Genomic DNA, 114,248 nt, shown 5'->3' with positions numbered 1-114,248 from the left:
GAACGCTGACCGATGTCCAGAAACCGTCACGCGTGCTGTGTCTGATCCAGTCGAAGTACCACGGCGCCACCGCGGGGTTCTGCGGTTGCAGCGGCGGAAGATCTTTGAACGGGCGGAAATTCAGCCACCGGGTCGGCTCGCCGGCCGCCGCCTCCAGACGGGCCAGCGCGGACAGATCGTTGCGGTTGCGTGCGGCAGTCGTCGCGATCGAGTCGATGGCCCAGGGCTGCACGAACGCCAGCCGGAACTCACCACCCTCATAGGTCCAGCCGTCGTAGTAGTCCGATGCGGTGTTGGCCGGAACGATGGTCACCAGATGGGGCGGTGCCGTCACCGCGGCGAGCCACTGGGTGGCGCCCACGTAGGACGACCCGTACATACCGACCTTGCCGTTCGATCCGGGCAGCGCCGCGGCCCACTCCACCGAGTCGTAGCCGTCAGCCATGTCATGGGTGAACTCGCTGAACGTCCCGCCGGACGCGCCCTGACCTCGAACATCTTGCACCACAACGAGATAGCAATGGGAGGCGAACCAGTCCGGCGGCTGGAACCGCGCCGGCGCGACCTGGGCGCCGGACTTCCCGTACTGCGTGCGCATCAGGATCACCGGCACGGGGTCCGCGCTCCTGGGCCGGTAGACATCGGCGCGCAGCACGGTGCCGTCGCGCATGGTCGCGGGCACATCGTGCTCGGTGTCCACGGCGCAGGGTCCCCGGCCGGCCGCGGCCGGGAAGGGCGACAAAATGCCGCCCCTGGTCGGGCCGCAGCCGCTTGCCAGGAGCATCACCGTCATAAGGAGGGCGGCGGCTCGCACATTCGGCAGCCTAGCCCTGTGTCAGTACGTCCCGCAGTTGGGCGCGGTCGGCACTCCGTTGAACCGGTCGGCGATCCACTGCATCGCCGGTTCCCCGTCGACCAGCATGGGTAGCGCGTGGTTGATGATTGCCTTGTTCAGAAACGGCGGCTGCTCATTGGTACGGAACTCCACATCGGCACCCTTCTCACACCAGTCCCTGGCCATCTGATTGGCCGCCGTCCACGGCACCAGGGGGTCAAACCTGTTGCTGTTGACCAAGACCGGCGCATTGGGCCGCAGCGTGCCAATGCGCTGCAGGTCGAACAGCCCCTTGAAGGCCGGTTCGGCCATCAGTTCTTCGATGGGCTCGTTGAAATAGGGCTGCAGGTGCCGGAACATGAACTTCATCAGCGTCTCGGCGATGCACTGGTCTTTGACCTTGGCCAGCAGATCCTCGCCACGCGGGGTCAGCTTGGACCTGATCAGGGGCTCTGCCTCCGGGTACGACTGCATGATGCCGTTGAGCGCGTATCCGACCACCCCGACCAGGGCACTCCCGTCGGCGAAGGGCATCAACTCGGCGAGATCCGCCGGCGGCGCACCCGCGTACGATCCGACGATGTTGAGGTCGGGGGCATAGCTGGCGGCCAATTCGGCGGCCGAGGCCGCCGCCCCGCCACCCTGGGAATAGCCCCAGAAGGCCGTCGGCCCACCGGGACTCAGCGAGGTGCCGGGCAGTAGCCGCGCCGCGCGGGCGGCATCCAGCATGGCGTGCCCCTCGGAGAGCCGGTTGACGTAGGTGTGCGTGACACCGATGGTGCCCAGTCCCTCGTAGTCGGTCATCAGGATGGCGAACCCGCGCGCGACCATGGTGGCCACGAACAGCTCTTCGTAGTTGAATCCGAAGTCCAGATACGGCGACCAATGGATGCCCTGGTTGAACTGTCGCGATGGTGCGCACTGGTCGCCTTGGCCCTGGGTGCCGGGACCGTAGACGATGAGTGGCCGCGGCCCCTGGCCCGGCCAGGCGTTATAGGGCTCGAAGTAGGTCCCGGTGACCACATCTGGGTTGCCGCGGGCATCGGTCGACAGGTACATCACCCGGGTCCCGGTAGCCATGATGGCCCCGAGTTGGCCCGACGGTTCCAGCACCAACCGCGACGGTTCGGCGCGCACCAGGTCGCCCGGCTTACCGGCGGGCAACGGATTCGGTGGCGTGTAGAAGTCGGTGTATTCGTCCTCGTTGTAGTACGGATACCAGTCGTCGGCCGCCGCCCGCGGGACGAAACCCGTTGCCAGACAACCGGAAAATCCGGCCAAGAACACGACTAGTAGACCAACCCCGACCCGAATCACTACCGGACAGTAACAGTCCGGTCACCGAATGGACACGGATTCCGTACGTGTCGGTCTACATCGAAAATGTAAAGGTGGGCCGCAGCTACACCAGGCTGGTCGCCTGCAGCACCAAGGTGGCGTGCTGACGGTCCAGGAACGCATACGCACTGGTCGCCGCAGAAGAGAACCCGTCATCCAGACGCTCCCCCGTCAGAAACGGCCCCTGCGGCACGTCAGCCGACAGTTCTTCCTGCACTTGGGGTTTGCGGCCGGTATCGGTGGGCTCGAACTGGCCGGCCATGGCGTCGGCCACGGCGGGCGCCAAATGCACGACGGCATCGGTCCACTGTGCGGTGGTGTCGCCGCCGGCCGAACCCGACCATTGCACCCAGGCAACCGATTCCGGGACGCCGATTGCCGGGAACACGGCGGTGAGACCGGCAACGTCGTGCCGGACCTCCAGAGGCGGGGCCGCCGGTGCGGGCTGCTCCTGCCCCTTCGAACAGCCGATCGCCGCGACGGCACAGAGGGCCGTCGCGGCGATCGCGCGTGTGATTCTGACGAGCACAGACGTCAGTAGCGGTAGTGCTCCGGCTTGTACGGGCCGTCGACGTCGACGCCGATGTACTCGGCCTGCTCCTTGGTGAGCTTGGTCAGCGTGCCACCGAGGGCCTCGACGTGGATCTTGGCGACCTTCTCATCGAGGTGCTTGGCCAGCCGGTAGACCTCGTTGTCGTACTCGTCGTTCTTGGTCCACAGTTCGATCTGCGCGATCACCTGGTTGGAGAAGCTGTTGCTCATCACGAACGACGGGTGACCGGTCGCGTTGCCGAGGTTGAGCAGACGCCCCTCGGACAGCACGATGATCGAGTGGCCGTCGGGGAAGACGAATTCGTCCACCTGCGGCTTGATGTTGATCCGGCGGATGTCCGGGTCACGCTCCAGGCGCGCCATCTCGATCTCGTCGTCGAAGTGGCCGATATTGCCCAGGATCGCCTGGTGCTTCATCGAGCGCATGTGCTCCAGGGTGATGATGCCCTGGTTACCGGTGGCGGTGATGACGATGTCGGCCCAGCCGATGGCCTCTTCGACGCTCTTGACCTCGAAACCGTCCATCAGTGCCTGCAGCGCGTTGATCGGGTCGATCTCGGTGACCGCCACGCGGGCACCCTGGGCCTTGAGCGCCTCGGCGCAGCCCTTGCCGACGTCGCCGTAACCGCAGACCAGCGCGGCCTTGCCGCCGATCAGCACATCGGTGCCACGGTTGATGCCGTCGATCAGCGAGTGCCGGGTGCCGTACTTGTTGTCGAACTTGCTCTTGGTCACCGAATCATTGACGTTGATGGCCGGGAAGGCCAGCTCGCCGGCGGCGGCGAACTGATAGAGCCGCAGCACACCGGTGGTGGTCTCCTCGGTGACGCCCTTGACCGACTCGGCGATCTTGGTCCACTTGTCCTTCTCGGACTCGTAGCGCTTGCGCACCAACCCCAGGAAGACCTTCCACTCATCGGAGTCGTCGTCCTCGGTGGGCGGCACGACGCCCGCCTTCTCGTACTGCGCACCGCGCAGCACCAGCATGGTGGCGTCGCCGCCGTCATCGAGAATCATGTTGGCGGGCTCGCCCGGCCAGGTGAGCATCTGCTCGGCGGCCCACCAGTACTCCTCCAGGGTCTCGCCCTTCCAGGCGAACACCGGGGTGCCCTTGGGCTCCTCGGGGGTGCCGTGCGGGCCGACGACGACCGCGGCAGCGGCGTGATCCTGGGTGGAGAAGATGTTGCAGGACGCCCAGCGCACCTCGGCACCCAGCGCCACCAGCGTCTCGATGAGCACGGCGGTCTGGATCGTCATGTGCAGCGATCCCGAGATGCGCGCGCCCTTGAGCGGCAGCACATCGGCGTACTCGCGGCGTAGCGCCATCAGGCCCGGCATCTCGTGCTCAGCCAGGCGGATTTCCTTGCGGCCGAATTCGGCCAGCGACAGATCGGCGACCTTGTAGTCGATGCCGTTGCGGACATCGACCTTCAGCTCGGTCATGTAAGAGCCCCTTTTTTCGTTCGTCATTGCTGTGAGTGCATGGACGCGTGCGGCGGCGGACCGCGTGCACACTCCTGCCGACAACCCAAAGCCTGCGGGCTCGCGGGACAGGCGCTGCGGCAATGTTGAACGGCGGCGGCGCTCTGACAGCTAAGGGGTGCCTATAACACCGTATCGTTCGGCGAACGGTGACATGAGGCGGGCCAGGTCACGGGCCACATCATGGTCGGCTTCCGGCGGCATGGACACGTAACTCATGGCCAGCCGGACGATGGCACGCGCCAGCACCCCGGCGTCCTCGTCGCTGGAGCGGATCCAGCTGCTCTGGAAGGTCTCCTGCAGCCGCGTCGAGCAGCGGCTGATGATCGGGCCGCTGCCGATGGTGATGATCTGCAGCAGGTCGGGTTTGGCCGCACCGGTGAGCAGGGAGATGACCAGGGGGTCGGATGCCGACTCGGCGAAGAAGGCCCGGAAGCCCTCCAGGAACGCGTCGTAGACCTGGCCGACGTTGCGGTTGATGGCATGGGCGACGGCGTCGACCAGGCGGTCGGCCAGTCGCAGCGCATAGCCTTCGGCCAGACCCTGGCGCGATCCGAACTCGTTGTAGATGGTCTGCCTGCTGATGCCGGCGGCTCGCGCCACATCGGTGAGCGTGATCGAGGACCAGTCCCGCACCAGCAGTTGTTCGCGCATGCCATCCAGGATCGAGTCCCGCAGCAGCACACGCGACGCCTCGGCATAGGGCACGCGCTGTGCCGTACGCCGAGGCACCGGGGTGTTCATATGCGCGAGGTTATCGCGACTTGCCGCCCATACGGCGGTCACGACATTCTCTCCCGTCGCTTCGCTCGCACGAGATCACCCTCCCCGTCGCTTCGCTCGCCCCCGTTAACGGGCGACCTCCACCATGTCGAAGTCGGACTTCGCCGCGCCGCAGTCCGGGCAGCTCCAGTCTTCGGGGATGTCGTCCCACCGGGTACCCGGGGCGATACCGTCCTCCGGCCAGCCCTTCGCCTCGTCGTACTCGAATCCGCACTGGATGCAGACGTACAACTTGTAGGCCTCACTCATCGCGAACTCCTCACGTCACTTCTTCGAAATCGGGCTTCTCACGTACGGCGCAATCCGGGCAGGTCCAGTCGTCGGGCACCTGCGCCCACATTGTTCCCGCCGGAAAACCCTCGCGCGGGGCGCCTTTGGCTTCGTCGTACACGTATCCGCAGCCGGGGCATCGGAACACGCCCACGTTCAGGCCTTCTGCTCGTCGCGCGAGCGCTCGTCACCGGCCCCGTATTTGGCGAGCACCTTGTCCCGCATCCGCGGATGGATGTTGGCGCGGGTGATATCGCCCTCGTAGTGCGCCAACACCCGGTGGTCCATGACCTTGCGCCACAGCGGCGGGAAGTAGGTCAGTCCGATCATCGAGGCGTAGCCGCTGGGCAGGTTCGGCGCGCCGTCCATGCTGCGCAGAATCTGGTAACGCCGGGTCGGGTTGGCATGGTGATCGCTGTGCCGCTGCAGGTGGTACAGGAACAGGTTGGTCACGATGTGATCGGAGTTCCAGCTGTGCACCGGCGCGCAGCGCTCGTACCGCCCGTTGTCCAGCTTCTGCCGCAGCAGACCGTAGTGCTCGAGGTAGTTCACCGTCTCCAGCAGGGCGAAGCCGTACACCGCCGAGATCAGGATGTACGGGATCAGCGCCAGCCCGAAGATCGCGATCAGAGCGCCGTAGAACACCACCGACATCGCCCAGGCATTGAGCACGTCATTGGAGGGGTGCCACTTGCTCTTACCGGCACGCTCCAGCCGTTTGGCCTCCAGCTCCCAGGACGACTTCAGACTGCCCCAGACGCTGCGCGGCAGGAACTCCCAGAACGTCTCACCGAATCGGGCCGACGCCGGATCCTCCGGGGTCGCGACACGCACGTGGTGACCGCGGTTGTGCTCGATGTAGAAGTGGCCGTAGCAGGTCTGGGCCAGCGTGATCTTGGACAGCCAGCGTTCCAGCGCGTCCTTCTTGTGCCCCATCTCGTGCGCGGTGTTGATCCCGACCCCGCCGAGCACACCCACTGACAGCGCCAATCCGATCTTGGCCGGCCAACCCAACCCACCGTCGAAGCCCAGCCAGCCCAGGTCGGAGGCGGTGAACAGATACGCGCCGAAGATGACGCTGGCGTACTGGAACGGGATGTAGAGGTAGGTGCAATAGCGGTAGTACTTGTCGTTCTCCAGCCGCTCCATCACCTCATCCGGCGGGTTCTGCCCGTCCGGGCCGAAGAACCGATCCAGCACCGGCAGCAGCACGTAGACCAGGATCGGGCCGACCCAGAACGGGATCTGCGCCGCGGCGTGCCAGCCGGCGTGATTGAACGCCCACACCACCGGCAGCATCACGAACAGCGCGGTCGGGGCGATCAGGCCCAACAACCAGAGATACCGCTTGCGGTCCCGCCAGTCGGCGGCCTGCACCGGCTGAGGGCTGGCATCTATCTGCGACGTCATCGTCAACTCCTCCTGTGAGTGCCATCACTATGGGAGTTGACTATAGGCCGCATTTTGTCCTACGTCTAGACAAACCACCACGGTTTGTAAAATCCGCGCTTGTTCAGACCCCCAGCGCCCGCGCGAACCCATCCGGAATGACCAGGTCGGAGGGTTGTAGTTCCTGTACCGAGGACAGGCCCAGCCCCAGCAAGGCGGAGTCGATACCGCCGCGGATGACGTCGAGCACGTTCTCCACTCCGGCCTGCCCGCCGGCGGCCAGGCCCCACAGGTACGCGCGGCCGAGCATCACGGCGCGGGCGCCCAGCGCGAGTGCCTTCACCACATCGCTGCCCCGACGGACACCGCCGTCCAGCACGATCTCGACTTCGGCACCGACGGCCTCGGCGATCGCCGGCAGGGCGCGGATCGATGCAGGGGTGCCGTCCAGGTTGTTCCCGCCGTGGTTGGAGACCGAGATCGCGGTGACGCCGACATCGACGGCCCGGCGGGCGTCGTCCACCCGCATGACGCCCTTGAGCATGAACGGCCCACCCCAGCGCTCACGCAGCCACGCGATGTCCGCCCAGGTGGGCAACGGGGTCTGCATCCATTCGCCGTACGCGCCGAAGAACGTCGGTGCCGCGGCTCCGGGCTCGGCCAGGTTGGGCGCGGTCAGGTCCGGCACCCGGCCGGTGCGGGCGAAGTCGAGCAGCCAGCGCGGCCGCAGCAGACCTTCCGGCGCGAACCGGGCCATGGCCCGCAGATCCATCTTCTCCGGGATCTTGGGGCTGCCCCAGTCCCGGCCGTGCGAGAACGACCAGTCGGTGGTCATGATCAGCCCGACGGCACCCGCCGCGCGGGCCCGCTCCATCCGAGCTTCGAGCTGATCGCGGGTACCGGTCCAGTACATCTGGAAGAAGGTCTGCGGGTTGGCCGCGGTCACCTGCTCTATCGCCTTGCTCGCGAAGGACGACAGGCTCATCGCCGTGCCGCGGGCCGCGGCGGCACGGGCCACCGCCACCTCCCCGTCGGGGTGCACGGCCTGCACACCGGTCGGCGAGATGAACACCGGCAGTGAAATCGCCTGTCCCATCACCGTGGTCGCGAGGTCACGCTTGCTGGACAACCCCGCCACATGGGGCGCGAATCCGAGCTCGCCGAACGCGGCGGTGTTGTCGGACACCGTGGTGCCCTTCTCGGAGCCGGCCAGCAGCGCGCTGTACACACTCTTGGGCAGTCGTTTGGCGGCCCGGCGCTGCGCCTCGGCCACCGTTTCGAACCATGCCATCGTTACCTCCTTAGAGCAGTTCACTGACGGGGTTGACGTCACACACCCGCTTGGGCTTCTTGAGCACCGTCAACGGCAGGGACCGGGAGTGGTCGACGGCCGGGCGGGGTATGGCCCGGTCGGCACTGAGCGCCGATTCCCCATACCCCTGAACACATTCGGGGTCCGGGCCGTCCATCGGCAGTCCGGTGAAGAACTTGGCCGCCATGCAGCCGCCGCGGCAGCTGTCGAAGTGCGCACAGGACGCGCAGGCACCGCCGGTGGTGGGACTGCGCAGTTCGGCGAAGAGTTCGGAATGCTTCCAGACGGTGTCGAAACCGCCGTCCCGGACCACGTTTCCGGCCAGGAACTTGTCGTGGATGGCGAACGGGCAGGCGTACACGTCCCCGACGGGATCGATCAGGCACACCACCCGGCCCGCACCGCACAGGTTCAGTCCGGGTAGCTCACCGCCGAAGGCCGACAGATGGAAAAACGAATCCCCGGTAAGAACACCGTCACCGCGGGCGACCAGCCAATCGTAGAGTTGGCGTTGCTGGGCGGCCGTGGGGTGCAGTTCGTCCCACACGTCTGCGCCGCGGCCGGAGGGCCGTAGCCGGGTGATGCGCAGCGTGGCTCCGAAACGATCCGCCAGCGCCTTGAATTCATCGAGCTGCTCCACATTGTGCCGGGTGACGACGACCGAGATCTTGGCGTCCCGGAAACCCGCGTCCTTGAGGTTCTGTAACGCACGCACCGCCATATCGAAGGATCCGCGCCCGCGGACCGCGTCGTTGACCTCCGCGGTCGCGCCGTCCAGCGAGATCTGGACGTCGACATAGTCGCTCGCGGCCAGCCGGGCCGCGACGGCCGGAGTGATCCGCACGCCGTTGGTCGAGAACTTCACCCCGACGTGATGGGCGGTGGCATAGTCGACCAGCTCCCAGAAGTCCGCCCGGACCGTCGGTTCGCCGCCGCCGATGTTCACATAGAACACCTGCATACGTTCCAACTCGTCGATGATGTCCTTGCACTGCTGGGTGCTCAGCTCACGCGGGTCCCGCTTGCCCGACGAGGACAGGCAGTGCACGCACGCCAGGTTGCAGGCGTAGGTCAGCTCCCAGGTCAGGCAGATGGGGGCGTCCAAGCCGAGTTCGAACTGGTCACTCAACGTGACAGCATGCACGGTCATGGCCGCACCAGCATCTGCGACCGGGCCAGCGCGGCAAGCGCTTTGGTGTAGGGACCGGCCTCCTCCACGCCGGCGGCGCGCAGCGCAGCCGTTGCGCTCGGATACTGCGGCAGGGCCTGGACCACCTCGACCACCGTTCGGTTCTTCAGGAACGACAGCTTGCGGGTGCCGAAGTGGTACAGCAGCGCGCCGAACGGCTCGGGGCGGACGGCCACCTGCGGGTGGAGCCGCCACGGGCTGTCCGGATCGAAGTCCATGTTCAGTACACTCCGCACATACCGTCGATGAAGACCTCTTCCACAAGGGTCTCCTCGACGAGTGCGGTTGCCGTCGCGCTGTTTTCAGTGGCGTCATGGGTGGGCATCGGAACCTCCAGGGCTGTGATGGACACCACTCACGCTAGGTGACGAGGACGCCGCGCAACACTGGCCGGACGGGCAGTTGAGCACCCATCCGGTCAGACCACGATTGCGGCCGGTTGGCGCGGGTGCGCACATGACGGTCACGAATAACGTTGTCCACCATGACAGTTGCAGTACTGGAACCGGCTCTGGTCGATCCGCTGGCGCAGACCTCGGGCGGCACCTGGCATGGCGACGGGGTTCTGGTCCGCCGCCGCACCGGCCGGCACCATCCGCATGACGCCGTGTGCACGCCGCGGTTCTGTCTGTACCGCCGCGAGGGTGTGCTGGCGGTGGAGCACGATCTCACCCCCGACGAACTGTCCGACGAACTCGCGGTGCTGCTGACCGAGGAGCTCGGCGCCTGGTTGCGCGGCCGGCCGGAGTTCGAACAGGTCTTCACCGGGGTGGTGCGCTCCACCGTCGAGGGCGGTATGGCGGCGTGGCTACAGTTCTACCGCAATTCGATCGGCGCGCTCGAGCACGACCGGACGGCATTCGCACCCATCCACGCCCGGGCCGCCGGACTGGCCGTCGGAGAGCGGTTGATCGATCTCGGATCCTGTTTCGGGTTCTTCCCACTGCGTATGCAGCGCTTGGGTTTCGACGTCCTGGCGACAGACCTGAGTGTCCCGACCATGGATCTGCTGCGCCGGGTGAGCCGGCCCCTGCACCGCACAGTGCGCACCCTGGCCTGCGACGCCGCGCATGTCCCCTTGCCCGACGGCGCGGCCGACACCGTCACCGCGTTGCATCTGCTGGAGCACCTGGACCGGGTGACCGGCGAACAGGTACTGGCCGAAGCTCTGCGCCTGGCCCGCCGTCGTGTCGTGGTGGCGGTGCCGTTCGAGGACGAACCACAGGCCTGCTACGGGCATATCCGCCGATTCGACACCGCGGAGCTGGCTCGGCTCGGGGCGCAATTCCCCGGGGTGCGTGCCACCGTTACGGAGTTCCATGGTGGCTGGCTGGTACTCGACCGGTCTAACACACCGGAATCGTGAAGGTGAACGTGCTGCCGCGGCCGAGTCCCGCGCTGGCAGCGGTGAGGTGGCCGCCCTGCGCCTCGACGAATGCCTTGGCGATGGCCAAGCCGATCCCCGCTCCCCCGTGCTCACGATCGCGCGCCGCGTCGACGCGGTGGAACCGCTCGAAGATCCGATCCAGGTGTTCGGCGGGGATCCCGTCGCCGGTATCCGACACCGACACCCGCACGGTTTCGCCGTGCCGCTGCGCCACGATCCGCACCTGATCGCCACTGTGATTGTGACGCAACGCATTATCGAGAAGATTCGTCAGGACTTGTCCGATGCGTTCGGGATCGCCGCTGGCCTCGGGCAGGTCGGCGGCGACCTCCGACGAGAGGTCGACGCCTTTCCCGCGGTATTGAGGTTCGAACGACACCACCGCGTTGGCGATCAACTCCCCGACCTGAACCGGGCGCACCACAATGGCGTTCGGGCTCTGCTCCGCGTTGAACAACGCACCGACGTCGGCGCTGAAGCGGGTGAGCCGGCGGGTCTGATCGCGCAGCACGCCCATGGTGTCGGCATCGAGGGGTTGCACACCGTCTTCGAGCGCTTCGAAGTAGGCCTCCAGCACCGCGACCGGAGTCCGGATCTCATGAGCCAGGTCGGCCAGCATCTGGCGCCGGGTGCGGTCGACGTCGCCGAGACGTTGGGCCATGGTCGTGAAGGCTGCCGCGATCTCGTCGAATTCCTTTCCCAGACCGGCCGGCGACACCCGGACCTCATAGTGACCGTCGGCGATCGCCGTGGCCGCGTGGGCCAGTTCGGCGGCCGACCGGTACACGCGCCGACTGAGATACCAGCTCAGGCTCAGTGCCGCCACCGCCGATACCGCGAGTGCGGTGCCCACCGACATCGTCGTCGCGCGCGCGAACGCGCGCTGGTACGGATGATCGGTGGCATTGCCGGGTTGGACGGCCCTGTCCATCAGCCGCTGGAACATCGGCGGGCCGACGAGCATCGCCACCACGATGGTGGTCGCGATACTGGCCACGACCACAACGGAATTGGCTGCCAGCAGCCGGGTACGGATACCGAATCGGGCGCCTTGCCCGGCAGCTGCCATCAGCCCTTCCCCATCCGGTAACCAACACCGCGCACCGTGCTGACGAACCGCGGCTGCGCTGGATCGTCACCCAACTTGCGACGTAGATGGCCCACGTGGACGTCGACGATGTTGTCGTTGCCGACCCAGTTGCCACCCCACACCGCCTCGATGAGCTGCCGGCGTCCCATCACCAGCCCGGGCCGGGCGGACAGTGCGGCCAGAATATCGAATTCCGTTCGTGTCAAGAGAATCTCGGATCCATCGACATGCACCTCCCGGCTGGCCGGATCGACGCGCAGTGCACCGATCTCGCGCGGTGGGTGTTCCGAGCTGAGGCCCCTTCCCCGGTTGTCTCGGCGCGGCCGGCGCAGCATCGCCTGAACGCGGGCCACCAACTCGCGTGGGCTGAACGGCTTGGTCACGTAATCGTCGGCACCGACCGACAGACCCACCACCGTGTCGACCTCGGTGTCCCGCGCCGTCAACATGACGACGTAGGCATCCGAAAAGGTCCGCAATTGACGGCAGACCTCGAAACCGTCCATCCCCGGCAGACCGACATCGAGCACGACCACGTCGGGGTCGACGTGGCGAGCCTGTGACAACCCCGCCGGACCGTCATGCGCCGTGTGCACCTCGAAACCGTTCTTGACCAGGTAGCTCCCCACCACCGTGGTCAACGGCACCTCATCGTCGACGATCAACGCGCGCAGCGTCTCGGTGCCGGCAGTATCTGACATTTCTCCATGATGCCCCGCCTGTCCGCGCAGGTAGGCCGATAACCCCGGCCCCCGGACGACCTACATCAAATCTTCAGAAAGCGATTAGTGAACCGTCGTGAAGTCCCGGCACGTTGAGAGTCACCGGGAACGCGAAGTGCGGGCCCCCAAGCGATTAGGAATCCCTCATGACGCACAACACCCTTGCTCGCCGCTTCGGCTGGCTGCTCCTCGGCGCCGCAGGTGTCGCCATCGCGCTGGCACCGATCGCCGGCGCCGACACCAACCCACTGGTCCCCTACGGCACGAACCCGCAGGTGCCCTATCTGGTCGGGCTGCACTCGTCCAATCACGACGAGCTCGACACCACGCAGGGTCGACTCGATCTGCCGTTCTGAGTGCCTTCCGCTGACGCCACCGCCACGAAAGGGCAGTCTTAAACACATGACGCAGGAGAACGAGCCAGGTTTACGCCTCAATCGTCGCGACGCGCTCCTCGGCCTGGCCGCTGTCACAGGAGTGGCAGCGGCCGGCGTCGGCGGCGTGGCTGTCGCCTCGGACTGGCTGGGACCGCCGCGACTCACGGCGTCCCATTTCGCCGACCGGTTCGAACAGCTCTACGGCCGGCACGACGGCTTCCGCCGCAACCACGCCAAGGGCGTTGCTGCCGCCGGCACCTTCGCCAGCTCCGGAGCCGGCAGTGAGGTGTCCAAAGCATCGGTCTTCGCCAGCGGAACCTCACCGGTGATCGCCCGATTCTCGCTGTCGGGCAGCCTGCCCGACGTTGCGGACGATCCGGCGACCGTGCGCGGGCTGGGCGTGCTGTTCCAGCTGCGCGGCGGCCAGCAGTGGCGCACCGCCATGGTCAACATCCCCGTCTTCCCGGTCAGCACGCCAGAGGCGTTCTTCGAGCAACTGCTCGCCGCCAAACCGGACCCCGCCACCAAGAAGCCCAACCCGGCCGCCATGTCGGCGTTCCTGGCTGCACACCCCGAGTCGGCCGCGGCGATGAAGATCATCAAGGCCGCACCGCCGACCGCGGGTTTCGCCGACAGCACGTTCCGCAGCCTCAACGCGTTCCTGGCCACCGACAGCAACGGACGAACCACCCCGATCCGGTGGTCGCTGGTGCCCGGTCAGCCCGCCGATCCACCCGACCCGGGCGGCAACGCCCACGACAAGCTGTTCGACGCCCTCGTCGAGCAGGCCGGCCGCGGACCGCTGTCCTGGCGGCTGGTGCTGACGGTGGGCGCACCCGGCGACCCGACACACGACGCGACTCTGCCCTGGCCGGCCGACCGGCGCACCATCGAAGCGGGCGTGCTCACGATCGATCACCTGCTCACCGAGGCACCCGGAAATGCCCGGGACATCAACTTCGATCCGACGGTGCTGCCCGACGGCCTGGCCCTCAGCGACGACCCGCTGCCGCGCGCCCGGTCCGCGGTGTACGCACAGTCGTTCAACCGCCGCGCCCGAGAACCCAAGTCGCCCAGCGAGATCAACGTCGAACAGGTGATCCACGATGAGCACTGACGCCCCGGCCAAGTTCACCCTGCTATCCCGGCTGCTGCACTGGGCCATGGCGGCGATGGTGATCGTGCAGTTCTTTGTCGGCATCACCATGGTCGCCGCACTCACCTACTACCCGCTGCTGCTCGCCATCCACCGGCCGCTGGGCATCGCGATCCTCGTCTTCGCCGTCGTCCGGTTGATCAACCGGCTCACCCACCGACCGCCACCCTTCCTGAAAACGATGGGCCGAGCCGAGCGCAAGGTCGCGACGTATTCGGAGTATCTGCTCTACGCCTTGCTGCTGGCGCAACCTCTGGTCGGCTGGGCCATGTTGTCCGCCGCCGATTCGCCGATCACGATCCTCGGGCCGCTGCACCTGCCCGGTATCGCACCACACGGCATCGCGCTGTATGCCTTCCTGCGCACCACCCACACCGTGCTGGCTTATCTGCTGTTCGCCGCGTTCACGGCCCACATCTGCGCCGTCACATTCCACACCGTCGGGCTGCGGGACGGACTGCTGAGCCGAATGACGCTCTGGCCCAGCCGGACCAGGCGCGAGACGGAACTCCCATGAGCTCGTTCGAGGTGCTGCTCGAACCGGAGCGCTCCCAGCTCGAGGCGTTCATCGAGGACTACCGGTCAGCCATCGAGCGCACCCTCGACGGCCTCACCGAGGAACAGGCCCGACGGCGGCTCGTCACCTCGGCAACGACGCTGCTCGGCCTGCTCAAACACGTCACCTGGATGCAGCGGGTGTGGTTCGAACAGTGTGTCGGCGGTACGTCGCGACGCGAACTCGGCCTGGTGGCGAGTGTGGACGAGTCCTTCCTGCTCGCCGACGACGACACCGTCGCCGCCGTCACGGCAGCCCACCGGCAGGCCTGCAAAACCGCCCGCGCGATGGTCGCAGGCATGTCCCTGGACACCGTGGTGACCGGCCATGACGCCGGACCGCGCACACTGCGCTGGGTGTTCCTGCAGGTCCTGCGGGAACTGGCGCACCACTGCGGGCACGCCGACATCCTGCGCGAGCAGGTGCTCGCGGACTGAACTCGAGCGGCAAGATCCCTAGATCAGCCCGCGCTTGCTGGCCGCGTACACCGCCTCGGCCCGGCGGCTGACCTGCAGCTTGCGCATGATGTTGCTGACGTGGAACTTGGCGGTGGTTGCCGAGATGAACAACTTCTCACCGATCTTGTTGTTGGACAACCCCGTTGCCAGCAGCCGCAACACCTCCAGCTCCCGGTCGGTGAGCTGCTCACGTGCTTCGGCGCGACCGTTCAGCGAACGCACCACCGCTGCGGCACTGCGCGAGTCGAATGCACTCTCCCCCGCCGAAATCGCGCGGATGGCACGCACCAACTCCGTGGTGTCGACGTCCTTGACGACATAACCGCGCGCCCCGGCATGCACCGCACGCACCACCAGGTCCTCATCGAGGAACGTGGTGAGAACCAGCAGGCCGATCTGCGGGTGGGCGGCGGACAGCTTGGCGCACAACGACAGTCCCTCGAAATCCGAGCCCGCCGACAGTTTCAGGTCCAGCAGCACCACGTCCGGTCGCGCCGCCGCCACCATGGCCTCGGCCTCGTGTTCACTGGAGGCCTCACCGACCACCACGAGATCGTCCTCGCGTTCCAGCACCGATCGCAGTCCCTGCCGCAGAATCGGGTGGTCATCGACCAGCGCCAGCCGGATGGCCTGGGTTCTGGTCTGCGTGTTCACCGTCATCGCGGTACTCCTTCGGTTCGGGCCCTGGGTATGGTCGCGACGACGCGCACCCCGCCGATACGGGATCGCTGGACCACGAACGTGCCGCCGTGCTCACGGCAGCGGGCGAGCATGTTGGCCAAGCCGCGGTGATGGCCGTCGACGTCGGTGGCGCCGGCCATCCGCAGCATGAGGCGCATCTTGTCCGGGTCACCGGTACCGTCGTCGGAGACCGAAAGGGACACGGCCGTCGGCCGGTACCGCAGCCGCACGATCGCCCGGGTCGCGCGTCCGTGCATAGCCGTGTTGAACAGGGCCTCGCCCGCCACGCGCAGCAGGGCGTGTTCGATCTCGCCTGGCAATTCGGCCACTGCCCCTTCGACTTTCAAGGTCACGTGCAGGTCTTCGGGCATGTGCACGGTGGCCAGTTGCTCCATCAGATCGGGCAGGGTGGACCGGCCCGCATCACCCGGCTGGTTGAGCGTGTAGATCGCCGACCGCAGCTGCTCGGTGGCCGAGCGGGTCAGCGTCTTGGCCGTGTGCAGTCGCTCGATGAGTTCGGGCGATCCGTCGCAGGCCTGGATCTCGCTGCGGCACACCTCGATCTGCATACCGGCCGACAGCACCGTTTGGGCCACGCTGTCGTGCAGCTCGCGGGCTATCCGATGGCGCTCCGAGTCGAGCACCTGATGTTGTTGGGCCGCACCGAGTTCACGCTGTGTGGCCAGCAACTCGGCGTTGCGCGCCTCGGACTCCGCGAGCAGCGTCTGCGAGCGCTGGAACAGCTCGCAGTTGTGCAGCGCCACGGCCGTCTGGCTCGACAGGATGCGCATCACGGTCTCATCCGTGCCGTCCAGTGTCCGATCGGTCGGCGTCCAGGCGGCGAACGCACCGATCACGCCGCCGTCCAGTTCGATCGGCACATGCGCGTGGTGCGGTTCGATGACCGGTAACCGGAACTGCGCCAACTGTCCGCGCAGGATGTCGTTGAGCCGGTTGAGCACCGCGTCGGGTAGGTGCGGCACCGGATTCTTTGCCCCGGAGAGCCCTTCGAAGGAGTAGGCCTCACCGTCGGCGTCCAGGATGAGATGCCGCGGGCGGGCCTCCGGCAGGGCGCCGTCGGCGAGCGCGATGAGCACCCACTGCGCCCCGAGATGGCTGCGTGCCGCTTCGGCCACCGCACGGACCAGATTCTCCGGGCCGTTGACGGTCTGCACGAGTGCGCGCGAGATCGCGTCGAGAGCGGCGATGACACGTTCGGTGCGCAGGGCCGCGACCCGGAACTCGGGGTAGAACGTGCCCTTGCCGGACCGTACCCCCGTGAGCCGCTCCAGATCCGGCGCCGGCCGCCGCAGCGGCCCGTGATGCGAGGTGGCGGTCACTGTGCTGATCTCACAAGGCCATCCTCATAGCGCGGCCCGGAACAGGGCCCGCAACTGGGCCTCATCGGCGGCTCTCGGGTTGGTGGTCAGGCAGGCGTCGGCCATCGCGTTGCGGGCCAGGACCGGCACATCATCCTCACGCACGCCCAGTTCGGCCAGCCCGCGCGGGACGCCCACCTGCCGGGCCAGGTCCTGCAGTCGATCGGCCAGGGCCAGCGCGGATTCCAGATCGGGGGCACGTTTGTCGGCGATCCCCAGGCAGGCGGCGATGGTGGCGAACGGCGCGGGATCCGCCTCGGCGTTGAAGCGCACCACATGCGGCAGCAACACCCCGTTGATCACCCCGTGCGGCAGGTCGAGCAGGCCGCCCACTTGATGGCTCATCGCGTGCGCGGCGCCCAGGATGGCATTGGTGAACGCCAGCCCGGCCTCCAACGCGGCCTGCGCCATCAACACCCGGGCCGGCATGTCCTGCGGCCGTTCGATGGTGGTCACCAGATTCTCGGTCACCATGACCACCGAGCGCAGCGCATGGTGGTCGGTGAGCTGGTTGTGACCGAGTGAGACGAACGCCTCGATTCCGTGGGTGAGGGCATCCAATCCCGTTGCCGCGTTGAGCCATTCGGGCATCGTGGTCAGCAGTCTCGGGTCGATGACGGTGATATCGGGCACCAGCGCCCGGCCCAGGATGGTGATCTTGGTGTTGCGCGTGGTGTCGGTGACGATGCAGAACTGGGAGACATCGGCGCCCGTGCCCGAGGTCGACGGGAGCACCACCAGCGGTGGGATGGGCATGGTCGCCTTGTCCACACCGGCGTAGTCCAGGATGTCTCCGCCATTGGCGGCCAGGATGGCGATGCCCTTCGCCGCGTCGATCACCGACCCGCCACCCAGGGCGATCAGCACATCGCAGCCGCGTGAGCGGTAGAACTCGTGGCCCGCGGTGATCTCGTGGTCCTTGGGGTTGGGCGTCAGCGCACTCCATACCTGGGCCTGCACACCTTGGCCCCGGAGATGGACGACGAGTTCGTCGACCCAGCCGGCTTCGATGAGTCCGGGATCGGTGACCAGCAGTGGCCGCAGTCCGCCGAGGCGCAACGCGGCGTGCGCCGCTTCGGCCATCGAGTCGAGGCCGAACACGATCTCCGGGGCGTGGAATTTCAGCAGCCGGCTGGGCAGCCCGTCACCCCGGGTGGTCGGCACCGACAGCGATACTCCCGACGCGCCCGTCGCTTCGGGCTGTGCGAACTGCGCTATCACCTCGCGCGCTCCCTGCTGTGTGATCCACGTAACACCTCCTACCCTACGTCGGCATACGGGTGGAACCAATGTGCAGGTGGGTAGGCGCCGACCTACCCGATCGGGCAGGTCGAGCCGGGTCAGGACAGGGCGTTCGCCAGTTCGGCCGCGCGTGCGGCGAGACCTTCGGCGTCACTGGCGACGACGACTCTGTCGCATATCTGCGCGTAGTCCGGCATGGCGCAGGTGGCCTGCGCCCAATACCGCTGCGGCTCCGGGGTCACCCAGGCCAGCCGGTGCACGCGCCGGCGCAGCGCCCGGAGCCGGTCGACGCCGGGCGGCAACCCGCCGCTGCGGCCGTCGCCGACGATCAGCACCGCGGTGCGCGAGTCCAAGGCATCGGCCTGACCACCCAGCATCTCGCCGAACACCCGTCCGTAGTCGCTGCTGGCCTGCAGATCCAGCTGGGCCTCGGCCAACACGGCGGCCAGCGCGTCGTCACCTCCGGCGCGCAGCAGGATCTCGGTGACATCGACGGGACGGTCCACGAAGGCCATCACCCGGCAGCGGTGCGCACGCCGGTGCATGGCCTGGGCCAGCCGCAGGGTGAAGGCGGTGACCGGCCGCACCGACAGCGAGACGTCGGCGATCACCAGCAGCCGAATCCGGTCCGGCAACGGCGTACGCCTCACCAGGTGGAACGGGACACCGTCGGTGCGCAGGGCGGTGCGGCTGGTGCGACGCATATCCAGCCGACCCCGGCCGTGCTCCCGGGGCCGGGGCCGGCGCGCCCCGCGCATCCGGCGCAGCACCTCATGGCAGGCCAGATCGATGTCGGCGGCCAGACCGGTATCCGTCGGTGCACCCGAACCGTCGGGCTCGGCGCTGAGCCCGGCGCGTTCAGCCAGCGCCGCGACGAACCCCTCGACCGCCTGCGTCAGCTGGTGCAATTGTTCGGCCGTCAGGGGGTCTCCGGCGTCCCCGCCATAGGTTCGGCCGGGGTCGTAGGTGTCCAGCCAGGCCAGGATGGAGTCGGGATCATCGAAGCTCAACGAACCGGCCACCACCGGTCCCACGGAATCGGCGAGATCACCGGCCGCGCACGACGCGGCCCGGTCCACCTCCACCGTGTAGCGGACGCCGCGACGACCCTCATCGGCCTCGGCGGACACCGTCAACTCATTGTCGGCGCCCGTCACGCTGTAGTCGTCATCGTCTTTGTGCGGGTTGAAACCCTTGTCGGCCTCCGGGGTGTCGAAGTGATCGCCCACCTCCGCGGCACGCTCGTTGTACTCGGCGTACCGGCCCACCTCCACGTCGTCGTCGATCTCGAGTTGGTCGGGCAGGCCCGAGCCGGTGTGAGCACGGCTCGGGCCCGCCTCGTGCTGCGGGTGTGCCGGCACCGAGGCACCGAACATCGCGTCGAAGGCACGATCGAAACCTCGTTGTTCACGACCGTATTTCGCGCAGGTGGCCCGCAGCGCGGCCCGCAGCACCGCGCGGTCGGAGGCGCCAAGCAGGCCGAGCACCCGGCGCACCTCGATCACCTCGGCCGGGGAGGTGGCCACCCCGGATCTGCGCAGCAGCTGCCCGAACGCCGCTGCGACAGCGTCGAGCAGCTGCGCCGGTGTCATCGCTTGCCGCTCTGACCAGCCCGGCTGTTCGCGCCACCCCGGCTGTGCCCGCTCCCGCCACCCCGCCCGCGGAACGTCGCGGTCGTGGTGTTGGCGGGCCGCGATGCCACCGTGACCCGCTCCGGCGTGCCGGTGTCAGTCGACACCTCGGGTGCGGAGGCCAAGTGCCGCAAGGCGATATCGCGATCACTGGTGAACTTCACCAGCGCCGACAACAGGAGCGCATCGTCGTGGGTACCGAGGATCGCGGCCGCCCGGGCTGCGTCGATCACCTCGGAGATGGACGGACTCTTGCGCAGCGGAAGCTCACGCAGGGTCCGGGCCAGCTCCACGACTCCGGCGACGACCGCCGGTTCCACCTGCGGAGCGCGCACCCCGACGATCGCCCGTTCTCGTTGCGGGGTGGGGAAATCGAGGTGGTAGTGCAGGCAGCGACGCTTCAGCGCGGCGGACAACTCCCTGGTGTCATTGGACGTCAGCACCACCCACGGCACCGAACGCGCGACGAACGTGCCGATCTCGGGGATGGTCACCTGCCGCTCGGCAAGCACCTCCAGCAGTAACGCCTCCATGGCTTCCTCGGTGCGGTCGACCTCATCGACCAGCAGCACCACCGGTTGCTCGGAGAGCACCGACTCCAGCAGTGGCCGCACCGACAGGAACGCCTCCGAGTACAGTCCGAAATCACGCTCGGACAGATACCGGGAGGCCTCCTCGACATCGCCGATGTCCTTGGTGGAGGCGGTGATCCGGTCGCGCAGCATCTGCACGTGCAGCAGTTGCTTGGCATAGTCCCACTCATAGAGCACCCGGTTGTCGTCGAGACCCTCGTAGCACTGCAGTCGGATCAGCCGGCGGCCGCTCGCGGCGGCGAGCGCCTTGGCCAGTTCGGTCTTGCCGACACCGGCCGGTCCCTCCAACAGCAGCGGGCGATCCAGCGCGGTCGCCAAATGCACCACGGTGGCCAGATCGTCATCGGCGATGTAGTCCTGCTCGCGCAACGCCGCCGCCAGATCGCTTGCACTGGAATAGGTGACGAGCTCATCAAGGTTGTGGACCGGCACAGCGGTCATCTCAATCTCCTGGTCTGGCGATTTGTGCACGTTCAGCGGCGGGTGGCGCCGCTGAACGTGCACAAATCGCTGCCTAATAGGACTCGTTGATCGCGTGCCCGACGACCGGGACCATCGATTCCACCGTGACCTCGCGTGGGTTGCCGGGTGTGCACCAGTCGCCCTGGATGTGCTCGGAGATGGCCAGCACGGTCTTGTCGTCGCCCAAGATGCGCTCACCCTTGCCGGCGTACTTGCCCGTGTTCATCCGGTTCTTCGCGTAGGAGTCCGTGCGCACCTGGGAGAAGTTGTCCGGGATGCCGACATCCTGGGACAGCCGGATGGCCGCCTCGACCGCCGCGTCGGCCGCCTGCACGGTGGTCATGTTGCGGGTGTCCACGCCCATGGCGGTGGCCAGCTGCGCGTAGCGCTCGTAACGCGAGGGCAGGTTGTACTCCCACACCCGCGGCAGCGCGATGGCGTTGTTGAGCCCGTGATGGCTGTCGAAGAACGCCGAGACCGCGTGGCTGATCGAGTGTACGATGCCCAGACCGCCGGAGTTGAACGCCTGCCCGGCGATGTACTGCGCGTTCATCATGCCTTCGCGGGCCTTCAGGTTGCGCGGTTCGAACACCGCCTCACGCAGGTGCTTGGCCACGAGTTCCACTGAGTACAGGGCATTTCCGAGCGACGGCGCGAAATCCAGCCGCGACACGTACGGCTCGCTGCCGTGCGCCAGCACGTCGAAGCCGCAGTAGGCGGTGAAGTGCTGGGGGCAGGTGTAGTACAGCAGCGGATCGTCGATGGCCAGGGTCACGATGGTGGCCTCGTCGAAGCCGACCCACTTGTGCGGGTGCTCCATATCGGAGGTGTCGGTGATGACGTAGGCCCACGAGGTCTCCGAACCGGTCCCGGCCGTCGTGGATACCGCGATATGCGGCGGATTCTGCTTGTTGGTGGACTTGGCGAAGCCCTCGAACTCGTTGATGTTGCGGCCGTCGTGGGCGATCACCACGCGGGCACCCTTGGCGGCGTCGTGGCTGGAGCCGCCGCCGATGGAGATGATGCTGTCGCACTTTTCCTGCTGGTAGAGCGCGGCCGCCTCCATGACGTTGTAGTCCTTGGGGTTGGACTCCACCTTGTCGTAGAGCACGACCTCGACGCCCTGGTACTCGATCTTGCCGGTGAGTTCCTCGATGATGCCCGAACCACGCAGGCCGGTGGTCATCAGCAGAGTGCGCTTGAAGCCGAGGTTGCGGGCCTCCACCCCGATGATGTCGTGGGCGCCGACGCCGAGCAGCGCGCGCGGGAACGGATGGAATTCCTTGATGGGGAAATCCCAAATCTGGTTCAGCTCAATGGCCATTGGATTCAACTCCTCGCGGTTGGCGACGGACTTTCGCGTCCGTGCACCTACCGTGGACCCGCGTGGCCCGCGTCACAATGGGTTACGAGCAGTACCCGCCGACCGGACCCGAGGAACTACCCGATCAGGCAGGCGTCGAGACACGCCGACACGTCAGGCCCCGGGGTCGCCGACGGCACCCATGGGCCTGGGTGGCCGGGTGGGAAGAGGTCGTCGCTACTCGGCGGCGGCGTCGGTCGTCTTGACCGTCTGGCCGATGATCTTGGCGGGCACCCCGCCGACGATGACCCCCGGCGGAATGTCACGGGTGACGACCGCATTTGCGCCGATGACCACGTTGTCACCGATGGTCACACCCATCAGGATGGTGGCCTTGGCGCCCACCCAGACGTTCTCACCGACGATGATCGGTGCCGCGTCGCGCGGGCGGAAGTGGAACGGGACATCGTTGTCGGCACCCACGTGGGTGTTGTCGTGGACGGACACGCATTCGGCGAACTGTGAATTCGCACCGATGACGATCTTGTCGTGCACCGACAGTGTGACCTTGGGGGCGAACCGGACATTGTCACCGACGATGAGTTCGCCTTCGATACGCCAGTCGTTGTGACGATCGATGAACAGTGATTTACAACCCCGGATCTTGGCGCCCGGCTGGACATGCAGGTGAAACCCGCGCCCGATCCAGAACGGCGGGGCCTGCATATCCTTGACGCGCAACCGCAGGTTGATCCACCGCAGCAACGCCGTGAATTTCGTGGGGGTGAAACGCCTCAGCTGTCGCGCCAGTCCGCCGCTCGCGGGCTCCGTCGGAATCACAGCGGGGATTCTACCGGGCGTACCGCCGCGGCGGTCAATGCCGTTGTGGACGCCGTTGTGGACGCCATTGTGGACGCCATTGTCGTCGCGATTGTCGTCCTCACCGGGGGATTCCCACCGTCGAACGGAACAGTGCCGTGGGCACCTCGGCCACCACGCGGAACGGACCGTCGTCGGCCGAAACCCACGCAGCACTGCCCTGTTCGAGTTTCACCGAATCCGATCCGGTGCTCACCACGGCGGCACCTCGCGAACACAACAGGATCTGCGGCCCGTCATGGTGGCATGTCACCTCGATCTCCCGACTGAGGTCCTCGCCATCGAACGACAGCACCGACACCGCGAACTCCTCGGCGGGGGTGACGTAATCACGTGCGAACCCGTCCTGCTGGACGGGCGGCAACAGACGCTCCTCGGTCACCGGCTCGAAGTCCAACACCCGCAACAGCTCCGGCACGTCGACGTGCTTGGGCGTGAGGCCACCACGTAACACGTTGTCGGAGTTGGCCATCACCTCCACACCCACCCCGCGCAGGTAGGCGTGCAGATTGCCGGCCGAGAGGTAGATCGCCTGGCCCGGCTCCAGGTGCACCCGGTTGAGCAGCATCGAGGCCAGCACCCCGGCGTCACCGGGATACCGCTCGCCGAGTTCGAGCAGGGTCTTGGCCACCGGCGCGAATTCCGTTGCACCAGAACGTACATAATTGATGGCACCGTCGATGACGGCGGGAACCAGGACATCGAGGTCAGGTTGCGGCGCGGTGATCCACGTGGTGAACAGCGCCCTCAGCCCGTCGGCGTCCGACTGGTCCTTCAGCAGCTCGATATACGGTTCGAGGTCAGGGACCGCCAGTGCCCGCATGAGTTCCACGGTGCGGGCGACCGGACGGAATCCGGCCAAGGCCTCGAACGGTTCGAGCGCGACGATCAATTCCGGCTTGTGGCTGCGATCCCGATAATTGCGTGTCGCCGACGACAGCGGGACCCCCTGCCGGTCCTCACGTTCGAAACCCTCGATCGCCTGCTTCGTGCTCGGATGGGCCTGAAGTGACAACGGCTCGTCGGCCGCGAGCACTTTGACCAGGAAGGGCAGGGTATCTCCGAACCGGGCGCGCACCACCGAGCCGAGCTGCCCCTCGGGGTCGGCGGCGATCACCTCCACCAGAGATCGTCGCCCCTCGGGATATTCCGCCCACGCCGGATCGGCCGGGTGCGCGCCGAGCCACAACTCTGCCTCTGGATGCGCGGTAGGCGCCGGACGACCCGTGAACTCGGCGATCGCCGTCCGCGACCCCCACGCGTAGGTCCGTATCGCTCCGCGTAACAACTGCACTTGGTCCTCGGCCCTTCCGTATTCGTACCTGCGGCCTTCTCAGCCCCGTGTGAGTCGAAGATAAACAGCAGCCATCTCCAGTCGCACCGCCAATGTCGCCAACTGCTGCTCGGGCCGGCCGGGGTCCACGGGCGCCGCGAAAGCATCGGGTACGTCCTGCACACCCACCATGGCGAGGTCGGGGTGGTGGCCGCCGACGCGGGCCGTCACCGCGGCCCGTTCGGCGGCCAGCGTCAACACCAGTACCCGCCAGCGGTCTGGCAGCGGTCCGTCCAGTTCCTCATCGTGGAAGAGTGCCGCCATGTCGTCGGGGGCGGTGGCGACGCCGGCACCCGAATGCAGTGCGGCCAGGGCGTCGGACAGCCCGGCGGCGGCGACCACCCGGTGCCCCACCCGCAGCAGGACGGCACTGGCATGGCGCGCCAGCACCAGCGTGGCGGGATTGTCACCCGTGAGCACCGTGTTGCGGTCGGCCAAGCGGTCGGCCAGCGATTTGGCGGCATTGGTGAAGACCTCGCGGCCGGCGCTGTTGCGCAACGCCTCGGCGTCGAGCTCGTCGGCCAGCGCCGTGAGGTCGATCTGCACGGCGGGGTCGATGTGGTGCAGTGTCGCCAGGCCCACGGCCAGATAGCGGCACAGGCCGAACTCCGGGGGCACCCGCAACCGCGGCTCGAGCACGGCTGCCCGACCGCCGGCCGCCTCGCCGAGTGGCCCTTCGTACGGTGCGGCCAGCACCACGCGCGCACCCCGGCGGACACCGGTCGACACCGCCGCGGCCAGCACCGGGTCACCCGGATCATCACCCGCGACGACGAGGACGTCCAGCGGTCCGATCCAGGGCGGCACCGCGGGAGCGATCACGATCGGCTCGGCGGCCGTCCCGGCCGAGAGGGCCGCCAGCAGGGCGCCCGCCGGCTCCGCGGCGCCGCGGCCGGCAACCCAGATCAGTGAGCGTGGACGCTCGGTGCCCAACCCGTCGAGCGCACCCTCGTCGACGGCCGATGCCGTCGCACGCACCTGCGCTCCCGCCATCGATGCCGCACGCAACAGACCCTCGCGGTCGGCACCGATCAATCCCTCGGTGTCGTCGAGATCTATCGTGGCGGCCCGCGAGGTCACGGCACCGACTCGCTTTCCGGTGGCGCGCCGCCACCGTGCACCGCAGCGGCTATCAACGCGGCCACTTCCTCGACGATCTCGTCGACTTCCTCGGCCGTGCGAGCCTCGACGTTGAGCCGCAGCAACGGCTCGGTGTTGGAGGTGCGCAGGTTGAACCAACGACCCTCACCGATGTCGACGGTGACCCCGTCGAGATGGTCGATCGAATTGATGCGGCTACCGAAGGCGGTGAGCACCGACTCGACGACGGCGGGGGCATCGCTGACGGTGAAGTTGAGCTCCCCGGACGCCTCGTAGCGCTGGTAGTCGGCCATCAGCTCCGACAACGGGCGCTGCTGCTCCCCCAGCGCGGCGAGCACATGCAGGGCCGCGAGCATCCCGGAGTCGGCACCCCAGAAGTCCCGGAAGTAATAGTGCGCCGAGTGCTCGCCGCCGAAAATGGCGCCGGTGTCGGCCATCAGCGCCTTGATGTAGGAGTGCCCGACCCGGGACCGCACCGCGGTGCCGCCACGTTCGACGATCAGCTCGGGGACCGCGCGCGAGGTGATGAGGTTGTAGATGACCGTCGCGCCGATCTCACGGCCGAGCTCGCGACCGGCGACCAGCGCGGTCACCGCCGACGGCGACACGGCGGCGCCGCGTTCGTCGACCACGAAGCACCGGTCCGCGTCACCGTCGAAAGCCAATCCGATATCGGCCCCGGTGGCGAGGACATGTGCCTGCAGATCGACCAGGTTGGCCGGATCCAGCGGGTTGGCCTCATGGTTCGGGAAGGTGCCGTCGAGTTCGAAGAACAGCGGCAGCACCGTCACGCCGGGGATCGCGCCGAGAACGGCCGGTGTGGTGTGGCCACCCATGCCGTTACCCGCGTCGACCGCGACACGCAGCGGGCGAAGTTCGGAGAGGTCGACCAACGAGCGCAGGAACGCGCCGTAATCGGCGAGGACGTCGCGGTCGGTCACCGTGCCCGGCTGCCCGTCGTATCCGGGCACGCCGTCGATGACCTCGGCGCTGATGGTGGCCAGCCCGGTGTCCTTCCCGACCGGCTTGGCGCCGGCCCGGCACAGCTTGATGCCGTTGTAGGCAGCGGGGTTGTGACTGGCGGTGAACATGGCGCCAGGGCAGTCCAGCAGCCCGGACGCGAAGTACAGCTGATCGGTCGAGGCCAGCCCGATCCGGACCACGTCCAAACCCTGCGCCGTGACACCTTCGGCGAACGCATCGGCCAGCGACGGTGAGCTGCTGCGCATATCGTGGCCGATCACCACCTGGGTGACGGGTCGCTTCAGCCCACCGGATCCGGCCTCGTCGCGCACCAGCCTGGCGAAGGCTCCCCCGACATCGCGGACGAATGCCTCGTCGATCTGCTCACCGACCAGCCCGCGAACGTCATAGGCCTTGATCACAGCGTTGACTGCGGCGGCGGGCCGAGGCATGGCTGTCCTCGCTCTCTGGATCGACCGGACGTGGGAAAAGATGACTCGGCAGCCAGCCTAGTGGCTCACGAATTCCGCCGCCGGAGGTCCCGCCACCCAGCTGAATGTTCTATTCCGTACCGGTGTCGGGCGGGTCGGGTAACACCCGCAAATGCCCGCGCCGGCGGCCGTTGGATTCCGGTCGGCGCACCGGCGGCGCGATCAGCGCACCCCCCGGAAGTCCCGTCGACGGGTCCGAGAAACCGGCGGTCACACCGTTCACCAACGAGGGCAGACCGTCGTTGCGTTCACGCACCGCGTCGGCCAGCGCCACCAGATCGTCCTCGTCGGGATGCGAGGGCAACGGTCCGGCGTGCCGGACCAGTTCCCAGCCGCGCGGCGCGGTGATACGTCCGGCGTGCACGACGCACAGATCCCACGAGTGCGGCTCCGACACGGTCGCCAGGGGTCCGACGACAGCTGTCGAGTCCGAATAGACGAAGGTCAGCGTCGCCACGGCGTAGTGCGGGCACCCGGGCCTGCAGCAGCGACGGGGAACATTCACGATGCGAAGATTATCGTGCGGAAACGTCGCGGGCATACGGACACGCGCAGTGCGACGAGGGCCGATCTCCAACCGTTACCATCTGTCACGTGGCTCAGCGCAACCCTCGCGGATCACGCCGCGGCCGCGAAATGCGCGGGCCGTTGCTCCCGCCTACCGTGCCGGGCTGGCGCAGTCGCGCGGAGCGATTCGACATGGCCGTGCTGGAAGCCTACGAACCGATCGAGCGCCGCTGGCATGACCGGGTGGCCACCCTCGACGTGGCGGTCGACGAGATTCCCCGCATCGCACCGAAGGATCCCGAGAGTGTGCAGTGGCCCCCGGAGGTGGTCGCCGACGGTCCCATCGCCCTGGCGCGCCTGATCCCCGCCGGCGTGGATGTGCGCGGCAACTCCACCCGCGCGCGAATTGTGTTGTTCCGCAAGCCGATAGAACGCCGCGCCAAGGACAGGGACGAACTGTCGGATCTTCTTCACGAAGTACTAGTGGCCCAGGTGGCCACCTATCTGGGTGTCGAGCCGTCGGTCATCGATCCCTCGATCGACGACGACTAGTCCGAAACGCAGAACGGCTCAGCCGTGAGGCCGAGCCGTTCTGATCCCCGGGTCGCTACGCTCGCGCCCGCCGGTCCTGTCAGATGATGCCGCGCTTGAGGCGGCGCCGTTCTCGTTCTGACAAGCCACCCCAGATACCGAACCGCTCATCGTTGGCCAGTGCGTACTCCAGGCAACGGTCGCGCACCTCACAGCCCAAGCAGATGCGCTTGGCCTCCCGAGTGGAGCCGCCCTTCTCCGGGAAGAAGGCCTCAGGGTCGGTTTGCGCGCACAAGGCACGCTCCTGCCACTGATCGTCTTCCTCGTCGGTCGCGGCCGCATCGAAATCCATCCGTTCCGGCACCAAGCTCAACTGCGGGCGCCCGGGCACCTCGAATGGCACCGGGTCGGTAGTGGTGTGCGGTTCGTTGTCCACTGAACCGAGCAGCCGGTTGTCGAACCGGAGCACGCGGTCGAAATCGACCTGCTCAAAAGACATGTTCCGCCTCCTCACCTGTTTAATAGTCCCCATATTGGAGCTCTACGGAGCTCCTGTCCCGCCAACACTATTGTGGTGTAAGGCCATCCCAGATACGCTCACTCTCGAACACATTCGAACAAGTGATCGAATCTTGGTCTGCGACACCGGAACCGGGGTGCAACCGCGAAATGACACTGATGTGATTAGACACTTGTTAGCTGCCAGGGTCAAGCGGTAGGGCCTGTTTTCATACCATCTCGTGACATAGATCCGGCGTGTCACTGCACCGGCGTGTTCGCCACACCCCGGCGCGATGTCCGCCACACAAGCCCGCTGGCCTAGGGTCTGAAGGCGTGAAGGTCACCGTTTTGGTCGGCGGCGTGGGTGGCGCCCGGTTCCTGCTCGGAGTGCAGCACCTGCTGGGGCTGGGCCAGTTTGCCAACCAAACGAGCCAGGATCCCCCGTCAACCGAGGGCCCCGCCGATCACGAGCTGACGGCCGTCGTCAACGTGGGCGATGACGCCTGGATGTTCGGCGTGCGCATCTGTCCGGACCTCGATACCTGCATGTACACCCTCGGCGGCGGCATCGACCCAGAGCGCGGCTGGGGCCATCGCAACGAAACCTGGCACGCCAAGGAGGAACTCGCCGCCTACGGGGTACAGCCCGACTGGTTCGGCCTCGGCGACCGGGATCTGGCCACCCATCTGGTGCGCAGCCAGATGCTGCGTGCCGGGTATCCGCTGTCCCAGGTGACCGAGGCACTGTGCGATCGGTGGTCGCCCGGCGCCCGACTGCTACCCGTCAGCGATGACCGCAGCGAGACGCATGTGGTGGTCACCGATCCCGAGGGCGAACGTCGTGCCATCCACTTCCAGGAATGGTGGGTGCGCTATCGGGCCCAGATACCCACGCACAGCTTCGCGTTCGTCGGCTCCGACAAGGCAACGGCCGCACCCGGAGTGCTCGACGCCATCGCCGGTGCCGATATCGTGCTGCTCGCCCCGTCCAATCCGGTAGTGAGCATCGGGACCATCCTCGCCGTTCCCGGCATCCGCGGGGCGCTGCGCTCCACCGCCGCACCGGTGATCGGCTACTCCCCCATCATCGCCGGAAAGCCGTTGCGCGGCATGGCCGACGAATGTCTGCGCGTGATCGGTGTCGAATCCACTTCTCAAGCAGTCGGAAATCACTTCGGCGCCCGCAGTGGGACCGGCATCCTGGACGGCTGGCTGATCGATGAGGGCGACACCGCGTCGATCGACGGTGTGAAGGTGCGCCAAGCTCCGCTGTTGATGACCGATCCGGCCGCCACCGCCGAGATGGTGCGCGCGGGAATCCGGTTGGCGGGCCTGAGCCTGTGAGTGACGTGACGAGCACCGACCACGGCACCTCGAAAGCCATCGAGATCATCCCGGTCCTCGGCCTCGGCGAGTTCCGGCCGGGTGATGACGTGTCCGCGGCCATCGCCGCGGCCGCCGACTGGTTGCGCGATGACGACGTCGTCGTCGTCACCAGCAAGGTGCTGTCCAAGGCCGAAGGCCGCATCGTCGCCGCACCCACCGATCCCGAGCAACGGGACGCCTTGCGGCGCAAGCTCATCGACGACGAGGCCGTCCGCGTGCTGGCCCGCAAAGGCCGAACCCTGATCACCGAGAACGCCTTCGGGCTCATCCAGGCCGCCGCCGGGGTGGACGGTTCCAATGTCGACGGCGCCGAACTCGCGCTCCTGCCGGTGGATCCGGACCGCAGCGCGACCGCCGTACGCGACGGACTGGCGCAGCGCCTCGGGGTCCGGGTCGGCGTGGTGGTCACCGACACCATGGGCCGGGCCTGGCGCAACGGTCAGACCGATGTGGCGATCGGTGCCGCCGGACTGACCGTGCTGCACGGCTACGGCGGCTCACACGACAGCTTCGGCAATGAACTGATCGTCACCGAGATCGCGGTCGCCGACGAACTCGCCGCGGCCGCGGACCTGGTCAAGGGCAAGCTCACCGGGATACCCGTCGCCGTGGTCCGCGGACTGACACTGCACGACAACGGCACCGGGGGCCGCACCCTGGTCCGCAACGGCGAGGACGACCTGTTCTGGCTCGGCACCGCCGAGGCGATCGAGCTGGGCCGCACCCAGGCGCAGCTGTTGCGCCGATCCGTCCGCGAATTCCGACCCGACCCGGTCGATCCGGCGCTCATCGAAGCCGCGGTCGCCGAGGCGCTGACCGCCCCAGCCCCGCACCACACCCGCCCCGTTCGGTTCGTCTGGTTGCGCGACCCCGCCACGCGTGCCGCACTGCTGGACGCGATGAAGCGCCGGTGGGAAGCCGACCTGAGCGGCGACGGCCGCACCGCCGAGGAGGTGGCCCGTCGCGTGAACCGTGGCCGGATCCTCTACGACGCCCCCGAGATCGTCATCCCGTTCATGGTTCCCGACGGGGCGCACCACTATCCGGACCCGGCGCGCACGGCTGCCGAACACACCATGTTCACCGTCGCCGCCGGCGCGGCGGTGCAGGGCCTGCTGGTGGCCCTGGCCGCCCGGGCGGTCGGCAGCTGCTGGATCGGGTCGACCATCTTCGCCGCCGATACCGTGCGCCGCCAGCTGGACCTAACCGACGACTGGGAACCGTTGGGCGCCATCGCAATCGGATTCCCGCCCGCACCGCTGACACCGCGCGAGCCGGCCAGCACCGATGGCCTGCTGGTACGTCGATGACCTTGCATTCCTCGGTCCTGGCGGCGCTGACGCGCTGGGCGGCACCGAATCCCGAGCAGGACGCGCTGCGGCATGCGGTGCTGGCCTTCGTGCTGGCCCGGCCCGATGCCTGCCGCCGCGCCTGCGAACCCGGCCACATCACCGCATCGGCGTTGGTCCTCGACCACACCGGCACGCAGGCCCTGCTGACCCTGCACCCGCGGATCGGACGCTGGCTGCAACTCGGCGGCCACTGCGAGGACGAGGACTCCGACATCACCGCCGCGGCACTTCGCGAAGCCACCGAGGAGTCCGGTATCACCGGCCTGCGGCTGGATCCGGAACCGGCCGCGATCCACGTCCACCCGTTGACCTGCTCGCTCGGTGTGCCGACCCGCCACCTCGATCTGCAATTCGTGGCGCACGCCCCGGCCGGCGCCGAAATAGCGTGCAGCGACGAGTCACTCGATCTGCGGTGGTGGCCGCTGGCCGCGCTGCCCGAGGGCGACCCGGCACTGCACGCACTCGGGGCTGCGGCGGCCCGTCGATCGGCCTGAGGACTCAGACGTCCGAGGAATACCGGATGCCGCCATCCGGAATGGTCACACCCGGCCACACCCGCGCGCCGCGCAGCAGTTCGCACCGCGCACCGATATCGGCGCCGTCGCCGATCACCCCGTCACGGATGAGCGCACGCGGCCCGATCCTGGCGCCGAAACCGATGATGGAGCGTTCGATCACCGCGCCGGCGTCCACCCGGACGCCGTCGAAGATCACCGCGCCGTCCAACCGCGCACCCGCACCGATCTCGGCACCCCGGCCCACCACGGTGCCGCCGATCAGCACGGCACCCGGGGATACCGAGGCGCCGTCGTGCACCAGCGACTCACCGCGGACATGCGTCAGCGCCGGTGACGGGGCGATACCGCGGACCAGGTCGGACGAGCCACGCACGAAATCGTCGGGCGTACCCATATCGCGCCAGTACGAGTTGTCGACATAGCCGCACACCTTGCGGCCGTCGGCCAGCAGCCCCGGAAAGACCTCGCGTTCCACCGAGACCGGGCGGCCCTTCGGCAGCGCGTCGACGATCTCGCGCCGGAAGACATAGCAGCCCGCGTTGATCTGGTCCGTCGGCGGATCCTCGGTCTTCTCCAGGAACGCGGTCACCCTGCCCACGGTGTCGGTAGGGACGCAGCCGAACGCGCGCGGGTCACCGACCCGGACCAGGTGCAGGGTGACATCGGCCTGATTCTCTTCGTGCGAGGCCAACAGCGCGCCCAGATCGGCGCCGGAGAGGACGTCGCCGTTGAACACGAGCACGGTGTCATGACGCAGCTTGGAGGCGACGTTGGCGATACCGCCGCCGGTCCCGAGCGCCTCGGTCTCGACCACGTACTCGATCTGCAGACCCAGTTTGGAACCGTCACCGAACTCGGCCTCGAACACCTCGGCCTTGTACGAGGTCCCCAGGACGACATGTTCGATCCCGGCCGCCGCGATACGCGAGAGCAGGTGGGTGAGGAACGGCAGGCCGGCGGTGGGCAGCATCGGTTTGGGCGCGGACAGCGTCAGCGGGCGCAGCCGGGTGCCCTGGCCGCCGACCAGCACGACGGCGTCCACCTTCTTGGGATCCACAGGAGCATTCACCGTCAGCGTGGTCCTTTCGCCTGCCTGCGCCGTGAGCGACGCACCACCGCGCCGGACCGGGCGGTCAGCGCGGCCTTAATCGTCCAACGTAGCGGGGCCTGCCACCAATCGGGGTAGCGATCGGCGAGAAAGGTATAGGTACTCCGGTGGTGCGCGGCCAGGTTACGCGCGGGGTCGCGCCCCGTGGAATGACCCTTGTCGTGCAGCACCTCGGCGGCCGGCACGTAGACGTTGTCCCAACCGGCCTTGGCAAGACGATTCCCCAGGTCCACGTCTTCCATGTACATGAAGTAGCGCTCGTCGAACCCGGCGATGGCGTCGAACGCGGATCGTTTGAGCAGCAGGCAGGAACCGGACAGCCAGCCGACCACCCGCTCGCTGGGCGCCAGGTTCTCCTGGCGGTAGGCCGCGCTCCAGGGATTGGATTTCCACACCGAACCCACCACGGCATGCATGCCACCCCGGATCAGGCTCGGCTGCAGCCGAGCCGAGGGGTACACCGTGCCGTCCGGGTCACGGATCAGCGGCCCGAGCGCACCGGCGCCGGGCCGGCGCCCGGCCGCCTCGATCAGCGCGTCGATGCTGCCCGGGCCCCACTGCACATCCGGATTGGCCACCACGAAGTACTCCGCGTCGTCGTCGGCCAGGTAGCGCTGCACCGCCATGTTGACCGCGCTGCCGTAGCCGAGATTCGCGCCGGTCCGCAGCAGGTGCACCTCGGGATGGCTCGCCACCGCGGCCTCCGGTGCGCCGTCGGTCGAACCGTTGTCCGCCATCACCACGGTGACCGGCAATTCGGTCGCGTGCGGGAGTGTCGCCAGGAAGCGCTCCAGGTGCGCTCCGGGCGAGTACGTCACCGTCACGACGGTCAGTCGGCCGATCCGTGGGGTACCCGGCTCGGGGTCCGACCGATCGTCTGTCACGGCGTCGAGGGTATCGACGTGCCGGCGCCCAGAAGCCCCCGGGGCCGCCCCCGGCCGCGCGATCCGCACTCGGTCCCGACTAGCGGGCGAGGACGCTGGCGGTGAACTTCGGCTGCCAGTCCGTCGTCAGCAGTGCACCGAAATTCGCTTCGCGGTCACCGCGATTGGAGCTGTCGTTGTCGCGGATGCTGTAGATGAACGCAGGCCCGACGTAACCCAGACCGGCCGCGGCGGCCAACACATCGGTGATCTGCTTGGCCTGCTCCTGCTGACTCACGCCCTCGGCGGTGTCACTGGTCGGCGCGCCGAGTTCGGTGAACCAGATCTTCTTGCCGCCGTCACCGGCACCGGTCATCACATCGTGCATCAAGCCGACCTCGGACCACCCGCCCTCGGGGTCGGCCGCGATCCCGCCCGGCGTCACATAGGGGTGCGCCGCGGCGGCATCGAACGATCCCTGGACACCCGCGGCGTACAGCTGCTTGAGGAAGTTCGACGGAGACTCCGGTCCGGGCTGGCGACTGAGACCGGACATCACCACCGTGGCGCCGGGGTTGGCGGCCTTGATGGCCGGGTACGCGGCCTTGAGCATCCCGGCATAGACAGCAGCCCGGTTCTGGGTGAAGCCCATGAACAGCGGCAGGTTCGGCTCGTTCCAGACCTGCCAGGCCTGGATCCGGCCGGCATAGCGTTGCACCGCCTTGCCGGCGAAGTCCGCGAACTGGGAGGCGTCGGCCGGCGGCACCGACGGGAGCAGCGAGTTGAGTGCCTGCGGGCGGGCCCACGGCGGGGTGTAGAGCAGGACGCCCAGCACCCGCAGACCCTTGGCCGCGGCGGTGTTCACCGCGTTGTCCAGGTAGGCCCAGTTGTACTGGCCCTTGGTCTTCTCGATCGTGCTCCAGTCGACGGCGACGCGGTACCAGGAGGCACCCGTACGCGCGACGGCATCGAGCTCGCGATTGGTGTCCTCGAACGGCTCGTACGTCGGCGCTGCGCCCTGCCCGAACCCGTAACCGTCGGCCGGTGCGACGACTCCGGCATGCGACACCCCCGGCCCGACGGACACGAATGACGCGACCAGCGCTGCGATCAAAACAGCACGTCGCGCAGTACGTCCCAGGGTTTTCAGCATGAACGGCATGTTATCGCACCCTCATCTCGGTGAAATTGACACGCAGTCGACAGGTGGTCGACAGGGTATTGCCAGCTTCAGCCGATTATCGGCGCCGGGAGCCCCGGTGTTACCCGCCCCCTGGGAGATCGGCAAAGTACTGCCACGCCGATCGGGCTAACGGGTACCGACGCCCGATCCCAGTAGCCTGTCGGGGTGCCCCGCCGAATGCTCCAGATCGCTGCTGCCGTGGTCGCCTCGACCGTCGTCGCAGGCACCGGCTTCGCGTGGACCACCATCCGCTCGTTCGAAGACGGCATCAACCACGTGAACTCGGCGGCCCTCGGTGGTGGCGGCGACGACGGCGCGATCGACATCCTGCTCGTCGGACTCGACAGCCGCACCGATGCACACGGGAACCCCCTGTCCCCCGAGGAACTGGCCACCCTGCGCGCCGGTGACGACGTGTCGACCAACACCGACACCATCATCCTGGTCCGCATCCCCAACAACGGGAAGTCGGCGACCGCCATCTCGATTCCCCGCGACTCCTACGTCGATGCGCCCGGCCTGGGCAAGATGAAGATCAACGGTGTGTACGGCTCGGTGCACCTGGAGAAGATGAAGGAACTCGTCGAGCAGCAGGGCGAGGACCCCGCCACCGCAGAGCCCAAGGCCACCGAGGCGGGCCGCGAGGAACTCATCAAGACCGTCGCCAAGCTCACCGGCGTCACCGTCGACCACTACGCCGAGATCGGTCTGCTCGGCTTCGCGCTCATCACCGATGCCCTCGGCGGCGTCAACGTGTGCCTCAAAGACGCCGTGTACGAGCCGCTTTCCGGTGCGGACTTCCCCGCCGGCTGGCAGAAACTCAACGGTCCGCAGGCCTTGAGCTTCGTCCGGCAGCGCCATGACCTGCCGCGCGGCGACCTGGACCGGGTGACCCGCCAACAGTCGGTGATGGCGTCGCTGGCCCACGAGGTGATCTCCAGCAAGACGCTGTCGAGCCCGTCCACGCTGAACCGGCTGCAGGACGCCGTACAGCGCTCGGTGGTGCTGTCCGACGGCTGGGACATCATGGATTTCGTCCAACAGCTGCAGAAGCTGGCGGCCGGCTCCGTCGCTTTCGCGACCATCCCGATCCTGCAGGAGGACGGTTGGAGCGATGACGGCACCCAGAGCGTGGTCCGGGTCGACCCGACTCAGGTCCGCGACTGGGTGGAAGGGCTGCTCAACGACCAGGCCCAGGGCAAGACCGAGGAGCTGAGCTACTCGCGGGAGAAGACGACCGCCGATGTCGTCAACGACACCGACATCAACGGGCTGGCCTCATCCGTGTCCGAGGTGCTCACCGGCAAGGGCTTCACCGCCGGCGCGGTCGGCAACAACGAGGGTGCGCACGTCACCAACAGCCAGATTCAGGTCGCCAAGGTCGATGATCTTGGGGCGCAGGCGATTTCGAAGGAGCTGGGCAACCTGCCGGTTGTCGAGGACGCCTCGCTGGCGCCCGGTACGGTGCGCGTCGTGCTGTCCTCGGACTACACCGGACCGGGTTCGGGTCTGCAGGGGCCCACCGGCCTGTCCGGAGACTCCGCCGTCGTATCGCAAAGCTCGGGCGACGTGTCGGATTCCGCCGACCCGCCCCCGCCGCCGTCGCCGATCATCACCGCGGGTTCCAACGACCCGGCCTGTGTCAACTGACATGACGACAGTCAGTGCGGCACTGCTCGATCCGCTGATGCAACGCGATCCGGTCGGGCCCCGGATCACCTTCTACGACGATGCCACCGGCGAACGCATCGAACTGTCGACGGTGACGCTGGCCAACTGGGCCGCCAAGACCGCGAACCTGTTGCGCGACGAACTCGGCGCCGGGCCGGGCAGCCGGGTAGCGGTCCTGCTGCCGGCGCACTGGCAGAGCGCGGCCGTGTACTTCGGCATCTGGTGGGTCGGCGCGGAGGTCGCACTCGAGCGCACCGGTGACGCCGAGATCGCCCTGTGCACCGCCGATCGCCTCGACGAGGCCGACGCGGCCGCACCGATGGGCGAGATCGCCGTGCTGTCGCTGGACCCGTTCGGCAAGCCGGTACCGGATCTGGCGATCGGCCTGACCGACTACGCCACCGCGGTGCGGGTGCACGGCGATCAGATCGTGCCGGAACGCCACCCGGGGCCGGCACTGGACGGTCGCAGCGTCGCCGAGGTCCTCGCCGACGCATCGGAGCGCGCCCGGGCGCAGGGCCTCACCCCGCAGGACCGGGTGATGTCCAGCCGGCCGTGGTCCACCGCCACCGAACTGACCGACAACCTGCTGGCGGTCTTCGCCGCGGGGGCGTCGCTGGTACAGGTCGCCAACCCGGATCCGGCCGCACTGGACCGGCGCCGGCAGACCGAGAAGGTCACCCGGGGCTGATCGCCCCGTCGGCGGGTCAGCGCAGCAGCTGCCGCGACATCACCACACGCTGGATCTGGTTGGTGCCCTCGTAGATCTGGGTGATCTTGGCATCGCGCATGAACCGCTCCACCGGGAAGTCCACGGTATAGCCGTACCCACCGAACAGCTGGACCGCGTTGGTGGTGACCTCCATGGCCACATCGGAGGCGAAACACTTTGACGCCGACGCCAGGAACTGCAGGTTGGACTCGCCGCGCTCACCGCGCGCCGCGGCCGTGTACACCATCAACCGGGCGGCCTCGATCTTCATCGCCATGTCGGCGAGCATGAACTGGCTGTTCTGGAAATCGGCGATCGACTTGCCGAACTGCTTGCGCTCCTTGGTGTACGCGATCGACGCGTCCAGTGCGCCCTGGGCGATACCCACGGCTTGGGCACCGATCGTCGGGCGAGTGTGATCCAGGGTGGCCAGCGCGGTCTTGAAGCCGGTACCGGGCTCACCGATGATCCGGTCACCCGGAATACGGCAGTTCTCGAAGTACAGCTCGGTGGTGGGCGATCCCTTGATGCCCATCTTGTGTTCCTTGTGCCCGGCCGAAAAACCTTCGTCGTCCTTGTGCACGATGAACGCCGAAATCCCGTTGGCGCCCTTGTCCGGATCGGTCACCGCCATGACGGTGTACCAGGTGGACTTGCCACCGTTGGAGATCCAGCATTTGGTGCCGTTGAGGATCCAGTCGTCACCGTCGGCCACCGCGCGGGTGCGCATCGCACCGGCATCGCTGCCGGCCTCCCGCTCGGACAACGCGTAGGAGGCGGTGGCCTCCCCCGCGGCGATCGAGGGCAGCACCTTCTGCTTGAGCTCCTCGGAGCCGCGCATCAGCAGACCGGTGGTGCCCAGCTTGTTGCAGATCGGGATCAGCGAGGACGACGCGCACACCCGCGCGACCTCTTCGATGACGATGCACGCGGCGACCGCGTCGGCACCCTGACCGCCGTACTCCTCGGGAATGAACACGGCCGAGAAACCCGATCCGTCCAGCGCGGCCAGAGCCTCGTCGGTGTAGCGCGCCTGAGCATCCACCTCTGCGGCGTACGGCGCGATCTCCTTCTCGCACAGCGCGCGCAGCACGGTGCGCAGCTCATTGTGCTCGTCGGACAGCTGGAACAGATCGAACGACGGGTTGTCCATCACAGACTCCTTGCTACTCGTGGGTAACTTTAGGTGCTACGACCGCGCTATTCCAAGCCGCCCAGCAATCGGTCGCGCAGGGCCGCATCCTTGGCCAGCACCGTCGCCTCCAGGTCGGCCTGGAACCGCTCGATCCGGGCGCGCAGCGCGGCATCGCCGGCACCCAGGATGCGCACGGCGAGCAGGCCGGCATTGCGCGCGCCGCCGATGGACACCGTCGCCACCGGCACCCCGGCCGGCATCTGCACGATCGACAGCAGCGAGTCCAGGCCGTCCAGCCGCGCCAGCGGCACCGGCACGCCGATCACCGGCAGCGGTGTCGCCGAGGCCACCATGCCGGGCAGATGCGCGGCACCCCCGGCGCCCGCGATGATGACCTCGATGCCCCGGCCCGCCGCGGTCTGTGCGTAGTCCAGCATCCGGCCCGGCGTGCGGTGCGCCGAGACCACGCCGACCTCGAACGGGATGTCGAACTCGGCCAGCGCCTCGACGGCCGCCTCCATCACCGACCAGTCGCTGTCGCTGCCCATGATGACCCCGACCCGCGGACCCGCCTTGGCCCTGCCTTCAGTCATGTGAATGCCCATCCCATCCGTCCGTCCACTGTGCGTGCGACAACCAGTGCGCCGCCCGCTGAGCTCGTTCCCTCAGTCCCGCAACGTATTCCGCATTGTCGGGAGACGCCGGGCCCGCCCCTGCCCCATTCGGCCCGCCGACGATGTTCACGTGCCCGATCTTGCGGCCCGGCCGCTCCCCCTTGCCGTACATGTGCACCTTGGCGTCGGGCATCCGGCCGAACAGGTGGTGCACCCGCTCGTCCATCGACATCTGCGGGGTCTGTGCGGCACCCAGGACATTGCCCATCACGGTGACCGGGGCCAGCGCACCGGTATCGCCGAGCGGATAGTCCAGCACGGCACGCAGGTGCTGTTCGAACTGGCTGGTGCGCGCGCCGTCCATGGTCCAATGCCCGGAGTTGTGCGGTCGCATGGCCAACTCGTTGACCAGGATCGCGCCGTCGGTGGTCTCGAACAGTTCGACGGCCAGCACGCCGACCACCCCGAGCTCATCGGCCAGCCGCAAGCCCAGCGCCTCGGCGGCCGCGGCGGTGTCCCCGCTCAGTCCCGGCGCCGGCGCGATGACCTCGACGCAGATGCCGTCGCGCTGCACGGTCTGCACCACCGGCCACGCCGCACCCTGCCCGAACGGCGACCGGGCGACCAGCGCGGAGAGCTCCCGGCGCATGGCCACGCGCTCCTCCAGCAGCACCTCGACGCCGTCGGCCAGGTATCCCTGCACCACCTCCCTGGCCTGGGCCAGGTCACGGGCCAGCACCACACCGCGGCCGTCGTATCCGCCGCGGACCGTCTTGATCACCACCGGTCCGCCGATCCGGGCGGCGAACGTGTCCACGTCGTCGACGTCCGTCACCGCCGTGTACCGCGGGATCGGGGCACCGAGCGCCTCCAGCTTGCGCCGCATCACCAGCTTGTCCTGCGCGTGGATCAGCGCCTGCGGTGGCGGTGCCACCGTGACGCCTTCGGCGACCAACTGGTCCAGCAGCGCCGTCGGGACGTGCTCGTGGTCGAAGGTCAGCGCGTCGGCACCGGCGGCCACCTGTCGCAGCGCGTCCAGGTCCGTGTGAGCGCCGAGCACCACATCCGGGCTGACCTGTGCCGCGGGCTCATCGGGCCCGGCCGAGAGCACCCGCAGGGTCTGGCCGAGCGCGATCGCCGCCTGGTGCGTCATCCGGGCCAGCTGCCCACCGCCGACCATGGCGACGACGGGTACCGAGGAGCTATCGCGAGTTCGGGGCACGGGACCTATGTTGGCATGTCCAGATGGCGGCTCTGCACCCACCGCGACCTGCGCAGGTTCACGTTGGCAACCGAGTTTCCGTAGACTCGACCCTCGTGTCCTTTGCAGATGCCACGATCGCGCGGCTTCCCAGCCCGATCCGGCCGTTCGCCGAGCGGCACCACGAGCTGATCAAATTCGCCCTGGTCGGTGCGACGACGTTCGTCATCGACTCGGCGATCTTCTACACGCTGAAGCTGACGGTGCTCGAACCCAAGCCGGTGACCGCCAAGATCATCGCGGGCATCGTCGCCGTCATCGCCTCCTACATCCTGAACCGGGAGTGGAGCTTCAAGGACCGCGGCGGCCGGGAGCGGCACCACGAGGCCCTGCTGTTCTTCGCGGTCAGTGGCGTCGGCGTGCTGCTGAGCATGGCACCGCTGTGGGTGTCGAGCTACATGCTCCAGTTGCGCGTGCCCGAGGTGTCGCTGACCGTCGAGAACATCGCCGACTTCGTCTCGGCCTACGTCATCGGCAACCTGCTGCAGATGGCGTTCCGGTTCTGGGCGTTCCGGCGGTGGGTCTTCCCCGACGAGAACGCCCGCAACCCGGAGAAGACGCTGGAATCCACGCTGACCGCGGGCGGTATCGCCGAGGCGTTCGAGGACCAGCACGAGCACGGACAGCTCGGCGACAGTGCGCAGAAGTCCGGCCCGACCGGCACGGTCACGCCGCTGCGGCGGGCGCACCACTCGGCTCAGCTGGGCGATTCCTCGGACCCCAGGGTGTCGAAGACTTCGTGATACAGCAGCGAGTGGACCTGCTCCACCCGCGGAATGTCGTGGAACTCCAGCGGATCCTGTGACGCCGACTCGATGATCAGCGTGCCGGTGCGCAACATCCGGTCCAGCAGCCCGTGCCGGAACTCCACACTGTTGATCCGCGCCAGCGGAATATCGATCCCCGACCGGGTCAGCAGCCCGTGCCGGAACATCACCCGCCGGTCGGTGATCACGAAATGCGTCGTCCACCAGTTGAGGAACGGCCAGACCGTGAGCCACCCGACGATGATCAACCACAGCGCGGCCAGCACCAGCAGCACGACCCGTTTGACGGTGCCGTCCCAGTCGGAGTTCTGCACGACGGCCGCACCGAACGAGGCCAGCGCGGTGACGATCAACAACACCAGGGCCGGTCCGATCAACCGCTTCCAGTGCGGGTGCCGGTGCAGCACCACCCGCTCGTCACCGGCGAGCACATTGTCCGGATAACCCACGCAGACGACCTTACTGCTCGGCTGCTCCCGGAGCGGGCCGTAAATGCACAATGTCACCGGCGGCGACCGTCACCGTTCCGTCCGCCGACTCGATACACAACTGGCCGCGGTCGTCGACTCCGGTGGCGGTGCCCACGATCTCACGGTCCCCCGGCAGCAGCGCCCGGACCCGCGCGCCGATCGTGCTGCTGCGCCGCCGGTAATCGCTCAGCACACTGCCGTCCCCGCCGCGCCATTCCTCGATCCGGGTACCCAGGTGCCGAAGTACGTTGAGCACCAACCGATCACGGTCGACGGTGCCACCGGCGGCGAGCACCGAGGTTGCGCCCGGCTGATCGATCTCGTCCGCGCCGACGGTCACGTTCAGGCCGATCCCGACGACGACCGCCCGTTGCGGCGAGGCGACCTCGGCGAGGATGCCGGCGATCTTGGCCCCGTCCACGAGTACGTCGTTGGGCCACTTGAGTGAGCCGGCCACCCCGACCTCAGCGAGCGCCTCGACCACGGCAACCCCGGTCAGCAGTGGCAGCAGGGCCCAGTTCCGCTCGTCGACCCCCGCGGTCGACACACCGACCGACATCGCGATCGAACCCCTCGGAACACCCGACCACACCCGGCCGCCGCGGCCTCGTCCGGCCGTCTGATGCTCGGCCAGCAGGACGGCCCCACCGATATCCTCACCGGCGGCCGCACGGGCGACCAGGTCGGCGTTCGTGGAGCCGGTCGTCTCGATGACGTCGAGACGCCGCCACCCGGACGCGGCCGCGGTGATCGTCGTACGCAGTGCCGTGGCATCCAGAGGAGCCCGGTGAGTGTCAGCAGTCATCGACAGTCATTGTGCACGGGTCGACCGGCGAAACGGTCGAGCAGCCACTGCAATTGCGTCGCCAGGTCGACATCTGAGTGTCCTTTGCCCGGTTGGAACTCGATGGTCACCGTGCCACCCATGGCGCAGGCTCGCGCGATCGCGGCACGCGTCCACTCCGCATCGATGTAGGCGTCCGCCCCGCCGTACCACACCGACATCGGGGCAGACAGGGCACGTTGCGGAAGTGCCCACTGCTGCAAGAACTTTCGCAACATCGCGGCAGCTTCCGGGGTGCGTGGCGCGAACTCCGATCCGGTCAGCTTGTCCGCGACCGCAGATCTCTGCATCAGCTCCGAACCCTGACACGCGGTCAGCACCGCCCAGTCCTGCGCGGACACGCCGCTGCGGAAATCGTCCCGGTCAAGATCGGGATGGCGCCGCGCCAGCGACTCGACGATCAACGGCATGCTCAGACGCTGTTCCCGGCTGAGCGTGCCGGCCGACGCCAAGTCGACGAATTTCGTGACGTCAGCGGCGGGCGCGGCCGCGACCGCACCGATGAGCTGCAGTTCGGGTGCATACGCGCCGGCCTGTTCATCGGCCGCCCACGCGGCGGCGCCGCCCTGCGAATGACCGAACGCGGCCCACGTGGTCGACGTCTGCCCGGGGAACGCGTGCCGCAGCGCCCGCACGGAGTCGATCATGTTCAGTCCCGCCGTCCGGGCGTCCAGGTAGGGGTGCACCCCCTTGACGCCCAGGCCCTCGTAATCGGCCACCGACACGGCGTAGCCCCGCTCGACCAGCGGCGCCACGAAGCTCAGTGCGCCCTCCAGCCACGGCGACAGGGATGGCCCGCAGGGCCCGTCGATACCGACCGTGCCGTGGCCCACCGCCACCACCGGCCACCCGCCGGCGGGCGGTTCACCCAACGGTGTGAACACCGAACCGGAGACCACGGTGGGTGCACCGGTATCCCCCGACGTGGACCGGTAGAGGACGCGCACCGCCCGCAGGTTCCGTCCCGCCAGGGTCTGCGTCACCGACGGCATCGTGGTGGCCGTGACCAACGAACCCGGACCCGAGCCGGAGAAGTCCGCCGTCGCGACCGGTACCGGCGGACCCTGCAGCGGTGAGAAGGCGTTATAGGAGGCGTTGACGAGCCAGGTTGCCGCGGGCACCGCGAGCGGCAGCAGCTGCACACCGCCGATGACGAATACCACCACGGTGACGAGAGCGAGGATGGCCTTGGCCCAACCCGCCGGGCCATTCACCGACGGGCGCCACATTCCAGCCACATTACCGGAGCCGCACAGGACGGCTCTCGCGCGATTTCAGCCGGACGATGCGTCCGATCAGTAGGCGCCGGCCCCACCCAGGACCGTGCGGACCGTCTTGAACGCGATGAGCACATCGCTGCTGATCGACCAGTTCTCGACGTAGGAGAGGTCCAGCCGGACCGAGTCGTCCCAGGACAGATCCGCGCGGCCGCTGACCTGCCACAGTCCGGTGATCCCGGGCAGCACGAGCAGACGGCGACGCACCTGCTCGGTGTAGGCGTCGACCTCGCAACGCAGGGGCGGCCGCGGACCGACGACACTCATGTCCTTGGTGAGGACGTTGAAGAACTGCGGCAACTCGTCGATGCTGTAGCGCCGCAGAATGCGGCCCACCGGTGTCACCCGCGGATCCTCGCGGATCTTGAAGAGCACGCCACCGGAGAAGTCGTTGAGTGCACTCAGCCGGCCGACCTGCTTGTCGGCATCGACCACCATCGTGCGGAACTTGATCATCTTGAACGGGGTGCCGTCGATGCCGATACGTTCCGAGCAGTAGAAGATCGGGCCACGGCTGGTGAGCTTGATGGCGATCGCGCTCAGGATCATCAACGGCGCGGCGCACATCAGCACGCCGAGGGACACCACCACGTCGAAGACGCGCTTCTGCAGCTTCTTGGTTCCGCTGTACTGCGGCCGCTCCATGTGGATCAGGGGCAAGCCGGCCACCGGCCGCATGGTCAGGCGCGGACCTGCCACGTCGACCATGCCCGGGGAGACCACCAGGTCCACGCCGAGGCGGTCCAGGTCCCATGACAGTTCCCGCACGCCGGCCGGGCCGAGGTGATCTGTGGTGGTCAGCGCGACGGTGTCGGCGCCGCTCGCCGCCAGCGCCGTCTCGACGCTGTGCTCATTGCCCAGGACCGGCAGCGACCCGACTCCCGGGATGTCAATGGTGCCGCCGGCGGGATGGCCGGTAAGGCACACCCCGACCACCGAATAGCCGTAGTCACGCGCGCGGCCCAAAGACTGCACGAGGCTCTGCACGGCCGCGGGACTGCCGACCGCCAACACCGAGTTCACACAGCGGCCGCCCTTGCGGTACCAGCTCAGCACCCGGCGAGCCAAACTGCGGCTGATCATCAACAGCACCAGGCCGAGCGGGAACGCCACCGCCAGGTAACCGCGGGCGTATTCCGGCCGGAAGATCATCACGGTGACGGCGACGACGCCGATGGTCGACATGGTGGCCGACAGCACCCGCCGGTACTCCTCGGTCCCGGCGCCGACGATCCGCGGCGAGCGGGTTCCGTAAGCGGCCAGCATGCCCAGCCACATCAGGCCGAAGATCACCGACAACAAGCCGAAGTAGATGGTCAGCGGGTCGAACTGGGTAACCGGACGCCCCAATCGGACCATCTGCGCACACGCCATCGCGGCACCCACGACGACCACATCGGAGACCGTCAGGGCAATGACGTAGCGACGTTGCCATGCCAGTCCTTGCGAACGGTCGGCAACCGCCACCAGCGGCGATTTCACCGCGGTCGCGTCCCGGGGTTCAGCAAACTGTCCGAGAGCAGTTGTATCACTAGAAACCAGTGCCACCGCTAATTCCCTCTCATCGTGGCGAGATTCTTCATATTACACACGTTTCAGGCCGACGGAGCATCTTTGCAGAGGTTTGCTAGCCACTAGTACGGCGGTGCAACATTGCAAGTCCGTCCGCAATCGTGCCGACGGGGAGCTACCAGGAACAGCTGGACTGAGGCTTATCTCACCACAGACAAAAAGTTCTGCAACCGCAACGGGAATGCTAGTTGCCAGAAACCCGCCGTCAAAGCAATTCGCCGCATAAACGGCGGACGTATCGAGAATCACTCGAGAACGATTCAGCCGGGCCAGTGCCGGCGGTCCACTTTTTGGCAAACGTCGGGCCCGAAAAAGCACTCCACAGCCAGGCATTTCCGGCAGCGGTGGAGCACTGCGGGGAAATCCAGGATCAGGGCTTCGCGACGCACCCGTCGGTGACCGGGGCGCCGGCGAACCGCTCCCCCAGCCAGTCGACCTGGGACGCGAAGTCGAGATCGCCGTGCCCTTTGTCGGCCTGGAAGTCCGATGTCACCACGCCTCCGAGGTCACACGCCCGCCGCATCGCGTCCTCGGTCCAGGCCGGGGCGATGTACTCGTCCTTGCCTCCGTAGACCACCGACATCGGCGCCGACAGCCGCCGTTGCGGCAGCGCCCATGCGTTGAGGTAGCCGCGCAACCGGTCGGCCGCCTCCGGTGAATGCGGTGCGATGTCCTCCGGCTGCAGGCGATTGATCACCGCTTCCCGTTCGTGGACCTTGTCGCCACTGCAGGCGACCAGCACATCCCACTTCTCGGCGGCGATCCCGCGGCGATAGTCGTCTCGATTGATATCGGGATGCAGCCGCGCCAGCGATTCCACGATCACCGCCAGCGTCGGCATCTGTTCGCGGGTCAGCTTCTGCTGAACCGCCAGATCGACCAGGCCCGCGACGTCGGCCGCCGGCGCCAGCGCCACCACCCCGACGGGCAGCATCTCCGGCGCATAGGTACCCGCCTGCTCCCCCGCGGCCCAGACCGCCCCGCCGCCCTGCGAGCCGCCCAGCGCGGCCCAGCGCTCCGAGACACCGTCGAAGGTGCGTCTCAGCGCCCGCACCGAGTCGATGACATTCAGCCCGGCGGTGCGCGCATCGAGATAGGGATGCACGCCGGGGTTACCCAGACCCTGGTAGTCGGCCACCGCGACCGCGTAGCCGGCGGCCACCAGATTGGTCACCCAGTCGACGGCGCCCAACAAGGTGGGTGACAGCGACGGCCCGCACGGCTCGTCGATGCCCAAGGTGCCGTGCCCGTAGGCGATCACGGGCCAGCCACCGGGCGGTGGGGGGCCGCTGGGCGTGAACACCGAACCGGACACCACCGTGGGGGCGCCGGTGTCACCTTCGGTGGAGCGGTAGACCACCCGGGCCGCGCGAATCGGCGCGCCGGTGAGGCGGCGGTTGAACGCGGGCATGGTGACGGCGCTGACGAGCGTCCCGGGCCCCGTACCACTGAGGTCGGCGGTCGCGATCGGCTGCGAATCCTGCGGGTCGGATTGCATTCCGACGAACTGCCGTACCGACGGGGACACCGCCAACAGCAATCCCGCGGTCAGCACGACGACAACGGCGATCACCGCTGCCCACAACAGCTTTCGGCGTTTCACCGTTTCCGGAATCGTTTCGCCAGATCCAGCCCGGGCTTCTCGACGAAGTAGTAGGTGACGGTTGCGACCGCCAGCGTGACGACGGTGACCACGGCCATGTTGCGCAACATGCCGCCCCAGGTGTCACCGGCCACCAGGTTCAACCGGCCCAGCAGCAACAGCAGCGGGTAGTGCCACAGGTACACCGACATGGAGATCAGCCCGACGAAATAGAACGGCCGGGCATCGATCCACCGCGCCAATCTGGATGGGGCGCCCCAGGCCAGCGGCAGGATCACCATCACGATGAACAGCGCGGAGACAATGCCGAGAACGCCGTAGCCGAACGGGCTCAGGTCCTTGACCAGTTTGAGCGTCAGCACGCCGAACACCGGAATGCCCAAGATCGCGGCCCGGTGAATCCACTTGGCCGCCCGTTCCCCGATGACCGCCTGCTCGATCGCCACGAACAGGATCGCCGCGAGCATGCCGTAGGCGAAGAGGTCGGCATTGGTCAGGATGCTGCGGCTGAACACCGCGGCCAGGTTCGGGCCCCAGTTCTGCAGCCAGATGTCGGGCATGTACGTCCCGCCGTCCGGGGTGAAGTTGTGCACGTTGACGTGCTCGTACACCCACGGGGTCAGGGCCCGGCCGATATAGGCCACCACCAGCAGGATGGCCGGGGCCACCAACGCCAGTTTCAGCGGTGCGACGTTCAACCGCCGGCGCAACGCGAACATCAGCAGGCCCAGCAGCGGCAGCGACAGGTAGAACGCGATCTCCAGGGTCAGCGACCAGGACGGGTTGATGCCCGTCTGGACGTAGTCCGGGATATAGGTCTGCACCAGGGTCAGGTTGGCCAGCAGCTTGCCGGGATCGGTGATCATGCCGGTGCCGTGCTGGGTGCCCGGCAGCTGGGTCGTCGGATTCTCGACGTACACCGCACGAAGCACGAAGTTGCAGATCAGGAAGATGACCACGTACCCGGGGAAGACCCGGAACACCCGGTGCAGAAAGTAGGTGCGGGTATCGGGCATGTCCGCACCCGGCTTGGTCAGCCTGCGCACGTACGGCAGGAACAGCAGGAAGCCACTGAGCACGAAGAACAGGATCAACGCCAGCCCCAGGACATCCAGCAGCGCCTTGTGATGCGTGACCGGGGTGTAGAACTCGCCGACATGGCCGACGACGACCGCCAGACAGCCCAGTCCACGGATCCCGTCCAGCCCGACGACCCGTCGGTGGGTCGGCGAACTCGCGATCACCTGGGATTCGATGGGCAGCTCAGCGGGCAGCTCAGCCTCGGCTCTCTCACTCATCATTCAGGCTCATCATTCGGGCAACGTCAGCTGAGGAACCTTGCGGATGGACGGGCCGCCCTCGATCGTGCAGGTGCTGACCGGCGGATCGCCCCTGAACCGCTGTTGGATCCAGTCCAGCGCCTCGGTCGGATCGAAGTCCCCGTGGCCACGGCCGACCGCCACGAACGACGCGATGACACTGCCCATATCGCAGGCTCGCTGCACCGCGGCGTCGGTCCAGGCCACCGGGATCAACTGATCTTGGTCGCCCTGCAGCACCAAGGACGGCACGCCGGCCTGTGACCGGGGCAGCCCGCTCATCTGGATCAGGTACGTGCGCAGCTGGTCGGTGGCCGCCTCACTGGCCGGACGCAAGTCATCGGGCGACAGCGAGCTGGCGACATCGAGTCGTTTCTCGGTCGAGTCGGCCGAACACCCGGCGAGCAGAGTCCAGTTCGCCTGCGCACCGCCGCGACGGTAATCGTCCAGGTTGAACTCGGGATGTTCGGTCTTGAGCGTCGTGAGGATCAGCACCATCGCGATCGACTGCTGAGGCGTCAGCGCCCCGGCCATCGCGAGGTCGGCCAGCCCGGAGAAATCGGCCGCCGGTGACACACTGACCGAACCGACCAGGTTGAGGTCCGGGCTGGAGTACGCGGCGTTCAGTTCGTTGGCGGCCCAGGACGCCTGACCGCCCTGCGACACCCCGAAAGCCACCCACTTGTCCGAGGCGGCGGGCAGGAGTTTCCGGGCGGCCCGGGCGGCGTCGATCATGTTGTAGCCCTCGGTGGTGGCATCGAGGTACGGGTGGTAACCGGTAGTGGAGCCCAGTCCCTGATAGTCGGGCACCACCAGCACATAACCGAGCAACAACAAGGCCCGGATCGCATCGGCCGCACCGGACAACGACGGCGACAACGACGGCGCACAGTCGGAGTGGATCCCGACGGTGCCGTGACCGAAGACGATGACCTGCCAGCCGCCCTCGGGCGGGCTGCCGAGCGGCTCGAACACGCTGCCGGTGACGGTCTGAAGGCTGCCGTCGATGCCGGAGGTGGAGACGTAACTGATCCTGGCCGCGACCTCGGAGGCCCGGATGATCCGGCGGTCGACGGTGGGCAGCGTGATCGCACTGCGCAGCGTTCCCGGACCCTCACCGGAATAATCCCCCGGCAGGTGGAGTTCGTGATCGCCGCCGGACGACTGCGGCGCCGGCTCACCGGTCTTGGCGGCGCTGCAGCCGGTCAACACCACCATCGCGGCCAGCGCACTCGCCGTCAACGCACGCGCAGCGGTCCTCGCAGATTTCACAAAGCTCCTACGTCTTCCGGTGCGTCGCAAGTTTGACAATGTAATTTAGCTGCCCGCGCGTGCCCACGGTGCCACGGGCGATCTCGACCGCCAGCATGATCAGCGCGCTGACCGCCAGGCCGACCCCGGCGCCGATCGACATCGGCCCCAGGATCGGGGTCGGCACCAATTGTGCCGTCTTCGCCACGCCGACCGGCAACAATTCCGCAAGCGGGCCCTTGTACTGAATATCGTCGTTGAACTTGGACTCGAACCATTCGAGTTCTTTCGACAACGTCACCAGGTTGCTCCCGATGGCGTTGGCCTCCTTGACCGCGGTCTCCGGGTTCGAGTTGGTGACGGTGACACGCATGAACACCGAATTCGCCCGGCCTCGCGCGTCCGCCCCACCGGGCACCCATTCCGCCGACACCCGCGCGGCGAGATCCTCCGGCCGGGTCGTCGACTGCAATTCCTGGACGGCACGCTGGGCGACCAATCTGGACTTCGCCAACTCCACGTAGCTCGGTATGCGCAGTTTCGCGCCCATACCGCCGTAGTACAGCGCGAACGTGCTCGGGTCGCCCGCGACGGTGGCGAACACTTCGACGGAGGCCGTGTAGCTGGCCGGTCGCGCTTTGACCGCGGCGACCGCCGCACCGGCAGACAGCACGGTGGCCACCAGGACGATCAGCCACACCCGCGCCAGCATCGAGGCGTAGTCGCGCAGCCGCGGTACCTCGACCGGGGCCCTCACTTGGGAAGTTCCGACTTCTGCCAGTCCGCGCAGTTGCTCGGCGGAGCCGGGACCCCCGACAGCCGATCGTTGAGCCAGCCCATCACGAAGGCCTGGTCGAGGTCGGCGTGCCCCTTGCCCGGGTCCTTCTTGATCTCCAGGTTGCTGCCCGCCGCACAGGCCCGGCTGATGGCCGTCTCGAACCAGGCCTGGTTGACCAGGCCGTCCTGCGTGCCGTAGGCGACCACCAACGGGGTGTCGATGCGCTGGCTGCTCGGCACCGCGCGGGCCGCGAGCTGCTCACGCAGCCACACCACGTCCTCATAGGTCTTGGGCTTCAGATCGGCGTTGGTCATCGTCTCCCAGACCCGGCCCACCTGGTCGAAGTCCGTCGGGATGCAGTTGAGGATCAGATCCCAGTTCGCCGCCGTGACACCCGAGCGGAAGTCGTCCAGGTTCATCTCCGGGTGGAACCATTTGATCGACTGCAGGGCGTAGACCATGGTCACCCGCTGCTCATTGGTCAGGGTGCCGTTCCAGGCCGCATCGGCCAGACCGGACATATCCGCCGCCGGCGCCATCGCGATGGTGCCCAGCAGATCCAGGCCCTTCCCGTACTCCTGCGCTTCCTCCGCTGCGGCCCACACGGCCAGGCCGCCGGCCGAGTGTCCGTAGGTCATCCACTTGTCGCTGATCTCGGCGCCGACCCGACGCGCCGCGCGCACCGAATCGATGATGTTGTAGCCGTAGGTCTTTGCGTCCAGGAACGGATGGGCGTACCCCTTCACCCCGGAACCCTGGAAGTCGCTGGCGGTGACGGCGTAGCCGGCCTTGATGAACTGGTCCATGGACCAGGCCTGTTTCGGCAGGTTCGGGAACAAGCTGGATGCGCACTTGTAGAGCACACCCTTGGTGCCCTGCCCGAATCCGATGACGGGCCAGCCACCCTTGGGCGGAACGCCCGCCGGGATGGCGATCGCGGCAGACACCTCCGTCGGTGACCCGTCGATCCCCGAGGTGGACCGGTACACCACGCGCATGTACGTGGCGCCGTCCTCATCTAGCAGTTCAGCCCCGCCCTTGATCGGCTCGACAGAGACCAACGATCCCGGTCCGTCGTCGGTCATGTCCGGCGGGGCAAGCTGCGGCTTGCCCTCGTATTGCGGGGCGAAGGTCTTGATTGCGGGAGCGTCCTGCCGCTCGGCCTGGCGGGGCGCCTCGGTCGAACAGGCGCTGACCGAGGAGGCCACCACGAGCACGGTGAGAGAACCGGCCAGCAGCGCGGTCAGCCGCCCCAGGCGCAGCGACGGCATGGATTACTCCGGTTGTCCCAGTTGAGCCCGATGGCGTGGCTGACCCGATTCCTGGTCCGCCGCGACAACCGGCAACTGCCCGATCACCTCGGTGGGCTGTCCGCTGTCGGCTGCCGGCGCCTCGGCCTTGCGCTCGGCACGATCCTTGCGATTCGCGGGCTCACCGGTGGCCACGACGCCGATGAGCTCGGCATGAGCGGTCGCCAGGACGGTCAACGCCTTGCGTAAGGCGGCCGCCTTAGTGTGACCGATCCGCGCAAGCAGCAGGGCACCATCGCCCAGCGCCGCGGGCACGGCGCCGTCGGAGTACTTGATCAACGGCGGCGTGTCGATGAGCACGTAGTCGAAGTGCACGCGCAGCTCTTCGATCACCTGGGCGGCTGCGTCATCGCCCCACAACTGGCGACGCGCGGCGGGCAGCGGACCGGCCGGCAGCAACCGGAAATCGCCGACCCGGATGGTCGACTCAGCCAGAGTGGACTGCCTGTCGAGCAGGGTGGTGAGCCCCTTCTCGACCGCCTGAGCGTGCTCGGCCTCGGTCAAACCCAGCAGCTGCGGCAGCGACGGATCGACCAGGTCGCCGTCGACCAGCAGCACCGAGTGACCCGATTCCGCGAGTACCGCGGCCAGGTCGGCGGCGGTGGTCGAACGGCCGTCCCCGGCCGACGGGCTGGTGATGGCGATGACGTGCGGGTGTTTACCGTCCCCGGTGCGCGCGAACTGGATGTTGGTGCGCAGTTCGCGCAGCCGCTCCACGGCCACACCCCCCGCAGCGAGGTCGATGACGCCCGGGCCACCGTTGTTCTCCACCAGGGTGCCGATCAGCGCGCTGTCGGTGACGTCTTCGATGCGCTCCCGGCGGCGCACCCGGGTGTCCGCGACGCCGATGATCGCGGCCAGGACGATCCCGATGGCCAATCCGGCGAGGGCACCCAGCAGGATGCGGGTGACCAGACCGGTGGACTTGACCGGGCTACCGTAACTCGCGTCATCCACCACAATGGCGCCGGCGGCGGGCTCGCCGCCGCGGCGCGATGTCTCCAATTCACTGGTGACTTTGACGAGTTGATCGGCAATGGCATTGGCATAAAGCTGTGCAGTGGCTGGATCCGGGTCTGTTGCCGTGATATCGAGCAACACCGTTTGTGGCAGCGGAACCGCGGTGATCTTCGCCCGCAATTCTTCGACGGTGATAGGCGCTTTCACCTGGTCGATTGCCCGCGCCGCAACCTGTTCGCTGGTGGCGAGCCCCGCATAAGAAAACACCCGTTCCTGTGAGAACAAGTTGTTCTGATAAGCGTCGCCGACCCCGGTACCACTCTGCGTACTGACGAAAAGCCTTGCTGTGGAGGTGTACTCCTGTTTGGAGAACTGGTGCGACACAGCGCCGACACCGGCACCGATCACCGCCGCAAGCAGGACAACCCACCAGAGCCGGCGAAATATCCGCACATAATCACCGACAGCCAACTGGGCACTCCGTTCGCTCTTTGGTCACCATGACGCCCTCACGATAGCGCCCTCGCCTAGCAAAACACACCGGAGACACCTCCCAGGCACACGGTCCCTGTGGCGAATCCAGCGAAGACAATGCGAGGATAGTTCGATGCGAGGGGGACCGCAGATCTGGCAGGAGATGAATCGACATTGAAGCTGCCCGCATATTCACGAACTGAGATTGGTGCGGGGGTTGCCGCCTGTGTGCTGGGACCGCTGGCCGCGATTGCCGTCGCATTGGGCGGCAAACCTGCGGTCATCGCGATCGCCGGCCTGTTGGCCCTGATCGTGGCGGTCTACATCGGGATGCGTCATCCGCTGTGGCTGTACTACGGCACGGTGATCTTCGTCACCGCGTTTCCCTTCGGGTACTTCCCCGGCGTGCACCTGCCGATCTACCTGGTGCTCGGATGCGGGTCCGTGCTGGCCTTCCTGCTGTATCCGCGGGCAGTGCGGCGGCGATCGCCGCTGATGACGGCCGTTCTGGTGTTGATCCTGATGTCCGGACTGTCGATGATCGTGACGTTCTCCGCGCCCGTGAACATCATGGACTTCGCCAAATGGGGCATCGCCACGGGCTTCATGTTCGTCCTGCTGGCACTCCCGAACGACCAGCTGAGAGGGATCGGCAAGGCCGTCGTCTACTCCTGCACGTTCAGCGGCGTGATGGGCGCCATCGCCGTGGCGCAGGGCACGACGAAATGGGTCTACGCGCCGTTCTCGATCATCGGTTACTACGCCGCCGACCGGTTCTACATCACCGGCGGTACCCACACGCTGCCCAAGAGCGGCCGGTTCGACGTCGGCCAGGGTAGCGAGACCTTCCAACGCCTGGGTGGAATGTGGGCGGACCCCAACGCCGCCGGCATCGGCCTGGTGATCGGTATCGCGCTCGCCGCCATCTTGTTCACCGGATGGCAACGGGTGACGCTGATGAGCCTGCTGTCGGTGTGCATCGTGCTGACGCTGAGCCGCGCGGCGCTCTCCAGCGTCCTGGTCGGAGTCGCTCTGGTCTTCATCTTCCACAAGATGCGGTCCCGCGACCGGCAGGTGATCGTCGCCACCCTGTTCATCGCGGCCGCGGCCGCGATGTCGATCCCGGCGGTCCGAAAACGGTTGACGGGCTCACTGGGCGAGAACGACGCCGGTGCATCGGACCGCATCGCCGCGATCCGCGAATTCCCCATGCGCCTGGGTGACCACTGGATCTTCGGGCGCGGTTGGTCACTGCGTGAGTTCAAAGACGGACCGTACGCATTCACCGAGAACTTCGTGTCCAACGCACCGCTGATCGCGGTACACCGCGGCGGACTCGTCGCCGGTCTGTCCTTCGTGGCGGTCATCATCATCGGGTGCGTCGTGGCCGCCAAACTGATCCGAAGCGACTCGCTGCCGTACGCGTTCTTCGGCGGTGTGTTCATGGCGTTCTCGATCATCGCCCTGAACCTGGACCACCCGGTCGTGGTGATCGCACAGATGGCCTTCATGTACACGTTCTTCTTGACATTCCTGCAATACGCCGACGAGCAACGTAAAGCGGGTGCACTCGACTCACCCAAGGCAGCCGCGCCGCTGTCGAAACCTGTTGCGGCACAACAGCCGAAACTACCCGCTACGACCGCCCAATAGCTCGGCGACCGCCCGGTGCGGCCGGTGGTCGGTCCAGTATCGCTGGTTGAGTCGGTACAGCCGGTCACCTGCCTCGGCAGCTCCGGCGTTGTCCAGCAAGTACTTTCGGCACTGCTCGATGAAGGCCGCGTCCCCGTCGAACACACCCAGCCCCAACAGCTCCCCCAGGGAGCCGACGGCTGCGGTGGTCCCCACCACGGGTAGCCCCATGCGCGCCGCATCCAGGATCTTCACCCGCACTCCCCCGCCGGTGCGGATCGGCGCGATCATCGCCCGGCAGGTCCCGAGGAAGCCGGCAAGGTCGTCGACGAAGCCCAGATCCCGTACCCCGGGCGGATATTGGGGCTCGGGGGCGTTGGCCGCCTTGGCGCCGATCACGCACAACTCGGCGCCGTCGATCCCTTCGGCGATCCGCGGCCACAGCCGCAGTGCCTCTTCGAAGGCCTCCTGGTTGGGCGGCCAGTCCCGGGTGCCCATCAACACCAGCCGACGCGGTGTCGAGGCGACGGCGACCTGCATGGCCGGCGGCAGTGTGATGTCCATCCAGCGCGCATCCCGCACCCCGTGGGAGCGATAGAACTGCGCTTCCTCGGCGTCGAAGGTACCCACCGCATCGGCGGCCCGCGCCACCCTCAGTTCGTCGTGGAGCAACCTCCCGACCTGCAGCCGGCCGAGCGCCCCCCGGGTCGCCCGCCACACCAGTGATTCACTCACGTGGGTGTTGACCACGAACCGCGACTTTCCCACCCGCGAGCTGCGCAAGAAGGATTCAGCCATATAGCTGTGCTCGGCAACGTAGATGTCCGCACCGGCGGCGTCTATCGCCGCGACCAGGTCGTCATTGTCGAACCGGGCGTGCACCAGACTCCGCCGGGTCCGCACGACATCGAGGAGCAGGCGCAGGGGCTGCACACCCGATTTGGCCACCCGCACCAGCGGCACCCCCTCGAAGGCCAGCGTCCCCGCCGGTTCGTGGGACAGGCAGATCGCCGACACCTCGAAGGTCTGGGCGGCCAGTTCCATGACCAGACGGGACAATTCGACGTCGCCGCCGTGGTCGGCCACCGGGTCCTTGGACAGCAGGAAACAGGCGGTCGCTCTGTCGGGGTTCGTCTTATCTGGGATCATGCCACCGGTTTCCGGTACAGCACGCGAACATAGATGGCCAACAGCAGGGCGTCGGTGACGACGGCGGCGATGGCCGCGCCGACCGCTCCGGCCCCCACCAGCAGGGCGACCAAGCCCAGCCTGATCGGGACAATACTGAAATTGGCGATCAGCCGGATGCCGTCCCGATGCTGGTTGTAGAGCACCGCCTGGAACACCGTGCTGATCGTGCGCATCGCGCAGAACAGGGACATGATGGTCATCGCGACCGCCAGCTCCTCCGGCACCGCGGGGACCACCATCATGACCAGACCGGTGAGCAGCACCAGCAGTCCGGCCGCCACCCCGAGCAGCACCGTGGCCTTCAATGGCGGGCCGGCCGACACGTGACCGTCGCCGTCGCGCAGCGCCTGGTTGTAGGACATGCCGAAGGTCTGCCCGACCGCGACGATCGCGAGGGTGACCGTGGTGCAGATGCCGTAATAGCCGGCGGTGGTGCTGTTGGTGAGCCACCCGAGCAGCAGCAGATCACCCTGCACGCCGGCCATGATCGCGAACGTCTCGCCGACCAGGATGGCGATCAGCCGCGGTGAGCCCGGGATTCCCGGGCGATGCCGCAATGCGATGGGTCCCACCCACAGGGCGGTCAGCACGTACGGCGCGACCAGGATGGACGTCGCGATCTGCAAGGTGGGGTGCGGTACCGCGAACAGGTAGATGCAGGCCGGTACCACGCTCGCGAACTGCCGCCCGGTATCGATCTGCGCCGCCTTGTGCGGGTGACCGTCGCGCAGCGTGCGACTCTCCCAGGCTTTCAAGGTCAACTCTCCGCCGGAGACGAACAGACCGAACGCGGCGACGTAGTTCACCTCGAGCAGCGCCAGACCGACCGCCATGAAGCCGACGCCGAGCAGATATCGGGTGGCGCGGTCGGACAGGAAATGCTCCTCCGACTCCCGTACCGACCGGACCACGAACAGGTTGTCGATCGGCGACCCGATCAGTGAGTACACCGCGTAGGCCATGGCGTACTTGCCGTAGTCCGCGATACCCAGCTGACCGACCAGCGCCAGCGTCCACACCATCCCGCCGGCGCGGCCGCCGTACATCCAGAACGCCGCCCACAAGGCGTGGGTCAGATGCTGCGTGCCCGGCTTGTGGACGACGGGTTCGCCCGTCTCAGACACCGGCCGACCTGCCGTCGAGGAGTTGTTGCCAGACCGCCACGAACGCCTCTGCGGTGCGCGCTGGCGAACGCTCCTGCCGGGTCCGGTCGGCGTTGACACCCAACTCGGTGAGCCGGGCTTCGTCGTTCAGGAGCGTGCCGACCTCGGTCGCCAACCGGCCGGGATCGGCTCCCGGCGGAACGACCACCACGCCGTGTTCGGGGTCCAGTTCGGCCAGCGACCCGTAACCGGTGCAGACGACCGGCGTGCGGTAGGCCATCGCGTGCGCCACCACCCCGGAGGCGGGATAGGTCTCGGCGTAGAAATGGCGTTTGCCGTACGGCAGTGCGATGGCGCGGACCGAGGCGAAGAAGGCGTCCTCGGCGGCACCGTCGACCCCGCCGAGAATCTCGATACCGTCGGCTCGGGGCAGGTCCTCGGTCCCGCGGCCGGCAACCCGGATCAGGATATCGTCGGGCAGTTGGGCCCGGATCTCGGCGATCTGCTCGAAACCCTTACCGCGATAGACGAATCCGAAGAATCCGACTGCCTTCGGACGCTCCTGGGCGGGCGCGATGACAGGCCGCTCCCGCACCAGATGCGGGATATAGGCGGTGCGGGTACGCGGGTAGGTACGTTCGATCGACTGTCGCCCCCTCTCCGTCAGCGCGATCAGGGTCCGTTCCCCGTACACCCGGCCCTCGATGGCCCGCGACAACGGGCGCAAGGGGTAGTGGATGCCGTGGGTGAGCAACCGTGACTTGGCGATGAACCGCGGCCGGGCCAGGAACCACAAACCCTGGGGCGGATCGTGGATGGTGGCGGTCACCGGCACTCCGGACAGGCCCGCAACCGCCCAGAAGGTGGGCATCACCCCGGTCGACAACTCGGCGTGCACCAGGGTCCGGCCGGGGGGCCCGTCGGCCACCAAGGTGCGCACCCGGGCCCGATGCCGGCGCACGTCGGCCAAGGTGTCGATGCCCGGGCCGGCGGTGCGTTCCTCGACGACCTCGCCGAAATGCGGGCGCAGCGCCTCCACCAGGTCCTGGGCGTAGTCGCCTACTGCGGTCTGCCCTTCGTCGGGGGCGACGAAGACCAGGCGGTGGTCGTGCAGCGAACCACCGAGCACACGCCCCATCAGTAGAACGGCGGGGGTCGGCGAGTGTTGGTGTACAGCAGCACGTCTGGATCCCGTTTGCCGATCACCTTGGCAGGCACCCCACCGACGATGTTCAACTCGTCGACGTCCTTGGTCACCAGCGCCTGCGCGGCCACCACCGCGCCGCGGCCGATCAGCGACGGCAGGACCATCGCCCGACTGGCGATCCACACGTAGTCACAGATCACCGTCGGAATCGGCACCGGCAGGAAGTCCGGGTGATTGACGTCGTGGCCCCCACCGATGATCTGCACATCGCTGGCGATGGTGACCTGGTTGCCGATATAGATGCCGGCGCGTGCGTCCAGCATGCAGCGGAAGCCGATGGCCACCCCGTCACCGATGGTCAGATAGGCCGGATCGAGGACGGTGGTGCCGCGCAGAATGTGGGTGTGTTTGCCGATCTTGGCCCCGCACAACCGCAGAAACCCAAGCCGGATGGCGTGCGACGGGATGTAGGTGATCAACAGATTGAACACCAACTCGCCGATGCGGTTCTTCGCCTTCGGAACGAAGCCGATGCCCTGCATCTTGTACTGGATCACTCGGTTGTTCTCGTCGAGAACCCATTCCGACTCCGGGGCCATCCTCAGCGCCGGAGCGGCGGCCTTCTTCCGGGCTATATCAGCCGGATCTGCCGAAGCCGGTTCACGAAACATGAATCACTGCTCCTTGTCGACGAATCGCGTCAACCATAGCGACCGGTGCGCCGATCCGTCGGCCGCATGCCCGGGGTCGTCGCTGCGAGTCGGCAATCGCACCGGCACCCGGCGGCCGGGTGTTCGTCATCGCGCGACGAGCGCGTCGACCGCCTCATGAAGACGTTCGGCGTAGCGCTGCTCGGTGAACTGGTCGGCGTGCTTGCGGATGACCTGCGGATCGAAGCTCTGGGCGTCGAATCGGTCCAACGCCGCGGCGATCGAATCGGCCTGCGGCTCATCGAAGAATGTCCCGGTGACACCGTCGACCACGGTGTCCAGGAATCCACCCCAACGCAGCACCACGGCGGGTTTGCCCCAGACCGCGGCCTCGATCGGCGTCAGACCGTAGTCCTCGTAGCTGGCCGCGATCAGCGCCCGGCACGACTGGTACAGCCAGGCCATCTGCGCATCGGTCAGGTCGGATAGCAGCGCCACGTTCGGTGTACGGATCTGCTCGATGTGGCGCGCCTCGGGGCCTCGGCCCACCACCACCAGCCGACGGTCGCTGCCGGCAAATGCCCGCACCACCTTGTCGACGTTCTTGTACGGCAACAGCCGGGACACACACAGATAGAACGGCTGGTCACCGGTGGCCCACTGCTCGACCTCGCCGACCGGTTCCACCTCGACGTCGGTGCGCATCGCGACCGGCGAGGGCAAGACGTCGGCATCTATGCCATAGACGTCGTGGATCCGGTCTTTGATCATCGTCGAGACCGCCAGATACCGGTCGACCGTCCCCGCGGCGCGGCGATCCCATGCCTTCAACGGGGGCCCGGCGACCTTCAGCAGCGCGCGTTTGAGCCCGTCGCCCTCGTCGTTGAGGTACATGTCCGTCGTGTACAGCCAGTGCGCCGGTGTGTGACAGTGCACCAGCTTGGCGCCGTTGGTGCGGAACCCGTGGGCCCAGCCGCTGCTGCTGGTGACCACGACGTCGGCGTCGACGAACATCGACGAGGCCGCCGCGGGCAGGAGCGGCAGTGCCGCGCGGTGGTGCTTGCGCAACACCGGGATCCGGTTCAGCGGCGAGACCCGCACATCGCGATCGGCGAATTCGGGGTAGGTACCGGCCGGGTGGTAGAGCAACGTGTAGATCGGCGCATCGGGGAAGGCCCGACTCATCGACAACACGACCTTCTCGGCACCACCACGTTGCGTCAGGTAGTCGTGAGCGATGACCACGCGGGGTCCATCCACTCCGTCGTAGCGGCGCTGAGCCTTCACGTGGGCGTTCCTCTCCAGGTGAACGGGCCAGTTGGCGCCCACCATGGCAGCCACCCTACAAAACCGGAGCTCTGTGGCAAGCCGGCGTGAAACGCCCAAACCGCACCCAACTATCCGCGTTCTTAGGGAACCGTTAATATCGGGACCATGACGAGCGTTACCGATCCTCCCGCACCGGCCGCCCCGCACGTAATCGATATCCACACCACCGCCGGCAAATTGGCTGACCTGCGCAAGCGCGCCGAGGAGGCCAAGCACCCCGTCGGCGAGGCAGCCGTCGAGAAGGTGCACGCGAAGGGCAAGCTGACCGCTCGCGAACGCGTGCTGGCACTGCTCGACGAAGGGTCGTTCGTCGAACTCGACGCGCTGGCCAAGCACCGCAGCACCAACTTCGGGCTGGCCGAGAACCGGCCGGTCGGCGACGGTGTGGTGACCGGTTACGGCACCATCGACGGCCGCGACGTGTGCATCTTCAGCCAGGACGCCACGGTGTTCGGCGGCAGCCTCGGCGAGGTGTACGGCGAGAAGATCGTCAAGGTCCAGGAGCTGGCCATCAAGACCGGCCGCCCGCTGATCGGCATCAACGACGGCGCCGGCGCCCGCATCCAGGAGGGTGTGGTCTCGCTCGGCCTGTACAGCAAGATCTTCCGCAACAACATCCTGGCCTCCGGCGTCATCCCGCAGATCTCGCTGATCATGGGTGCCGCGGCCGGTGGGCACGTCTACTCCCCCGCCCTGACCGACTTCATCGTCATGGTCGACCAGACCAGCCAGATGTTCATCACCGGCCCGGACGTCATCAAGACCGTCACCGGCGAGAACGTCACCATGGAGGAGCTCGGTGGCGCACACACCCATATGGCCAAGTCGGGTACCGCGCACTATGTCGCCTCCGGCGAGCAGGACGCCTTCGACTACGTCCGCGATCTGCTGAGCTACCTGCCGTCGAACAACTACGCCGATCCGCCGCGCTTCCCGGCGCCGCCGCACCCGGGCGCCATCGAGGACAACCTCACCGCCGAGGATCTCGAGCTCGACACGCTGATCCCGGATTCGCCCAACCAGCCCTATGACATGCACGAGGTCATCTCGCGCATCCTCGACGACGACGAGTTCCTCGAGGTGCAGGCCGGGTACGCGGGCAACATCGTCATCGGCTACGGCCGGGTGGACGGCCGCACCGTCGGCATCGTCGCCAACCAGCCCACCCAGTTCGCCGGCTGCCTGGACATCAACGCCTCCGAGAAGGCGGCCCGGTTCATCCGGACGTGTGACTGCTTCAACATCCCGATCGTGCTGCTGGTCGACGTGCCGGGCTTCCTGCCGGGTACCGACCAGGAGTACAACGGCATCATCCGCCGCGGCGCCAAGCTGCTGTACGCCTACGGCGAGGCGACGGTCGCCAAGGTCACCGTGATCACCCGTAAGTCCTACGGCGGCGCGTACTGCGTCATGGGATCCAAGGACATGGGCGCCGACGTGGTGGTGGCATGGCCGACCGCGCAGATCGCCGTGATGGGCGCCTCGGGTGCGGTGGGCTTCGTGTACCGCAGCCAGCTCAAGGACGCCGCCGCCAAGGGCGAGGACGTCGACGCGCTGCGGCTGGAGCTGCAGCAGGACTACGAGGACACCCTGGTGAACCCGTACGTCGCAGCCGAGCGTGGTTATGTCGACGCGGTCATCCCGCCGTCGCACACCCGCGGCTATGTGGCCACCGCGCTGCGGCTGCTGGAACGCAAGATCAGCACGGTCCCGCCGAAGAAGCACGGGAACATTCCACTGTGAGCGGCGCGAACGATTCTGCTGCGGTGAGCGGCGCGAACGATTCTGCTGCGGTGAGCGACGCGAACGAAGCCACGAACCACGAGCCGCACATCAAGGTACTCAAGGGCAACCCGACCGCCGAAGAGCTCGCCGCACTGATCGGCGTGCTCTCCGCGGCGGGCGGTGGGCCCGCGGACACCACCCCGGCCGCCATCGACCTGTGGGGGCACCCGGTCGACCGGTTGCGCTACACGGTGCACAGCTGGCAGCGGATCACGCTGCTGGAGCGGCAACACATGCGGCGATGACGCGAGTTGTCCTGGGCTCGGCCTCTGCGGGCCGGCTCGGGGTACTCCGGCACGCAGGCATCGAACCGCTGGTGCTGGTCTCCGATGTCGACGAGGACGCCATCATGGCGTCGTTACCAGGCGCGCCCGCCGCGGAGGTGGTGCTGGCCCTGTCCAGCGCCAAAGCCGACCGGGTGGCCGGATCGCTGGATGCCGAGACGGCCGCGGATTGCGTGGTGATCGGTTGCGATTCGATGCTCGAAGTCGACGGCCGACTGCGCGGCAAGCCCGGCAGCATCGAGGCAGCCAGGGCGCAGTGGCAGTCCTGCGCGGGCCGTCCCGGAATCCTGCACACCGGGCATACCGTGCTGCATGTGCGCGATGGCCAGGTCGTCGGCCGGGGCGTCCAGACGGCCTCCACCACAGTGCATTTCGCAGACCCCGAGCCCTCCGACCTGGAGGCCTATCTGGCCAGCGGTGAGCCACTCTGGGTGGCGGGCGGCTTCACCCTCGATGGTCTCGGTGGTTGGTTCGTGGACCGCATCGAGGGTGATCCGTCGAACGTGATCGGCCTCAGCCTCCCCTTGCTGCGCACCATGCTGGCGCGGTTGGGGCTGAGCGTGGCGCACCTGTGGACCGCCAATCCGGCGCCACAGCACAGCTGAAAATTACTGTGCTGGAAGCACTTTGAAAGTGGCGCTGCCGTTCACCACGGAAGCCACCACCAGCAGGTAGTTCTGTCCCCGGCCCGCGGTCACCGCGGTGCACGGCAGGGTGGCACCGACGGAGATGGGCATGTCACCGGCGCAGCTGGCCGAGTCCGGGACCTGGCCGGTTTGCCGCAACTGGGCAAGCAGCGCGCCTTCGGCGACAGCCTTGGGCAGGGTCGCGCCCAGGCCACCGTTGGGCGCCAGCACCGGGCCGCCACCGGGCCCCGGCGGCGGAGTGCCGGTCGGCGGCTGCGCCGGATCACTCCCCTGGGCCGTCGCCAGCCCGTAGTCCATCGCCAGGCCCTGCACCTTGGTGACCACCACCGCCTGTCGGGTGGCCGCCCCCGCAACGGTGACATTGCAGTACGCCGTCGCCCCCACCTTGCCGTCCAGGTCCGATTCGCAACTCACCGAGTCCGGGGCGGTCTGGGTCGAACGATTGACCATGTCGGCGACCGACACCGCGAGCTGGCTCTTGCTCACCGACGGTGTCATCGCGTAGTTCACCTCGCTGCCTTTGACGCCCGTCACCGCGATGGCGATCTGAAAACTGTTCACCGCGCTGACGGTGACGTCACAGCGGACCGACTGCCCGACCTGGCCGATCAGATCTTGCGGGCAGGCCACCGACTGTGGGGTCACCCCGGAGCGGGCGAGTTGATCGACGACCACCTTCTGCAGCGCCTCTTTGGCCACCCGCGGGCCGCTCGCGGGCTGACCGGGGGCGCCGCTGGTCGTCGTCTGCGTGCCACTGGCGGCGGGTTGCCCGGGCACCGTGCTGGTACAGGCGGCGATCACCGCGCAGGTCGCCACCGCCGCGATCCCGGCACCTGTTACTCGGATCACTCTCACGCCCATGGCCGCCCATTGTGCCCTGACCGCCGGCCGCACCGGTGAGCCGACCGCCCACCGGTGCGCGGCACGAGAGGACGACGACTTCGGGCAGTCCCCCGGGCCACTGTCGGCGGCCCGCCTGGATCAGGCCTGTCCTCCCGCGCGCCACGCTGCGTGAGTAGGCTCGGACCGTGCCATTAGCCGCAGATCCCGATCCTGCCCTCGCCGCCTATGCCCACCCGGAACGCCTGGTCACCGCTGACTGGCTCTCGGCCAATCTGGGCCGCCCCGGGCTCGCCATCGTCGAGTCCGACGAGGACGTGCTGCTCTACGACACCGGCCATATCCCGGGTGCGGTGAAGATCGACTGGCACGTCGACCTCAACGATCCGACCGTCCGCGATTACATCGATGGCGCCCAGTTCGCCGACCTGATGAACCGCAAGGACATCTCGCGCGAGGACACCGTCGTGATCTACGGCGACAAGAGCAACTGGTGGGCCGCGTACGCACTCTGGGTGTTCACCCTCTTCGGGCATCCCGACGTGCGCCTGCTCGACGGTGGCCGCGACCTGTGGGTCTCGCACGGCCGGGACACCTCGCTGGAGGTACCCACCAAGCAGACCACCGGATATCCGACGGTCGAACGCAATGACAGCCCCATCCGGGCGTATCGCGACGATGTCCTCGCCGCGCTGGGCACCCAGCCGCTCATCGATGTCCGGTCCCCGCAGGAGTACACCGGCGAGCGCACCCACATGCCCGACTACCCGGAGGAAGGCGCCCTGCGCGGCGGCCACATCCCGACGGCGGTGTCGATCCCCTGGGCCAAGGCCGCCGATGAGAGTGGTCGGTTCCGCAGCCGCGCCGAACTGGAGAAGCTCTACGGTCACCTCGGTGCCGACGACAAGACGATCGTGTACTGCCGCATCGGCGAGCGGTCCAGCCACACCTGGTTCGTGCTGACCCACCTCCTGGGGCTGCCCGGGGTACGCAACTACGACGGTTCGTGGACCGAATGGGGTAACGCCGTGCGGGTGCCGGTGGCGGTGGGAGAAGAGCCCGGTTCGGCATGAGCGCGATGCCCTCCGCGCTCGCCGAGGTGGTCGCCGAGTTCCAGGAGATGACGGGCCAGGACAAGCTTGCGCTGCTGCTGGAGTTCGCCAATGAGCTGCCACCCCTGCCCGCCCACCTCGAAGAGGCGGCGATGGAGCCGGTTCCCGAATGCCAGTCACCGTTGTTCCTCGATGTGGACGCGGCCGACCGGGACGCCGTGCGCCTGTACTTCAGCGCACCGGCCGAGGCCCCGACCACCCGGGGCTTCGCCGCCATCCTCGCGGCGGGGCTGGACGGCCAGTCGGCATCCGACATCCTGGCCGTGCCCGACGACTTCTACGCCGATCTGGGGCTGGCCGCGTTGATCAGCCCGCTACGCCTGCGCGGGATGTCTGCCATGCTCGCCCGGATCAAACGGCGCCTGCAGACGGCGTGACTCGGCTTCGCTGAGCCCCTCGTCCCCAGCCGGCGCGCCAAGCCCGTACTGTGCGGCTGCTCATGAAATACACAGCGAGTGGCAACATTGACGCTTCCGTCATGCCAGAATGCTCCATGAGCGCAGGTTCGGCAAAGATGCCGCCCGCCTACGGCAACAGCCGGACACAAGACGAGGAAGCAATCACGAAAGGTCCCCGCCTTCATGGACCGGCAACACAGAGACGTCATCCTGTACGAACTCAACGAGGTCCCGTGGGATGTCGTGGAGATCTACGTCAACAGGCGCCCGGAGTCACATATCGCCACGCTCCTGCGGGAGGGGCAATCGCTGACGACCGTACACGAGGACCGCGAAGAGCATCAGGGCCTGCAACCGTGGCGCACGTGGCCGACGCTGCACATGTCGACCTACGACCACAATTCCTTTGACCTGGGGCAGGACCCGACGACGTTCCGCGGCGAACCGATCTGGGACGTGGCCGAGAGCGCCGGCCTCTCGGTCGGCGTGTTCGGCCCTATGCAGAGTTGGCCGGCCCGTCGGTTCCGGCACGGCGGCTTCTATATCCCGGACACGTTCAGCCGGGATGCCAAGACGTTTCCGCCCACCCTGGAGACCTTCCAGACGTTCAACCTGGCGATGACGGGCGAGAACGGGTTCTCCCCGGACGCCGCCATGCACCCCAAGGCGCTGGCAGCAACCGCGGCCACCCTGGTGCGCCAGGGTCTGACCCCGCGCTCCATGGCCACGCTGGGCACCCATCTGGTCAAGGAGCGCGTCGACCCCCGCTACAAGGCGTTCCGTTCGGCGATGCAGGCGCCACTGAGCTTCGACCTGTTCTGGAAACTGCACCGCACGCACCAGCCGCGCCTGAGCGTGTTCTTCACCAACCACGTGGCCGGCATGATGCACCGCTTCTGGGGTGACGGCATGCCCGGTTACACCGAGCGGTTCGAGTACACCTCCGATGACGTGTACGGCAGCTTCATCATCGCGGCGATGGACATCGCCGACCGGCAGATCGGACGCATACGCAAATACCTGGCCAAGAACCCGGACTCGATGCTCGTCGTCTCGGCGAGCATGGGTCAGGGGCCGGTCGCGGTTCCCGAACTCAGCGACCACATGCACGTCGTCGAGGACTACACCTTGCTCGCCGAGTCGCTGGGGCTACGCCCCCTCGGCCCGGGGCTGGCGATGTATCCGATGGTGTCGCTGGTGTTCGACACCGAGGACGATGCCCGCGCGGCGGGGCCGCCGCTGGCGTCGGTGTCCGTCGAAGGCAAGGGCCCGCTCTTCGCGCGTATCCGGGTCGAGGGCAAGACGGTGACCTTCGGCATCGATTACATGCTGGGCTGCGAAGACTCCGCCATGTTGCGCTTCCGCCCCGGCAACGGCGAGTCGGGCGAGGTCGTCGCCCCGCCGGAGAAGCTCGGCCTCACCCGGCAACCCCGGATCGGCGGCATCAACACCGGCTACCACATCCCGGAGGGAATCCTGATCGCCGCGGGCGCCGGCATCGCACCCGACCCGTCGCGCAAAGAGGTGGATGTGCTCGACGTGGCACCGTCACTGCTCGCCAATGCCCTGGGCGTGGAACCCGTCGCATCGATGCAGGGCATCCCGTCGTTGTTCGCCTGATTGTCGTCACCCCGTGCCGGCGGTGCCCGACCGGGCGCCGCCAGCGTCGTATCGGGGCCGACCTGCGCAGCAGGTCAACGTACTCGTCAGTAACTACATGTGTTTACCGAAATGGCAACGGTGGCTTGACAATTTTTCGGGGTGCCGACTCGCCACCCCCGGAATTGGACGCATACACTTCGCCCGATAGATTCTTAAAGACGTTTCTTAGAGATACCTGCCATCAGGAGGCGCAGTGCCCAGTCACGCCAGCTCGAAAATCTCCAAGGTGCTTGTCGCCAACCGCGGGGAGATCGCTGTCCGTGTGATCCGTGCCGCCAAGGACGCCGGGCTGACCAGCGTGGCCGTCTACGCCGAGCCCGACGCCGACGCGCCGCACGTGCGGCTCGCCGACGAGGCGTTCGCTCTGGGCGGCCAGACCTCGGCTGAGTCCTATCTGGTGTTCGAGAAGCTCCTCGACGCCGCCGCCAAGTCCGGCGCCAACGCGATCCACCCCGGTTACGGCTTCCTCTCGGAGAACGCCGACTTCGCCCAGGCCGTCCTCGACGCCGGCCTGATCTGGATCGGCCCGAGCCCGCAGTCCATCCGCGATCTCGGCGACAAGGTCACCGCACGGCACATCGCCGCGCGCGCCCAGGCCCCGCTGGTGCCCGGCACCCCGGACCCGGTCAAGGACGCCGACGAGATCCTCGCCTTCGCCAAGGAGTACGGCCTTCCCATCGCCATCAAGGCCGCCTTCGGCGGTGGCGGCCGCGGCATGAAGGTCGCCCGCACGCTCGAAGAGATCCCCGAACTGTTCGAGTCGGCCACCCGTGAGGCCGTCGCCGCCTTCGGCCGCGGCGAGTGCTTCGTCGAGCGCTACCTCGACAAGCCGCGCCACGTCGAGGCCCAGGTCATCGCCGACACCCACGGCAACGTCGTCGTCGCCGGTACCCGTGACTGCTCGCTGCAGCGCCGCTTCCAGAAGCTGGTCGAAGAGGCACCCGCGCCGTTCCTGACGGACGCGCAGCGCAAGGAGATCCACGAGTCGGCCAAGCGCATCTGCAAGGAGGCCGGTTACTACGGTGCGGGCACCGTCGAGTACCTGGTCGGCCAGGACGGCCTGATCTCCTTCCTCGAGGTCAACACCCGCCTGCAGGTGGAACACCCGGTCACCGAGGAGACCTCGGGTATCGACCTGGTGCTGCAGCAGTTCAAGATCGCCAACGGCGAAGCCCTCGACATCACCGAGGATCCGACCCCGCGCGGGCACTCCTTCGAATTCCGGATCAACGGTGAGGACGCCGGTCGCGGCTTCCTGCCCGCCCCCGGCCCGGTGTCGAAGTTCGAGCCGCCGACCGGCCCCGGCGTACGCATGGATTCCGGTGTGGAGACCGGCTCCGTCATCGGCGGGCAGTTCGACTCGATGCTGGCCAAGCTGATCGTCTCGGGTGCCACCCGCGAAGAGGCCCTGGCCAGAAGTCGCCGAGCCCTCGCTGAATTCCATGTCGAAGGCCTCGCGACCGTCATCCCGTTCCACCGTGCCGTCGTCAGCGACCCGGCATTCATCGGTGACGGCGAGAAGTTCGATGTGCACACCCGCTGGATCGAGACCGAGTGGGACAACACCGTCGAGCCGTTCACCGCCGGCGAACCGCTGGATGAGGAAGACAACCTGCCCCGCCAGAAGGTGGTCGTCGAGGTCGGCGGACGCCGCCTCGAGGTCTCGCTGCCGGGCGATCTCGCCCTGGGCGGCGGCGGTGGCGCCGCGGCCGGGGTGATCCGTAAGAAGCCCAAGCCGCGCAAGCGGGGTGCCTCCGGCGCCACGGCTGCGTCCGGCGACTCGGTCACCGCTCCGATGCAGGGCACCGTGGTGAAGGTGGCCGTCGAAGAGGGCCAGACCGTCGCCGCCGGCGACCTGGTCGTGGTGCTGGAAGCCATGAAGATGGAGAACCCGGTCACCGCGCACAAGGACGGCACCATCACCGGGCTGGCCGTCGAAGCCGGTGCCGCCATCACCCAGGGCACCGTGATCGCCGAAATCAAGTAATTCGCATCAGCCGAGTGGCCACCTGTGGCACGGATTCCGGTGAATCCTGTGCCACACGTGGCCATTCGGCATTCTGGGGAGTCATATGGAGCCGGTAGAGATCAACAACGGCCAGTGGTACCTGCGCGGTCTGCGCTGCGATGACCGGGTCGACGACCGGCCGGCGCTGGCCGACCTCGGTGAGGTCGACCTGGACTACGTGCACGACGCCGAGGACGGCTGGGCCGACGACACGCGCTACACCTGGGCGGTGTGCGAGCCGACCACCGGCGAGTTGCTCGCCGAAGTCGTCCTCGACCCCGTCACCGGATATCTGCACAGCCGCGGCCGCCCCGGCTTCGAGGATGCCGCCGTGATGTCGGAGGACACCGTCCGGCGGTACGCGGAGATGGTGCTCGGCCTGGAGGTGCACACGTGAGCAAGATCGTCACGGTGACCGGCGCCGCCGGCCAGATCGGCTACGCCGCCCTGTTCCACATCGGCGCCGGCGCTCTGCTCGGCCGCGATGTGCCCGTCACCCTGCGGCTGCTGGAACTGCCCGGCGCGATCCGGGCCGCCGAGGGTGTGGTGATGGAACTCGTGGACAGCGCCTTCGATCTGCTGGTCGACATCGAGATCCACGACGATCCCGTGCGCGCCTTCGACGGTGTCGACGTCGCCCTGCTGGTGGGCGCGCGGCCGCGCAGCAAGGGAATGGAACGAGCCGACCTGCTGGCCGCCAACGCCGCGATATTCGCCGAGGCGGGCAAGGCCCTGAACTCCGGCGCGGGCAGCGATGTGCGCATCGTGGTGGTCGGCAATCCCGCCAACACCAACGCCCTGGTCGCCTCCGCGCACGCACCCGACATCCCGGCGAGCAGATTCACCGCGCTCACCCGACTCGACCACAACCGGGCGGTGGCCGCGCTGGCCGCCCACGCCGGGGTGCACGTCACCGAGGTCTCCCGGGTGACGGTGTGGGGTAACCACTCCCCGACCATGTACCCGGACATCTTCCACGCCGAAGTGGGCGGCCATCCCGGTGCCGAGTTCGCCGCCGACACTGATTGGCTGGCAAAGGATTTCATCCCGACGGTGGCCACCCGCGGCACCGCCATCATCGAGGCACGCGGCACCTCCTCGGCGGCGTCGGCCGCCAACGCCGCCATCGACCACGTCCGCGACTGGGTGGACGGCACCGACCCGGCGGACTGGACGTCGGTCGCGCTGCCGTCACCCGGCGTCTACGGCATCCCCGAGGGTGTGGTGGCCTCCCTGCCGGTCCGCGCGATCGACGGCGCCTGGCAGATCGTCGAGGGCCTGGACATCAACGAGTTCTCCCGCGCCCGCATCGACGCCTCGGTGGCCGAGCTGCTCGACGAGCGGTCCGCGGTGGAACGACTGGGCCTGCTCTAAGGCTCGTCGACATCGGCGCCGGTGCCGAGGTCGGCGCACTCGACGTCGACCACATCGGCGCGTCCCCGCAGGAACGGGCCCGCCCCGGTGTCCCCGTGCGCGGCGGCCAGCATCTGCGGCCAGAACCGGCGCGCGATCACCACCGGGTGACCGGGCCGGCCCGCGTACACCGCCCGGGCGAGCCCCGTCTCGGCGGCCGCGGCCAGCACCCGGCGTACCGCGTCCGCACCGATATCGGGGGTGTCCACCAGTGTGATGACCGCCAGCTCGGCGTCCACTGCCCTGATCCCCGCACGCAACGATGCCGAGAGCCCGTCGGCCCAGTCGTCGGCCACCACCGCGCGCGCCGGCGCGGGCACCGGCACCACCGCCGCCCCCAGCACGACGACGATGTCCCGGCAGCCGCCGTCGCGCAGCGCCGTCACCGCCGCGCTCAGCCAACTCCCCTGTTCGGCAAGTACTTTCGGCATTCCATACCGAGTTCCCGCACCGGCGGCCAGCAGTACGCCGGCGGCCACATGAGAACTCGACATGCGAACAGTGTGAACGTGAACGATTCTTGAACGATGACGGCCCCGACAAAAAAGCCGCAAGCCAAGCGCACGCACCCCGTCGACGAGGTGCTGCCGGTCCCCAAGCTTGCGCTGTACGGCTTCCAGCACGTGGTGGCGTTCTACGCCGGCGCGGTGCTGGTCCCGATCATCATCGCCGGCGCGATCAACCTACCGGCCGAAGACCTGGTCAAACTCATCACCGCCGACCTCTTCACCTGCGGGATCGCCTCGATCATCCAGGCGGTGGGGTTCTGGAAGGTCGGGGTCCGGCTACCGCTGCTGCAAGGCGTCACATTCGCCGGGGTGTCCCCCATCATCGCGATCGGGCTGGCCCATGGCGGCGGCGCGGCCAGTCTGCTGTACGTGTACGGGGCGGTGATCGTCGCCGGTGTCTTCACGTTCCTCATCGCGCCGATCTTCATCAAACTGCTGAAATTCTTCCCGCCGGTGGTGACGGGAACGTTGATCACCATCATCGGACTCTGCCTGGTCCCGGTCGGCGCCATGGACGCCGTCACCAATCCGCACACGCACAAGACCGACCCGACGAACATCCGGTGGTTCCTCTACGCGCTGGGCACCATCGCGATCATCGTCGCCATCCAGCGCCTGTTCCGCGGGTTCGTGGCCACCATCGCGGTGCTGCTCGGACTGGTGATCGGCTGCACGGTCGCCTTCCTGCTCGGCGATATGAGCTTCGACAAGGTGGGCCAGGCGGCCGCGTTCGGCTTCACACCGCCCTTCCTGTTCGGCATGCCCAAGTTCGACTTCGTCGCGTGTCTGACCATGATCATCGTGCTGCTGATCACCGCCGTGGAGTCGACCGGTTCGACGATCGCCACCGGCGAGATCGTCGGCAAGCGCATCAAGGCCTCCGATATCGGCAACGTGCTGCGCGCCGACGGGGTGGCCACCGCCATCGGCGGCATCTTCAACTCGTTCCCCTACACCGCGTTCTCCGAGAACGTCGGCCTGGTGCGACTGACCGGCGTCAAGAGCCGCTGGGTGGTGGCTGCCGCCGGTGTCATCATGATCATCTTGGGCTTCCTGCCCAAGGTCGCCGCCGTGGTCGCGTCGATCCCCAACCCGGTGCTCGGCGGCGCGGCGCTGACGCTGTTCGCCACCGTCGCCGTCGTGGGCATCCAGACACTGGGCAAGGTCGACTTCACCGACCACCGCAACCTGATCATCGTCACCACCAGCCTGGCGCTGGCACTGTGGGTCACCTCGTACCCCGATATCGCCAAGGCGATGCCCACCGGCCTGGATCTCATCTTCGGCAGCGGGATCAGCATCGGCGCGGTGGCTGCCATCGTGCTCAACATCGTGTTCTTCCATACCGGTTCGCGCGGGCCCCGGGTGGCCGGTGGCGGATCCATCACCTTGACCGAGGTGAACGCCATGACCGCGGAGCGGTTCACCGAGGTGTTCGGTCATGTGGTCCAGGACGTGCCGTGGGCGGTTGAGCGGGCCTACCAGCAGCGCCCCTTCGCCGACACCCTGGCGCTGCGGGAAGCCTTCCAGGATGCCGTGCTCACCGGCTCGTCCGAGCAGCAGCTCGAACTGCTCAACGCGTTCAACGATCTGGGCGCCGAGGACGAGACCGGACACGCCCTGGCCGTCGACCACGTGGCGCTGTCCAATCTCGACGAGTCCGACCACAATGACGTCGTGGAATTGGCGACCGCGTACCGCGAGCACTTCGGCTTCCCGTTGATCATCTGCGCCAAGGAGACCGAGCATTTCGACCGGGTGCTGCGCAACGGCTGGTCCCGGATGGACAACTCCGATTCCGCCGAGAAGGCGTTCGCGCTGATCGAGGTCGCCAAGATCGCCAACTACCGGTTCAGCGATCTGGTGGCCGACGCCAACCCGATCGCCGCGGCGCGGTTCAGCCGCTTCAACGAACTGTCGTGAAGGCGATCGGCCTGGACGGCTTCAACATGCTGACCGACCGACAACGCATGCACGCCCTGTTCGAAGTGTGCAGCTCGACCATCTGGGCCCGCCGGGTGCTCGCCGGGGCACCGTTCCCGGACACCCAGGCGCTGCTCGATCGTGCCGACCGGGTGCTCGCCGAGCTGCCCGACGCCGAGATCGACGCGGCTCTGGACGGACATCCGCGGATCGGCGGCAAAGTGGACAATGCCGCGTCCGCGCGCGAGCAGGCCGGCGTGGCCGCCGCCGACGATGAGGTGAAACAGGCTCTGGCCGAAGGCAACCGGGCCTACGAGGACAAGTTCGGCTACGTCTACCTGGTGTGCGCCAGTGGACGAACGGCCCAGGAACTGCTCGGCATACTCACTGAGCGCCTGGACAACGATCCCGATACCGAACGTCGGGTGATGCGCAATGAGCTGGGCAAGATCAACCGGCTCCGGCTGGAGCGGCTCTTGAGCGAGCCGGCCTGATGGCGTCAGGATCGTCGGCATGACACACCTGAGCACCCATGTCCTCGACGCCGTGGCCGGCAAGCCCGCCGCCGGTATCACCGTCACGCTCACCGACACCGCCGGTACCGTGCTGGCCACCGCGCGCACCGACGCCGACGGCCGGGTGGCGGAGCTGGCCGCCGGGTTGGCGCCCGGTGTGTACCGGCTGACCTTCGACACCGCCGGCTACTTCGCCGGCACACCCAGCTTCTACCCGGAGGTCGTCATCGCCTTCGAGGTCACCGACGGTGTTCCCAAATATCATGTACCACTGCTGCTTTCACCGTTCGCGTACTCCACCTACCGAGGAAGTTGACGATGTCGGAAATCATCCTGGGCAAGAATCAGTACGGTAAGGCCGAGAACCGGGTGGTCCGGATCTACCGGGACACACCCCGCCACGAGATCCACGACATCAACGTATCCACCTGCCTGCGTGGCGATTTCACCGCGGCGCACCTGGTCGGCGACCAGTCCGACGTGTTGCCCACCGATACGCAGAAGCAGACCGCCTACGCCTACGCCAAGGAGAAAGGCCTGCTGTCCATCGAGGACTACGGTTTGACCCTGGCCCGGCACTTCGTGCACGATGTCGCGCCGGTGCAGGCCGCCCGGATCGAGATCGATGAATACGCTTGGGAGCGCGCCATTGTGGACGGCGCCGAACACGACCACACCTGGATCCGCAAAGGCCAGGAGGTCCGCACCGCCGCCATCACGGTGGACGCCGACAGCGAGTACGTCGTCGGCGGCCTCAAGGATCTGATCGTCCTGAAATCGACGGGATCGGAGTTCGCCGGCTTCCTCAGCGATCCCTACACCATCCTGGAACCGACCCACGACCGGGTGATGGCCACCTCGCTGGTCGCCCAGTGGCGGTTCACCAGTACCGAGGTCGACTGGGAGACGGTGTACGGCCAGATCAAGACGGCCCTGATCACGCAGTTCGCGGTGGTCCAGTCCCTGGCACTGCAGCAGACGCTGTTCCACATGGGGCGCGCCGTGCTGGAGGAGCACCCGCAGATCGCCGAGGTGCGGTTGTCGGCACCCAACAAACACCACTTCGTCTACGACCTGTCCCCGTTCGGGCTGGAGAACAACAACGAGGTGTTCAACGCCGACGACCGGCCCTACGGGCTGATCCAGGCGACCGTGACCCGCGACGACGCCCCACCGGCCGGCCCGGCCTGGGACCTGCAACAAGGCTGGCTGGCCTGACCTGGGGCGGTGCGCCGCCCGGCGTTTGCTGTCCCCGTTGCCTCGCGGTCGCCCGCTGCGCGTCCTGGCAGAATGTCCCGCCGAAACGGCTTCGCCACCGACGCAGCACCCTTTGCCACGCGCACCACCGGCCACGGCCGACACCCGAATCCGCACCCCGATTGACCCGCCCCGCTGGCCCGGGTCACGGCTGCCCGCAGTAACGAAATAGGTTCTGCAGCAACCAGATTCGATTCCCACACCGAGGCCGGCGAGGCCCGTCCCGATATCGCGGTGACGTCCATGCGCCCCACACACCGGAACACGCGCCGAGGTGACCACGGAATCCGCAGGTCGGGCCGGTGATGCGAATCGAACTCGGGCAGATCGATTGTCCGGTTCGGCCAAGTGGCGTAGTGTCAGGGCGAGGTTGAGTTCACAGCCTGAAGCGAACGTCATTGACGTGGAGGACAACTAACAAGGTCCTGCACCCTGGGGCCTGGTCCCCACGGGTCTTGAACTATTTGGCGTGACCACAGTACGAATCACGTATTCCGACTGATGGAGTCACCATGCACAACCTGACTTTGCCTACCGCGAGGCGGAACTCCGCCTCCAATATCACCGAATCCGATATGGCGGCCTACTGCACCAAGTGGCTGGCCCCGTCGAGCGCCGTGCTCTCGGTATTCGGGGAGATCGACGCGGCCAACTGCCGAGAGTTCGCCGACTACGTCTTCCTGCACCTCCCCCATGTCCGCGAACTGGTGCTCGACCTGACCGGCGTGGAGTTCTTCGGTACGGCGGCCTTCTCCGCCGTGCACACGCTGGGCGTACGAGCGGCGGGCGAAGGCATCGACTGGACGGTCGTGCCCAGCCACGCGGTGACACGGCTGCTGCGGATCTGCGATCCCGAGAATGCGCTGCCGCTCGAAGAGTCCGTCGCAACGGCACTCCTGCGACTGCGCCGAGACCCCTCTGATCTAGTTGAGGTCGTCGCGAAGTCGCGCTAGCGATTTCGCCAGCAGGCGCGACACGTGCATCTGCGAGACGCCGATGCGTTCGGCGATCTGCGTCTGCGTCATGTTCTCGAAGAAGCGGAGCACCAGAACCGTTCGTTCGCGATCGGGCAGGGAATCCAGCAGGGGACGTAAGGACTCGCGATTGTCCACCTGTTCCAGGGCGAGGTCCTCGGTGCCCAGCGTGTCGCCGATGGACGGCGCATCGTCGTCACCGCCACTGCCGCTGTCGATCGACAGAGTGTTGTACGAGCTCCCCGCCACCAGGGCCTCGACCACCTCTTGGCGGTCGATATCGAGTTCGGCGGCGAGTTCGGTGGCGTTGGGGGCCCGACCCAGACGCTGCGCCATCTCCGCGGTCACCCCGCCGATCCTGACGTGCAATTCCTTGAGCCGGCGGGGCACCTTGACCGACCAGCCGTTGTCCCGGAAATGGCGACGCACCTCGCCCATCACGGTCGGCACCGCGAACGACGCGAAGTCCGATCCCGCGGTGACATCGAAGCGGTTGACGGCGTTCACCAGGCCCATCCGCGCGACCTGAACGAGGTCCTCATGGGATTCGCCGCGACCGCCGAAGCGGCGGGCGATGTGATCGGCCAGGGGGAGACAACGCTCGACGATCCGTTCACGTTGCCGGGCGAACTGAGTGGAGCCCTCAGGAAGCGCCCGGAGTTCACGGAACATGTCGAGGACGTCCGTGTATTCCGAGGTCACTGCAGCAGGCCCACTCGCCTTGCGGTCAAAGAGATCCCGACCACGTGCCCACCGCTCACGTGCTGGCCGTCCACGAACGTCCGGACATCGGATACCAACGAACGCAGCACGTGCCAGCTGAAGCTGTCGGGGGCGACGACGGCGTCGTCACCCTCGCACGTGGTCGATGAGTGGACCGTCACGGCCTCGTCGCCGGGATCGATCTGCACGGCCAAGACGGAATCCGGCGCGGCAGAACGTATCAGCCGGGTGCAGGCCTCATCGACAGCCAAGCGCAGGTCGGCGACGGAGTCGATATCGAGGTCCTCGAACGTCGCGGCGGCGGCCACGAGCGTGCGCAGCACCGCAAGATTCTCCAGCCTCGCGGCTACCCGGAGTTCCACAGACCGGTCGCCGGAAACCGGCACGCCGTCGTCGCCGCTGTTCCCAGTCATCTGACCTCCCGGGGTATCTGCACGGAGGCTACCCCACATCGTTATACCGTCGATCAATTGCCCTACACCGCCTGGCGTGTGAGACCCGATGGCCCGGCGGGTACTCGATCCTCGTCATCCTCGGCCCGACAGCCTGACCATGCCATGGCGGTGTCATACCCGGCTCGCCAGGATTCAAACGCCGGAGCGAGATTTGCCCGGCCGGCGCGAGATGTTTCGGCGCCGACCGTGCCGGGAACCCCGGTGCCATGTTGCTGCGTAGAGTCGCCCGTCCGTTACTGTCCGTCGCCTTCATCGGCCAGGGCGTCGAGACCCTGCTGGACACCAAGTCCGCCTCCGATATCGTCCGCCCGACCTTGGAAGGGCTGCAGACCCTGCCCGACGCGGTGGCACAGAAGGTCCCGTCCGACGCCGCCACCGTGGCGCGGGTCAATGCCGGTGTACAGATCGGCGCGGGGCTGCTGCTGGCCACCGGCCGCATTCCCCGGGTCGCCTCGGGACTGCTGGCCCTGACGGTCGTCCCGGGCAATCTGGGCGACCATATGTTCTGGAAGGAGACCGATCCGGAACGCAAGGCCGTCAAGCGCCGTGGATTTCTCACCGATCTCAGCCTGATCGGCGGGTTGGTGCTCGCCTCCGCCGACACCGCGGGCAAGCCGTCTCTGGGATGGCGCGGCCGGCGAGCCGCACGGCGGGTCTCGGAGGCCGTGACCGCCGCACTGCCGACCGCCGACAGCGGCCTTGAGTCCGAACTCGCCGACAAGGTAGGCCACGGTCTGCAGATCGGCGCCGAGCGCCTGCAGGTCGGGGCCGAGCGTGGCCGCGACCTCGCCGCCACGGCGTTGGAGAAGAGCGCGCCGGTGGCGAAGAAGGCCCGCCGCCGGGGCACCGAGTTGGCCGAGATCGCCATCGACCGCGCCGCCCCGCTCGCCGAGAAGGCCCGCCGCAAGGGCAGCGAACTCGCCGAAACGGCCTACGAGCAGGCCGAATCCGCTTTCGAGCAGGGTGGCGATCAACTCGTCTCCGGATGGCACCGACTGCGCCAGCAGATCTGACGATGAGCACCATCACGCGCGGACTGCCCAAGGCGGTAGGTCCGCTGTCCCAAGCCGTGCTCGACCACCTGACGGGCGAGCGACCGCTGTCCGGCGTCACCGATATCACGCTGTCCCACTCTGATCCGGCCGGGATGGACCTGCACTACGCGTTGCACCTCTGCTACGAACTGTTCTATCGCGGGTTCGACGGCGTGAGCGACGACTTCGAGTGGGATCCGACCCTGCTGGAGTTGCGCGGTCGGCTGGAGGACATCTTCCTGACCGATATCCGGCGCGGGGTCGGCGATCTCACCGGCGTGACAGCCGCCGCCGAGATGGACCGGCTGTCGCTGGAACCCGTTGAGGGAAGCGGTCCTTCGCACTTCCTTCTGACCCGGGGCAGTTGGGACCAGATGCGCGAGTACTTCGCCCATCGGTCCATCTACCACCTCAAAGAGGCGGATCCGCATGCCTGGGTGATTCCCCGGCTGGTCGGACAAGCCAAGGCGTCGTTCGTCGCCGTCGAATTCGACGAGTACGGCGGCGGCCGCGGTTCACAGGTGCATCAACGGCTCTTCGCCGACCTGATGACGGACGCCGGTCTGGACGCCGGCTATCTGGCCTACCTGGAGGCCGTGCCGGCCGAAACCCTCGCCGTCGTGAACCTCATGTCGATGTTCGGCTTACACCGTGCGCTTCGGGGTGCCACCGTCGGGCATTTCGCGGCCACCGAGATCACCTCGCCACCCGGTGCGCAGCGGATCGCCGATGCGCTGGACCGGATGCGCGCCCCCGAGGCGTGCACCCGGTTCTACCTCGAACACGTCGAGGCGGATGCCGTGCACGAGCAGGTGGTGCGCAACGATGTCGTCGCCGACCTGCTGCGCCGCGAACCGCATCTGGAATCCGATGTGGTGCTGGGTATCAGAGCCTTCGAACTGGTCGAGGACCGGTTGGCCGATCATCTGATGAAGTGCTGGAGCGACAAACGAACCTCACTGCTGTCACCGCTGCGCTGATTTCCGGATTCGTTTGCGGTGACTGGTATCGCACAGCGGATAGGTGCGCGATCTGCGGCACGCACAGATCGCCACCTTGAACCGTTCCGATTCGACCACCTGGCCGTCGGGCAGCTCGATGGACACCGGTCCGTCGACGATCACCGGGCCCCCAGGAATCACCTGCACGATATTGCGGTCGGGCGCGCTCATCCCAACTCCGCGCGCAAGGCAGCCAGCAGCGGCTCGGCGGCCTCGGACAGGAACTGATCCTGCGTCTCGCCGCCGACCTGGACCAGCGCCACGTCGGTGAATCCCGCGTCCCGGTAGGGCCTGACCGCGTCCACGATCGCATCCAGGTCGGGTCCGCACGGGATACTGTCGGCGACGTCCTCGGGCCGGACAAACTTGCTCGCCGCGGCGAATCCGGCCGTCGTCGGGAGGTCGGCATTGACCGACCAGCCGCCGCCGAACCACCGAAACTGTTCGTGCGCGCGCTGTATCGCCTTCTCCCGGTCGGGATCCCAGCACACGGGCACCTGGCCCACCGCCCGCCCCTCGGGCATTCCGATCGCCCGGCGGCGACGACGCCACGTCTCGACGACGTCGCCGTCGGGCGCGGTATCGATGAGATGGTCGGCGAAATCGGCCAGCTTCTCGACCGACTTCTCTCCGGTCATCGACACCGCCAGACCGACCGGCACGTCGGGGATGTCCCACAGCCGTGCCGAATCCACCTCGAAGTAGTCGCCGCGGAAGTCGACCAGCTCACCGCTCATCAGCTCCCGGATGATCTTGATGGCTTCGGCCAGCATGTCGATTCGCCGGCCCACGGTGGGCCAGTCCTTCCCCACGACATGCTCGTTGAGATTCTCGCCACTGCCCAGACCGAGGGTGAACCTGCCATCGGCGAGGATCTGCAGGGTGGCGGCCTGTTGAGCGACCACGGCGGGGTGATACCGGATGGTCGGGCAGGTCACGTAGGAGTACAGGCCGACCTGGCGCGTCACGTGGGCGACCGCACCCAGCACCGTCCACGCGTGCGGTGCGTGGCCCTGGGCCGCCAGCCACGGTGAGAAATGGTCGCTGCAGACCTCGAAGTCGAACCCGGCCTCCTCGGCGGACACCGCGTGGCGCACCAGGTCTTTCGGCCCGGCCTGTTCCGTCATGAGGGTGTACCCGAAGCTGGTCATACCTTCCCAGATACCCGGGCCACCACCGTCACAAACTCGGCGGCCGCCCGCGTGTTAGTACCAGGAACGCCGGCCCGCGACCGGGCGGCCGATCGAACCCAGCAGCCAGAACACAGCGCCCACGACGAGGAGGATCACACCGACGACCCACAGGACGTAGACGTTGAGGACAAGCCCGAGAATGAGCAGGATCGCGCCCAGGACAATCATCAGTACCTCATTTCAGCAGTGTCAATTTCAGCCATGTCACACGTGCGCCACGGACGACATGGCGCTCGGCTCGGGCAGGCGGCAGTTGACCACCTTGGGGTTGACGCCCGCGTAGTTCAGCGGTCCGGCGAGCGCGGTGAGCCCGATCTGTCCCGCTGTCGCGCAATTGGTTTGGCCGGTGTGGAAGTAGTCGCGCTGCCAGGCTGCCAGTACTCCGATCAGCAGCCAGACCAACACGATCGTGCCGACTAGTCCCCGGAACATGGAAGCCCTCCATCAGTCGAAATCAGTGAGAGCCGAGTACCCCATCGGCCGCTCGGCGAAACCACGCCCGAGCGCGGGATACCGGACGGCTCGAAGGTTTGTGTCCGTCCGCCGCCGGGAAACCCGGGTCTGTGCGCGGCGCACGCCGCCGAGGAACGCCAGTGGGCAGAGCAACGCCGCTGACCCACTGGTACGAGGGGAACGACCCAGCCCAGCAGTCACCCGCGAGGGGGCTGCTGGGCTGGGTGTTCTCCGGTCCGGTCAGCTGTTGGGATGCTGGCGCTTCGCTTCGGGATGTGCTGCATACCAACGTTCTTCGATCCGCCGCACTCGGCCGTGTTCCAGCGCGAGCCACAGCGCACCGATGAGCAGACCCGCACCCGACAACATGGCCATCGTCAGCCCGACGTCCAAATGCTGGGTCGCGAACGCGGCGAGACTCGCGACGAACAGCACCAACGCCACCCCGATCAGGATCAGCGCGGGCATGATGACGTTGTCTTTCATGGATTCACCGGCGTGCGGACGGGTGGTACGGGTGTGATCGACAGGATCTTTGGGGCCTTTCATGGCAACCCTCCTCCTCCCCCTCTACCATCCACAACTGCGCGGACGGTACAACGGGCTTCTCTCAGGGTAGATCCGCGGCACCGAAGAGGGAAGGCGCACGTGCGGCGCCGCGGCGCGTCATGATCCCAGCACCGGCCCGGCCATCGCCGGTAGCCCCATGGTCAGGGTCAGCAGCATCAACAGCATGAGGAACCAACCCGCACCCTGCCACGCCCACCAGGTCTGATGCTGTTTCCAGGTCTGGTAGGTGCGCAGGAACGCGCGCAGTCCGCCCACCATCAGGATCACCGGCGCACCGAGCGCCAAGGCGAGGCGCTGGGGCGGGCCACAGGCTGCCGAATCGGCGGTGGCACCGTGACACGCCCCCACCAGCACGGCAGCCACGACCAGGAAGCTCACCCCTGCCACCGCGACGGCGAGGGCGAAGCGCGCCGCCGCGCGGACCTCGGCATCATCGGTATGCATGTCAGCGGCCATATCAGCCTGACTTCCTGATCTGAGCGGGCTCGTATCGACGTTACTCCCAGCCCTCTCCTTCGGCGATCCGCTTGATCGCGGCCAGCCTGCGGTCCCATTGCCGCCCGATGCGGTCCAATTCGGCGGCCAGCGCACTGAGCCTGGCGCCCAACGCGCGATAGCGGATCTCACGGCCGACGCGCACCGGTTCGACCAGCCCGGAGTCGGCCAGTACCGCGAGATGTTTGGCGATCGCCTGGCGGCTGACCGGCATCCGCGTTGCCAGCGCGCTGGCCGACAGGTCCTGCGCGCCCAGTTCGGTGAGGATCTGCCAGCGGGTTTCGTCAGCCAGCACACCCAGTACCACCGGGACGGCGGTCATGGCCTGGCCTGCACGAACTCCACCAGTTCGGCGAGTTCGGCGGTCCAGCCGCCGGTGTTGTCGGCATGAGCGGACTGGGGGTCCTGCAGATCCTCGAAGCCCGTCTCCACCAGATCCAGCCGGGTGCCGCCGTCGATCTCGGTCAGCTCGAAACGCACCACCGTGGAATTGCCCGGGGCGGGCTCCACATCGGCGCTGTGCGCCCAGCGGTACACCAAAACCCTTGGGGCCTCGATATGTTCGACCACCACTCGATGCTTGCCGTGGTGTTCCCAGCCGAAGAACCCGGTGCCGCCGGGCACGGCGTCGAATTCGCAGGTATCGCCGAACCACTGGGCGATCAGGTCGGCATCGGTGAGTGCCGACCACACCCGCCCGATGGGGGCGCTGATATCGATGCTGCGGGTGATGACGAGTGCGTCCATGGCTTCTCCTGAGAGGGTTCCAGAATGATATGCAACTTCAGAGTTGCACAAACTTCTCTCGAGCGCAACCCCCGGGTTGCATATGTTGCGGGTGCGCTCCGGGCTCCGCTTGATTACCGTCAACAGGTGGACCTCAACAACGTCGAGGTGATCGACTCCCCGCGGCACCGCGCCGAGCTGTGGCCGCTCCGGCACGGCGACGCCGTGTTGGCCGGTGGCACATGGCTGTTCTCCGAGCCGCAACCCCACCTGACCCGACTGGTCGACCTCGGCGGCCTCGGCTGGCCCGCGGTGACCCGTACCGACGACGGCGTCGAGCTGGCCGCCACCTGCACGATCGCCGAGGTGTCCCGCCTGTCCGCCGAACTCGGCGTTCCCCTGCTGCACCAGTGCTGCACCGCGCTGCTGGCGTCGTTCAAGATCTGGCACACGGCCACCGTCGGCGGCAACCTCTGCCTGTCGTTCCCGGCCGGCGCGATGATCTCGATGATCTCGGCGCTGTCCGGAACGGTGACGGTCTGGCGACCCGACGGGACCGAGTATCGCTGCCCGGTCGATGAATTCGTCACCGGCGAGGCCACGAATGTACTGGCCCCCGGCGAGATCGTGCGCGCGGTCCAACTCCCCGCACACGCGCTGCACGCGCGCCACGCGTTCCGCAAGCTGGCCCCGTCGCCGTTGGGCCGGTCCGGGGTGGTGGTCATCGGGCGCCACGACGCAGACGACAGGTTCGTGCTCTCGGTGTCCGCGGCGACGGTGCGCCCGTACACGTTCGAGTTCACCGGGGTCCCCGGGCCCGGCGAGATACGGGGTGCGCACGCACAGATCCCCGACGGCGCTTGGACCGACGATGCCCATGGCGACCCGGACTGGCGGCGCGCGATGACGCTGGTGCTCGCGACGCAGGTCGCCGCGGAGCTCGCGCCGTGATCGTCAACGGTCAAGCAGCCGAGGACGATTTCCGCCCCGGCCAGTGCCTGCGGACCTTCCTGCGCGACCGCGGCCACTTCGAGGTGAAGAAGGGTTGCGACGCCGGCGACTGCGGCGCCTGTTCCGTGCTGGTCGACGGCACCGCGGTGCACTCCTGCGTGTACCCGGCGTTCCGGGCTGCCGGGCGTTCGGTCACCACGGTGGCCGGGCTGGGCACCCCGGAGGACCTCCACCCTCTGCAGCGGGCCTTCGTCGACGCCGCAGGGTTCCAGTGCGGCTTCTGCACGGCCGGGATGATCACCACGGCGTCGACCCTCACCGAAGAGCAACTCGCCGACCTGCCCCAGCACCTCAAGGGAAACCTGTGCCGCTGTACGGGATACCGCGCGATCACCGACGCGCTCAGCGGCACGGTCAACACCGGTGACCACTCCCCCGGCGCTCCTGCGGGCTGCCGGGTGGTCACCGGGACCGAGCAGTACACCATGGATCACGCGCCCGCGGGGCTGCTGCATCTCGCCGTGTTGCGCAGTCCCGTCGCGCACGCCCGGATCGTGTCCATCGACACCTCAGCCGCGCAACAGGTTCCGGGGGTGGCGTTGATCCTCACCCACGCCGACAGTCCGGCCGTGGCGTTCTCGACCGCCCGGCACGAGGACCGCACGGATGATCCCGACGACACGGTGGTCCTCGACGACACGGTCCGCTTCATCGGTCAGCGTGTCGCGGCCGTGGTGGCCGACAGCGTCGCCGCCGCCGAAAAGGCCTGCCGGGCCATCGCTGTCGAGTACGCCGAGCTGCCCGCGGTGTTCGACCCCGACGTGGCCCGCCGGCCCGGCGCGCCGGCGGTGCACGGCGACAAGGACCGATCGGCCCGCATCGCCGACCCAGAACGCAACATCGTCTCCGAATTGCACGGCGGGGTGGGCGATATCGGCGCCGGGATCGCGGCCGCCGAGCGCGCCGGCGGTGCGGTGGTGCGCGGGCGCTGGTTCACCCAGCGCATCCAGCACAGCCACCTGGAGACCCATGGCAGCACCGGCTGGATCGACGACGACGGCCGGCTGGTCATCCGTACCAGCTCCCAGGTGCCGTTCTTGGTGCGCGAGGAACTGTGTCACGTCTTCGGTCTGGATCGGTCGAAGGTGCGGGTGTTCACCCGCCGGGTGGGCGGCGGCTTCGGCGGGAAGCAGGAGATGCTGACCGAGGACATCGTGGCGCTGGCGGTGCTGCGACTGGGGCGTCCGGTGCGCTACGAGTTCAGCCGCACCGACGAATTCATCGCCGCCCCCTGCCGGCATCCCTACCGGGTGGACGCCACCGTGGCCGCCGGAGCCGACGGCATCCTCACCGCGATGTCGATCGACGTGCTGATGGATGCCGGCGCCTATGGCAACCATAGCCCGGGTGTCATGTTCCACGGCTGCGGTGAGTCGATGGCGGTATACCGCTGCGCCAACAAGCATGTCGACGCGCAGGCGGTCTACACCAACAACCTGCCGTCGGGCGCCTTCCGGGGCTACGGCCTGGGACAGGTGATCTTCGCCGTCGAATCCGCACTCGACGAGTTGGCGGCACAACTGGGCATCGATCCGTTCGACCTGCGCCGCCGAAATGTGATCATGCCCGGCGACGCGTTCGTCGATTCACATGTGGCCGAAGACGATCTGACCTTCGGCAGCTACGGTCTCGATCAATGCCTCGACCTCACCCGGGCCGCGCTGGTCCGCGGCAACGGGGCCACCGCGCCGGACGGCCCACAGTGGCGGGTCGGCGAGGGGATGGCCGTAGCGATGATCGCGACGATCCCCCCGCGGGGCCACTACTCGGACGCCTCGGTGTCGCTGGACGCCGACGGGATCTACACCTTGTCGGTCGGCACCGCCGAGTTCGGCAACGGCACCTCGACGGTGCACGTGCGACTCGCGGCCGAGGCACTCGGGGTATCCGCCGACCGGATCCGGCTACTCCAGTCCGACACCGATGTCACCGCGTACGACACGGGGGCGTTCGGGTCGGCCGGCACCGTGGTCGCCGGGCTGGCGGTGCAGTCGGCCTGCCGCGAACTCCGTCAAGCTCTGGAATCGGAAGCCGCGTCCGGTTCCATGAAGCGACCGCTGGTGGGCCACGGTCGGCACGAGGGCACCCCGCGTTCGGTGGCGTTCAATGTGCACGGCTTCCGCGTCGCGGTGAACACCGAGACCGGCGAGGTGCGCATCCTGCAATCCGTCCAGGCCGCCGATGCCGGCGTGGTGATGAATCCGGAACAGTGCCGGGGCCAGGTGGAAGGCGGTGTGGCGCAGGCCATCGGCACGGCGCTCTACGAGGAGATGCGCGTCGACGGACAGGGCCAGGTGACCACCAAAGACCTGCGCAACTACCACATTCCGCAACTGGCCGACCTCCCCGTGACGGAGGTCTACTTCGCCGACACCTACGACAAGCTGGGCCCGCTCGGGGCCAAGTCGATGAGTGAATCGCCGTACAACCCGGTGGCGCCGGCACTGGCCAACGCGATCGCCCGGGCCTGTGGGGCGCGGATGTACCGGCTGCCGATGACGCCGGCGCGGGTATGGCGGGAGCTGCACGGCCCGTCTTAGTCGATGGGGGCAGTCGACCGTCCCAGTCGACCGGGGTTGTCGGTTCCCGCCGCTAGGCTGCCGGCGTGACGGTGCGGGTGTATGTGGTGCTGGGACTGGCCGCCGGGCTGACGGCGTACCTGCTCGGCGCGGGTATGCCGTGGAGTCTGGTCGCCGCTGTCGTCGCCGTCGCGGCGCCGCATTTCCTGATAGGTGCCCTTCGCGGGCTGCGCACGCCGTCCGAGCACGAGGATCCGGTCGCCGGTATGTCGGGTACCGAGTTCGAGGACCACATCGCCCGTATCGCCCGCTCGTGCGGTGTCCCGGTGATCATGACCTCCCTGACCGGAGACTGGGGCGTCGACCTCATCGTCGGAAAGCGACCGAATCGCCTTGCCATCCAATGCAAACGACAGGCCCGCCCGGTGGGCACCGGCGCCATTCAGGAGGTGGTGGCCGGCGCCCCCATGCAGGACTGCACCCACACCATGGTGGTGACGAATCACGAATTCACGCCGGCCGCACGCAAACTCGCCGAACTGCACGACTGCACACTGGTCGGGGGCGCGGAGTTACCCAGGTTGAGGTCCACCATCCGCCGGCTACTGGAGCAGCCCTGAGTGGGGTTCAGGCCCGATATAGCGGGCCCGGGGCCGGATGATCTTGCGTGACTGCGCCTGTTCCAGGATGTGCGCGGACCAGCCGACCACCCGGCTCACAGCGAAGGTGGGGGTGAACATCGCCCGCGGTATGCCGCACAGTTCCATCACCACCCCGGCGTAGAACTCGACGTTGGCCCGTAGCGGACGGCCCTGCCGCCGCTGCGACAGCACGGAGGTCACCGCGTCCTCGACCCGCACGGCGCGCTCGACCAGATCCCCGCCCAGCCCGAGCGCGATCGACTTCAGCAGTTCCGCGCGCGGATCCGCGGTGCGGTAGACGGCGTGCCCGAAGCCCATGATCCGTTCACCTCGGTCCAGGGCGGCGTGGGTCCACGCGGCGGCATTCGCCGGGTCCCCGATGGCATCGAGGGCATCCAGCGCCCGGTCCGGGGCCCCGCCGTGCAGCGGACCGGAGAACGAGCCCAGCGCGGCGCAGAGCGCGGAGGCGACGTCCGCACCCGTCGAGGCCACCACCCTGGCAGTGAAGGTCGAGGCGTTGAAACCGTGGTCCACCGTCGCGATGAGGTACCGCTCGACGGCGCGGGCATGTTCGGGCGCCGGTCGACGTCCGGTGAGCAGATAGAGCCAATGGGCCGCGACGGGCAGCGTGGGGTCCGGGTCCACGGGTTCCCACCCCTGCCGGATGCGGTGCAGGGCCGCCAGCACCGTGGGCGTGATCGCCGACAGCAGCACGGTGTGCTGACGGCGGGCGTCCTCGTCGATATCCCAGATCGGCGGCAGGTCGTAGGCCGTCGCCACCGCGGAGAGCACCGTGCGCAGGCCTGCCAGCGGATGCTCCTCGGCACCACCGAGTGCCACCATCCGCAGCATCGCGGTGACGTCGGACGGGATGGCGCACAAGGTGCAGGTGCGCGCGGCGAAGTCGGCGGACTCGCCGGCCGACGGCAGCCGGCCGTACAGGAAGAGGAACCACACATCCTCGAAGCTGCGCGTCATCGCCAGTTCGACGGCCGGGTAGGGACCGTAATGGTAGAAACCCTCGTCACCACGGACGTCGCCGATCGCGGTGTCGGCGACCACGATATTGGCCAATCCCGGCGCGGCCTCGATGAGGGCGTCAGACATGTGTGCAACCTCCTGTTTGTTCAAGCAGTACAACCACATTCGGCCTACTATTGATCACAGTCAATGTTGATCTGATCAATATGAAACGAGGACGAGATGGCACCACCGCGGCGTCATACCCGCCGTTGGCCCGCCGCGATCGTCCACGACGGACACGACTACCTGACCACCGCCCAGGTCGCCAAGGTGCTCGGGATCAAACCCGAGTCGGTGTACGCCTACGTCAGCCGCGGCCGGCTGCACAGCGTGCGCATCGAGGGGGTCCGCGGCAGCGTGTTCGCGGTCGACGACGTGGAATCCCTCACCCGCGAGGGTGCCCGGGCCCGGCCGCCGGCCGGTGTGGTCGAGCGGATCCGCACCCAGATCACCTCACTGTCCGGGGACGAGTTGTGCTACCAGGGCCAGCCCGCGCGCGAGCTGGCGACCGCGGACTTCCTGGATGTCGCCCGGTTGTTGTGGGAGCACCAGGTGCCACCACAACACCCCCCGCTGGACCAGGACGCGACAGCCCATCTGCGCGCGGCATTGCCGAGCACCGCCACCCGGCTGGATATCGTCCGGATCGCCGTGGATCTGGCGGGCGCCGCGGATCCGATGCGGTATCAACGCACTCCCGAGGCGGTCACCACCAAGGCGATGCAGATCCTGGAGGCCGTGGCCACGGCGCTGCCACCGGGGTCGAGTTCCGTCGGCACGGGTTCGTACGCAAAACGGCTGTGGCCCAAGCTCTCCCCGCTGTCTCCCACACCGCGCCGGGTGGCGGTGCTCAACGCGGCCCTGGTGCTGCTGGCCGACCACGATCTCGCGGCCAGCACCGTCGCGGCCCGGGTCGCCGCGAGCGCGCGGGCAGGAGTCTATTCGGTGGTCGCGGCGGGGCTGGCGGCCCTGGACGGTCCCATGCACGGCGGGGCTGCCACCGCCGCCTATCGTTATCTGCTTGGCGCCGTGGATGATCCGGTGAGCGCGGTGGCTGCCAGTCTGCGCGCCGGCGAGCGCATCCCCGGCACCGGCCACCGTATCTACCGCGATCACGATCCACGGGCCGGGGCGCTGCTCGGCCTCCTGGAGCGCGCCGGCGGCGGGGAGCGGGTCCGCGCCGCCGTCGACACCATTGCGGCGTCTACAGATTTCGTGAACTCCGACCTGGCCCTGGCGGCGATGGCAGTGCAGTTCCGGATGCCCGCCGATGCCCCGGAGACCGTCTTCGGTATCGCGCGGATCGTGGGCTGGGTGGCGCATGCCTTCGAAGAGTACGAAGAACCGATGCTGCGATTCAGGCCCGAGGGGGTTTACGTCGGAAAGCGCCAGAGCTGATCACAGGGTGTTCAGGACAGCCCGCACCGCGTCGACGGCGGCGTCGAGTTCGTCTCGGGACACCGTGAGCGCCGGCCGGAAGCGCACCGAATCCACCCCACTGGGCAACATGATCACGTGCCGGTCCCACAACCGGTTCACCAGCTCGTCGCGTGCGGCACCCGACGGCATGCTGAACGCGCACATCAGGCCACGCCCGCGCGGATCGCGCACCAGCGCGGGGAACTCGGATGCCACGTCGCGCAAGCGGTCCAGCAGGTGGTCGCCGAGCACCCTTGCGTTGCGCATCAGGTCGTCGGCTTCGATGACCTCCAGGATGCGCCGGGACCGGACCATATCGGTGAGGTTGCCACCCCAGGTGGAGTTGATCCGCGAACTCACCGCGAACACGTTGTCGGGCACGTCGTCGACGCGACCACCGGCCATCAGGCCGCACACCTGCGTCTTCTTGCCGAACGCCACCACATCCGGGCGTACGCCCAATTGCTGGTAGGCCCAGGCGGTTCCGGTCATCCCGCAACCTGTCTGCACCTCATCGAAGATGAGCAGCGCGTCGAACTCGTCGCACAGCGCCCGCATGGCGGCGAAGAACTCGGGGCGGATATGCCGATCACCGCCCTCGCCCTGGATGGGCTCGGCGATGAAACAGGCGATATCGTCCGGGTACGCCTCGAACGCGGCGCGCGCCTGCCGCAGCGATTCCGCCTCCAGCGCAACGGGATCTACTCCCGGGCGCAGATACGGCGCGTCGATGCGCGGCCAGTCGAACTTCGGGAACCGCGCGACCTTGTTCGGATCGGTGTTGGTCAGCGACATCGTGTAGCCGCTGCGGCCGTGGAAGGCGCCACGCAGGTGCAGTACGCGGGAACCCGGCGCGGCCAGTCCCCGTGACTCATTGCGCCGACTCTTCCAATCGAAGGCCACCTTCAGCGCGTTCTCCACCGCCAGGGCTCCCCCGTCGATGAAGAACAGGTGCGGCAGTGCCGGGTCGCCGAGCACCCTGGTGAACGTATCGACGAACCGGGCCATGGTGACGGTGTAGATATCGGAGTTGCTCGGCTTGTTGACCGCGATGGCGCCCAGTTCGGCGCGCGACTCCGGGGCCGTCAGCGCCGGATGGTTCATCCCCAGCGCCGAGGACGCGAAGAACGTGAACATGTCCAGGTAGCGGTCGCCGGTGCGGGCATCGACCAGGTAGGAGCCGCGCGATTGTTCGGTGTCGAGCACGAAATCGAAGCCGTCGGCCAGGATGCTGCGGCTCAGGACGGCAGGTACCTCGTGGGCGGGCACCTCAGAGGCGGACACGGTCACGTCACGGTCGGGCAGGACAGCAGTCATGCCCGCATCCTAACGCGATATTTACGGTCTACGCCATCGACAGCAGGAATATCTACGGTAGATACTCGCGTCCTTCGTAAAATGTCTGTAGGATGATCGTGCTGCGGGTGCGCACGTTGGCCGCTGTCCGGATCTGTTGCAGCAGGTCTTCCAGCCCTCGCGGCGAACCCACCCGCACGAGCAGGATGTAGCTCTCCTCGCCCGCGACCGAGTGACACGACGCGATCTCGGGGATGTGTTCCAGGCGGGCGGGCGCATCATCGGGTTGAGAAGGATCGAGAGGGGTGATGGCCACGAACGCCGACAGCATGTTGCCGACTGTTTCGGGATCGATGCGGGCCGCGTACCCGGTGATCACGCCGCGCGACTCCAGCCGCCGCACCCGGGCCTGTACCGCAGACACCGACAACCCCGCCGTCGCCGCGAGATGCGCGAGCGTGGCTCGTCCGTCCGTGATCAACTCCCGCACCAGCGCACGGTCAATATCGTCGAGGTGGTCGGCATCGGCCATGGCCGGACCCTACCGCGCGTGATCGAGACATCGCAGCTACGCGCCGCATTCGCCGCAGCCCTGTCACAGATGTACGGCACCGAGGTACCGGCCTACACCACCCTGGTGCAGGTCAGCACCGAGGTGAACCGGGAGTACGCGGGCGATGGACGGTGGGGATCGCTGGACCGGGTGACCGCGGAACGCCACGGCGCCATCCGGGTGGGCAATGCCGCGGAGATGGCGGATGTCGCCGACCTTTTCGCCGCGTTCGGGATGTACCCGGTCGGGTACTACGACCTGCGCGAGGCCGCCTCACCGGTGCCGGTGGTCTCGACCGCCTTCCGGCCCATCGAGGCAGACCAGCTGGACCGCAATCCCTTCCGGGTGTTCACCTCGATGCTCGCCACCGCCGACGCCAGGTTCTTCGACTCCGGCCTGCGGGCCAGGGTGGACCGATTCATCGAGCGGCGACAGCTGTTCGCACCCGACCTGATCGCCGACGCCCGTCGCATCGCCGACGCCGGTGGTGCGCGCGACGACGAGGAGGCCGGCGACTTCGTGCGCCGCGCCACCGCCGCGTTCGCACTGTCCCGCTCCCCCATCGACAAGGGCTGGTACGACGAGCTCGCCGAGGTCTCGGCCGTGGCCGCCGATATCGCCGGTGTCACCACCACCCACATCAACCACCTCACACCCCGCGTCCTCGATATCGACGAGCTGTACCGGCGGATGACCGCCCGCGGCGTCACCATGATCGATGCCATCCAAGGACCGCCGCGCACCGAGGGCCCCGCGGTTCTGCTGCGGCAGACGTCATTCCGGGCGCTGGCCGAACCGCGCCGGTTCCGCGGCGCCGACGGTGTGGAGTTCGACGGCGCGCTGCGGGTGCGCTTCGGTGAGGTCGAGGCGCGCGGGGTGGCCCTCACCCCGCTCGGGCGGGAGCGCTACGACGCCGCCATCACCGATCCGGCACGGTGGACCGATTACTTCCCCGGCACCGACGCGGAGATGGCGGCGGCCGGACTGGCCTACTACGTCGGCGGCGACCCGGCCAAACCCGTTGTCTACGAGGACTTCCTCCCCGCATCGGCCGCGGGCATCTTCCGCTCCAACGTCGATGAGGACGTCCGGGTCTGCGACGCGGTCTCCGATTCCGGGGCGACCGGCCCATACAGCCTCGACTGGATGGCGGGGGCGATCGGCCACCACATCCACGACCCGTACGACCTCTACCAGAAGGCGGCATCATGACCACCATGCAATCGACCCTGCCCACCGCCGGTGAGCTACGTGACCGGGCGCGCCTGGCGCTACAGGCCATCGGCGCCGATCTCATCGAGGCCGAAAACGGCGTGGCGGCCGGCACCCCGATCACCGGTGACGTGCTGTTCACCGTTGCCGACACTCCGGTGGCCGAGGCCCACTCCGCGATCGCCGCCGCTGCCGAGGCCTTCGCCACCTGGCGCACCACCCCGGCTCCGGTACGCGGCCAGGTGGTGGCCCGCCTCGGTGAGCTGCTCGTCGAGCACAAAGCCGATCTCGCCACCCTGGTGACCGTCGAGGCCGGCAAGATCACCTCGGAAGCGCTCGGCGAGGTGCAGGAGATGATCGATATCTGCCAGTTCGCGGTCGGCCTGTCCCGACAGCTGTACGGCAAGACCATCGCCTCCGAACGGCCTGGACACCGGCTGATGGAAACCTGGCATCCGCTCGGGGTGGTCGGGGTGATCACGGCCTTCAACTTCCCGGTGGCGGTCTGGGCGTGGAACACCGCCGTCGCGCTGGTCTGCGGTGACACCGTGGTCTGGAAGCCCTCCGAGCTGACACCGCTGACCGCGGTGGCCTGTCAGGCGTTGATCGAGCGGGCCGCGCGCGATGTCGGCGAGCCGACCGAGATCTCCCGGCTCATCCAGGGCGGCAAGGAGATCGGCGAGCTCCTGGTCGACGATCCGAGGGTCGCGCTGGTCAGCGCCACCGGCTCGGTGCGGATGGGCCGCGAGGTCGGCCCCCGGGTCGCCCAGCGGTTCGGCAAGGTCCTGCTGGAACTGGGTGGCAACAACGCCGCCGTCGTCACCCCGTCGGCCGATCTGGACCTGGCCCTGCGCGGCATCGTGTTCTCCGCGGCCGGCACGGCCGGCCAGCGCTGCACCACCATGCGCCGGGTCATCGCGCACCGCTCGGTGGCCGACGAGCTGATCACCCGCATCACGGCCGCCTACCGCACCCTGCCGGTCGGGAATCCGGCGGCCGACGGCACGCTGGTCGGCCCGCTGGTGCACGAGCGCGCCTACCGCGACATGGTGGGTGCACTCGAACAGGCCCGCGCCGACGGCGGTGAGGTGGTCGGAGGCGAGCGCGTGGACCTTGGCGAGGGTTCGTACTATGTGCGCCCGGCCGTGGTCCGGATGCCCGCCCAGACCGCGGTGGTGCACGACGAGACCTTCGCCCCCATCCTGTACGTGTTGACCTACGACACCCTTGACGAAGCGATCGAACTCAACAATGCCGTCCCGCAGGGTCTTTCCTCGGCGATCTTCACCACCGACATCCGCGAGGCGGAACGGTTCATGGCCGCCGACGGCTCGGACTGCGGTATCGCCAACGTCAACATCGGCACCTCCGGCGCGGAGATCGGCGGCGCGTTCGGCGGGGAGAAGCAGACCGGCGGCGGCCGCGAGTCCGGCTCGGATGCGTGGAAGGCCTATATGCGCAGGGCCACCAACACCGTCAACTACTCATCCGATCTGCCGCTCGCCCAGGGGGTGCAATTCGGCTAGCTCGGCCGGTTTTACTATGGCTGCGTGAGCGATCAGGTCGAACAGCGGGAATTCCAGGCAGAGGCCCGTCAGCTGTTGCAGCTGATGGTGCACTCCATCTATTCCAACAAGGACTCGTTCCTGCGGGAACTGGTGTCGAACGCCTCCGACGCCCTGGACAAGCTGCGGCTCGCGGCGTACCAGGACAAGGACCTCGACGTCGACACGTCCGACCTGCACATCGACCTGGACCTCGACTCGACGGCGCGGACGCTGACCGTCCGCGACAACGGCATCGGCATGTCCCGCGACGAGGTCGTCGACCTGATCGGCACCCTCGCCAAGTCCGGCACCGCCGAGATGCGGAGAAAACTGCAGGAGTCCAACGAGAGCACCGAAGAACTGATCGGCCAGTTCGGCGTCGGGTTCTACTCGACGTTCATGGTGGCCGACAAGGTCGACCTGCTCACCCGTAAGGCCGGCGAAAACACCGCCACCCGGTGGGAATCCAGCGGTGACGGCACCTACACCATCGCCACCGTCGACGACGCCCCGCAGGGCACGTCGGTCACGCTGCACCTCAAGCCCGAGGACGCCGACGACGAACTGCACGACTACACCGCACCGTGGAAGATCCGGCAGCTGGTCAAGAAGTACTCCGACTTCATCTCCTGGCCGATCCGGATGGAGGTCGAGAAGACCGTCCCGGCATCGACGGAGGAGGGCGCGGAGAACACCGAGCCGACCGTCACCGTCGAAACCGAGACGATCAACTCGCGCACCGCGCTGTGGGCCAAGCCCAAGAGCGAGGTCTCCGACGAGGAATACAAGGAGTTCTACCGGCACATCGCGCATGCCTGGGATGAGCCGCTCGACGTCATCGCGATGAAGGCCGAGGGAACCTTCGAGTATCAGGCGCTGTTGTTCATCCCTTCGCAGGCGCCGTTCGACTTGTTCAACCGGGACGGGCACACCGGCGTGCAGTTGTACGTCAAGCGCGTCTTCATCATGGGTGATTGCGATGAGCTGATGCCCGAGTATCTGCGGTTCATCAAGGGTGTCGTCGACGCGCAGGACTTGTCGCTCAACGTGTCTCGCGAGATCCTGCAGCAGGACCGCCAGATCAAGGTGATCCGGCGCAGCCTCACCAAGAAGGTGCTGTCGGCGATCAAGGACCTTCAGGCCAACCGACCCGACGACTACGCGACCTTCTGGACGCAGTTCGGGCGCGCGTTCAAGGAGGGCCTGCTCTCCGACCCCGACAACCGCGAGACCGTGCTGGGACTGTCGTCGTTCGCGTCAACCTTCAGTCCGGACACCCCGACGACGCTGGCCGACTACGTGAGCCGGATGCGGGACGGCCAGGAGCAGATCTTCTATGCGACGGGCGAATCGCGCCGGTTGCTGGAGAGTTCGCCGCACCTGGAGGCGTTCAAGGCCAAAGGCTACGAAGTGCTGTTGCTCACCGACCCCGTCGACGAGGTGTGGGTGGAGTCGGTGCCGGAATTCCAGGGCAAGGCGCTGCAGTCGGTGGCCAAGGGTGAAGTCGACCTCGGCTCCGGAGACGACACGGCCGACGCCGACCGCACCGAGTTCGCCGATCTGCTGACCTGGCTGCAGAAGACGCTCGACGACCATGTCAAGGAGGTGCGGCTGTCCACTCGGCTGACCTCGTCGCCGGCCTGCCTGATCACCGACACCTTCGGTATCACCCCGCAGTTGGCGCGCATGTACCGCGCCTCCGGTCAGGAGGTGCCCGTCGGCAAGCGCATTCTGGAGATCAACCCCGAGCACGCCCTCGTCACAGGTCTGCGGGACGCGTTGGCGTCGTCACAGGACGGGCTCAGCGACACGGCCGAGTTGCTCTATGGCACAGCCCTTCTCGCCGAGGGGGGCTCCCTCGACGATCCGGCGCGGTTCGCTGCCATTCTCGCCGACCGGTTGGCCAAGACCTTCTAGACCTTCTAGACCTTCTAGCCGGACGTGCACGCCGGTGCATCGTCGTGGCGGGTCCGACGGCGTCATCTCCGCCGGTTCCCGCCGCTCGTGCGATTCCCTGTGTAGTTGTCAAGGTGCGCCCCACTCGGTTAGGCGGCGGCGGGCAGGTCGGTCATGGTCCGTCGTGCGTGCGATCGCATATGCGGAGGTTCGGGACCGGCCGGATCACGGGGTGGGATGAACCAGGGGTGGCGGTCAGGGCCCAGGTAGACCTGCCAGTTGCTGTGGTGGATCAAGGTGTGGTGGCATCGGCAGAACAGCACGCCGTTGTCGAGGCAGGTGACGCCTCCAGCGCCCCACGGCTCGATGTGGTGGGCGTCGCACCACGACACCGGCCTCCCGCACCCGGGGAACGCGCAGCCACGGTCGCGCGCTGCCAGCGCTTTACGAATCCTGGGCGGGAACAGCCGCTCGCTGCGCCCCACGTCCAGCGGGGCGCCGACGTCGTCCACGATCACCGATCCGAGAGAGCTGTCACAGGAGATCAGATCGGCGGTGGTGGCACTGACCGGCCCGGTGAAACCGAGGGTGTCCACGCACCCGTCATCGGGCACCCCCGCTCGCCCTGCCCCGGCCGGCCGGAGCAGGGTGACGTGCGGGAGCACCCCACCGGAGGTCGGACGCTGTGAGTTCGACAGGAAGCCCCGCACCAGCTGACCGAATGCGTCCGCGCGACGCCTGCCGGTCGACCGCGGGTCCGGTGATCCATCCGGTAGCGGCACGGGCCGACACCACGGGTCCAACGCTGCGAACAGCTCCTCGCCGGTCAGCACATCGAGATCGAGGGTGGCACTGACCCGTCCATCATCGTTTTGCACCAGCGTCATCTCGTTGAGGTCACTGTTCTCCGCGATCGGCACCGCCGCCTCGTCGTGCGGTTGTTTCGAGGCTTTGTCGATGGCGATCTCGCGGGCTTTCTTACTCACGTCCGCGGGCGTGGTCTGGATCATCAGCAATGTGGCGACCGTCGCCCTGTCCTCATCGGACAACGCGACCCTGTCACTGATGTGTGCGACTCCCCTACCGACCGCGTCGGCGAACTCGATGCCGAGCCCACCCAGACGCTGCGCCCGGGTGAGGGCCGGCAGAGTGTGTGCTGCCCGCCCCACCCGCACAGCCCTGCGCGCGGCGCCGGGGGCCACCCCCAGGCTGATGAGCAGATCGGCTCCCGAGCGCAGGTGTCGGCGTGCTGGGATCCCGAGACGCTCAGCGGCCGCGGCCGCCTGCGCGATCACATGGTCGAACAGGTTCCGGGCGGTGACCGCGACCGCCAGCACGGCGAGCACCGGCTGTTCGTCGACCACCCGCCGGGGATGGTCGAGCAGATCGAACAGCGTGCGTTCGGCACCCTCCTCGGGCGGAGGCGCCGCAGTGAGGTCATCGATGAGCGCATCGACGAAGGTGTCGAGATGGGTGGCGTCCATGCCAGATACCCCAACCTTTCGCAAAGGTGCACGCGGGCAGACGATTCAGGCTCGACAAGGCAACGTGGCTCGGACAGTCCCACGGGGACCAGCGAACCTCTCAGCGACACAGTCGCAGGCAAAGCTCACCGGGTATCGGGAGCCACAATTCACTCGAACGTATGTTCGACGATACGCCCCGCGCGGATCCCGCGCAAGCAATATCTCCGGCGGACACGTTCCTAGTGCCGAGGCAGCGCCTGGAGTTCGGCCAGTACCGTCTCGGTGTCGGCACCGAGTTCGGGCGCCGGTCCCCGAACGCGTCCGGGCGTCCGGGAGAACCAGGTGGGCACGCCGGGAAAACGCACCGGCCCGTGCGGGGTATCGACCGTCTCGAACAGACCGACCGCGTTGAGGTGCGGGTCGTCGAACAACGCGTCGAGGGTGTTGATCGGTGCGGCCGGGATCTCCAGTTCCCGGAACAGCCCGAGCCACTCCGCGGTGGTGCGTTCCTTCAGCGTCTGCGCCACCAACCCGTACACGGTGTCGATCTGGCGTGCCCGCTGCTCCAGCGTATCGAACTCACCTGTGTTCCAATCGGGTTGGACACGCTCGACGAATCCACGCCAGTGCTTGTCGTTGTAGATCAGCGCGGCGATCTGACCGTCTTTGGTCTCATACGGCCGCCGGTTGGGCGCCACGGCCCGCGGGTACACGGCCGGCCCGAGCGGAGGTGAGAACATCGCGCCGTTGGCGTGTTCGACGAGCATGAAGGAGGCCATCGTCTCGAACATGCTGACCTCCACCTCCTGGCCCTCACCGGTGCGTTCCCGATGGAACAGCGCCATCGTGGTGGCGTAGAGCGCCGTCAGGCCGGCCACCTTGTCGGCCATGATGGTCCCGACGTAGCCGGCTTCCCCGGTCAACTGTTGTTGCACCGCAGGCAATCCGCACTCGGCCTGGATCGTGTCATCGTAGGCGGGCCGGTCCGCATCCGGGCCGCGCCGGCCGTAGCCGTAGCAGTTGGTGTAGACGATCGACGGGTTGAGCTCGACGACATCGGCGTAACCGAATCCCAGTGTGGTGATCGCCTTGGCCCGCATCGAGTGGATGAAGACATCGGCAGTCCCGATCAGTCCGCGGAGCGCCGCTCTGCCGTCGTCGGTCTGCAGGTCCAGCACGATCGCCCGTTTACCGCGGTTGACGTTGACGAACACCCCGCTCATCCCCGGGGACGGCCCCACCGAGATGTACCTGGTGTTATCTCCTTGCGGCGGTTCCACTTTGATCACGTCGGCGCCCATGTCGGCCATGATCTGGGTGCAGTACGGCCCCATCACCATGGCGGTGAGGTCGATGACCCGCACCCCGGCCAGCGGTCCGTCAGCCATGGGTCGCCTTCGCAAAGCTGTAGCGGATGTGGTCGGTGTGCCCGTCGGGCGCAGGCGGGAAGATCACCGGCTCCGACACATCGCGGATTCCGTCGATATTGTCGGCGACATCCTCGATGGTCCACGACGGGCGGTACACCCCGGGACTCTCGGCGATGAAGGCGCGGGCCACCCGGCCGCCGATCGCGACCAGCATCTCCCCGGTCACCGAGCAGGATTCGTGGGCCAGCCAGCCGACGGTCGGGGCCACCAACTCGGGCCCCATCGGCGGGTACGCCGAGGTGTCGATGCCTTCGGCCATCCGGGTGACCGCACTGGGAATGATCACGTTGCACCGGACACCGTCGGCGGCCCCTTCGAGGGCCGCCACGTTCGACAGTCCGATCAGCCCGGCCTTGGCCACCCCGTAGTTGGCCACATGGTGGTTGCCGTAGAGCCCGCCGATGGACGAGGTGAGCACGATGCGGCCGTAACCGGCGGCACACATGACCGGAAATGCCGGCCGGACGACGTGAAACGCGCCGCGCAGGTGCACGTCCAGCACGGCGTCGAAGTCCTGAGGACTCAGTTCCTTCAGCGACCCGCGGCGCACGGTGCCGGCGTTGTGGATGAGGATGTCGATGCGGCCGAAGTGCCGGATGGCGCTGTCGATGATGGCTTCTCCGCCGTCGACGGTGACCACCGAATCGGTGTTGGCAACGGCCTGCCCGCCGGCGGCGACGATCTCATCGGCCACCTGCTGTGCGGGAGTGCCGTCGGAACCGTCGCCGGTGAGGCTGCTGCCCGGATCGTTGACGACGACCTTCGCACCTCGCGATGCCAGCAGCAGGGCGTACTCACGGCCCAGGCCCCGGCCGCCGCCGGTGATGACGGCGACACGATCGTCGAATCTCAGGGCAGCGCTCACGTGAGTTCCAGCCCGTCGAGGTCACCCTTGGCCCGCCACTGCGCGATCAGATCGTCGAAGGCATAGAAGCCGGGCGAGTAGAAGTCCCCGAGGAACGATCCGTTGCGTTCCGCACCCCCGCGTCCCTCGTTGTTGTAATAACCAGGGGTGCAGGAGAGTTCGAACGCCGAGTTGTCGATCGCCAGTTCGCGGACCGTCGACACCCAGGCGTCCTGCCCTTCCCGGCTGGGCTCGACCGTGGTGGCACCACGGTTCTGGGCCTCGGCGATGATGTAGGCGATGTGCTCGGCCTGTTGTTCGAACATCGCGGTGGTGTTGGCCGATACCCCACCCTGGATGAAGCCCATGAAGAACTGGTTGGGGAAACCGCGGCTGGTCATCCCGTGCAGTGTCTGGTAATCGTCGGCCCAGTGGTCGAACAGCGAGAGCCCGTCTCGGCCCACGATGCGATCGATCGCGAACCGCCGGCTGATCTCGGTGGAGATCTCGAAACCGCTCGCGAAGATCACGCAGTCGACCTCGTATTCGACACCGCCGGCGACGATCCCCTTCTCGGTGAGCCGTTCCACACCTTTGGATGCCGACACATCGACCAGGGTCACGTTGGGCCGATTGAACGAGGCCAGGTAATGCTCACTGGAGGTCGGCCGCTTGCACATGAAGCGGTAGTACGGCTTCAGCGCCTCGGCGGTGTCGGGATCTTCGACGATCGCGGCGACGCGGCGACGCAGCCGTTCCATGATCTTGTAGTCCTCTTCCTCACGGAACGCCATGATCTGCTCGATCGTCACCGATGCCGGGTCAGCGCTGCCCGCGATGCGAGCGGTCAGGTTCCGACCCAGCTCGGTCCAGAAGTCGCACACCAGGTCTGGTTCGCCGAACACCACGCCGACGAACGGTGACCAGTTGTGGAAGTTGCGCTTGCGCTCGTCCTGCCAGCCGGGCTGCAGCGACGCCGCCCACTCCGGATCGGTGGGCGGATTGGACCGCGCGTCCACCGAGGATGGTGTGCGCTGGAAGACGAACAGCTCTTTGGCGTCACGGGCGAGGTGCGGTACCAGCTGGATACCGGTGGCACCGGTGCCGACGAGCGCGACGCGCTTGTCCGCGAGTTTGTGCAGACCGCCGTCGGGGTTACCCCCGGTGTACTCGTAATCCCAGCGTGCGGAATGGAAGACATGCCCGGCAAAGTCCTTGATCCCGGGGATCCCCGGCAGCTTCGGGCGGTTGTAGGAACCCTGTGCCATGACCACGAAGCGGGCCCGGATGTCGTCACCGCGGTCGGTACTGATCTGCCAGCGCCGCGTTGCGTCCTCCCAACGCAGTTCGCGCACCTGGGTGGAGAACAGCGCGCCGTCGTAGAGACCGAAATGCTTACCGATGTTGCGGCAGTGCTGGAATATCTCGGCGCCGTCGGCGAACTTCTTACTCGGCATGAAGTCGAGTTCTTCCAGCAGCGGGACATAGCAGTACGCGTCGTTGTCGCACTGGATTCCGGGGAAGCGATTCCAGTACCACACCCCACCGAAGTCACCGGCCATCTCGATGACGCGGATGCCCTCGACCCCGGCTTTTTTCAGATGGGCCCCCGCCAGCAGTCCGGCGAAGCCGCCGCCGAGGATGACGACGTCGGCGTCTTCGGTGATCGGGTCCCGTTCGGTGACCGTCGTGTACGGATCCACCTCGTAGAACTCGGCGAAATCGCCCTCCAACTCCAGGTATTGATCGGCCCCCTCGGACCGCAGCCGCTTGGCCCGCTCGGCGGCGTACTTCGCGCGGATCGCCGGGATGTCGATATCGACAGGGGTGTCGGTGGGCCCGCAGCTGTTTTCGACCGTCGTCATACGGTGGCGCCCTCGGGCAGGGCGGCGGCGTGCAGCGGTGCCGCCAACTCATGCACGGCGGGCAGCACCTCCTTGGCGAACAGCCTGGTGCTCGCAAAAGCGTCCTCGTACGGCATGGTGCCGAACTGCGGAACGATGGTCACCTCGGAGAACGAACACGCCTCCTGCGCGGCCTTGAGCTTCTCGAACACCACCTCGGGGGTACCGATCAGCAGATTGGAGGCGTGGTATCCGGGCGGGCCGCCCTTCTTCTGGTCACCGGTCACCGCGGAGGCGAGCACCGCGGTGGCGGTGGCCTCCCGCGCCGCGTAGGCCTCATAACCCTTGACACCCTTGAAGTTCGACGCATCGGCGAAGCCATAGTGCACGTTGACGTCCCGGTTGGCCGTCCAGATCCACTGCTCGGTCAGGGCGGCGAGCTTGTCGTCCTCCTTTTCGGTGACGTACATGAACATCACGTTCTTGGGCTGACAGGGCTCGAAGCCCTCTTCGGCGCGGAAGGTGTTGACCTTGCGGACCTCCTCCCCGGCATCCCAGATCGGCTTGTTTCCGACGAACAGCGGCACCATGCCGCGCCGCGACAGGATCTCCAGCGACTCGGCGGTCGAGGACGAGCTGTAGATGCGGGAGAACAGATCCTTGCTGATCGGCTCGGGGCGCAGCGACATCTCCGGGAACGAGAAGATCTCGCCCTCATAGGAGAACCGCTCACCGGAGAACGCCAACTCCAGGATGTCCAGGGTTTCGTTGAACCGCTGCCGGCTCTCCTCGCGGGGTACCCCGACGGCATCGAACTCGGCCTTGGACACACCACGCCCGATACCGATGGTGTTGTACCGGCCGTTGGAGACGATGTCCAGGTAGGCGATCTGGTGGGCCAGCCGCACCGGATTCCACCACGGTGCGACCGCCACGAAGGTGCCCAGGCTGACCCGCTCGGTACGGCCGGCGAAGTAGGTGAGCGCCTGAATCGGGTTGGGCGTCATACCGTATGGCGTGCCCTGGTGCTCGGGGAACCAGATGCCGTCGAACCCCAGCGGCTCGGCCAGATCACCCAGCGCCAGCGCGGCCTGGACGCATTGGTAGTCCGGCGTGGCGGGCGGGGTGTTGAAATCGCCCGCCATCACCCGGTCCCAGTCCTGCGAATTCTGCGCGCCGGTGCCGAGATTGACCTTCATAATCGTCTCTCCTTCTCATGATTTCGGCGCGCTCGCGATCGCTGAGCGAGCGTCAGCGCGCCGAAATCGCTAGATGTCCCGGGGCTCGCCGGTCCCCATGTATTTCGACAGCTGGTGGTGCAGGTTGACCGTGCTGCGCTCGCGGTACGGATTGGGCAGCGTGCCGGGAAAACCCGCCGACTTCATGCCCTGCTGTACCGCCGCCATATTGGAGAAATCCTGCGGCAGCACCGACAGCCAGTTCGGGGAGTCCTTCGGGGTGTAGACCCATTCCGTCTCGGGCTCTGCACCTTTCGGATACCGCTCGAAGACCGCGACCTCGAAGAGGCACTTGTCCGGGTCGTAACTCGGATCCGGGCGCGCCGAGTAGCACAGCGCACTGGTGAGGCCCTGGCCCACCTGGAAGTTCGGGAAGAGCTGCCACGCCGTGCCGCTCTGGCCGAGGATATCGGGGGGGATGGTCGGCCAGATCACGCCGCGGGCCTCGTCGTCGCGGCGGGCCGAGGCCAGCCAGTGCGCGAGCACCTCGTCGGCCGGGGTGCCCTCGGGCAGTTCGTCGACGAGGCGCTTGGCAGCGTCGACCAACGTCTTCGTCGTCGTCGCGTTGGTCTCCTCCATGGTGTAGACCTGCATTTCTGCGGTGGAGATGCGCGGGTCTCCGGTGCCCAGGCGGATCTTGGATTTGGTCTCGTCCATACCTTTCGGCGCGTCATAGCCGATATTGCTGTGCTTGCCCTGCGCCTTGGCCCAGCCCTTGAACTCGCCGAACTTGTTGAACTCCGGATGGGTGGTGAACACGTGGTAGGTCTCGTTGAAGGCCTCCATCGCGACTTTCCAGTTGCAGTCGAAGTACAGCCATTTGCGCCACTTGTAGCGCATGTTCTCCAGCCCGAACGGGTCGAGGATCTTGGCGGCCGGCATCAGGTAGTCGGCCAACGACTCGGCGTCGGGGTCCATGTTGACGAACAGCCAACCGCCCCAGGTGTCGACCTGAACGGGCGCCAGGTGCGTGTTGCTCGGGGTGAGTGCGCCCTGCCAGTCGTCCTGCTCACGGATATGGGTACAGGTTCCGTCGAGCCCGTAGGTCCAGCCGTGGAAACCGCAGACGAACGACTTGCGTGCCCGGCCGCTCGCGTTCTTGGCGCCCTCGGGGTTGTCGATCAGCTTGCGCCCGCGGTGCATGCAGACGTTGTGGTGTGCGGCAAAGGTGTCCGGTCCGGTGCGCACCACGATGATCGAGTCGTCGAGGATGTCGTAGGTCAGGTAGCTGCCGATCTCCGGGATCTCCTCGACCCGGCCGACCTGCTGCCATACCTTGCGCCACAGCCGATCTCGTTCGTGGCGGGCGTACACCGGTGAGATGTAGGCGTCCACCGGGATGGTCATCGGCGTGGACAGGTCCTCGGCGATCTCGCCCGTGGAGTCATCGGGTGCGGCGTCGATCTCGATGGCGGCGTCGAGATCGGATTCGGTGTGGGTCACTGGATCCTCCTGATGGCGTCGCGGAAGTTCTCGTCTTTCAGGAAGAGCGACGTGTTGTCCGCTCCCAGATGCGTCCAGCGCAGGTTCAGGCCACCGTCGACCAGCAGTGTCTGCCCGGTGACGTAGCTCGAGAGATCCGACAGCAGGAACAGGATCGCGCCGGCCTGCTCCTCGGGTGTCCCCCGCCGCCCCATCGCGATGGCCCGCTGATCACGGTCGGGATCGGCGTCGACATACGTCGCCGAGGCGGCGGTCTCGGTGACACCGGGGGCCACCGCGTTGACCCGGATGCCTTCCGGGGCAAGCTCCGCGGCGAGTGTTCTGGTGGCGGCCACGATCGCCGCTTTGGCGGTGCCGTAGGCCACGTGGAAGGGCGCGGAATTCATCCCGGAGATCGACGACACCGACACGATCGAGCCGGGATTGCCCTGTGCCCTGATCTCCGCGGCCACGGCCTGGCTCATGAAGAACATGGTCTCCAGGTTGGCGGCGAACAGGTCCCGCCAGTCCTGACGCGTCACCCTGGTCGACGGCATCCAGGTCGACGGAGCCGCCCCGCCGGCGACATTCACCAGTCCGTAGAGCGCGCCCTCGCCATGGCGCACGACATCCATCACCGTGGCGATGCCCTCATCGGTCGAGGCGTCCGCCGCCACCGGCAGTACTGCCAAGCCCTTGTCGGCCAGGGGTGTGACGTGGGTGTCGAGATTGTCCTGCGACCGGCTCACCGCGATGACCGTCGCACCGGCCTCGGCGGTCAGCCGCGTGACCGTCGTGCCGATACCGCCGCCACCGGCGCCCGACACCACCACGATGCGGCCGGCGAGATTCAACAGCTCGTTCACGGTCTCAATTGTCCGGACAAGAATTCATGTTCTTCATATTGCAGAACACTATTCCGCAGGGCATTTACGGCGTCAAGACCGATAACAGACCCTTCTATCTCTATTGTCTGGACTAGTTCGACCTTGGTAGCGTCCTGCCCATGACCACCCTGCAGGCCGGCCGATACACCGCCGGCACGGCGCCGGAGGCGGCGACCGGATGGACCGTGACGCGAGTGACCGAGCCCAGCCGGCTGTTCGGCGCGAACGGTGTGCGCACCGGCCCGGACGGGCGGCTCTACATCGCACAGGTCACCGGCAGCCAGATCAGTGCCGTCGACGTGGACACGGGCACGATCGAGACGATCAGCGCCAAAGGCGGTGACATCATCGCTCCCGATGACGTCGCCTTCGGGCCGGACGGAACGCTGTACGCCACCGAGGTGATGGACGGCCGGGTCAGCGCACGCGAGGCCACCGGCCGGACCCGCGTGCTGCGCGACGACCTACCGTCGGCCAACGGCATCACCGTTCACCGGGGACGGCTGTTCGTGAACGAATGCCGCGAAGGCGGCCGGCTGTTCGAGCTGGACCCGGGAGGTGGCGAGCCCCGGCTGATCCTGGCGGATCTGCCGTCCCCCAATGCGATGGAGGTCGGACCGGACGGGTTGCTGTACTTCCCGCTGATGACCGCCAACCAGATCTGGCGGGTCGACCCCGACGGCGGCGAACCCGAGGTGGTGACCGGCGATCTCGGGGTTCCCGACTCGGTGAAGTTCGATGCCAACGGTGACATCGTCTCCACCCAGGTGGCCAGCGGGCAGGTGCTCCGGATCGACCCGCGCAGCGGCAGACACACCGTACTGGCGACCCTCACCCCCGGTTTGGACAACTGTGCCTTCGCCGACGGAAGGCTTTTCGTCTCCACCTTCACCGGTCTGATCACCGAGGTGTCACCCGACGGGCAGACCGCGACGCTGCTGCCGGGCGGGCTGAACTGGCCGCTGGATGTCACCGTCGACGCCGGCGGCAACCTGTACGTCGCCGACGGCACCTACTTCTATCTGGTCACCCCCGAGGGCGCCCTACAGACCGTGGGCATGCTGTTCAGCCCCGGCTACCCCGGCTTCCTCCGGGGGCTGGCACCGTCGGGTCCGGGCGAATTCGTGGTCACCACCTCAGGCGGCCAGGTGGCACGCTATCGGCCCGCCGCCAACGAAACCGATTATCTGGCAGACGGTTTGGACCAGCTCTACGGTGTGGCGCTGGCGGGCGATACACCGATCGTGGTGGAACAGGGCACCGGTCGACTGCTGGCGGTCGGCGCCACCGGCACCGAGACGCTGGCCACCGGACTGGACACCCCGGTCGGGGTCGCGATCGATCCGAACGGTCATCCGCTGGTCTCGGTGGCCGGCGCGGTCCTACGCGTGACCGGGTCCGGCACCGAGACGGCCGTGGACGATCTGCTGACACCGCAGGGAATCCTGGTGCGCGGCAACGTGCTCTATATCGTCGACGCCGGATCCAGGGCCGTGCTGTCGGTCGACCTGACCACCGGGGCCCGTGACACCCTGGCCGCCGGCCTCCCCATCGGGGCCCCTCCCGGGGTGACACCCAAACCACTGCGCGGCATGCCGCCGTTCTCCGGGCCGCAGGGACCGTTCGCCGGGATCACCGCGGGCCCCGACGGGACGCTGTACGTGTCAGCCGACGGGGAGGGCAGCGTGCTCGCGCTGCGGAAGGCATGACACGAGTGGGAGCCCAGACATGACGACCGAGGCCACCGAGCATCGCTACCTTCAGGTGGCCCGTACGCTGCGCAAGGAGATCGTGGACGGGATATACCCCGTCGGATCCCAGCTGCCGACCGAACATGAGCTCTGCGAACGGTTCGCGGTGAGCCGCTACACCGTGCGGGAGGCGTTGCGCCGCCTGCGCGAGGACAATCTGGTCTCCTCCCGTCCCCGAACCGGCACCCAGGTCATCCCCCGCACGTCGTCGAGTTCCTATGCGCAGGATGTGATGTCGATCGACGACCTGCTGGCCTTCGCCGCAGGCGCGCAGTTCGACATCGAGTCGAACGCGATGATCACCATCGACGCCGAGACTGCCGAGCGCACCGGACTCGATATCGGCGAGCAGTGGTTGGCCGTGTCCGGGTACCGTCGCGCCACCGACGGCAACCCGATCTGCCGCACCGAGTACTACATCAACCGGGCCTTCGCCGCGGTCGGCCGTCTGCTACAACGCCATTCGGGCCCGATCTTCCCGCTCATCGAAGACCTGTTCGGTATCAGCATCGTCGACGTACACCAGGAGATCGCCGCCGTCCTGGTGCCCGACGACCTGGCCGCCGCACTGCGCATCACCGCGGGCGCGCCGGCGCTGCAGATGCAGCGCACCTATACGACCTCCGACGGTGAGATCGCCCAGGTCACCGTGAACACCCACCCGGCAGCGCAGTACCGGCACTCGATGACGATGCGGCGCGTCACACGGTGACCACCATTCCCCCGTCGCTTCGCTCGCCCCTGACACTGGCCGACACCCTGCGCGAGACGGCGCAGCACGATCCGGGGCGGGTGCTCATCGTGGACGGCGACACCCGGCTGGACGCCGCGACGCTGCGGGACCGGGCCGCGACACTCGCCCGGTCCATGTCCGAGCGGATGCCGCCCGGCAGCGTGGTGTCGTTCATGCTGCCGAACTGGCACGAGGCGGCGGTGGTGTACCTGGCCGCGACGTGGGCGGGCATGGTGGTCAATCCCGTGCTGCCATCCCTGCGCGATCGTGAACTGCAGTTCATTATCGCCGATGCGGATGTCCGAATGATCTTCGTACCGGCCGTGTTCCGCGGGTACGACTATCCCGCGATGTTGGCCCGGGTGGCGGCAAAGCTCTCCACACCGCCGGAGGTGGTGGTGGTCCGCGGCCACGATCAAGGACACGGGCTCACCGAATTTGGGTCGCTCCTCTCTGGTGAGCCGCTGCTCCCCCAGTCCCACGATCCCGCGTCGGTACGCATGGTGATGTACACCTCGGGCACCACCGGGCGCCCGAAAGGCGTTCTGCACAGCCATCGTTCGATCGGTGCGCTGATAGCGCAGATCGGTGCGCATTGGCGGGTCGACGCCGGCGACACCTTCCTGGTGCCCTCGCCGATCGCCCATATCGGCGGCTCGATCTACGCCTTCGAGTGCCCGCTGCTGCTGGGGTCCACCGCGGTGCTCATGGAGAGCTGGGATCCGGATGCGGCGGTGGTGCTGATGACCACCCACCGTTGCACCCATATGGCCGGGGCGACCCCGTTCCTGGACGGCCTGCTCGGCGCGGCCGAGCGGGCCGGCACCCGGCTTCCCGATCTGAAGGTCTTCGTCTGCGGCGGCGCGTCGGTACCGCCGTCGTTGATCCGGCGCGCCACCCAGAGCTTCGAAAAAGCCGTGGTGACACGGGTGTACGGGTCCACCGAGGTGCCGGTGAGCACCGTGGGGTCCCCCGAGGATCCGGACCGCGCCGCCGATACCGACGGCAGACCCGGTATCGCCGATATCGCGGTGGTCGACGGTGAGATCCGGGTGCGTGGCCCCCAGATGCTGGTGGGTTACCTGCACTCGCATGACCGCGACCTCGATGCCGACGGGTACTTCCGCACCGGGGACCTCGGCCGGCTCACGCCGGACGGCTACCTGGTGGTGACCGGCCGCGCCAAAGACCTCATCATCCGCAACGGAGAGAACATCTCCGCCAAGGAGATCGAGGACATCCTCATCGGGCATCCAGACATCGACGAGATCGCGATCGTGGGCATTCCCGACGAGCGCACCGGGGAACGCGCGTGTGCGGTCATCGTCAGCGCCGAGAACCCCCCACCCGATGTGGCCGCGCTGCGCAGCCTGCTCGACGAGCACGGGGTTGCCAGATTCAAGGCACCCGAGCAGGTCGTCAGATGGGAGGCACTCCCGCGCAACGACGCGGGAAAGGTGCTGAAGCACGAGATACGAGCAACCCTGATGAGAGGCTGACATGCAGGTAGCGATCGTGACGGGCGCCAGCAGCGGTATCGGATTCCGCTGCGCCACCTTGCTCGCCGAAACCGGGATGACCGTGTTGGGTGTGGGCCGTGACGAGCAACGGCTCGCCGAACTACGGGCCGCAGGCGGCGGATCCGTGCACACCCTGGTCGCCGATCTGGTCGACGACGACGCGCCACAGCGCATCGTGGACACCGCAGTGTCGACATGGGGTCACGTCGACTATCTGATCAACAACGCCGGGGTGGGCAGCCCCACGCCACTGCACGAGACCGATGACGAAGCACTGGACCATTTCCTGGGCCTGATGTTGCGGGCCCCGTTCCGGCTGTCCCGGGACGCGTTGCCGCACATGCCGTCCGGCTCGGCCATCATCAACGTCACCTCCACCTTCGCGGTGGTGGGCGGGCTGCGCGGCGGGGCGTACTCCGCGGCGAAGGGCGGATTGACCGCGCTGACCACGCATATCGCCTGCCAGTACGGTGCCCAGGGCATCCGGTGCAACGCGGTGGCACCGGGTGTGACGCTGACCCCGATGGTCGCCACCCGCCTCGAGGATGACCGGTTCCGCAAGATCAACACCGAGATGACACCACACACCCGCCTGGGCACCGTCGATGACATCGCCGGCACGGTGGCGTTCCTGTGTTCGCCCGCGGGGAGTTTCATCAACGGCCAGACCATCGTCGTCGACGGCGGCTGGAGCTCGACGAAGTACCTGTCAGATTTCGCGCTCGACTCACGGTGGGTCCAGCAGTGAACCTGTTCGGCGTACTCGAGCAGGCCGCCGCCCGGTTCGGCGACCGCGGCGCGGTATACCTGGGCACCCGGCAACTGCACACCTGGGCACAGTTGCGCGACCGGGCCCTGCGGCTGGCGGGATCCCTCAGCGCAAGGCATGACACCGGCGCCCGGATCGCCATCGCCAGCGAGAACCGCCCGGAGATCATCGAAGTGATGTTCGCGGTGTGGGCTGCCGGATGTGTCGTGGTACCGATCAACTTCAAGCTACATCCGCGCGAGATGGCGCAGATCCTCGACGATGCCGGCGTGTCACTGGTATTCGCCTCCCCCAAGATCGCGGTGGGGCTCGACGGTGCGCCGGTGGAGGTCCTCGGCGGCGCGGGTTACGACGTCCGCCTGGCCCATGCTCCGGCGGTGCGGGCGAACACCGATCCGGGCGCCCTGGCCTGGCTGTTCTACACCAGCGGCACCACCGGAAAATCCAAGGGCGCCATGCTGTCACATCGCAATCTGATGGCGATGACGGTGGCGCATCTCGCCGACTTCGACGCACCTGACGAGAATCACAGCCTGATTCACGGTGCACCGATGTCGCACGGTTCCGGTCTGTACATCGCACCGTACGTGTTGCGTGCGGCGCGGCAGGTCATCCCCGAATCTGCGGGGTTCGAGCCGGCGGAATTCCTCGACCTGTGCGATCACCATCCGGGCGTGAGCTGTTTCCTGGCACCGACGATGGTGCAGCGTCTGGTGGCAACCGGCCGGCCGCGACCGCAGAACCTGACGACGGTGGTCTACGGCGGCGGACCGATGTACGTGGACAGTCTCAAGAAGGCGATGGCCGCCTTCGGCCCGATCTTCGTGCAGCTCTACGGCCAGGGCGAGGCTCCGATGACGATCACCGGTTTGCGCCGCCACGATCATCTCGACGCGAGCGACGCGGTGCTCGGTTCGGTCGGCTATGCGCGTTCCGGTGTGGAGGTCGCCGTGCTCGACGATGGCGGCACCCCGGCCGGTATCGACGAGGTCGGCGAAATCGTCTGTCGCGGTGACGTCGTCATGTCCGGATACTGGAACAACCCGACGGCGACGGCGGCCACCCTGGTCGACGGGTGGTTGCGCACCGGTGACCTGGGGTCGTTCGACGGGCGCGGATTCCTCACCCTGCGGGATCGCAGCAAGGACGTGGTGATCAGCGGTGGCAGCAACATCTATCCGCGTGAGGTCGAGGAAGTCCTGATCGAGCACCCGGACGTCGTGGAGGCCTGCGTCGTGGGCGCCCCCGACGACGAATGGGGTGAGGTGGTCGTCGCTTTCATCGTCGGGACCGCCACCGAAGACGCTCTCGACACGCACCTGCTGGAGCGCATCGCCCGCTTCAAGCGACCCAAGCGGTATGTCCACGTCGACGAGCTGCCCAAGAACAGCTACGGCAAGGTACTCAAGCGGGAGCTGCGTGAGCTCGTGCGCTGAGCACTGGTAGACACGTCTCATGCAGATCGAGGGCCGGGTGGCCGTCATCACCGGGGCGGGTTCGGGTATCGGACGAGCGTTGGCCCATGCGTTCGCGGCGGCCGGCGCGTCGGTGGTGGCCGGCGACCTCAACGGAGTCGCGGCCACCCAGACGGCCGAGTCCATCGGGGATCGCGCCGTCGGAGTGTCAGCAGATGCCAGTTCGACCGGGGGTATCGCCACGCTGATCGACACCGCCCGGACGCAGTTCGGGCCGGTCGACATCTACGTCGCCAATGCCGGCATCATCGGCGCACCCGGGCTCGGCACCGAAGCCACGTGGGACCAAGTACTGGACGTGAACCTGCGTGCCCACATCCGGGCGGCGGACGCCCTGGTGCCCGAGTGGCTGCAGCGCGGCGGGTATTTCGTCAGCGTCGCCTCGGCGGCCGGCTTGCTCACCCAGGTCGGCGCGGCCGGTTACGCCGTCACCAAACACGCCGCGGTGGGGTTCGCCGAGTGGTTGTCGATCACGTACGGGGACAGCGGAGTCGGCGTCACCTGCGTCTGCCCGATGGGGGTGGACACGCCGCTGCTCACCGATATCCGCGATGCCACGGATCCGGTCACCCGGCTGGCCGCCGATTCGGTCACCACCGCGGGCGAGGTGCTCACCGCCGAGGAGGTGGCTGCCGCGACGCTGGCGGGTGTGCGCGACGAACGGTTCCTGGTGCTGCCACATGAGGCGGTGCTGGAGATGTACCGGGGCAAGGGTGCCGACTACGACCGCTGGATCGCGGGGATGCGGCGGTATCAGCGCGCGCTGGGCAGGTGACAGGTCGGGGATCAGACGCGACGTCTCGGGTTGACGCGGAGCACGGTCAGGGCTCGATCACCAGTCGGCTGACAAGCGCACCATCCAGCGTGAACCGATAGTGGAGGTCGGCGACACCGCCCGGGAAGTTCCCCTTCAGGCGTTGGAGCACATCGACATTCTCGGTGTCAACGACAGTGGCACTGGTGAACTCGGTGGTATAGGTGTACTCGCCGGCGGGACCGTTCAGCCAGGCATCGATCCGATCGTGGCCGACATGGTCGTGCCCTTCGTCCGTCACAACGGCATCGGCCGTGAAGACCGCGAGTACTCTGCTGTCCTTGCCGGTCGCATGCGCGGTGAGGTAGGTCTTGACGATCTCGGGGAGCGCATCCCATTCGGATTGTGCGTTCTTGCGGTGATGGAGGGTCATGACCCCCACGGTGCAGTCTCCCGCAGGGGAAGAGTCAAGCTGCCCGGTCGACCGCTGGCCAGATATCGCAGGGCACCGGCTGCTGTTACACACGTGCGCATTACGATTCCGGCATGGGGGAATCCCGGCGACGCCTGTCCCCGGACGACCGGCGCACCGAACTGCTGAACCTCGGCGCCGAGGTGTTCGGGCAACGCCCCTATGACGAGGTCCGCATCGACGAGATCGCCGAGCGGGCCGGCATCTCCCGCGCGCTGATGTATCACTACTTCCCGGACAAGCGCGCGTTCTTCGCCGCAGTGGTCCGCGCCGAGGGTGAGCGCCTGTTCGAGGCCACCAACCACGCGCCCGAGCCGGGGCAGACGCTGTTCGGTCAGGTGCGCGCGGGCGTGCTGGCCTACCTGCGGTACGACGAGGAACACCCGCACGGCGCGTGGGCCGCGTATATGGGCATGGGCCGCGTCGACCCGGTGCTGCGGGGGATCGACGAACTGGACAACGACCGCCAGGCCGACCGGATCATCGGCGCGATCACCGCGGCCGTGGGCGATACCGCCGCGCCGGAGCTGGCCCGCGATCTGCGGGTCACGGTGTACGGCTGGCTGGCCTTCACCTTCGAGTTCTGCCGGCAACGGGTGCTCGACGCGTCGCTCGACCGCGATTTCGTCGCCGACACCTGCGCGCACGCCCTGCTCGACGCCGTCGGCCGAGTCCCCGGCATCCCCGCGTCACTGGCCGCCGCGGTCGCGCCCGACGCCCGCTGACCAGCGATTTGTGCACGTTCACCGGCGCCGACCGCCGGTGAACGTGCACAAATCGCGGAGTTGTCGGTGGTGGGCGGCAGTATGGACTGATGGCCCCACCCGATCCACTGGGCCGGTTCAGCGAGCTGACCCGGCAGTGGTTCGCGGGCACCTTCCCGGCCCCCACCCTGGCGCAGTCCGAGGCTTGGTCCGCGATCGCCGACGGGCGGCACACCCTGGTCATCGCGCCCACCGGTTCCGGCAAGACGCTGGCGGCGTTCCTCTGGGCCATCGATCAGCTCGCCCGCACCGAGCCGAGCCGGGGCACCAAGGTGCTCTACGTCTCTCCGCTGAAAGCCCTCGCCGTCGACGTCGAACGCAACCTGCGCACCCCGCTCACCGGTATCGCCCGGGTGGCCGAACGGCTCGGCGAGCAGGCTCCGGCCATCACCGTGGGCGTGCGGTCCGGCGACACCCCACCCAAGCAGCGCCGTGAGCTGATCGCGAGGCCGCCGGACATCCTGATCACCACCCCCGAGTCACTGTTCCTCATGCTCACCTCGTCCGCCCGGGACACGCTGACCTCGGTGCACACCGTCATCGTCGACGAGGTACACGCCGTCGCGGGCACCAAACGCGGTGCGCACCTGGCCCTTTCGCTGGAGCGCCTCGACGCCCTACTCGACACTCCGGCCCAGCGCATCGGACTGTCGGCGACGGTGCGCCCGCCCGAGGAGGTGGCGCGCTTCCTGGCCGGGTCCGCCCCGGCGCATATCGTCGCCCCACCCGCCGACAAGACCTTCGACCTCAAGGTCCAGGTACCCGTGCCGGATATGGCGAATCTGGCCGACAACTCGATCTGGCCGGATGTCGAGGAGCGCATCGTCGACCTGATCGAAGCGCATCAGTCTTCGATCGTCTTCGCCAATTCCCGGCGGCTGGCCGAGCGCCTCACGTCCCGGCTCAACGAGATCCATGCCGAGCGCACCGGTATCGAGCTGCCCGAGGGGCACAACCCGAAGGTGGGGGGCGGCGCCCCCGCCCACGTCATGGCCAGCGGCCAGAGCTTCGGCGCGCCCACCCTGCTGGCCCGCGCCCATCACGGCTCGGTGAGCAAGGAGCAGCGCGCCGCCGTCGAGGACGACCTGAAAAGCGGGCGGCTCAAAGCCGTCGTCGCCACCTCCAGCCTGGAACTGGGCATCGACATGGGTGCGGTGGACCTCGTCATCCAGGTCTCGGCGCCCCCCTCGGTGGCCAGCGGCCTGCAGCGCATCGGCCGCGCCGGTCACCAGGTCGGCGAGATCTCCCAGGGTGTGCTGTTCCCCAACCATCGCACCGACCTGATCGACTGCGCGGTCACGGTGCAGCGGATGCAGGCCGGCGAGATCGAGTCGATGGCGGTGCCGGCCAATCCGCTCGACATCCTGGCCCAGCACACCGTGGCCGCGGCCGCGCTGGAACCGCTGGACGTCGAGACCTGGTTCGACACGGTGCGCCGCAGCGCTCCCTTCGCGACCCTGCCGCGCAGCGCATTCGAGGCGACGCTGGATCTGTTGTCCGGGAAGTACCCGTCCACCGAATTCGCCGAACTGCGCCCGCGGCTGATCTACGACCGCGGCGGGGATCTCGGGGCCACCCTGACCGCGCGGCCCGGGGCGCAGCGGCTGGCGGTCACCTCCGGCGGTGCGATTCCCGACCGCGGCATGTTCACCGTCTACCTCGCCACCGAAAAACCCTCCCGGGTCGGCGAACTCGATGAGGAAATGGTCTACGAGTCGCGTCCGGGCGATGTCATCTCGCTCGGCGCCACCAGCTGGCGGATCACCGAGATCACCCACGACCGCGTGATGGTGCTGCCCGCGCCCGGTCAGC

General features: G+C 67.5%; 114 protein-coding genes (2 of these 114 only partly in view). 44 read left to right on the top strand and 70 right to left on the bottom strand.

Annotated features, from left to right (window positions below):
- From FHU31_RS08715 to mftA, 12 genes are all read right to left on the bottom strand, one after another.
- Positions 1-793: the start of a CocE/NonD family hydrolase gene (locus FHU31_RS08715; protein WP_234901352.1), read on the bottom strand. 1,022 nt of this gene lie to the left of the window's left edge; the window shows 793 of its 1,815 coding nt (coding positions 1-793); it begins with the start codon at positions 791-793; the stop codon falls past the left edge of the window.
- A gap of 42 nt (positions 794-835) precedes the next feature.
- Entirely contained in the window at positions 836-2,095 is a 1,260-nt protein-coding gene (locus FHU31_RS08710; protein ID WP_420372085.1) for a lipase family protein, read from the bottom strand.
- Between the two features lie 142 nt (positions 2,096-2,237).
- On the bottom strand, positions 2,238-2,702 hold the full coding sequence (locus tag FHU31_RS08705; RefSeq protein WP_167157495.1) for a hypothetical protein: 465 nt from the start codon (positions 2,700-2,702) through the stop codon (positions 2,238-2,240).
- A 5-nt stretch (positions 2,703-2,707) separates the two neighbouring features.
- Positions 2,708-4,168 carry an adenosylhomocysteinase gene (ahcY, locus tag FHU31_RS08700; protein WP_090355792.1) on the bottom strand — a complete coding sequence of 487 codons (1,461 nt, stop codon included), beginning with the start codon at positions 4,166-4,168 and terminating at the stop codon, positions 2,708-2,710.
- 150 nt (positions 4,169-4,318) lie between these two features.
- Positions 4,319-4,951, bottom strand: coding sequence for a TetR family transcriptional regulator AlkX (alkX, locus tag FHU31_RS08695; protein WP_167157492.1), 633 nt, complete (start codon positions 4,949-4,951; stop codon positions 4,319-4,321).
- A 105-nt stretch (positions 4,952-5,056) separates the two neighbouring features.
- Entirely contained in the window at positions 5,057-5,239 is a 183-nt protein-coding gene (locus FHU31_RS08690; RefSeq protein ID WP_090355797.1) for a rubredoxin, read from the bottom strand.
- Positions 5,240-5,249: 10 nt separating this feature from the next.
- Positions 5,250-5,414, bottom strand: coding sequence for a rubredoxin (locus FHU31_RS08685; RefSeq protein WP_167157490.1), 165 nt, complete (start codon positions 5,412-5,414; stop codon positions 5,250-5,252).
- A gap of 2 nt (positions 5,415-5,416) precedes the next feature.
- Entirely contained in the window at positions 5,417-6,670 is a 1,254-nt protein-coding gene (locus tag FHU31_RS08680; protein WP_167157488.1) for an alkane 1-monooxygenase, read from the bottom strand.
- A 103-nt stretch (positions 6,671-6,773) separates the two neighbouring features.
- On the bottom strand, positions 6,774-7,940 hold the full coding sequence (gene mftD / locus FHU31_RS08675) for a pre-mycofactocin synthase MftD (RefSeq protein WP_167157486.1): 1,167 nt from the start codon (positions 7,938-7,940) through the stop codon (positions 6,774-6,776).
- A gap of 10 nt (positions 7,941-7,950) precedes the next feature.
- The gene (gene mftC, locus FHU31_RS08670) at positions 7,951-9,111 is read right to left on the bottom strand and encodes a mycofactocin radical SAM maturase (protein ID WP_167157484.1); all 1,161 of its coding nucleotides are present in this window, start codon (positions 9,109-9,111) and stop codon (positions 7,951-7,953) included.
- Positions 9,108-9,368, bottom strand: coding sequence for a mycofactocin biosynthesis chaperone MftB (gene mftB, locus FHU31_RS08665; protein ID WP_167157482.1), 261 nt, complete (start codon positions 9,366-9,368; stop codon positions 9,108-9,110). Before mftB ends, mftC begins: the two co-directional genes overlap by 4 nt.
- Before the next feature lie 2 nt (positions 9,369-9,370).
- A complete protein-coding gene (gene mftA, locus FHU31_RS08660; RefSeq protein ID WP_090356266.1) occupies positions 9,371-9,475 on the bottom strand; it encodes a mycofactocin precursor MftA in 105 nt (34 codons plus the stop codon).
- 159 nt (positions 9,476-9,634) lie between these two features.
- Here mftA and mftM point away from each other — a divergent pair, with 159 nt between their 5' ends.
- A complete protein-coding gene (gene mftM, locus FHU31_RS08655; RefSeq protein ID WP_167157479.1) occupies positions 9,635-10,516 on the top strand; it encodes a mycofactocin oligosaccharide methyltransferase MftM in 882 nt (293 codons plus the stop codon).
- Here the strand turns inward: mftM and FHU31_RS08650 are convergent.
- Both FHU31_RS08650 and FHU31_RS08645 read right to left on the bottom strand, forming a co-directional pair.
- The gene (locus tag FHU31_RS08650; protein ID WP_167157477.1) at positions 10,497-11,606 is read right to left on the bottom strand and encodes a sensor histidine kinase; all 1,110 of its coding nucleotides are present in this window, start codon (positions 11,604-11,606) and stop codon (positions 10,497-10,499) included. The two genes, mftM and FHU31_RS08650, sit on opposite strands and share 20 nt — an antisense overlap.
- Complete coding sequence (locus tag FHU31_RS08645) at positions 11,606-12,328, bottom strand: response regulator transcription factor (RefSeq protein WP_167157475.1); 723 nt, start codon at positions 12,326-12,328, stop codon at positions 11,606-11,608. Before FHU31_RS08645 ends, FHU31_RS08650 begins: the two co-directional genes overlap by 1 nt.
- 167 nt (positions 12,329-12,495) lie before the next feature.
- Here FHU31_RS08645 and FHU31_RS08640 point away from each other — a divergent pair, with 167 nt between their 5' ends.
- Genes FHU31_RS08640 through FHU31_RS08625 form a run of 4 tightly spaced genes read left to right on the top strand, consistent with a single transcriptional unit; the run spans position 12,496 to position 14,875 of the window.
- The gene (locus FHU31_RS08640; protein WP_167157473.1) at positions 12,496-12,705 is read left to right on the top strand and encodes a hypothetical protein; all 210 of its coding nucleotides are present in this window, start codon (positions 12,496-12,498) and stop codon (positions 12,703-12,705) included.
- A gap of 46 nt (positions 12,706-12,751) precedes the next feature.
- Positions 12,752-13,843 (top strand): catalase family peroxidase, encoded by a 1,092-nt coding sequence (locus FHU31_RS08635; RefSeq protein WP_234901161.1) that lies wholly within the window; start codon positions 12,752-12,754, stop codon positions 13,841-13,843.
- Positions 13,833-14,399, top strand: coding sequence for a cytochrome b (locus FHU31_RS08630; RefSeq protein ID WP_167157471.1), 567 nt, complete (start codon positions 13,833-13,835; stop codon positions 14,397-14,399). The genes FHU31_RS08635 and FHU31_RS08630 overlap by 11 nt, the downstream gene beginning before the upstream one ends.
- Entirely contained in the window at positions 14,396-14,875 is a 480-nt protein-coding gene (locus tag FHU31_RS08625; RefSeq protein ID WP_167157470.1) for a DinB family protein, read from the top strand. Before FHU31_RS08630 ends, FHU31_RS08625 begins: the two co-directional genes overlap by 4 nt.
- A gap of 18 nt (positions 14,876-14,893) precedes the next feature.
- Here FHU31_RS08625 and FHU31_RS08620 read toward each other — a convergent pair whose 3' ends face one another.
- The 11 genes from FHU31_RS08620 to FHU31_RS08570 all read right to left on the bottom strand — a co-directional run bounded on the left by FHU31_RS08620 (position 14,894) and on the right by FHU31_RS08570 (position 27,459).
- Positions 14,894-15,556 (bottom strand): MadR family response regulator transcription factor, encoded by a 663-nt coding sequence (locus FHU31_RS08620; protein WP_167157468.1) that lies wholly within the window; start codon positions 15,554-15,556, stop codon positions 14,894-14,896.
- Positions 15,553-16,890, bottom strand: a complete 1,338-nt coding sequence (locus FHU31_RS08615) for a MadS family sensor histidine kinase (protein WP_167160795.1) — start codon at positions 16,888-16,890, stop codon at positions 15,553-15,555. Before FHU31_RS08615 ends, FHU31_RS08620 begins: the two co-directional genes overlap by 4 nt.
- A gap of 51 nt (positions 16,891-16,941) precedes the next feature.
- On the bottom strand, positions 16,942-18,126 hold the full coding sequence (locus FHU31_RS08610) for an iron-containing alcohol dehydrogenase (protein ID WP_167160793.1): 1,185 nt from the start codon (positions 18,124-18,126) through the stop codon (positions 16,942-16,944).
- A 170-nt stretch (positions 18,127-18,296) separates the two neighbouring features.
- Complete coding sequence (gene madC, locus FHU31_RS08605; RefSeq protein ID WP_167157466.1) at positions 18,297-19,790, bottom strand: MadC family VWA domain-containing protein; 1,494 nt, start codon at positions 19,788-19,790, stop codon at positions 18,297-18,299.
- Entirely contained in the window at positions 19,787-20,863 is a 1,077-nt protein-coding gene (locus FHU31_RS08600; protein ID WP_167157464.1) for a MadB family AAA-type ATPase, read from the bottom strand. Before FHU31_RS08600 ends, madC begins: the two co-directional genes overlap by 4 nt.
- A 73-nt stretch (positions 20,864-20,936) precedes the next feature.
- On the bottom strand, positions 20,937-22,208 hold the full coding sequence (mdo, locus tag FHU31_RS08595; protein ID WP_167157462.1) for an NDMA-dependent methanol dehydrogenase: 1,272 nt from the start codon (positions 22,206-22,208) through the stop codon (positions 20,937-20,939).
- 216 nt (positions 22,209-22,424) lie between these two features.
- Positions 22,425-23,027, bottom strand: a complete 603-nt coding sequence (locus FHU31_RS08590; RefSeq protein WP_235632773.1) for an acyltransferase — start codon at positions 23,025-23,027, stop codon at positions 22,425-22,427.
- A gap of 100 nt (positions 23,028-23,127) precedes the next feature.
- Positions 23,128-24,360 (bottom strand): mannose-6-phosphate isomerase, class I, encoded by a 1,233-nt coding sequence (gene manA, locus FHU31_RS08585; RefSeq protein ID WP_167157460.1) that lies wholly within the window; start codon positions 24,358-24,360, stop codon positions 23,128-23,130.
- Between the two features lie 39 nt (positions 24,361-24,399).
- Complete coding sequence (locus tag FHU31_RS08580; RefSeq protein ID WP_167157458.1) at positions 24,400-25,479, bottom strand: TobH protein; 1,080 nt, start codon at positions 25,477-25,479, stop codon at positions 24,400-24,402.
- Positions 25,476-26,915 (bottom strand): phosphomannomutase/phosphoglucomutase, encoded by a 1,440-nt coding sequence (locus FHU31_RS08575; RefSeq protein ID WP_167157456.1) that lies wholly within the window; start codon positions 26,913-26,915, stop codon positions 25,476-25,478. Before FHU31_RS08575 ends, FHU31_RS08580 begins: the two co-directional genes overlap by 4 nt.
- A gap of 109 nt (positions 26,916-27,024) precedes the next feature.
- Positions 27,025-27,459, bottom strand: a complete 435-nt coding sequence (locus FHU31_RS08570) for a DUF3499 domain-containing protein (RefSeq protein ID WP_090356282.1) — start codon at positions 27,457-27,459, stop codon at positions 27,025-27,027.
- A gap of 131 nt (positions 27,460-27,590) precedes the next feature.
- On the opposite strand from FHU31_RS08570, the gene FHU31_RS08565 reads away from it, so the two are divergent.
- Positions 27,591-28,013 (top strand): metallopeptidase family protein, encoded by a 423-nt coding sequence (locus tag FHU31_RS08565; protein ID WP_090355842.1) that lies wholly within the window; start codon positions 27,591-27,593, stop codon positions 28,011-28,013.
- Between the two features lie 79 nt (positions 28,014-28,092).
- Here the strand turns inward: FHU31_RS08565 and FHU31_RS31215 are convergent, their stop codons facing one another.
- Positions 28,093-28,344, bottom strand: a complete 252-nt coding sequence (locus tag FHU31_RS31215; protein ID WP_170847195.1) for a WhiB family transcriptional regulator — start codon at positions 28,342-28,344, stop codon at positions 28,093-28,095.
- Positions 28,345-28,826: 482 nt separating this feature from the next.
- On the opposite strand from FHU31_RS31215, the gene cofD reads away from it, so the two are divergent.
- Genes cofD through FHU31_RS08545 form a run of 3 tightly spaced genes read left to right on the top strand, consistent with a single transcriptional unit; the run spans position 28,827 to position 31,725 of the window.
- A complete protein-coding gene (gene cofD, locus FHU31_RS08555) occupies positions 28,827-29,837 on the top strand; it encodes a 2-phospho-L-lactate transferase (RefSeq protein ID WP_167157454.1) in 1,011 nt (336 codons plus the stop codon).
- 5 nt (positions 29,838-29,842) lie between these two features.
- A complete protein-coding gene (locus FHU31_RS08550; protein WP_167157452.1) occupies positions 29,843-31,189 on the top strand; it encodes a coenzyme F420-0:L-glutamate ligase in 1,347 nt (448 codons plus the stop codon).
- Complete coding sequence (locus tag FHU31_RS08545) at positions 31,186-31,725, top strand: NUDIX hydrolase (RefSeq protein WP_167157450.1); 540 nt, start codon at positions 31,186-31,188, stop codon at positions 31,723-31,725. The genes FHU31_RS08550 and FHU31_RS08545 overlap by 4 nt, the downstream gene beginning before the upstream one ends.
- 4 nt (positions 31,726-31,729) lie before the next feature.
- On the opposite strand, the gene manB is transcribed toward FHU31_RS08545, so the two are convergent.
- From manB to FHU31_RS08530, 3 genes are all read right to left on the bottom strand, one after another.
- Positions 31,730-32,806 carry a mannose-1-phosphate guanylyltransferase ManB gene (gene manB / locus FHU31_RS08540; protein WP_170847179.1) on the bottom strand — a complete coding sequence of 359 codons (1,077 nt, stop codon included), beginning with the start codon at positions 32,804-32,806 and terminating at the stop codon, positions 31,730-31,732.
- Between the two features lie 14 nt (positions 32,807-32,820).
- Positions 32,821-33,741: a glycosyltransferase family 2 protein gene (locus tag FHU31_RS08535; protein WP_308206726.1), complete on the bottom strand. Its 921-nt coding sequence runs from the start codon at positions 33,739-33,741 to the stop codon at positions 32,821-32,823.
- 79 nt (positions 33,742-33,820) lie between these two features.
- Positions 33,821-34,873: a beta-galactosidase gene (locus FHU31_RS08530; protein ID WP_208410174.1), complete on the bottom strand. Its 1,053-nt coding sequence runs from the start codon at positions 34,871-34,873 to the stop codon at positions 33,821-33,823.
- Between the two features lie 207 nt (positions 34,874-35,080).
- Between FHU31_RS08530 and FHU31_RS08525 the strand changes: the two genes are divergently transcribed.
- A complete protein-coding gene (locus tag FHU31_RS08525; protein WP_167160789.1) occupies positions 35,081-36,553 on the top strand; it encodes an LCP family protein in 1,473 nt (490 codons plus the stop codon).
- A gap of 1 nt (position 36,554) precedes the next feature.
- Positions 36,555-37,265, top strand: a complete 711-nt coding sequence (locus FHU31_RS08520) for a TIGR03089 family protein (RefSeq protein WP_167157446.1) — start codon at positions 36,555-36,557, stop codon at positions 37,263-37,265.
- Between the two features lie 16 nt (positions 37,266-37,281).
- Here FHU31_RS08520 and FHU31_RS08515 read toward each other — a convergent pair whose 3' ends face one another.
- From FHU31_RS08515 to FHU31_RS08505, 3 genes are read right to left on the bottom strand one after another with little or no spacing between them, the layout of a single operon-like run.
- Positions 37,282-38,439 (bottom strand): acyl-CoA dehydrogenase, encoded by a 1,158-nt coding sequence (locus tag FHU31_RS08515; RefSeq protein WP_167157444.1) that lies wholly within the window; start codon positions 38,437-38,439, stop codon positions 37,282-37,284.
- A gap of 47 nt (positions 38,440-38,486) precedes the next feature.
- Positions 38,487-39,014 (bottom strand): 5-(carboxyamino)imidazole ribonucleotide mutase, encoded by a 528-nt coding sequence (gene purE, locus FHU31_RS08510; protein ID WP_167157442.1) that lies wholly within the window; start codon positions 39,012-39,014, stop codon positions 38,487-38,489.
- Entirely contained in the window at positions 39,007-40,266 is a 1,260-nt protein-coding gene (locus FHU31_RS08505) for a 5-(carboxyamino)imidazole ribonucleotide synthase (RefSeq protein ID WP_409371211.1), read from the bottom strand. The genes purE and FHU31_RS08505 overlap by 8 nt, the downstream gene beginning before the upstream one ends.
- A gap of 86 nt (positions 40,267-40,352) precedes the next feature.
- On the opposite strand from FHU31_RS08505, the gene FHU31_RS08500 reads away from it, so the two are divergent.
- Entirely contained in the window at positions 40,353-41,039 is a 687-nt protein-coding gene (locus FHU31_RS08500) for a GtrA family protein (RefSeq protein ID WP_263987904.1), read from the top strand.
- On the opposite strand, the gene FHU31_RS08495 is transcribed toward FHU31_RS08500, so the two are convergent.
- The 10 genes from FHU31_RS08495 to FHU31_RS08450 all read right to left on the bottom strand — a co-directional run bounded on the left by FHU31_RS08495 (position 40,994) and on the right by FHU31_RS08450 (position 52,918).
- Positions 40,994-41,512, bottom strand: a complete 519-nt coding sequence (locus tag FHU31_RS08495) for a PH domain-containing protein (RefSeq protein ID WP_167157435.1) — start codon at positions 41,510-41,512, stop codon at positions 40,994-40,996. The genes FHU31_RS08500 and FHU31_RS08495 overlap by 46 nt on opposite strands.
- A 10-nt stretch (positions 41,513-41,522) precedes the next feature.
- Positions 41,523-42,338, bottom strand: coding sequence for a biotin--[acetyl-CoA-carboxylase] ligase (locus FHU31_RS08490; RefSeq protein WP_167157433.1), 816 nt, complete (start codon positions 42,336-42,338; stop codon positions 41,523-41,525).
- Positions 42,335-43,606, bottom strand: a complete 1,272-nt coding sequence (locus tag FHU31_RS08485) for a lipase family protein (protein WP_167157432.1) — start codon at positions 43,604-43,606, stop codon at positions 42,335-42,337. The genes FHU31_RS08490 and FHU31_RS08485 overlap by 4 nt, the downstream gene beginning before the upstream one ends.
- 66 nt (positions 43,607-43,672) lie before the next feature.
- Positions 43,673-45,121, bottom strand: a complete 1,449-nt coding sequence (locus tag FHU31_RS08480) for a sugar transferase (protein ID WP_167157430.1) — start codon at positions 45,119-45,121, stop codon at positions 43,673-43,675.
- Positions 45,122-45,596: 475 nt separating this feature from the next.
- Positions 45,597-46,829 carry a lipase family protein gene (locus FHU31_RS08475; RefSeq protein ID WP_263987903.1) on the bottom strand — a complete coding sequence of 411 codons (1,233 nt, stop codon included), beginning with the start codon at positions 46,827-46,829 and terminating at the stop codon, positions 45,597-45,599.
- Positions 46,826-48,130 carry an acyltransferase family protein gene (locus FHU31_RS08470; RefSeq protein WP_234901160.1) on the bottom strand — a complete coding sequence of 435 codons (1,305 nt, stop codon included), beginning with the start codon at positions 48,128-48,130 and terminating at the stop codon, positions 46,826-46,828. Before FHU31_RS08470 ends, FHU31_RS08475 begins: the two co-directional genes overlap by 4 nt.
- 9 nt (positions 48,131-48,139) lie before the next feature.
- Positions 48,140-49,420: a lipase family protein gene (locus FHU31_RS08465; protein WP_263987902.1), complete on the bottom strand. Its 1,281-nt coding sequence runs from the start codon at positions 49,418-49,420 to the stop codon at positions 48,140-48,142.
- A gap of 7 nt (positions 49,421-49,427) precedes the next feature.
- Positions 49,428-50,156 carry a YveK family protein gene (locus FHU31_RS08460; RefSeq protein ID WP_167157428.1) on the bottom strand — a complete coding sequence of 243 codons (729 nt, stop codon included), beginning with the start codon at positions 50,154-50,156 and terminating at the stop codon, positions 49,428-49,430.
- Complete coding sequence (locus FHU31_RS08455) at positions 50,153-51,448, bottom strand: lipase family protein (protein ID WP_167157426.1); 1,296 nt, start codon at positions 51,446-51,448, stop codon at positions 50,153-50,155. The genes FHU31_RS08460 and FHU31_RS08455 overlap by 4 nt, the downstream gene beginning before the upstream one ends.
- Positions 51,449-51,451: 3 nt before the next feature.
- Positions 51,452-52,918 (bottom strand): tyrosine-protein kinase domain-containing protein, encoded by a 1,467-nt coding sequence (locus FHU31_RS08450; RefSeq protein WP_167157424.1) that lies wholly within the window; start codon positions 52,916-52,918, stop codon positions 51,452-51,454.
- A gap of 231 nt (positions 52,919-53,149) precedes the next feature.
- Between FHU31_RS08450 and FHU31_RS08445 the strand changes: the two genes are divergently transcribed.
- Positions 53,150-54,574 carry an O-antigen ligase family protein gene (locus tag FHU31_RS08445; protein ID WP_167157422.1) on the top strand — a complete coding sequence of 475 codons (1,425 nt, stop codon included), beginning with the start codon at positions 53,150-53,152 and terminating at the stop codon, positions 54,572-54,574.
- Here FHU31_RS08445 and FHU31_RS08440 read toward each other — a convergent pair.
- The 5 genes from FHU31_RS08440 to FHU31_RS08420 form a co-directional block, all read right to left on the bottom strand.
- Positions 54,551-55,702 carry a glycosyltransferase gene (locus FHU31_RS08440; RefSeq protein ID WP_167157420.1) on the bottom strand — a complete coding sequence of 384 codons (1,152 nt, stop codon included), beginning with the start codon at positions 55,700-55,702 and terminating at the stop codon, positions 54,551-54,553. The genes FHU31_RS08445 and FHU31_RS08440 overlap by 24 nt on opposite strands.
- Positions 55,699-56,868: a hypothetical protein gene (locus FHU31_RS08435; protein ID WP_167157418.1), complete on the bottom strand. Its 1,170-nt coding sequence runs from the start codon at positions 56,866-56,868 to the stop codon at positions 55,699-55,701. The genes FHU31_RS08440 and FHU31_RS08435 overlap by 4 nt, the downstream gene beginning before the upstream one ends.
- On the bottom strand, positions 56,861-57,985 hold the full coding sequence (locus tag FHU31_RS08430; RefSeq protein ID WP_167157415.1) for a glycosyltransferase family 4 protein: 1,125 nt from the start codon (positions 57,983-57,985) through the stop codon (positions 56,861-56,863). Before FHU31_RS08430 ends, FHU31_RS08435 begins: the two co-directional genes overlap by 8 nt.
- Entirely contained in the window at positions 57,985-58,665 is a 681-nt protein-coding gene (locus FHU31_RS08425; RefSeq protein WP_167157413.1) for an acyltransferase, read from the bottom strand. The genes FHU31_RS08430 and FHU31_RS08425 overlap by 1 nt, the downstream gene beginning before the upstream one ends.
- A gap of 126 nt (positions 58,666-58,791) precedes the next feature.
- Positions 58,792-59,976, bottom strand: a complete 1,185-nt coding sequence (locus tag FHU31_RS08420) for a glycosyltransferase (protein WP_167157411.1) — start codon at positions 59,974-59,976, stop codon at positions 58,792-58,794.
- 102 nt (positions 59,977-60,078) lie between these two features.
- Here FHU31_RS08420 and FHU31_RS08415 point away from each other — a divergent pair, with 102 nt between their 5' ends.
- From FHU31_RS08415 to FHU31_RS08405, 3 genes are read left to right on the top strand one after another with little or no spacing between them, the layout of a single operon-like run.
- Positions 60,079-61,716, top strand: coding sequence for an acyl-CoA carboxylase subunit beta (locus FHU31_RS08415; RefSeq protein ID WP_167157409.1), 1,638 nt, complete (start codon positions 60,079-60,081; stop codon positions 61,714-61,716).
- 50 nt (positions 61,717-61,766) lie between these two features.
- Positions 61,767-62,003, top strand: a complete 237-nt coding sequence (locus FHU31_RS08410) for an acyl-CoA carboxylase subunit epsilon (protein WP_263987901.1) — start codon at positions 61,767-61,769, stop codon at positions 62,001-62,003.
- Entirely contained in the window at positions 62,000-62,647 is a 648-nt protein-coding gene (locus FHU31_RS08405; RefSeq protein WP_167157405.1) for a Maf family protein, read from the top strand. Before FHU31_RS08410 ends, FHU31_RS08405 begins: the two co-directional genes overlap by 4 nt.
- A gap of 3 nt (positions 62,648-62,650) precedes the next feature.
- On the opposite strand, the gene FHU31_RS08400 is transcribed toward FHU31_RS08405, so the two are convergent.
- A complete protein-coding gene (locus tag FHU31_RS08400; protein ID WP_167157403.1) occupies positions 62,651-63,550 on the bottom strand; it encodes a DUF4333 domain-containing protein in 900 nt (299 codons plus the stop codon).
- A gap of 167 nt (positions 63,551-63,717) precedes the next feature.
- On the opposite strand from FHU31_RS08400, the gene FHU31_RS08395 reads away from it, so the two are divergent.
- From FHU31_RS08395 to FHU31_RS08370, 6 genes are all read left to right on the top strand, one after another.
- Positions 63,718-64,602: a sulfurtransferase gene (locus tag FHU31_RS08395; protein ID WP_167157401.1), complete on the top strand. Its 885-nt coding sequence runs from the start codon at positions 63,718-63,720 to the stop codon at positions 64,600-64,602.
- Positions 64,599-65,018, top strand: coding sequence for a SufE family protein (locus tag FHU31_RS08390; protein ID WP_167157399.1), 420 nt, complete (start codon positions 64,599-64,601; stop codon positions 65,016-65,018). The genes FHU31_RS08395 and FHU31_RS08390 overlap by 4 nt, the downstream gene beginning before the upstream one ends.
- 204 nt (positions 65,019-65,222) lie before the next feature.
- The gene (locus FHU31_RS08385; RefSeq protein ID WP_167157396.1) at positions 65,223-66,659 is read left to right on the top strand and encodes a hypothetical protein; all 1,437 of its coding nucleotides are present in this window, start codon (positions 65,223-65,225) and stop codon (positions 66,657-66,659) included.
- A gap of 235 nt (positions 66,660-66,894) precedes the next feature.
- A complete protein-coding gene (locus tag FHU31_RS08380; RefSeq protein ID WP_167157394.1) occupies positions 66,895-68,688 on the top strand; it encodes an acetyl/propionyl/methylcrotonyl-CoA carboxylase subunit alpha in 1,794 nt (597 codons plus the stop codon).
- A gap of 85 nt (positions 68,689-68,773) precedes the next feature.
- Positions 68,774-69,106: a hypothetical protein gene (locus FHU31_RS08375; protein ID WP_090355912.1), complete on the top strand. Its 333-nt coding sequence runs from the start codon at positions 68,774-68,776 to the stop codon at positions 69,104-69,106.
- On the top strand, positions 69,103-70,083 hold the full coding sequence (locus tag FHU31_RS08370; RefSeq protein ID WP_167157393.1) for a malate dehydrogenase: 981 nt from the start codon (positions 69,103-69,105) through the stop codon (positions 70,081-70,083). Before FHU31_RS08375 ends, FHU31_RS08370 begins: the two co-directional genes overlap by 4 nt.
- On the opposite strand, the gene FHU31_RS08365 is transcribed toward FHU31_RS08370, so the two are convergent.
- Complete coding sequence (locus FHU31_RS08365; RefSeq protein WP_167157391.1) at positions 70,080-70,616, bottom strand: nucleotidyltransferase family protein; 537 nt, start codon at positions 70,614-70,616, stop codon at positions 70,080-70,082. The two genes, FHU31_RS08370 and FHU31_RS08365, sit on opposite strands and share 4 nt — an antisense overlap.
- 33 nt (positions 70,617-70,649) lie before the next feature.
- On the opposite strand from FHU31_RS08365, the gene FHU31_RS08360 reads away from it, so the two are divergent.
- The 5 genes from FHU31_RS08360 (at position 70,650) to FHU31_RS08340 (ending at position 75,279) form a co-directional block, all read left to right on the top strand.
- A complete protein-coding gene (locus FHU31_RS08360; RefSeq protein WP_167157389.1) occupies positions 70,650-72,554 on the top strand; it encodes a PbuX/PucJ/PucK family nucleobase permease in 1,905 nt (634 codons plus the stop codon).
- Between the two features lie 26 nt (positions 72,555-72,580).
- A complete protein-coding gene (gene uraD / locus FHU31_RS08355; protein WP_208410655.1) occupies positions 72,581-73,048 on the top strand; it encodes a 2-oxo-4-hydroxy-4-carboxy-5-ureidoimidazoline decarboxylase in 468 nt (155 codons plus the stop codon).
- Between the two features lie 19 nt (positions 73,049-73,067).
- Positions 73,068-73,385, top strand: a complete 318-nt coding sequence (uraH, locus tag FHU31_RS08350; RefSeq protein WP_167157385.1) for a hydroxyisourate hydrolase — start codon at positions 73,068-73,070, stop codon at positions 73,383-73,385.
- A 2-nt stretch (positions 73,386-73,387) separates the two neighbouring features.
- A complete protein-coding gene (gene pucL / locus FHU31_RS08345) occupies positions 73,388-74,287 on the top strand; it encodes a factor-independent urate hydroxylase (RefSeq protein WP_167157383.1) in 900 nt (299 codons plus the stop codon).
- Positions 74,288-74,838: 551 nt separating this feature from the next.
- Positions 74,839-75,279, top strand: a complete 441-nt coding sequence (locus FHU31_RS08340; RefSeq protein WP_234901159.1) for an STAS domain-containing protein — start codon at positions 74,839-74,841, stop codon at positions 75,277-75,279.
- On the opposite strand, the gene FHU31_RS08335 is transcribed toward FHU31_RS08340, so the two are convergent.
- Positions 75,250-75,972, bottom strand: a complete 723-nt coding sequence (locus tag FHU31_RS08335; protein ID WP_208410173.1) for a SigB/SigF/SigG family RNA polymerase sigma factor — start codon at positions 75,970-75,972, stop codon at positions 75,250-75,252. The two genes, FHU31_RS08340 and FHU31_RS08335, sit on opposite strands and share 30 nt — an antisense overlap.
- Before the next feature lie 26 nt (positions 75,973-75,998).
- The gene (locus FHU31_RS08330) at positions 75,999-76,436 is read right to left on the bottom strand and encodes an ATP-binding protein (protein WP_167157381.1); all 438 of its coding nucleotides are present in this window, start codon (positions 76,434-76,436) and stop codon (positions 75,999-76,001) included.
- A gap of 248 nt (positions 76,437-76,684) precedes the next feature.
- Here FHU31_RS08330 and FHU31_RS08325 point away from each other — a divergent pair, with 248 nt between their 5' ends.
- Entirely contained in the window at positions 76,685-77,491 is an 807-nt protein-coding gene (locus tag FHU31_RS08325) for a DoxX family protein (protein ID WP_167157380.1), read from the top strand.
- A 2-nt stretch (positions 77,492-77,493) separates the two neighbouring features.
- Positions 77,494-78,492: an iron-containing redox enzyme family protein gene (locus tag FHU31_RS08320; RefSeq protein ID WP_167157378.1), complete on the top strand. Its 999-nt coding sequence runs from the start codon at positions 77,494-77,496 to the stop codon at positions 78,490-78,492.
- Here the strand turns inward: FHU31_RS08320 and FHU31_RS08315 are convergent.
- From FHU31_RS08315 to FHU31_RS08280, 8 genes are all read right to left on the bottom strand, one after another.
- On the bottom strand, positions 78,478-78,684 hold the full coding sequence (locus FHU31_RS08315; protein ID WP_090355937.1) for a CDGSH iron-sulfur domain-containing protein: 207 nt from the start codon (positions 78,682-78,684) through the stop codon (positions 78,478-78,480). The two genes, FHU31_RS08320 and FHU31_RS08315, sit on opposite strands and share 15 nt — an antisense overlap.
- The gene (locus FHU31_RS08310; protein WP_167157376.1) at positions 78,681-79,664 is read right to left on the bottom strand and encodes an LLM class F420-dependent oxidoreductase; all 984 of its coding nucleotides are present in this window, start codon (positions 79,662-79,664) and stop codon (positions 78,681-78,683) included. Before FHU31_RS08310 ends, FHU31_RS08315 begins: the two co-directional genes overlap by 4 nt.
- A gap of 54 nt (positions 79,665-79,718) precedes the next feature.
- Positions 79,719-79,874, bottom strand: coding sequence for a DUF6131 family protein (locus tag FHU31_RS08305; protein ID WP_090355945.1), 156 nt, complete (start codon positions 79,872-79,874; stop codon positions 79,719-79,721).
- A gap of 36 nt (positions 79,875-79,910) precedes the next feature.
- Positions 79,911-80,138, bottom strand: a complete 228-nt coding sequence (locus tag FHU31_RS08300; RefSeq protein WP_167157374.1) for a hypothetical protein — start codon at positions 80,136-80,138, stop codon at positions 79,911-79,913.
- Between the two features lie 261 nt (positions 80,139-80,399).
- Positions 80,400-80,708, bottom strand: a complete 309-nt coding sequence (usfY, locus tag FHU31_RS08295) for a protein UsfY (protein ID WP_167157372.1) — start codon at positions 80,706-80,708, stop codon at positions 80,400-80,402.
- 117 nt (positions 80,709-80,825) lie between these two features.
- Positions 80,826-81,185: a hypothetical protein gene (locus FHU31_RS08290; protein WP_234901158.1), complete on the bottom strand. Its 360-nt coding sequence runs from the start codon at positions 81,183-81,185 to the stop codon at positions 80,826-80,828.
- A 40-nt stretch (positions 81,186-81,225) separates the two neighbouring features.
- Positions 81,226-81,546 carry an ArsR/SmtB family transcription factor gene (locus FHU31_RS08285; RefSeq protein WP_167157370.1) on the bottom strand — a complete coding sequence of 107 codons (321 nt, stop codon included), beginning with the start codon at positions 81,544-81,546 and terminating at the stop codon, positions 81,226-81,228.
- Positions 81,543-81,971 (bottom strand): SRPBCC domain-containing protein, encoded by a 429-nt coding sequence (locus FHU31_RS08280; protein WP_167157368.1) that lies wholly within the window; start codon positions 81,969-81,971, stop codon positions 81,543-81,545. The genes FHU31_RS08285 and FHU31_RS08280 overlap by 4 nt, the downstream gene beginning before the upstream one ends.
- Positions 81,972-82,097: 126 nt before the next feature.
- On the opposite strand from FHU31_RS08280, the gene FHU31_RS08275 reads away from it, so the two are divergent.
- The 3 genes from FHU31_RS08275 to FHU31_RS08265 all read left to right on the top strand — a co-directional run bounded on the left by FHU31_RS08275 (position 82,098) and on the right by FHU31_RS08265 (position 86,100).
- Positions 82,098-82,901 (top strand): FAD binding domain-containing protein, encoded by an 804-nt coding sequence (locus FHU31_RS08275; protein WP_167157367.1) that lies wholly within the window; start codon positions 82,098-82,100, stop codon positions 82,899-82,901.
- Positions 82,898-85,501: a molybdopterin-dependent oxidoreductase gene (locus FHU31_RS08270; RefSeq protein ID WP_167157365.1), complete on the top strand. Its 2,604-nt coding sequence runs from the start codon at positions 82,898-82,900 to the stop codon at positions 85,499-85,501. The genes FHU31_RS08275 and FHU31_RS08270 overlap by 4 nt, the downstream gene beginning before the upstream one ends.
- Positions 85,502-85,566: 65 nt before the next feature.
- On the top strand, positions 85,567-86,100 hold the full coding sequence (locus FHU31_RS08265; RefSeq protein ID WP_407939051.1) for a restriction endonuclease: 534 nt from the start codon (positions 85,567-85,569) through the stop codon (positions 86,098-86,100).
- On the opposite strand, the gene FHU31_RS08260 is transcribed toward FHU31_RS08265, so the two are convergent.
- A complete protein-coding gene (locus tag FHU31_RS08260) occupies positions 86,083-87,228 on the bottom strand; it encodes a citrate/2-methylcitrate synthase (protein ID WP_167157363.1) in 1,146 nt (381 codons plus the stop codon). The two genes, FHU31_RS08265 and FHU31_RS08260, sit on opposite strands and share 18 nt — an antisense overlap.
- A 96-nt stretch (positions 87,229-87,324) precedes the next feature.
- On the opposite strand from FHU31_RS08260, the gene FHU31_RS08255 reads away from it, so the two are divergent.
- Positions 87,325-88,542, top strand: coding sequence for a citrate synthase (locus tag FHU31_RS08255; RefSeq protein WP_167157361.1), 1,218 nt, complete (start codon positions 87,325-87,327; stop codon positions 88,540-88,542).
- On the opposite strand, the gene lat is transcribed toward FHU31_RS08255, so the two are convergent.
- Together lat and FHU31_RS08245 are read right to left on the bottom strand one after the other, a co-directional pair.
- On the bottom strand, positions 88,543-89,880 hold the full coding sequence (lat, locus tag FHU31_RS08250) for an L-lysine 6-transaminase (RefSeq protein ID WP_167157359.1): 1,338 nt from the start codon (positions 89,878-89,880) through the stop codon (positions 88,543-88,545).
- A 52-nt stretch (positions 89,881-89,932) separates the two neighbouring features.
- Positions 89,933-90,391: an Lrp/AsnC family transcriptional regulator gene (locus tag FHU31_RS08245; protein ID WP_167157357.1), complete on the bottom strand. Its 459-nt coding sequence runs from the start codon at positions 90,389-90,391 to the stop codon at positions 89,933-89,935.
- 18 nt (positions 90,392-90,409) lie between these two features.
- Here FHU31_RS08245 and hglS point away from each other — a divergent pair, with 18 nt between their 5' ends.
- The 3 genes from hglS to htpG are packed head-to-tail and all read left to right on the top strand — an operon-like array spanning position 90,410 to position 95,088.
- The gene (gene hglS, locus FHU31_RS08240; RefSeq protein ID WP_263987900.1) at positions 90,410-91,624 is read left to right on the top strand and encodes a 2-oxoadipate dioxygenase/decarboxylase; all 1,215 of its coding nucleotides are present in this window, start codon (positions 90,410-90,412) and stop codon (positions 91,622-91,624) included.
- Entirely contained in the window at positions 91,621-93,150 is a 1,530-nt protein-coding gene (gene amaB / locus FHU31_RS08235; protein ID WP_167157353.1) for an L-piperidine-6-carboxylate dehydrogenase, read from the top strand. Before hglS ends, amaB begins: the two co-directional genes overlap by 4 nt.
- A gap of 24 nt (positions 93,151-93,174) precedes the next feature.
- Entirely contained in the window at positions 93,175-95,088 is a 1,914-nt protein-coding gene (gene htpG, locus FHU31_RS08230; protein WP_167157351.1) for a molecular chaperone HtpG, read from the top strand.
- Positions 95,089-95,216: 128 nt separating this feature from the next.
- Here the strand turns inward: htpG and FHU31_RS08225 are convergent, their stop codons facing one another.
- The 7 genes from FHU31_RS08225 to FHU31_RS08195 all read right to left on the bottom strand — a co-directional run bounded on the left by FHU31_RS08225 (position 95,217) and on the right by FHU31_RS08195 (position 104,177).
- Positions 95,217-96,551, bottom strand: a complete 1,335-nt coding sequence (locus tag FHU31_RS08225; RefSeq protein ID WP_167157349.1) for an HNH endonuclease signature motif containing protein — start codon at positions 96,549-96,551, stop codon at positions 95,217-95,219.
- Between the two features lie 221 nt (positions 96,552-96,772).
- A complete protein-coding gene (locus FHU31_RS08220) occupies positions 96,773-97,921 on the bottom strand; it encodes a CaiB/BaiF CoA transferase family protein (protein WP_167157347.1) in 1,149 nt (382 codons plus the stop codon).
- Positions 97,914-98,828, bottom strand: coding sequence for an SDR family NAD(P)-dependent oxidoreductase (locus tag FHU31_RS08215; RefSeq protein ID WP_167157345.1), 915 nt, complete (start codon positions 98,826-98,828; stop codon positions 97,914-97,916). The genes FHU31_RS08220 and FHU31_RS08215 overlap by 8 nt, the downstream gene beginning before the upstream one ends.
- Positions 98,825-100,672: a flavin-containing monooxygenase gene (locus FHU31_RS08210; RefSeq protein WP_167157343.1), complete on the bottom strand. Its 1,848-nt coding sequence runs from the start codon at positions 100,670-100,672 to the stop codon at positions 98,825-98,827. Before FHU31_RS08210 ends, FHU31_RS08215 begins: the two co-directional genes overlap by 4 nt.
- Entirely contained in the window at positions 100,669-101,850 is a 1,182-nt protein-coding gene (locus FHU31_RS08205; protein WP_167157341.1) for an LLM class flavin-dependent oxidoreductase, read from the bottom strand. Before FHU31_RS08205 ends, FHU31_RS08210 begins: the two co-directional genes overlap by 4 nt.
- Positions 101,851-101,919: 69 nt before the next feature.
- Entirely contained in the window at positions 101,920-103,332 is a 1,413-nt protein-coding gene (locus FHU31_RS08200; RefSeq protein WP_167157339.1) for an aromatic ring-hydroxylating oxygenase subunit alpha, read from the bottom strand.
- Positions 103,329-104,177, bottom strand: coding sequence for an SDR family NAD(P)-dependent oxidoreductase (locus tag FHU31_RS08195; protein ID WP_167157337.1), 849 nt, complete (start codon positions 104,175-104,177; stop codon positions 103,329-103,331). Before FHU31_RS08195 ends, FHU31_RS08200 begins: the two co-directional genes overlap by 4 nt.
- A gap of 140 nt (positions 104,178-104,317) precedes the next feature.
- Here FHU31_RS08195 and FHU31_RS08190 point away from each other — a divergent pair, with 140 nt between their 5' ends.
- Genes FHU31_RS08190 through FHU31_RS08165 form a run of 6 tightly spaced genes read left to right on the top strand, consistent with a single transcriptional unit; the run spans position 104,318 to position 111,221 of the window.
- Positions 104,318-105,907 (top strand): SMP-30/gluconolactonase/LRE family protein, encoded by a 1,590-nt coding sequence (locus tag FHU31_RS08190; RefSeq protein WP_167157335.1) that lies wholly within the window; start codon positions 104,318-104,320, stop codon positions 105,905-105,907.
- Positions 105,908-105,926: 19 nt separating this feature from the next.
- Positions 105,927-106,661: a GntR family transcriptional regulator gene (locus FHU31_RS08185; RefSeq protein ID WP_167157333.1), complete on the top strand. Its 735-nt coding sequence runs from the start codon at positions 105,927-105,929 to the stop codon at positions 106,659-106,661.
- A complete protein-coding gene (locus FHU31_RS08180) occupies positions 106,658-108,181 on the top strand; it encodes an AMP-binding protein (RefSeq protein WP_167157331.1) in 1,524 nt (507 codons plus the stop codon). The genes FHU31_RS08185 and FHU31_RS08180 overlap by 4 nt, the downstream gene beginning before the upstream one ends.
- Before the next feature lies 1 nt (position 108,182).
- On the top strand, positions 108,183-108,950 hold the full coding sequence (locus FHU31_RS08175) for an SDR family NAD(P)-dependent oxidoreductase (RefSeq protein ID WP_167157329.1): 768 nt from the start codon (positions 108,183-108,185) through the stop codon (positions 108,948-108,950).
- Entirely contained in the window at positions 108,947-110,407 is a 1,461-nt protein-coding gene (locus FHU31_RS08170) for an AMP-binding protein (RefSeq protein WP_167157327.1), read from the top strand. Before FHU31_RS08175 ends, FHU31_RS08170 begins: the two co-directional genes overlap by 4 nt.
- A 19-nt stretch (positions 110,408-110,426) precedes the next feature.
- Positions 110,427-111,221: an SDR family oxidoreductase gene (locus FHU31_RS08165; RefSeq protein WP_167157325.1), complete on the top strand. Its 795-nt coding sequence runs from the start codon at positions 110,427-110,429 to the stop codon at positions 111,219-111,221.
- A 46-nt stretch (positions 111,222-111,267) separates the two neighbouring features.
- Here FHU31_RS08165 and FHU31_RS08160 read toward each other — a convergent pair whose 3' ends face one another.
- Positions 111,268-111,633, bottom strand: a complete 366-nt coding sequence (locus tag FHU31_RS08160; RefSeq protein ID WP_167157323.1) for a nuclear transport factor 2 family protein — start codon at positions 111,631-111,633, stop codon at positions 111,268-111,270.
- 113 nt (positions 111,634-111,746) lie between these two features.
- On the opposite strand from FHU31_RS08160, the gene FHU31_RS08155 reads away from it, so the two are divergent.
- Both FHU31_RS08155 and FHU31_RS08150 read left to right on the top strand, forming a co-directional pair.
- Positions 111,747-112,397 carry a TetR/AcrR family transcriptional regulator gene (locus FHU31_RS08155; protein WP_167157321.1) on the top strand — a complete coding sequence of 217 codons (651 nt, stop codon included), beginning with the start codon at positions 111,747-111,749 and terminating at the stop codon, positions 112,395-112,397.
- 89 nt (positions 112,398-112,486) lie between these two features.
- Positions 112,487-114,248, top strand: partial view of an ATP-dependent helicase gene (locus tag FHU31_RS08150; protein ID WP_167157319.1) — the beginning only. Its footprint extends 2,759 nt past the window's final position; 1,762 of the gene's 4,521 nt are visible here — the first part of the coding sequence; the start codon lies at positions 112,487-112,489; the stop codon falls past the right edge of the window.

The organism is Mycolicibacterium fluoranthenivorans (assembly GCF_011758805.1).
In the GTDB taxonomy this organism is placed as follows: domain Bacteria; phylum Actinomycetota; class Actinomycetes; order Mycobacteriales; family Mycobacteriaceae; genus Mycobacterium; species Mycobacterium fluoranthenivorans.
This window is presented reverse-complemented; position numbering and strand designations above follow the sequence as displayed.

Excerpts from the sequence above, each read along its gene's own strand:
- ahcY (WP_090355792.1), bottom strand. The coding sequence starts at position 4,168 with ATGACCGAGCTGAAGGTCGATGTCCGCAACGGCATCGACTACAAGGTC.
- alkX (WP_167157492.1), bottom strand. The coding sequence starts at position 4,951 with ATGAACACCCCGGTGCCTCGGCGTACGGCACAGCGCGTGCCCTATGCC.
- FHU31_RS08690 (WP_090355797.1), bottom strand. The coding sequence starts at position 5,239 with ATGAGTGAGGCCTACAAGTTGTACGTCTGCATCCAGTGCGGATTCGAG.
- FHU31_RS08680 (WP_167157488.1), bottom strand. The coding sequence starts at position 6,670 with ATGACGTCGCAGATAGATGCCAGCCCTCAGCCGGTGCAGGCCGCCGAC.
- mftD (WP_167157486.1), bottom strand. The coding sequence starts at position 7,940 with ATGGCATGGTTCGAAACGGTGGCCGAGGCGCAGCGCCGGGCCGCCAAA.
- mftC (WP_167157484.1), bottom strand. The coding sequence starts at position 9,111 with ATGACCGTGCATGCTGTCACGTTGAGTGACCAGTTCGAACTCGGCTTG.
- mftB (WP_167157482.1), bottom strand. The coding sequence starts at position 9,368 with ATGGACTTCGATCCGGACAGCCCGTGGCGGCTCCACCCGCAGGTGGCC.
- mftA (WP_090356266.1), bottom strand. The coding sequence starts at position 9,475 with ATGCCCACCCATGACGCCACTGAAAACAGCGCGACGGCAACCGCACTC.
- mftM (WP_167157479.1), top strand. The coding sequence starts at position 9,635 with ATGACAGTTGCAGTACTGGAACCGGCTCTGGTCGATCCGCTGGCGCAG.
- FHU31_RS08650 (WP_167157477.1), bottom strand. The coding sequence starts at position 11,606 with ATGGCAGCTGCCGGGCAAGGCGCCCGATTCGGTATCCGTACCCGGCTG.
- FHU31_RS08645 (WP_167157475.1), bottom strand. The coding sequence starts at position 12,328 with ATGTCAGATACTGCCGGCACCGAGACGCTGCGCGCGTTGATCGTCGAC.
- FHU31_RS08640 (WP_167157473.1), top strand. The coding sequence starts at position 12,496 with ATGACGCACAACACCCTTGCTCGCCGCTTCGGCTGGCTGCTCCTCGGC.
- FHU31_RS08635 (WP_234901161.1), top strand. The coding sequence starts at position 12,752 with ATGACGCAGGAGAACGAGCCAGGTTTACGCCTCAATCGTCGCGACGCG.
- FHU31_RS08630 (WP_167157471.1), top strand. The coding sequence starts at position 13,833 with ATGAGCACTGACGCCCCGGCCAAGTTCACCCTGCTATCCCGGCTGCTG.
- FHU31_RS08625 (WP_167157470.1), top strand. The coding sequence starts at position 14,396 with ATGAGCTCGTTCGAGGTGCTGCTCGAACCGGAGCGCTCCCAGCTCGAG.
- FHU31_RS08620 (WP_167157468.1), bottom strand. The coding sequence starts at position 15,556 with ATGACGGTGAACACGCAGACCAGAACCCAGGCCATCCGGCTGGCGCTG.
- madC (WP_167157466.1), bottom strand. The coding sequence starts at position 19,790 with ATGACACCGGCGCAGCTGCTCGACGCTGTCGCAGCGGCGTTCGGGCAG.
- FHU31_RS08600 (WP_167157464.1), bottom strand. The coding sequence starts at position 20,863 with ATGACCGCTGTGCCGGTCCACAACCTTGATGAGCTCGTCACCTATTCC.
- mdo (WP_167157462.1), bottom strand. The coding sequence starts at position 22,208 with ATGGCCATTGAGCTGAACCAGATTTGGGATTTCCCCATCAAGGAATTC.
- FHU31_RS08575 (WP_167157456.1), bottom strand. The coding sequence starts at position 26,915 with ATGCCTCGGCCCGCCGCCGCAGTCAACGCTGTGATCAAGGCCTATGAC.
- FHU31_RS08565 (WP_090355842.1), top strand. The coding sequence starts at position 27,591 with ATGCGCGGGCCGTTGCTCCCGCCTACCGTGCCGGGCTGGCGCAGTCGC.
- FHU31_RS31215 (WP_170847195.1), bottom strand. The coding sequence starts at position 28,344 with ATGGATTTCGATGCGGCCGCGACCGACGAGGAAGACGATCAGTGGCAG.
- FHU31_RS08545 (WP_167157450.1), top strand. The coding sequence starts at position 31,186 with ATGACCTTGCATTCCTCGGTCCTGGCGGCGCTGACGCGCTGGGCGGCA.
- FHU31_RS08530 (WP_208410174.1), bottom strand. The coding sequence starts at position 34,873 with ATGCTGAAAACCCTGGGACGTACTGCGCGACGTGCTGTTTTGATCGCA.
- FHU31_RS08525 (WP_167160789.1), top strand. The coding sequence starts at position 35,081 with ATGCTCCAGATCGCTGCTGCCGTGGTCGCCTCGACCGTCGTCGCAGGC.
- FHU31_RS08520 (WP_167157446.1), top strand. The coding sequence starts at position 36,555 with ATGACGACAGTCAGTGCGGCACTGCTCGATCCGCTGATGCAACGCGAT.
- FHU31_RS08515 (WP_167157444.1), bottom strand. The coding sequence starts at position 38,439 with ATGGACAACCCGTCGTTCGATCTGTTCCAGCTGTCCGACGAGCACAAT.
- purE (WP_167157442.1), bottom strand. The coding sequence starts at position 39,014 with ATGACTGAAGGCAGGGCCAAGGCGGGTCCGCGGGTCGGGGTCATCATG.
- FHU31_RS08490 (WP_167157433.1), bottom strand. The coding sequence starts at position 42,338 with ATGACTGCTGACACTCACCGGGCTCCTCTGGATGCCACGGCACTGCGT.
- FHU31_RS08485 (WP_167157432.1), bottom strand. The coding sequence starts at position 43,606 with ATGTGGCGCCCGTCGGTGAATGGCCCGGCGGGTTGGGCCAAGGCCATC.
- FHU31_RS08470 (WP_234901160.1), bottom strand. The coding sequence starts at position 48,130 with ATGATGAGTGAGAGAGCCGAGGCTGAGCTGCCCGCTGAGCTGCCCATC.
- FHU31_RS08455 (WP_167157426.1), bottom strand. The coding sequence starts at position 51,448 with ATGCCGTCGCTGCGCCTGGGGCGGCTGACCGCGCTGCTGGCCGGTTCT.
- FHU31_RS08440 (WP_167157420.1), bottom strand. The coding sequence starts at position 55,702 with ATGATCCCAGATAAGACGAACCCCGACAGAGCGACCGCCTGTTTCCTG.
- FHU31_RS08430 (WP_167157415.1), bottom strand. The coding sequence starts at position 57,985 with ATGGGGCGTGTGCTCGGTGGTTCGCTGCACGACCACCGCCTGGTCTTC.
- FHU31_RS08425 (WP_167157413.1), bottom strand. The coding sequence starts at position 58,665 with ATGTTTCGTGAACCGGCTTCGGCAGATCCGGCTGATATAGCCCGGAAG.
- FHU31_RS08420 (WP_167157411.1), bottom strand. The coding sequence starts at position 59,976 with ATGGTGGGCGCCAACTGGCCCGTTCACCTGGAGAGGAACGCCCACGTG.
- FHU31_RS08415 (WP_167157409.1), top strand. The coding sequence starts at position 60,079 with ATGACGAGCGTTACCGATCCTCCCGCACCGGCCGCCCCGCACGTAATC.
- FHU31_RS08405 (WP_167157405.1), top strand. The coding sequence starts at position 62,000 with ATGACGCGAGTTGTCCTGGGCTCGGCCTCTGCGGGCCGGCTCGGGGTA.
- FHU31_RS08400 (WP_167157403.1), bottom strand. The coding sequence starts at position 63,550 with ATGGGCGTGAGAGTGATCCGAGTAACAGGTGCCGGGATCGCGGCGGTG.
- FHU31_RS08390 (WP_167157399.1), top strand. The coding sequence starts at position 64,599 with ATGAGCGCGATGCCCTCCGCGCTCGCCGAGGTGGTCGCCGAGTTCCAG.
- FHU31_RS08385 (WP_167157396.1), top strand. The coding sequence starts at position 65,223 with ATGGACCGGCAACACAGAGACGTCATCCTGTACGAACTCAACGAGGTC.
- FHU31_RS08375 (WP_090355912.1), top strand. The coding sequence starts at position 68,774 with ATGGAGCCGGTAGAGATCAACAACGGCCAGTGGTACCTGCGCGGTCTG.
- FHU31_RS08365 (WP_167157391.1), bottom strand. The coding sequence starts at position 70,616 with ATGTCGAGTTCTCATGTGGCCGCCGGCGTACTGCTGGCCGCCGGTGCG.
- FHU31_RS08360 (WP_167157389.1), top strand. The coding sequence starts at position 70,650 with ATGACGGCCCCGACAAAAAAGCCGCAAGCCAAGCGCACGCACCCCGTC.
- uraD (WP_208410655.1), top strand. The coding sequence starts at position 72,581 with ATGCTGACCGACCGACAACGCATGCACGCCCTGTTCGAAGTGTGCAGC.
- uraH (WP_167157385.1), top strand. The coding sequence starts at position 73,068 with ATGACACACCTGAGCACCCATGTCCTCGACGCCGTGGCCGGCAAGCCC.
- pucL (WP_167157383.1), top strand. The coding sequence starts at position 73,388 with ATGTCGGAAATCATCCTGGGCAAGAATCAGTACGGTAAGGCCGAGAAC.
- FHU31_RS08340 (WP_234901159.1), top strand. The coding sequence starts at position 74,839 with ATGCACAACCTGACTTTGCCTACCGCGAGGCGGAACTCCGCCTCCAAT.
- FHU31_RS08335 (WP_208410173.1), bottom strand. The coding sequence starts at position 75,972 with ATGTTCCGTGAACTCCGGGCGCTTCCTGAGGGCTCCACTCAGTTCGCC.
- FHU31_RS08330 (WP_167157381.1), bottom strand. The coding sequence starts at position 76,436 with ATGACTGGGAACAGCGGCGACGACGGCGTGCCGGTTTCCGGCGACCGG.
- FHU31_RS08325 (WP_167157380.1), top strand. The coding sequence starts at position 76,685 with ATGTTGCTGCGTAGAGTCGCCCGTCCGTTACTGTCCGTCGCCTTCATC.
- FHU31_RS08320 (WP_167157378.1), top strand. The coding sequence starts at position 77,494 with ATGAGCACCATCACGCGCGGACTGCCCAAGGCGGTAGGTCCGCTGTCC.
- FHU31_RS08315 (WP_090355937.1), bottom strand. The coding sequence starts at position 78,684 with ATGAGCGCGCCCGACCGCAATATCGTGCAGGTGATTCCTGGGGGCCCG.
- FHU31_RS08310 (WP_167157376.1), bottom strand. The coding sequence starts at position 79,664 with ATGACCAGCTTCGGGTACACCCTCATGACGGAACAGGCCGGGCCGAAA.
- FHU31_RS08305 (WP_090355945.1), bottom strand. The coding sequence starts at position 79,874 with ATGATTGTCCTGGGCGCGATCCTGCTCATTCTCGGGCTTGTCCTCAAC.
- FHU31_RS08300 (WP_167157374.1), bottom strand. The coding sequence starts at position 80,138 with ATGTTCCGGGGACTAGTCGGCACGATCGTGTTGGTCTGGCTGCTGATC.
- usfY (WP_167157372.1), bottom strand. The coding sequence starts at position 80,708 with ATGAAAGGCCCCAAAGATCCTGTCGATCACACCCGTACCACCCGTCCG.
- FHU31_RS08290 (WP_234901158.1), bottom strand. The coding sequence starts at position 81,185 with ATGGCCGCTGACATGCATACCGATGATGCCGAGGTCCGCGCGGCGGCG.
- FHU31_RS08285 (WP_167157370.1), bottom strand. The coding sequence starts at position 81,546 with ATGACCGCCGTCCCGGTGGTACTGGGTGTGCTGGCTGACGAAACCCGC.
- FHU31_RS08280 (WP_167157368.1), bottom strand. The coding sequence starts at position 81,971 with ATGGACGCACTCGTCATCACCCGCAGCATCGATATCAGCGCCCCCATC.
- FHU31_RS08260 (WP_167157363.1), bottom strand. The coding sequence starts at position 87,228 with ATGTCTGACGCCCTCATCGAGGCCGCGCCGGGATTGGCCAATATCGTG.
- FHU31_RS08255 (WP_167157361.1), top strand. The coding sequence starts at position 87,325 with ATGGCACCACCGCGGCGTCATACCCGCCGTTGGCCCGCCGCGATCGTC.
- lat (WP_167157359.1), bottom strand. The coding sequence starts at position 89,880 with ATGACTGCTGTCCTGCCCGACCGTGACGTGACCGTGTCCGCCTCTGAG.
- FHU31_RS08245 (WP_167157357.1), bottom strand. The coding sequence starts at position 90,391 with ATGGCCGATGCCGACCACCTCGACGATATTGACCGTGCGCTGGTGCGG.
- amaB (WP_167157353.1), top strand. The coding sequence starts at position 91,621 with ATGACCACCATGCAATCGACCCTGCCCACCGCCGGTGAGCTACGTGAC.
- FHU31_RS08225 (WP_167157349.1), bottom strand. The coding sequence starts at position 96,551 with ATGGACGCCACCCATCTCGACACCTTCGTCGATGCGCTCATCGATGAC.
- FHU31_RS08220 (WP_167157347.1), bottom strand. The coding sequence starts at position 97,921 with ATGGCTGACGGACCGCTGGCCGGGGTGCGGGTCATCGACCTCACCGCC.
- FHU31_RS08210 (WP_167157343.1), bottom strand. The coding sequence starts at position 100,672 with ATGACGACGGTCGAAAACAGCTGCGGGCCCACCGACACCCCTGTCGAT.
- FHU31_RS08205 (WP_167157341.1), bottom strand. The coding sequence starts at position 101,850 with ATGAAGGTCAATCTCGGCACCGGCGCGCAGAATTCGCAGGACTGGGAC.
- FHU31_RS08190 (WP_167157335.1), top strand. The coding sequence starts at position 104,318 with ATGACCACCCTGCAGGCCGGCCGATACACCGCCGGCACGGCGCCGGAG.
- FHU31_RS08185 (WP_167157333.1), top strand. The coding sequence starts at position 105,927 with ATGACGACCGAGGCCACCGAGCATCGCTACCTTCAGGTGGCCCGTACG.
- FHU31_RS08175 (WP_167157329.1), top strand. The coding sequence starts at position 108,183 with ATGCAGGTAGCGATCGTGACGGGCGCCAGCAGCGGTATCGGATTCCGC.
- FHU31_RS08165 (WP_167157325.1), top strand. The coding sequence starts at position 110,427 with ATGCAGATCGAGGGCCGGGTGGCCGTCATCACCGGGGCGGGTTCGGGT.
- FHU31_RS08160 (WP_167157323.1), bottom strand. The coding sequence starts at position 111,633 with ATGACCCTCCATCACCGCAAGAACGCACAATCCGAATGGGATGCGCTC.
- FHU31_RS08155 (WP_167157321.1), top strand. The coding sequence starts at position 111,747 with ATGGGGGAATCCCGGCGACGCCTGTCCCCGGACGACCGGCGCACCGAA.